An 85,684-nucleotide genomic window follows, 5' to 3' on the forward strand; every position below is an offset into this window, starting at 1 on the left:
ATCCTCCGATATCAAACGATTAGCAGATGGAGCTCAACAATTAGAAGATGGGTCCCAAACGATGAAAGAATCGCTGGTTTATAAACAGAAAGATATCACAAGTCTTGCTAACGGTGCGCGAGAATTAAATATAGGAACAGGCACACTTTTAAGCAACTTACAAAATAAAACAAATGATGTCACAAAATTAGCTGATGGCTCTTCACAGGTACATGAAGGAACGATACAGTTAATGAACGCTTTACAAGAAAAATCAGCTGATATTACTCGTCTATCCAATGGGGCTTCCGAATTAGCAGATGGAGCGAACGAACTGCACACTGGTTCCACAAATTTATTGACAGGCGCAAAACAAGCAAAAGATGGAACAACACAACTGAAAAATGGGCTTAGTGAAAGGATTATCCCCGGAAGCGAACAATTAGCTACAGGAGTTCAACAAGCCCAAGCAGGTGTTCACGATACCATTCAATCCATGCAAAGCTTACAAACAGCGCTGCAAGAATTACCCAACAGTGTTGACGGACTAGAAGATAATGCTTTATACAACATCATTATGGCTCAACTAAATGAAACTTTAAAAACAAGCCCACAAAAACAAAAAGATTTTCAAAAGCTTGTTAACGGAGCAAATCAATTACGAGACGGCCTAAAAAATGAGCTAAGTGTAGGTGTGACCGATTTGAACAACGGTCTTGAGCAACTTGTAGAAGGTCAACAGCAATTTCAAAACGGTATAATCGAACTAGAAGAAGGAGCGAATGAAGTAGCAGCTGGGAATAAAACCGTAGAAACAGGATGGAAAGAGTTACAGACAAACGTAGCTACACTACAGGAAGGAACCAAGCAAATTAAAGACGGTAATCTAACTGTAAAAAGTGGGTGGAGTGAACTTACAGCTGGTACGGAACAATTGTATAATGGCTCCAGACAAGTACGCGATGGAAACAAAACAGTAGAGCTTGGGTGGCAAGAATTGTCTGCTGGTGCAATAGAACTGGAAGATGGTTCTAGTCAAGTACGCGCAGGAAATCAAACTGTAGAAGAAGGCTGGGAAACATTAACAGACGGGGTTACACAAGTAGACGGGGGCCTAGCAGAATTATCGGATGGAAGTGAAGAATTACAAGCAGGTTTAGAGGAAGGCGCTACGCAAACGAACAATTTAAACCTTGCCGAAGAAAATATTTCCATGTTTGCGGAACCTGTTGTTTTAGATGGAGAAGTAATGAATAGTTTTCCTTTTTACCGTGATTCAAACGCACCATACATTTTAACATTAGCGCTTTATGTTGGTATTTTAATTATGTCCTTTGCAGTTAAATATCGCCATCCTGTTATTATTCCCCCATCAGCAACAGCTTGGTTTACTGGCAAAGCGATAAAGCTAATAATGCTTGCTATTCTACAAGCATTAATCCTATCTTTATACACACTCGTATTCCTAAATTTAGATGTACAAAGTGGTGTTTCTTTCGTCTTGTTGTCTATCATGGTAAGTTTAACTTTCTTAATGATTATTTTATTCTTAGTAAGTGCAGCTGGAAATGTTGGGAGATTTATAGCATTGGCATTCGTTATCCTGCAATTGCCCACAACCGGGTCATCTTTACCAATTGATATGCTCCCAGAAGAATTACGTCAAATGAGTACCTTCTTACCGTTCACGTATTCGCTTGAAAGTTACCGAAGTATTATAACTTTAGGCATAACCTCCAATACATGGGAGAGCGTTGGCGTGCTATTCCTATATTTTAGTATTTTCACATTACTTTCTATGATTGTGTTCTATATTCGATTTAAATCTATGAGAAAACAAATGCATTATCAAAATAGTAATGCTAAGGAATCCGTTAGCTAACAATACTGAAAAGAGCCTCCTTTGTAAAGAGGCTTTTTTTACTTAAGAATTTTATACTATCATAGCGTGTAACAAATGCTATTTCTGCTTATACCATGTCACACCCAATGCACCTTCTCCAAGATGTGTGCCAATAACAGGTCCAAAATAACTGATCGTCGTTTCAGCGTCAGGGTATTTTTTTAAAAATCGTTGTTCCAAATCAAGAGCGTCAACTTCATTATTTGCATGAACAAAAGCTACCTTGATTGCCCCACCTTCAGAAGCATCTTTTTCCAGCATATCAAGTATCCGCTGTAGCGCTTTTTTCTTGGTACGAATTTTTTCGTATGGCACAATTATTTTATCTACAAAATGAAGAATTGGCTTTACTTGTAGCACACTACCTAAAATGGCCTGTGCCCCATTAAGACGTCCTCCACGATGTAGATTACTTAAATCGTCTACCATAAAATATCCACGCATCGTTTGCTTCATCTCATCGAATCGACGGATAATTTCCTTAGGCTGTTTTCCTTTTTGCACCATATCTACTGCTTCTAATACATAAAAACCTTGCGCCATACAACTAATTTCCGAATCATATGCATAAACTTCAATTCCGTCTACCATTTCACCAGCACTTACTACCGCCTGATATGTACCACTAATACCACTAGAAAGATGGACGGAAACAACCGCATCATATTCTTTAGCCAAATCCTCTAAAACATTTGTTATATAACCGATCGAAGGCTGTGAAGTTTTTGGCAGTTCGTTCGTTTCCTTTAATTTTTGATAAAACTCTTCCGTTGTAATATCAATTTCTTCCTGAAAAGAAGTATCCGTAAACTGGACACTTAATGGCACCATATGTATATTAAATTTATTCCGTATTTCTTTGGGTATATAGGCCGTGCTGTCTGTCATTACAGCAACTTTCATGCAAACCTTCTCCTCTTTATATAGTCTTTGCTTTTATATACTAGTACAACAATCCTACTATATTCTACATGAAATTAATAAAAAATGCATGTTTTAGATAAAGGAAGTATGCGTATGCCTCAAGTTTTCTAGACATAATTACAACCGCTACATTTCCAGCACTCTATTTATGCACAGTTTTATGCATTTTTAAACCAATAATTATTTCGACATACATGTAAACGGAATATGGCTAGTGGGCGCTACGGAAAAATCCTACACTTTTCGTGTTTTTCTTGTACCTAGCTAACGGTATCGCTCTCACTATATACACTGCAGACTCCCTTCATGGGATGGAAAATCTCATAACTACTTCCTATAGTGCAAAAAAAAGAGGGAGCTGTCAGCAAATGCATTTTATGCATTTTGCGACAGCTCCTTTTTATAGTTTGATTAGCTACAATTTGCCTTGTTGTAAATGGTAGTTTCATTTACGAATAAGTAGAAGCAGTCGAGTGCTTACTAAATCACTTCTACCCACCCTTTACGGATAGCAGCAACAACAGCCTGCGTTCTATCATTTACATTCATTTTTTGTAGAATATTGCTTACATGGTTTTTTACAGTCTTTTCACTAATATAAAGTGTTTCAGCTACAGCTCGATTGCTTTTACCATCTGCCAATAATTGTAATACCTGGCACTCTCTTTTTGTTAGTAAATGGAGTGGTTGCCTATACTCTATACCATTTTCCGCTAATGACGATAGATTGTCTTTTGCTAGTCTACGATACTCCATCACTAAGTTATGTGTCACTTTTGGATGCAGATAAGAACCGCCATCACTGACAACCTTAATCGCTTCGATCAATGCCTCTGAATCCATTTCTTTCAATAAGTAACCTTGTGCCCCAGTTTTTAGAGCGTGGGTAACATAGCTCTCATCATCATGGATAGATAAAATAATGACGCTTGTATTTGGAAAATAACGGACAAGATCCTTGGTTGCCTGAACTCCATTCATATTTGGCATATTAATATCCATTAACACGACATCTGGATTATTTTCCTTTACAAGTTTGGCAGCCATTGAACCGTCATCACCTTCTGCCACTACTTCAAATGCCGATTCAAAATCCAATATTCTTTTTACGCCTTCACGAAATAATTTATGGTCGTCTATTAAAACAATACGTATTTTTCTTTCCTCAGTCATTATAATAGTTCCTCCTGCATCAAAAATAAATTTCTTTCCCCTGGAATTCCTTATGATAGAATCAAATATTATCTATATCTAGACGTACCTACGATGAATAAGCTTCTTCAAGTTCAGGTTTGTTAATATCTTCATTAGAAAAAAACTTCTGTTTCATATCGGAATTTTAGAGCCTTCTATTTTATTATACCGTTATACAGACGTATAAGGAACCTTTATGTAAATAGTTGTTCCTTTTCCTATACTTGAAGAGATATTCATTTCACCTTCAAGCATCTCCACTCTCTCCCTCATACCAATTAATCCAAATGATTTATCTTTTTTTAAAGAAGGGTCAAACCCTACCCCATTATCTTTAATTACCATCGTTAAATCACTTTTTCCTATGTCCAATTTCACTTGAATTAAAGAAGCTTCTGCGTGTTTTACAGCATTTTGTAAAGCTTCTTGTACTAATCGAAAAACAGCAATTTCATATTTTTGATGCAATCGCTTTTTTTCTCCAAATGCATGAAATTCAATTTTCAAATTATTATAGTCTGCGGTGGTAGAGATATATTTTTTCATGGTAGGAATTAAACCTAAATCATCCAAAGCCATCGGACGGAGGTCATAAATAATTCTTCTTACTTCGTATAAGGAGGTTCGTATCATCTCACGCACACTTTTGATTTCTACCAGCGCTTGATCTACGTCTTGGTTAAGAAAAGTACGCTCTACCAGTTCAGATCGCAATAAAATATTCGCGAGCATTTGTGCCGGTCCATCATGAATTTCCCTGGAAATTTTCCGTCGTTCTTCTTCCTGGGCTTCAATAATTTTTAAGCCAAACTCCTGCTTTTCTTTTGCTTCTTCAAGCATTTCATTTACTTGTTTAAAGTCATCATGTAAATAATTAAGAACCACAGATATTTTACCAGCTAACCCTTCAGCCCGTTCAATGGTTTGTGCAAGAGAAACTAATCTTCTCTCTAAATCATCTCTTTTTTCACGCAGTACACTTTCTTCCTGACGCAACATGGCTAGTTTAGTCTGCATAGCATGTGTCTTTTCATATACTTCTCTTATCTCGGCTTCCGTGTATCTATCGAAATGCTTACTCACTTCAGCTAGTCTCCTACGAGAAAAGCGAACTTTTTGTTCCAAATCGTCACCATCATTAATATGTTGTGCTACCCTTATTTTTGTATCTTGCAACTCTTTCACAAGATGTTCATGCTCTTTTCTTGCTTCTTCACTAATACTAAAAATTTCATCTTTACTATTTTGCACTACTTCAATCATCTCATGAATAATATAATCTAAAACTCGATCGCTAATTCTTTGCGCCATCATTTCCCACCAACCTATGTTATAATTATACGCAAACTGTCCAACTTTTTATAGGGTCTTTTAGCATACATAAGATAGACGTAAAATGCATCTTTGTACTCAATTTATAAATATAACCGAATCTCTATTCCTACTTTTAGTTACTATAAAGTGAAGCTTCAATCCGTGTGGTGTTTCTTTAACCCCCACTGATTTTTTAGATGAACAAAGGCTCGGGGCGCCCGTTTAGCAGCGTAGCGACTGGAACGAATTAACTAAAGTTTTAGAAATCACGCTCCTGCAACAGGAGTATGCCGCGTCCTTCAGCAAGCCCGTCTTTAGTCGGCCTTCCTATTTAGAACGGACCGATGATGACGTACCGTAAGGCAATGGACTGAAGTCGCCTAGTTGTTGGATGATGGAGCCGGGCGGGGCCCACTCGTATATTTGGTTATACCATAGCATCAAATTTTACACTTTCTTATCATAGAACAAAGTGGCTGTTATCACCCACTTAGGCTTGGTCAGCTAGCATCTTTTAATGCTTGAAATGGGTGCCTTACAGCACTTTATACCCGGGATAAAAGGACATGTTTATACATTTTTTGTAAACCCGTTTTTTTCCATAGCCTATAAAAGAAAATCTTGTGAATGAAAGATTCACTTTATGATGTATAATATCCCTTTTTCTACCTATAAAACCTTTGTTGTAGGTTATATAATTTTATCGTTAATCTGTTTGATTGCAAGTATTAATACTAGAAAACGCGAGAATATACACTGTTTGTTAGCACTATAATCCAACGGTTTACGAAACGAATCTATCTTATTTTAACACGCAAGTACCAAGGAGGAAATGGAAATTGCTCGATCGTTATTATACTGTAAAACGAAAAGGACAAGACGAAATTGTAATACAAAAATCTCGGTTTATCGGATATGTTAAAAGAGTTGAAACGGAAGAAGATGCGCAAAAATTCATTCAAGAAATAAAGAAAAAACATCATGATGCAACACACAACTGCTCTGCTTATATAATAGGGGAGCACGACCAAATTCAAAAAGCGAATGATGACGGAGAACCTAGCGGAACAGCAGGAGTGCCTATTCTAGAAGTACTGAAGAAACAAAAATTGAAAGATACTGCAGTTGTTGTCACACGTTATTTTGGAGGTATTAAGCTTGGAGCAGGTGGTCTCATTCGAGCATATGGGAGCACAACTTCACAAGCAATTAAAACAACTGGAGTGGTTAAGCGCCAGCGCATGCAAGGGTATACGGTGACTGCGGATTATGGATTATCTGGTAAATTAGAACATGCTCTACGACAAGCGGAATACATTTTACACAAAACAGAATACACAGATCAAGTCACATACCATGTTTATGTCGAAGTAGGAGCAGAAGCAGATTTTGAAGCTTTTATAGTTGAATTAACCAATGATCAAGCAAGAATAAACAAAACAGATACGACTTACCTTGAAATAGACGTATAAAAGCTGATAATTATCCTTCTTACCATTTCAAGGGAGCTCTTCTTTCAAAAGAGTTCCCTTGAAAATTGTTCTAATTAAGACTCATTTCTTCGGAGATGAACATTACCTTGACTCTTGTTTTATTCCTCTCCAGCTTCAAACATTCGCTTACTACTGCTTCATAGTGAGCCCTTTATTAAAGTAACTTACACGCCGCTTCATCTGCTATAATAATAACATTATTATGCTTTTGCAATATGGAAGCCGGAAATTCTTCACTTACTTCACCATTCACTACTCGTTTCAATGCTCCCGCTTTGCCTTCCCCTGAGACAAGCAATACAATTTGCTCACTCTCCATAATGGTTTCAATTCCCATTGTTATTGCTTGCGTAGGTACTTCATCAAGCGATATAAAAAAACGTGCATTTGCTTGACGCGTAGACTCATCCAGTTGCACAATATGCGTTCTGCTTGTGAACGGAGTTCCTGGTTCATTAAAACCAATATGCCCATTTAAACCTAGACCAAGAATTTGCAAATCTATATTACCTGCCTGTTTAATACGTTTTTCATAATTTATAGCTTCTTCGTTAAGATCAAGTGCATTACCATTTGGCAAGTATGTTTGATGAGCTGGTATACCAATATGTTTAAATAGTTTTTCATTCATATAGTAGTTATAGCTATTAATATCTTCTTTTTCTAAGCCTACATATTCATCAAGATTAAAAGTAACAACATGTTCAAATGATACTTTTTCCGCTTTATATTGGTTAATTAAATACTCATATAATCCTTCCGGAGTAGATCCTGTTGCCAAACCTAGTACTGGTTTTTCAAGCGCATTTACTTTTTCAATAACCATTTCTCCGACACGTTCACTTAACTCTCCATAATTACGAACCTTCATTAATTCCATTTTCTCTATCTCCTTTAAATGCTATTTTCCCTCTGCAAAATGTATACTTTATATCTAGCTGTTCATCAACAATGAGAACATCGGCATCTTTTCCTGGTGTGATACTACCTTTTCGATCATATATGTTTATTTGTTTGGCAGGATTTACAGCAGTCATTTCAATAATGTTATGCATGGAAGCTTCTGTTAAACGCAACATGTTTTGCGCACCTTCCTGCATCTTTAAAATGCTTCCCGCTAAAGTACCATTTTCTAATACTGCTCTATCTGTAGAAACATGTACGGGCTGTCCACCTAACTCATACTCACCAGCAGGTAAACATTTTGCCCGCATCGCATCTGTAATTAAAAGTAGTCGCTTACTACCAATGTTTTGATAAATAAGTTGCAGCATTTCTGGTACAACATGAATACCATCTGCAATGAGTTCTGCACGTATCTCTTTTAGTTGCATTGCTGCACCAACTGTGCCAATATCACGGTGATGAATACCGTTCATAGCATTACAAAGATGTGTAACTTGCTTAACCCCATGCTTTACAGCTTGTTGCATCATAGAAAAGGTAGCATTCGTATGACCTGCAGACACATTGACCCCATCAGCAGCTAATTTTTTTATAAACGCTCCATTCGAATCAAGCTCTGGAGCCATTGTAATCGTTTTTATTTTGTTTCCAGATAGTTCCTGCCAGCGGTTGAATACGTCTATGTCGGGATCTTTAATGTATTGTAATGGCTGAGCACCCGCTTTTTTCTTTTCAATAAATGGCCCCTCCAAATGCACCCCAACAACTTCTGCTTGACCAATTTTATTGACGTAATCACGTATATTTCTTAAAGCCGCTTCCGTTTGTTCAGGAGACTGTGTAATCGTTGTCGCTAAATAACTAGTCGTCCCCTCTTTGGGAAGCGTTTTACTCATCGTATCTATAGCTGCTTCCGTAGCATCCATCACATCTGAACCATTCGCACCATGAATATGTCCATCAATAAAGCCTGGGATTACAGATAAACCATTTGCATCTATCACTTGTGTTGCTTCAGGTAAACAAGATGGAAAATCACCATGTTGGTGAACAGAACTAATTTTCCCTCCATCTAAAAGCAAACTGCCATCTTTGATGATTGTCGTTTCTGTGAATATAGTAGCGTTTTTAATGAACATAGGCAAAGTTTTATCCATTTCAGGTCGCTTCCTTCCTTTGACGTAAAATATGTATTCTGCATTAAAGCAAAATCACCATTATCTATTAAAAACATCATTTCTTGCATGAAGCACCATAATAACACAACTTGTGTTATCCTTCACATTTTTTATAATCAGTTATCACTTTGCGATTTGCTGACAAATTTTTGCTATCAACATAATTTATACCATAAATTCCTCAAAAATATAATGCTAATAACATATGAAGAAGTAGCATCCCAGATATTGAAATACTACTTCTTAGTTTTAAGATTTAGGTGCCACTGAACTTGTTAACGTAATACTCCTTAATTCTTTAACAAGCATGTTCACCATTTCTTGTGAAGAGTTTATATTTTGATTCTCTGTTTCTTGAATAACCTTTTTTAATAAATTTTTATACTTTTCCTGCTCACCCATTCATTTCCCACCTCTAAACTTCCATTTTGTGTAAATGAATCATTGACATGAAGCTTCAATAATTTTATAATTTTTTACCAAATCACTATAAATTCTACTAAACTTTACACAGTTATACAATGATTTCGCTATTTTTTTCATAATTAGGAATATACATAAAGTTGAATCCTTATTACTTACTTACTTTTAGCGTTGGTTGAAGTAGCTCATTTTGTGTTAAAAATGCAATCCTCCGTCCCGCTCTTATTTTAAAATAAGAAAAACTTGGCCTATTGCTAAAACTGGCGGGGAAATTTTTACGTTTCTTAGTAAAGGTGCGCCAAATATTTTAGGCACTATATTATATGTCACTAAAATAAAATTGGGATTCCCTCTGAATAAAAACAGCGAAGTACAAGTAAAAACGAAGGAGAAGCATGCGCCATAATCTTTGGTGATAGTTCGATTTTTCCGAAAAATTATTTTATATTATTTCCTTCTGGTACAAAACGAATACTTTATCTACAGGTATATGCACTTGCTTACAAAATTGAAAGGAGAGGAAAAATAGACGAATACGACTAATTTCGATATAATCAAACCGTAATTGGTTTTATAGTTTGCATCTAGACAAATGCAATAAGGTGTAAAATATGAACAAATAACACTAACAGCCTTCTATTATCTTAGAAAAACACTTTCAAATAAGCGCATGTTCAAACTGGCTGTAGTTAAGCCCAAGTTAGATTAAGGTGGCTTTATAATTATCTTTAGAAATACTTTAGTTATCTCTAAATCAATATAGTTTACTTTTTTATAAACGGCACATTTTTTATACTTTATACATTGTTAAAAATTCGTTTCCCCATAAGGAATATAGCTAACTTAACAAGAATAATGATATAGGAGTGAATTTATTGAGTACGAGAATGGAGAAAAGCAAAAAGAAACGGAAATGGCCGCTATGGCTAGGTGGCATCTTCATAGCCATTCTGTTAATTGTAGGAGCAACTATTTTTTACATTTGGAATCAAATTGATAACACAGTTGACACGATGCATAACCCACTTTCACGTGACAATGATCCAGAACGACAAAAAGAACTCGAAGCTATCTTTAAAGATACAAAAGCTGTGAACGTTTTACTGCTCGGAGTCGATGAACGAAGCGGGGATAAAGGAAGATCGGATACGATGATCCTTTTATCGCTTAATCCAAAAACGAATGCAATGAAAATGATAAGTATCCCCCGTGATACATATGTCAACATTCCTGGTAGAGGAAAAGATAAAATTAATCACGCATATGCGTTCGGAGATGTAGAACTATCCGTCCAAACCGTGGAGGAAAACTTTAATATTCCAGTACATTACTATGCCAGTGTCAACATGGAAGGTTTTAAACAAGGGATTGATGCATTAGGTGGAGTGACCGTCACGAATAAGACCGCTTTTTCTCAAGGGGGTTCTAAATTTCCAAAAGGTGACGTGCAATTAAACGGAGAACAAGCATTAGACTACATACGGATGCGAAAAAATGATCCCAGAGGTGACTTAGGTCGTAATGAACGACAGCGCGCAGTAATCATGGCTGCTATTAATAAAGGAGCTAGCTTTTCAAGCATTACTAAGTTTGGAGAAATACTTACCATACTCGGGGATAATGTCAAGACGAATTTGGACATGGATGATATGCAGACGTTATTCAGCAACTATCGAAACACGAGAAATAACATATCCACGATAGAAATGAAAGGGAACGGTCAAATGATTGGTGGGGTTTGGTTTTATGTTGTCCCTGACTCGGAGTTCAGTCGTGTACAGTCTGAGATTAAAACGCATATGGATGCGAAATAGTTTGTAATAAAATAACATGAAAGAACTGTACGTCCATGTTACTTTGCTAATTTAAAATAAAGGGAGGTTACTATGAGAAAATTAATTGTTATCGCAATCATATTGTTAGTAGGAGCTATAACTGCCTGTTCTGACGATAACGCAACACCAAGCGATCGCTTTTCCAATTATATCAATCATTGGAACGAGAAAGAATTCGATAAAATGTATGCCATGTTAAGCAAATCAGCTAAAGAAAATTATCCAACAGAACAATTCGTCGATCGTTATAAAAAAATTTATCAGGATTTAAATGTTTCTGATTTAAAAATTGAAGCAGAAACATTGAGTGATAAAGAAAGTGAAAAAGCGATGAAAGATGGAAAAGTATCCATTCCTTTTTCCGTAAGCATGAAAACAACAGCAGGTCCTATATCTTTTGATTACGAAGCAAATCTAATCAAGCAAGAGGATAAGGATAAAGAAAACTGGTATGTAGATTGGGACACTGGTTTTATTTTCCCAGAAATGAAAGATAGCGGTGAGCTCCGGATTGATTCTACAACACCTGCTCGAGGCGAGATTCGTGATCGCAATGATATGCCTCTTGCGATGAATGATACCATTTATGAAATAGGAATTGTACCTGAGAACCTTGGGGAAGATGCAGAACAAAACAAGAAAAAAATCGCCCAACTACTTGGACTATCTATTGAATCAATTGACGAAAAACTGAATGCCAGTTGGGTAGAGCCAAATTTATTTGTGCCAATAGCAAAAATTACGAAAGAGGATGAAGCGCTCTGGAATGAGCTTGTTGCTATCAATGGTATTACTAGGCAAGAAACGACAGGACGAATCTATCCAGGGGGAGCAGCTACCGGAGCACTCGTCGGTTATATCGGACAAGTAACTGCAGAAGAGTTAAAAAAACAGAAGGAAAATAATTACTCTGCACAAGATACTATTGGTAAAAGAGGATTAGAAAAATTATATGAAAAACAGCTACGCGGCATAAAAGGGAGTACTGTTAAAGTTATAAATGATGGAGAAGAGACGATTCTCACAGAAAAAGAGGCCAAAGATGGCGAGAATGTAAAGCTAACCATCGACATAAATGTGCAGGAGAAAATCTATAACACACTAGGTGGCGATAAGTCTACAACCTCTGTCATAGATGCAAAAACAGGGGAAACGCTTGGCTTAGTATCCAGCCCTTCTTTTGATCCAAATGAGATATTATATGGATCAACAGCAAATATTTGGAAAAAACTAGAAGAGGACAAAGAAAATCCACTCTTAAATCGTTTTTCTTCCACCTATGCTCCTGGATCGGTAATTAAACCAATTACTGGGGCAATTGGAATGAAAAATGGAACGATTGATCCAAAAGAGGGGTTAAAAATAAGTGGTCTTACTTGGAGTAACGGAGAAGGCTGGGGAGATTATGAGGTAACACGTGTATCCGAATCAAACGGCCCTGTTGACCTACATGATGCTATCGTTCGATCTGATAATATCTATTTCGCCATGCAAGCTGTCGATATGGGTGCAAAAGCTTACGTTGAAGGACTGAAAGCATTCGGCTTAGGTACGGATTTCCCATTTGAATACCCGATTACAGCATCTTCTATATCCACTTCAGAAAAGCTAGATGATGAAGTGCTACTAGCAAATACAAGCTATGGTCAAGGCGAAGTAGAAATGAGCTCGTTACACCTAGCTACAGCTTATACAGCATTTTTAAATGACGGGAACATGCTAAAACCAACTTTATTAACAAGTGAAGAGAAGGCACAAGTGTGGAAAGATAAATTAATTACACCAAAGCAAGCGGACATAATCAAAGAAGCACTGCGAGATGTTGTTGTAGATGGAACAGCAAAGCGTTCTGCAAAAAATGCTAAATTCCCTGTTTCGGGTAAAACGGGGACGGCTGAGTTAAAATTAACTAGTGATAGTGACGGTCAGGAAAACGGTTGGTTTGTTGGTTATCCTACAGACGATGAAGACATTATTGTTTCTATTATGATTGAAGAAACAAAAGGCAATAGTGGTCTTTCTACAGAAAAGGCAGTAGAAATACTCCATAAAATGAAAGAATAACTGTTAACGTACTTTGACTACCATTCATGAGAAATAGCGCTTGGTATGAAGAAGGATACGCACATGGGAATATGCGTATCCTTTTCTTATTGTTCTAAAGTTAATTGTTCTTGTTCCGTAAAAACTCTAGATCTCGTTAAAAAACGCTTCCCTTCAGGCCCTTCTAGGGAGAACATGCCTCCCCTGCCATTAACTGCATCTATAATAAGCTGTGTATGCTTCCAATATTCATATTGATCCTTTGATATATAAAATGGCACCCCAGCAATACTCCCCAATAACACATCCGCATCACCGACACGAAACTCATGGAGAGGGTAGCACATTGGTGAGCTTCCATCACAGCAGCCTCCAGACTGATGAAACATTAATTCGCCATGTTCACGTTTCAACTTTTCTAACAATTGAAGTGCTTCTTTCGTCGCTGTTACCCGTTCTACCATATGATCCCCCTTTTAACAAAAAGTCTATAGAGCTCTAAAAGCACTCTCCATTTCCCCATCTCCTATTAAAACAATATAGTTTATTGTCGATTTCTTATCGTGAAATTGGTCTTTTTGGCGCATTTGAAGTACAGAACATTTCCACTTTTTATTGCATTAAAATAATCCTGCCGGCCTTTCGCTATAGCTTATTAGCAAGTTTTTCGTTTGCTGATAGTGGCTAAGCATCATTAAATGGTTCTCCCTACCAATACCAGACTTTTTGTATCCGCCAAATGCTGCATGTGCAGGGTATTGATGATAACAATTTGTCCATATGCGACCAGCCTCTATATTTCGACCAAAACGGTAAGCGGTATTCATATTTCTCGTCCAGACCCCTGCACCTAGTCCATACAATGTATCATTTGCAACCGTAAGTGCTTCTTCTTTATCTTTAAAAGTTGTTACTGACAGAACTGGTCCAAATATCTCTTCTTGAAAAATGCGCATTTTATTATTCCCTTTAAAAATAGTTGGCTCCACATAATAGCCATTTTTCAAATCAGGGTCATCAGCTTTTTGTACATTTCCACCAATTAAAACCTCTGCGCCCTCTTGCTTACCTATATTTAAATAAGATTGGATTTTCTCCATTTGTTCTTGAGATGCTTGTGCACCCATCATCGTAGTAGTATCCAATGGATGCCCTAACTTAATTTGTTTGACCCTATCTATAGCACGCTCCATAAATTCATCATATATCGTTTCTTCAATTAATGCTCTAGATGGACATGTACATACTTCTCCTTGATTTAACGCAAACATCGTAAACCCTTCGACTGCTTTTTCTAAAAAACCATCATCCCGATCCATTACATCTGCAAAGAATATGTTTGGAGATTTACCACCAAGTTCCAATGTTACAGGAATGATATTTTCCGACGCATATTGCATAATTAATCGTCCGGTAGTTGTTTCCCCTGTAAAGGCTACTTTTGAAATTCTACTATTTGAAGCTAGCGGTTTACCTGCTTCAACACCAAATCCATTAATCACGTTCACAACACCTGCAGGAATTAAGTCTTTCACTAGATCAAGCCATACATGAATAGAAGCTGGCGTTTGTTCAGCTGGTTTTAAAACAACACAGTTTCCAGCAGCTAGTGCAGGAGCTAATTTCCATGTAGCCATTAATAACGGGAAGTTCCAAGGAATAATTTGTCCTACTACTCCTAAAGGTTCATGGAAATGATAAGCGACCGTATCTTTATCAATTTGACTAACTCCGCCTTCCTGCGCTCGAATCACACCTGCAAAATAACGAAAATGATCGATAGCAAGTGGTATATCTGCAGCTAACGGTTCACGGACTGCCTTTCCATTATCCCAAGTTTCTGCAACAGCTAACTTTTCCATGTTCTCTTCCATTCGGTCAGCGATTTTATGAAGCAACAATGATCTTTCCGTTACTGAGGTTTGACTCCATATCTTTTTCGCCTCATGCGCGGCATCTAATGCAGCTTCTACATCTTCCTTTGTCGACCTTGCTATCTGACAAAATACTTCTCCAGTTACCGGACTTGCATTTTCAAAATAATTTCCATTAGCTGGTGGAATGTATTCTCCTCCTATAAAATTATCATATTTTTCCCTAAAATGAACTACAGCATTTTCCGTATTTGGATTAGCATACCTCATCAAACTTTCTCCTCCCTTTTAAGAAAGCGTTTTCAAGTAATTGTAATTTTAGTATAACAAATCATTTCGAATAATTGCAAGATTATATCTATTTGTATAGTATGTCTAAGCTTTATCATATCTTGAATGATACGATTCTTATAATATATGAATGAAGGCCGGGCGCCAGTTTTAGCAACGTAGCGAATCGAACGAATCAATAAAGATAAATTATACATGCAAAAAACCCTTGATTTCTATCAAGGGCTAGTAGCAGTGGTTTATATCTTATAAAGAGATACTTATTGGTTCATGCTACTTAAGTTCAGGAAGAGTCCTTACTTCCTTTTGCATAGTGGACTTACATAACGGACATGTTGGTTCCTCCTCAAAACTATACGACTCCCGCATCCAACCTTGACAGTCGTCACTGGTGCATGACCAAATGTTCGTTTCCACTTCTGGAACCGGTTCTTTTGGTCCACGTGAAAAAGACATGTGAGCATCTCCTTTCTTATACTAACTTCTATTATACGCCTATTGTTGCCAGAAGGAAAGCTACTAAGCATACAACTATCGTTCGGTGCATCCCGTCTCTAGGATTTAAAAGGCTATTCTACTTATATTATATGTTAATGAGAAAATATTTATGTATGGAATTACATATGACAACCGTGCACAAGGCATCTTATTGTCACTTGTGTAGTCTAGGTGAAAAATGAAACTTCCCATCACTTCTTGAAGCGATAATCTTACAGCACCCTCCATTTGCTATTAGAAAAACGCTGTCATTTTATTATACTATAAATTTTCCTATACGTATAAAAAGGAGAGAAAGATATCTCCCCTTTTGTTTAACGTTCTATATATTTACAGCGCGTGCCGTCTAATTGCTTTGCCAACTCCATCTGCGTTGTTCACATCTGTAATATCATCCGCAGCTTTTTTTACCGCTTCTTGCGCGTTACCCATAGCAACACCTACTCCAGCTTGTTGAATCATTTTTATATCATTCAAACTATCTCCAACCGCCATCACTTCATCCATTGTTATTCCAACCAAGTTACAAACTTTTTCTAAACCTTTGGCCTTATTTACTCCTTCAGGGTTTACCTCTAGGTTTGTTGGTAAGGAATTCGTCATTTCCAGCCCATCTATAAACGATAACTCTTTAATCATTTTTTCTAAAGTGACTGGGTCATGAGACTCACAACCAAATTTCAACCATTTTAGCTCATGAACATTTTCTGGCAACTCATTACGATATACTTGTTCTGTAGTGATCATCCACGTCGTAAGTCCAAGCCCTGCAGCAATATGGTACATCTGTTCAATTTTCTTAGCGTCAAACAAATGTTGCTCGACAAGCTCTTTGTCTTTCGTCCAAATCTCTCCACCATTCACTGTTACGAGATAAGATTGTAATCCTAAAGATTCCGCAAATGGGTAACAAGATTGCAACCAACGTCCAGTACTTAATACAACATGAATTCCTTTATCCATTGCTTCTGAAATTGCTTGACGAGTAAGCGGTGTAATTTCATGATCCTTTGTTAATAGCGTGCCATCCATGTCTAAAGCGATAAGTTTAATATTCTTTGCTTGCTCCATTTTCTAGCCTCCATTTATCAAGTATTTCTAGTGAAAACGAAACCCCGATCATACATACTCGTTGTTATATAAGGAATAATGAGTAGTGCTAATAAAATAAAGAATAACAATTCAATGTTAAACATATCTACAATAACCCCACCTAATAATGGTCCGACCATCCTTCCTGCGGCACCAATACTATTTACTATTCCTTGATAAAAACCTGTCCTTCCTTGTGGGGCTAAATCATTTGCCAAAGTAGGAACGGCAGGCCAAACAAGCATTTCTCCCACTGTTAAGATTACCATAGCTATGGCAAACATGCTAAAGGTTTCTGACCATAAAGCAATCAGAAAAGATATAAGAAAAATGGTATTGCCAACATATATTTGCTTTTTTTGTGAAGTAACCCTTGTGGTAAGCAACTTTATGAGAGGTTGACCTAATACAATAAGAAAGCCATTAATTGCCCATAAAGTACTATATAATTCTAATGGTATTTGTAAATCTTGCGTATAGGAAGCAATAGTGGATTGCCATTGACTATAAGCAATCCAAGTTATTAAAAAGCCGCCACATAAAATAAGTAAGGAGATAAAGGCTGATTTATCTTTCATCTTTCCTTGCTGTTTTAAAACGGTCGTATGCATCTGGCGATCTACAAAAGCGTCCATTGGTTTAAACGTCATGAAAACAATAAGAAAAAAGCTAAAGAACAAAATCGCATTGCTTATAAAAATATAATTAAACGATATACTTGCTACATAGCCACCGACAGTAGCTCCTAATGCAACTCCAAAATTTTGTGCAACATATATGGCATTAAACGCACGTCTTCCTCCTTCTTTCCAAATCGAACCAGCCATCGCAAACATAACAGGCCACGTTATCCCAGAACCAAAACCTATTAGAATAAGCGCAATAGAATAATACAGAATGTCATGATGCAATAATACCATAACGGTAGAAGCCATCATTGCTAACCCTGTTCCGTAAAGGATCGTTTTATAAGGGCTGAACTTATCAAACAATATACCGCCTAGTAAGTTACCTGCAATAGATGCACCTTGGTTAAGCATTAAAATAAACCCTGCAAAAGCAAGGCTTTTTCCCAATTCATTGTGCATATATATAGTGTTTAATGGCCATAAGAAAGAAGCACCAGTGACATTTACCGTTGTTGCAATTACGAGTAGCCAAATTTGTTTTGGCATACCTATCACCTTCTATCCTATGATCGTGTCTACGTTATTTTAAATCATTTCGGATAGCGAATCAATAAAGTAGCTCTACATATACCGTTAAAATTTATTAACATAGTTGCAATGCTTCATTAGATTTAGTAAATGTTCAAATTAGAATTTTTAGCACCTTCTATTCAAGATAAAGTAGAAATGATTGTTTTTACAGCACGCGTTAAATCGGACTGCGACCAGCTAGGAAGTTGTTTTTTCAAAGCGAGCGCATGAGATGCTGGAAGATGGATAAAACCAATTGGAGTGGATAGAGCTTGCTTCTGCGCAAAATGTAATGCATGATACATAACGTTGTTGCATACGTATGTACCGGCAGTATTTGATATATGTGCAGGTAGCTGTTCGTCATGTAATGCATCAATTATTTTATGTAAAGGTAAGGTGGAAAAATAACCATCTGCACCACCAGTTACTATTTTCTCTCCGTGTGGTTGGTATCCTCGATTGTCTTTTAAACCGTCATTACAGTTTATCGCAATCCGCTCAGGTGTAATAGCACTTCTTCCTGCAGCCAATCCCAAAGCAATAACAGCTTGTGGCTCTACTTCTTCCATATGTGTAATCAATTGTTTTCCTGCCGTCATAAAATCAACCGGCAATTTTCTAGCAACAATTTTATAACTATCTATTACTCCTCCATCTAGTTCTTCCACTATTTTTTCTGTAGGGTTGATTGGATTATCTAAAAATGCTGCAAAACCAGTTAACAACAATTTTTTCATCATTTATAACTCCTTTTCCTATTTCTCCAACATTACAACAAAGAATGCCTTATCATGAACATCATAACATACATTGAAAGTTAAACTCACTCCTATCTACGCAATGAACGAGTTGCTTGCGGAAAAAGTAAAATAATTACCAAATGAAGCGAAAAATTTCTATTGACAATGAAAACGAAATCATCTTATCTTGCTCAAACTATGATAGTTAAATATAATGTTATACATGGGAGAAAAAGGGGGAATATGTATGATTTCGTCAACTTGGAATTGGATGTGGGAGAAACATGACGAATTAAAATCTTTTTTTACATTTTTTGTTCAAGCTAATTCCTCTAGATTATCAACTGGTAGATCCATAGACCCTTCCGATAGTCTAGTAGGAAACAATAATGAGCCGGGAAAAAATCGTAACTATAAGCCTGGGCAGCTTTTTGGTTTAATTGCTGGACCATTATTATTTACCATCACTTTATTATTTTTTTCACCTGAAGGCTTATCTCAACAGGGATTAGCCATTTTAGCTAGTACGATTTGGGTTGCAATTTGGTGGATGACCGAAGCAATCCCCATTCCAGCAACTTCTTTATTACCAATCATTTTATTTCCTTTAACAGGTGGCTTAGATATTGGTACTACTACATCTTCCTATGGAAGCGATACCATTTTTTTGTTTATGGGTGGTTTTATGATAGCGCTAGCAATGGAAAAATGGAATCTACATAGGAGAATTGCACTATCCATTATTTCTGTAATTGGTACGAACACGAACCGTATTATTCTAGGATTCATGGTTGCAACTGGTTTTTTATCCATGTGGATTTCTAACACCGCTACAGCAATGATGATGGTTCCCATTGGTCTAGCTATTATTTACCAAATTTCGGACGCCTTAAAGGACGATCCTTCCATCGACACTTCTAAAGAGAACTTTGCTTTTGGAAAGGCTCTCATGCTGAGTATTGCATATTCAGCATCTGTTGGAGGTATTGCTACACTAATAGGAACACCTCCTAACGCAGCATTAGCAGGCGTCATTAATAAAATGTATGGAATAGAACTATCCTTTGCAAAGTGGATGTTATTTGGCGTGCCAATCGCATGGGTATTTATTTTTATCATTTGGTTTTACCTAATTAAAATAGCTTACCCATTAAAACTAAAACAGCTTCCTGGTGGCAAAGCAGTGATTCATCAAGAAAAGCAAAAGCTTGGTAAACCTTCGGCTGAGGAAAAGGCTGTTTTCACTGTATTTATTCTAGCAGCTTTGGCTTGGATAACTCGTTCATTTTTACTTGTTCAAATTAACCCTAATATAAATGATGCGATTATCGCAATGAGCGCAGCTATCCTCTTGTTTTTGCTACCTTCCAAAAATTATAAAGACACATTTCTATTAGATTGGAATACAGCTGTGAAGCTACCATGGGGGATCTTGTTATTGTTTGGGGGAGGTTTAGCAGTAGCAGCAGGATTTACGCAGTCTGGCCTTTCTGAATGGATCGGAAATCAATTAACTGCATTGCAAGGTATTCATATTTTCATTGTATTGCTAGTTGTTGCAGGACTAGTTATATTCTTAACAGAGATTACTTCCAATACCGCAACAGCAAATATGATGTACCCTATCATGGCGGCGCTTGCTTTAGCTCTAGGAGTCCATCCATTTGCAGTTATGATTGCTGCTGGTGTAGCTTCATCTTGTGCTTTTATGTTACCGGTTGCTACCCCACCAAATGCGGTCGTTTTTGGTTCAGGTTACTTACGCATTCCAGATATGGTTAAAGCTGGCGTGGCGTTAAATATAATAGGCTCTATTTTAGTCACGGTAGCCATTTATTTCTTACTGCCGATGCTTTGGGGAATAAACATTACAGAAGTACCTGATTTTGTGAAATAAACAGAAACAGACAGTGACGTTTGTTGTTATTCATAAACATGTGGGAACGAATAGATTCCCACATGTTTATTTTCATACTATTGGAAAGCAATAAAAAAGATTGAACAATAAGCGTAGCTTTTTTACGTAGTAGTAAATGGCAGATTACTTATCATCTTTAACCTTTTTCTTCCTTTATGTTTCTCATTCGCATGGTGGACTACCACGATATTTTCCCCATAACTACTGGTTTCTTTGCACCAGTTGCCGCAGGAAGATTATTCGTTCTTTGTTTATAGCATTGATATCCTAGTAAAGCGAAAGAGATCGCCTCTTTGGCATCTGCAGGCATGCCAATTTCATCCGTTCCGCAAACAATGACATCCTTAGACAAATATTTAGAAATTAACGTTAATAGCGTTTTATTATATCTGCCCCCACCACTAATAAACACTTCTTTTAAGCTAGCAGATGCGATATATTTATTAATCTCTAAAGCAATAGTTTTTGCAGTTAAAGCTGTTACCGTAGCTACTTTATCATCATTATCAATTTGAAGACGCTCAGCTTCAAGCCATAGCTGGTTAGAGTACGCTTCTCCGAATAATTCTCTTCCCGTACTTTTAGGTGCTGTTAGATGAAAGTAAGGGTGATCTAACAGCTGCGATAGCCAGGTTTCATTGACTGTCCCTTTAGCTGCTATAGCACCATTCTCATCATAATTTTGTACACCGTTTGTAGCTAAACTTGTAAAAGCGTCCATTATCATATTTCCAGGCCCAGTATCATAAGCTAGTACATCCGCTTCTTTACATCCTTTTGGAAGTATGGTTACATTGGAAATCCCTCCAATATTAACTAGGGCTCTTCCGTATTCTTCTTTCCGATACAACTTATAATCCGTGTATGGTACTAATGGAGCTCCTTGTCCACCAGCTGCCATATCTCTCGTTCTAAAATCTCCAATTGTTGTAATACCGGTAAGTTCTGCAATCATACCGATATCCCCAATTTGTAGCGTTGAAACAACTTTATTTCCTTCTACTTCCTTTGGTTCTGGCTGATGATATATCGTTTGACCATGTGAACTAATTAACAAAATTTGTTCCGATGACAACCTAGCATCTTCCATCACTTGTTTCGAAGCATCTGCAAATAACTTCCCAAGATACATATTCATGCTTGATATTTCTTCAATACGTACTGTTTCCGGGTTGCACATGTTTGAAATTCTTTCTTTCATTTCTTTTGAATAGGAAAAGCTAGCAAAATGAAGTAGTTCAAAATCTAATGCATGGTCTTCATTTATTTTGACGATCGCTGCATCAATACCATCTAAAGAAGTACCAGACATTAAACCAATAACAATATTGCTTGACGTCCCTGATTCTAACATTTCCATTATCCTTTCGTGTTCATAAAATGAATTTATATAAGCGTTTTCAGCTCGCTCCATGTTAACTATATCATAATCAGGCGTCTTTTAAAATTACATTTCGTTAATTTTAATTATTTTCGTAACTATATTTCAAAATCGAACCTATATGCATTTGCGTAAATATAACTCACACTTATTTTTTTCGTCGTAAACTCTTCGGTAAATGAAAAATGATGAAAGCTAAACCTATCCCTAGACTAATGTAAGGTAGAATAAGTGTTGGATCTTCATAAATGAAGTAAGCCCCTACACCGGTAAAAATCCAACCAATTAATTCATAAAGCAAATGTTTTAACATATAAACTATTTTTCCTCCTTCCATAATAAAGCAAAGTTCTTTATAACACACAAGAGTTACCTACGTAAGTTTATTTATTCATGTAAGCAGAATTAGAAGTGCTCTGACGACTGCCATGTGGAATAGAGCGAATGATAAGTAAATAAATCATTGGTAGTAGTCCAAGTAACACAGCTAGTCCTTTCCAATGGAAATTCTCCCATATCGGCGCTAAAGCGGAACTACCTAAGGTAACACCTATGTAATAGGAAACTAAATATAAGCTAGAAGCACTCCCTTTATGGTGTGTAACTGTTTCACTGACAGAAGAAGCTGTTAATGAATGTGCTGTAAAAAAGCCAAGACAAGTAATGCAAAGCCCAACCACAATAATAGGTAATGCGTTATGTAGTGTAAACAATATACCAATGCCTAAGGTAATCATACCACCTATGCGAACTTTTTCTAAACCTATGAAACTGGAAAGCCACCCGGCTAAAGGTGAACCAATGACTCCAAGCCCATAAGCCAGAAAAAAATAAGAAATAGTATGCAATGATAATAAAAACGGCTCTCCTTGTAGATAAAAAGGCAAGTAGGTCCAAACCCCTGTGAACGACATTTGCAAAACAATTCCTAATCCAAAAACGAGCAATAATTGGGGATCTTTGAGATGAAATAGAAATCCCTCTATATCCTTACTAAATGGTAGTCGGCTAGGTTGAAAATGTTTGGAATGTGGAAGCAAGAAATGAGTTAGTATTAAAATAAGCCCTCCAAATGCTGCTAGTCCATAAAAGGCAACCTGCCAAGACATAACATCTGACACTACCCCCGTTATTACTCTTCCAGCCATCCCTCCTAGTGCATTACTAGATATATATAATGCTGTTGCAAAAGCGGCACTTTTAGGTTCAATCTCCTCATGTAAATACGCAAGTGCTGCAGCTGGTAAACCAGCAAGAGCAAAGCCTTGTATAAACCGAAGTATAATAAATATGATAAAGCTATCCGTTAGCGGCATAAGAAAAAACGGAAAAATAGCTCCTAATAATGATATTTTAATAAACTGCGTTCTTCCCATTCGATCTGATAAAAAACCCAAGATGATTAAACCTGCAATTAAACCAATAATAGTAAATGACATAGATAAACTAGAGACGGAAACACTAATTTGAAATTCATCAACAAAGACTGGCAATAGGGGTTGAATTGCGTACATACTAGCAAAAATAAAAAAAGATGCTAACGCTAAACTAGCATTAATCCTCCAAAAATAACTATCTTTCACACTATATGGTTTTTTTTCAATCGTTTTATTTGAATTTTCTTCTTTTGTTACATTATTTTTCAAAAACATACTTGTCTCTCCCTGCACCAAAACCAAATGTTACAACAATTACAGAAACGATAATTAACACGACTAATGGAACGTCCCAGTTCTTGGTTTTATCAAAAATAAATCCTATTAAAAACGGTCCAAAAGCGGCAAGAATATAACCAAGGGTCTGTGCCATTCCTGATAAAAAGGCAGCTTGTTTTGCAGTTTTCGCTCGCATACCTAGGAATGTCAATGCCAAGGCAAATGTACCGCTTAACGAAAAGCCAATTAAAATAACACTGATCACCATAATGGAAAATGTTCCTCCGAATAATAAACCAGCATATCCACTAACAGAAAATAATCCTAATGCTAGTACAAGCCCTTGTTGAGAACGAAATTTCTCAGCGATTACTGGCACAAGAAAACTTGCAGGCAATCCAATAAATTGCATAAAAGATAATAGCCAACCTGCTGTTGAAGCACTAACCTCATTTGCCTGCAAAATCTCTGGCATCCATGATATCGTGACATAAAATAAAAAAGATTGAAACCCCATAAACCCCGCAACTTGCCAAGCTAGTGATGAAAGCCATATTCGTTCATTCCCACTGCTATTCCCATGATAAGAAACATGACGCTTCATTTTTTCACGTTTTGTTAGGTAAAACCATACGACCGTCCCAATCAATGCCGGAATGGCCCAAATCCATAATGCCATCTGCCATCCAAGTCCAAGTCCTTCCGCTATAGGAACACTTACTCCAGAAGCTAATGCTGCAAAAATTCCCATAGCTGTAGAATAAAGGCTTGTCATCCATGCTACTTTCGTTGGGAATTTTTCTTTTATTATACTCGGTAAAAGAACATTACAAACCGCAATTCCTAAGCCAATGCATAATGTTCCTGCAAAAACAAATAAAACCACCGAAACACTGCGTAAACTAATACCAAGAAATAAAGTAAGTAGCCCCATGAACATAACCATCTCATTGGAATATCGATAGCTGAACTTCGCTACAAGCGGTGACATAACCGCAAATGCTAATAATGGCAGACTCGTAAGTAACCCTGCACTCCAATTAGCTAATTCTAGTTGGTCACGTATCATACCGATAAGCGGCCCAACAGAAGTAATTGCTGGTCGTAAGTTAAAAGCAGCGACAATAATGCCTGCTATTAATACATATTGATACAAAACGGATTTCTTTTCTTTCATTTGTTCCACTGTCGCTACTCTCCTTTTTAAAAATCTCTTCTCTAATCATAGCACAAAAAATAAGGTTAGCCCCAGAAACAAAACAAACTCTTTAGCATTTTCCGTATAACTTTGCTATAATAACACATATACTAAAAAGACCACAGTGCTAGCTGTGGTCTATGGATAAGCGGTTCTCAAAAGAGGATCGGCTTTATAGGATAGGCCTCTGCGAACGACGTTTTTTAAGAGCATGAGGTCTATTTTTTATTCATGATGCGTACCACTAACGTCAACAGTGTCACCAGAAAGGTGCCAAATGCGAAAATCACTACAAAAACTTCATATACATTCACCTGGCTCACCCCCTTTCATTTAGGGTTTGCCGCCGACTCCATAAGAACGTTATCTGTATTTAGTATGCCATACATATAGAATTCCATACACAAAAATAGAACAAACGTTCCTTTAGACCTATATGCAACCTCAAGCCACTTACTAAAGCTTGTATACTTCATTATATGTTCTTTCCGTGCCACGATGTAATGCATTTGGAATGTATATTAACTAAATAGTTATTTAATACGAAATGCATATTTTTCAACGGTTTAAAAAGCTTACTTGTTAAATTATAGCAACGGCTATCATTTTTTACACTTTCCTATAGGGCATGAGCATGATGAACAAAGGCTCGGGGCGCCCCGTTAGCAACGTAGCGACTGTCGGAACGAATTAACGAAAGTTTTAGGAATCATGCTCCTGCAACAGGAGTATGTCGGCGCCCTCCGGCATTTAGTTCCACGAAATTACAAGCAAGGTACTCTATAATGAAATAACCAATCGGAGCACACTATAAAGCTGGCTACGATTGGTTATTTTCTTTATTCCTCTTATTCTTCTTTATTTTCACTTTCATCTACAATACTTTCTGGACCACCATAGAAATAATCACTTGTATCAACGGCTTCCCACTTTTCATTCGGTGTGTAAAAACGAAGCAGATCGCCATATAGCACTTCATCGGAGAGTTCAAGTTCTTTCATAACTTTCTCATGCATTTCTTTCATTTCATCTGTAGGCTCTTCAATGACTTCTTTTGTTTCACTATCATAATATTCTCCGTCTACATAGCTGTACTCTGGGGACATGAAGTTCCCATTACGGAAAGGAACAACCTCATGATGCTCTTCAGAGAACATATCCGTACCGAACTGAATATAGTCTTTCGCATCAATACCAAGAATATGAAGCATGGTCGGCATGACATCAATTTGACCAGCATATGTTTCTACTGTTCCTTCGCTCTCTACCCCAGGAATTCTGATCATAAACGGAACACGTTGTAAGTCTGCGTTTTTCATTGGTGTAATTTCTTCATCCGTTATTTCTTTCATTGCACGATTATGGTTATCAGAAATACCATAGTGATCACCATAAATCATAATAATCGAATCTTCATAGAGCCCTTTTTCTTTCAAATCATTGAAGAATTGTTCCAATGATTCATCTAAATAGCGAGCTGTTTGGAAATATCGATCTACTGATCCATCGCCCGTTTCAGCAGGTTCAATCGTAGCATCTTCCTCATCAATTAAATATGGGTGATGGTGCGTCAACGTCATCATATGCGCGTAAAATGGTTGATCCATATCTTCTAAATACGGCATGGATTGTTCAAAGAAAGGTTTATCCTTCAATCCATAGTTGATTACATTTTCTTCACTCATATCATAAAAATCTTCATGGTAAAATTCATTAATTCCCAGGTGTTTATATACTTCATCCCGATTCCAAAACGACTTTCCATCACCATGAAAAATAGAACTTGTATAATTTTGCTCTTGTTCGAGAATTGCCGGTAATGCTTGATACGTATTATTACCTTTTGTAACAAAAGCTGAACCTTGTGGTAAACCATACAACGACGTATCCAGCATTAATTCAGCATCCGCTGTTTTCCCTTGCTCTGTTTGATGGAAGAAGTTATTAAAGTACGTAAAACCTTTCTCTTGTTCATGAACTAAGGAGTTAAGAAATGGTGTTACTTCTTCTCCATGGAGTTCGTAATCAATTAAAAATGATTGAAATGATTCTAAGTGAATTTTAATAATATTTTTTCCTTTACCTTTACCGAAGTACTTTTCATTTGGAGCTGCATACTTGGATTTCGTGTAATTTTCTACTTTCGTAATGTCATTACTATCAGCTAAAACACGCCTTGTTGACGTCTTTGCACTTTGAATAGCATCATAAACTGTAAAATTGAATGCCCCCAAATATTTTACTAGATAGTTTCTATCAAATGTACGTTCTAGCAATTGTGGTCGGTCTGCTTCCGCTAGACCAAGATTAATACTAAAAGCTAATACCCCAGCTGCAATTACTAAAAATGGTTTACGGAATTGCATCCGTTGCACAGACCAATTCTTCCTCACAAAAACAAATAACCCGACTAATAAAATAATGTCAATCGTATACAGTAAATCACTCCACTGTGCTAGGTCAGCAATGCTTCCACCTATACTGCCGAAATTATCTGTTTGAAGCATCGTTGGTATTGTTATAAAATCACTATTGAAACGATAAAACACGACATTCGCATATAAAATAAATGTAAGTATCGCATCAATAATGATAATCCAAATTCCAGCTCTTCTACCTTTTGCAAATAACGCTAGTCCTAGAAAAATCAAGGCAGAACTTAGCGGGTTGAAGAATAATAGAAATTCTTGCATTACTCCACTTACCCCTAAGCTGAATTCAAATTTATATATCAAATACGTTTTCACCCAAAAAAGCACTAGTGCTACCGCGAAGAATCCTAATTTACTGGATATAAATTTCTTCACTCTCTTCACCTCAAATTGTTAAATTCATAATTTGTTCTTTTAAATTCATTTAAATTTAATATTAATTTTTCTTAATACGATTGTTAATTATAACGTATTAAATCCTCACGGTCAATTTTTTTATAAGAGTAATAGTTGACTAGTTTTACCAAATTTTGTCGAAAATAATAACTAGATAGAAAAACTCGGTTGACCGCCCTTAAGATGTAGCGATCAACCGAGTTTTTCTAACTGGATAACTTTAGCTGGTGCTTGAAAATCATTAGCACCCAAAAAAACGAATAACTATACGCAAATATCCGCTGTTTTCCATATTAAACTTCATTATATAGTAAATCGTTGCATTAAAGTTTTTAAATTGTCAGCGAGTTTGGAAAGACGATCAGCGTTGGCAGATACTTCTTGCATGGAACTACTAGCTTGCTGAGCAGTCGCAGATGTCTCCTCAATACCAGCAGCAGCTTCTTCTGATATCGCGGCAATTTCTCCTACAGAACCATTCATCTCTTTACTATTTTCAGAAACCCGATCAAAATGTTGTTTAACTTGAGATATGGCATTTGCCATTTCATTAACAGAATGATAAATAGATTCAAATGTATCCTTTGTTTCTTTCATTTGTTCCGAACCATTCGTTACCTCTTTATAACCATCTTGAAGTGATGTAGTTACTTGATTGGACTCCGTTTGAATATCTTTAACTACTTTTGTAATATCATTTAGTGACAAAGATACCTGTTCTGCCAGTTTCCGTACCTCATCGGCAACGACCGCAAATCCTTTCCCATGCTCTCCAGCCCTCGCTGCTTCAATAGCTGCATTTAGCGCTAATAAATTCGTTTGTTCAGCGACTTCACCTATCACAGTTACTAATTTTGAAATTTCCTTCGTTTTTATATCTAAACCGCGTACGCTCTCTACAGCATTCTTTACAATATGATCTATCTTCACCATTTGGTCGTTTGTCGTCCCCATAATATCATGTCCAGATTTTGTTTTTACTAAAACACCAGCAGAGGTTTGCTCTATTTCTGAACTGTTCTGACTTACTTCTTGAATGACATTATTTAAATCGTTCATCATACTTGCTAAATTAGCTGCATGATTTGCCTGATTTTCCGCCCCAGAAGCAAGCTCTTCCATCGTCGCAGCCACCTGCTCTGTTCCTAGTTGCATTTCATCAGAAGCTTGGTTCAGAGCTTTCGATTTGTCATCAACCACACTAGACACGTTTTTAATGGAAATTAACAATTCTTTTAATTGCTCATTCATCTCATTCGTTGTTACCATTAGCGCAGCAATTTCATCTTTCCCTTTTATATCTAGCGGTTCATTAATCAGTTCTCCGTTAGCTATCTTCGTCATTCTTTCTTTTACACGCTTTAATGGTTTTGCTATGGAATGGGCAGTTAGAAAAGCAATAACTCCTCCTAATATTACGACGGATACTGTAACGATTACCCCAAAGCTTAGCGTGAATTCTCCAGCTTGAATAACGTTCTCACCTTTGTTTGTAATATTATTTTCACTCTTTTGTGCTAACTCTTTAAAACCATCAATTAATTGATTTCCAATTGGTTGAATTTCATTCGCCATAATCACCTTGGCTTTAGCACTATTCCCCTCATCCATTTCTTGGAAAAACTTATCGGTAAGTTCTCCCCATTCTATTTTCTTATCCATTAAAAACCGAACTTCTTCCGAATTATTGTGTTTTAAAACATAGTTCTCCAATTCCATCGTTTCATCAATTGTATTTTGGAAGCTTTGTTTATATCGTTCATCATTATATAATAAGTATCCTCGCAAATAGCCGGTTCGTTCAGCCATATTAATTGCCAATTGTTCTTCAGTAACTAATAATTGCATATCTTGTTTGATCATTTCTTCTGTATCCTGATTACTTCCGCTAATGCTTATTACATTTGTAACTCCTAATAAAATAACTAGAATGATGATAATCGAAAAAGCAAAAAAAAGTTTCATCCGGATGCTTTTAAATGTAAATAACTTACGCATGTTCATCTCCCCTTTGTATAAAATCTAGCTATTCCACAATCGGAAAATATAAAATTATAAGGTTGTTAGTATAGCAAAACGACAACATATCCTTGCTAAAGATTTGGCGATAATCAAAGCTTTTATCATAAATAAGTAAATTTTATATAAACATTTAGATCCATATATATTTTTCCCTTCTCCAACGCGGAGGTATAATTATTTAAAACATTGATATAGCTAAGAAGTGAATAACATTAAGTTCCAGCAATGGACTTATTTTTTTATCGGTATAAAGGTACAAACTATGAAGCTTTTTTTATAAAATCTTCTTATTTAATGCGAGGCAAAAACTACCTTACTCCTTTTATATTTCTTTCGTTTATAATCAAGGAAAAAAATGGAGCTATTTATAATTATTGCTATACTTCCGATATAAATAATGAACGTCTTTCTCCTGTGAATGAAAATAACACATTCTTCGCTGTTACTTTATTTAACAAATCCTTATAATGACTTTCTCGTAGAAGAGAAGAAAGAGGTATTAAAAACATATTGAATTAAAAAACAAATCAATATACTTTACAACCTGATTAGGAGTGTGGATAAAATGAAGGAAACAACAGTTGAGCAAATAAATACGCATCCTTTGCTGCAGTCATTTGTTACTGTTGCTCCATTTTTACAAGATTTAATTAACGATGATATTACAATAGGTATTTATGACACAGAGAAGTTAATTATTAATTTTCCGGCTAACACCTTCTCTTTAAATGTACAACCTGGCGATCCGTTAGTAGAAGGGGATATAGTGACAAATGCCATTCGGCAAAATAAAAACCAATCAGCTATCGTTCCTGCTTCGTTATTTGGTGTGAACTTAATTGCTCGTGCTGTACCACTTCATGATGAGACTGGAAACCTTATTGGGGGTGTTGGGGTCGGGCTTAGCGTAGAAAGAGCAAATCAGCTGTCCGAAATTTCTTCCAATTTGTCAACAGTTTTTGAAGATGTAACCAATACCATACAAGATATGGCAGAATCCATTTCCGGTTTAGCAAATAACATGTCCGTCGTTTCAGAAAAAGCTACAGAAGTTACCAAACAAGTAGATACAATCGAAGACGTCTCCAATGTGGTGAAAGGAATAGCGGACCAAAGCAATTTATTAGGGTTAAATGCAGCCATTGAATCTGCCAGAGCTGGTGAACATGGGAAAGGATTTTCAGTTGTAGCAAACGAAATTAGAAAAATGGCGACAAACTCCAAAGAGCATGTGTCTGAAATCCAAACAATAACAAATACGATTAAAGAAGTCATTGCTAATTTGAATAAGCATATTCAAGATACGAATGTAGAATCAGATAGCCAATCAGCGGCTATTGAAGAATTATCTGCAACTGCGCAAGAAATAAATAGTAATATTCAATTACTAGCTCAACTTGCCAAAGAAAATATGCAACTGAAAAATTAATTTATTGGAGGGGTAACTATGTCATTTAAAAAATTGCCAAGTCAATATATTAACGGCGTGTGGAAAGAGGGGGCTTCTCCCCTTATTATGGAAAACAAAAACCCTTATAATGGCGACCTTCTCGCCACATATCGTGCAGGCAGTAAAAAAGATTTGGATGATGCTTATCAAGCTGCAAATGCGGCACAGAAACAATGGGAAAAAAACAACCCTGTTACTAAGCGCGAGGTGTTTGAAAACGCAGTTCAATATATAAACGATAACTATGAATCCATTGTTAAAATAATCATAGAAGAGATTGGTGGGACAAGGTTAAAAGCAGAATTTGAAATAGGACTTGTAACCAACATCATAAAAGAAGCTACCACATTTCCTTTTCGAATGGATGGGAAAATCTTAACCTCCCCTATCGATGATAAGGAAAATAGAGTTTACCGTGTTCCTGTAGGTGTTGTTGGCGTAATCAGCCCATTCAATTTTCCATTTTTCTTATCCATGAAATCAGTAGCAACAGCATTGGCAACTGGTAATGGAGTTGTGCTAAAACCCCATGAACATACACCAATTACTGGTGGAACAATGATTGCATCTATTTTTGAACATGCTGGATTACCAAAAGGTCTACTCAATGTAATCACAACAGAAATTTCGGAAATCGGGGATGACTTTGTTGCACACCCTATCCCTCGATCTATTTCTTTTACCGGTTCTACAAAGGTTGGGAAACATATCGGTGCCATTGCAGGAAAACATTTAAAGGATGCACACTTAGAATTAGGAGGAAATAGTGCATTCATAGTATTAGAAGACGCGGACATTGATTTAGCAGTAAGTGCTGCTGTATTTAGTCGTTTTACACACCAAGGGCAAATTTGCATGTCTGCGAATCGCTTAATTATACATGAAGCAGTTTATAACGAATTTATTGAAAAATATGTAGCGAAAGTAGCTACATTACCGTGCGGAGATCCCAAAGATCCAAACACCATTATTGGGCCGTTAATTAATCAACAGCAAGTAGAGACAACGAAAGCTTTCATTACTAAAGCAATAGAAGAAGGAGCCAAGCCTATTCTTCAAGGAAAAATAGAAGGAAATGTAATAGAACCTGTGATCTTCACAGATGTGACTCCTTCTATGTCTATAGCAAAAGAAGAAGTATTTGCCCCTGTCGTGTCGATTTTACAAGCATCAAACGACGAAGAAGCCATTTCTATTGCAAATGATACCTTATATGGTCTAAGTGGAGCTATTCATACAAGAGACGTTGAGCGTGGTGCAGAGCTTGCAAAGCAATTAGATACAGGTATGATCCACATTAATGACGGGACCATTAACGACGAGCCTCATGTCGCATTTGGGGGAATGAAAAATTCAGGTTTAGGACGTTTAAATGGGGAATGGAGCTTAGATGCCTTTACTACTTTTAAATGGATTAGCGTTCAGCACAAGGCTAGAAACTATCCATATAGTTAAAACTCGCATGTTGAACAACCTATAGTATAAAAAACTGCACCCAATGGGGTACAGTTTTTTTATATTTTTGAGCCGCAATAGTCACGGACTAGCTAAAAAAAGATATAATGTCTTTCATTCTCATTCTGCAAACAGTTTAGAAATATAAGAAAGCAATTGTTTTGCTAAAATTGTAGGATTGTATATATAAGATGGACCGCTAGGATTCACATCTAGGACATAAATTTTTCTCAAATCGTTCATCGATAAGCTAATAGCTACTTCAGACATACTTTCTTGATACGTGTTTTTTAAAGTAGTAGCAACATTTTTAGCAATAGCTATAAGCTCTGATTCCAATAACTTTACCTCTTGATCATCGTATTTTCCTGTTAAATACTCCAGCATATCTTGCCTGTGAACAGTCGGATGGCTTTCTGCTTCAAAATTTTTCGTTTTGACATATCCACTTATGAAATCCCAATCTTCCATTCCCTTGTTCATTAAATGAAGATGTATAGAAACCAAATTATCTCTATTGTCGAAATCTGTAATACGTGGATCAACTTGGACAACATAGCTTCTTTCCTCTAATAATTCCTTTAGTTTATTTGTCAAAGGAAGTTGACTATACACTGTTTTTCTTTTTCCATGAACAAGCAAATATTTACCATGTTCAAGTTCCTTTATAACATGTTCATCATTTAATGCCCCAACTTCAGGCTTTAGTGCAACCTGCTGATGGGTCTCTAACATTCTAAAAATATCTCTCGTTCTCTTTACTTGTTGGAAAGGTAACATATACTCCCTGTCTGCTAGAAGGTTATATAATTCAGATCGTTCGATAAGATCATTCCAATTATTAGTAAAACTTGCTTTCTCAGATAATTCTTCATACAGCCATTGCATCTGTTTACTATTTCTCATCTTCAATCTATCAAACACGATGTCAGGATACTCGATTATTTTAGCAGTCCACTCCCCACCCTCTAATACATAACCGCGGATAACTCTTTCATATTCATCAACATCCTTGGGACTAAATACATAAAAATAAAATTCTTTTTGTTCTGCCAGCTTTGCAAATTCCTCGGTTAATTCATCTCGAACATGTTTTCCTACTAACATACCTATTGTAGTTTTTCCATTCGTTGACGCATTGGAGATATTGGTAACACTGGAATTAAACCGTTGCTGAAGTATCCGATCAGAACGAAATATACCGTTTTTAGCAAGGTATTTCGCATAGGCTATTGTATTAACTGCTCGTTTTTCTTCGTGATAGGCAGTTTGCGGTCCATTATTCGCTTCATGCATCCAGTATCTACCATTTTCATCAATGGCAAAATCCAATCCAAGCTCATCTAATGCAAAGTTGTATAATTTATCTAAATGGCTCGCTACTTCTAAGGAGAGTTGCAAAATATCATGTGCGTACTTTTCTCCAAGTTCCCCGTACTCATGAAGTAAAAATGTATGAAAGTCTTCTACTCTTCCTTCTGTAGCAACATTACTTAAATTACTTTTTCTATTTCCAACACGCGGGTATATGTGAGTAATTATCCAATCCCCTTGTCCATTCTTTTGGACGTGAGAGCGAATATGATACGGTTCATCATCTTTCGTACGTGTATGAATATACCGTTGAATAATAAAACTACCTTTTTTTCTTAAAATATGCTCTTGCAACCATTTTGAAAACACATCTTGATTTAAAATTTTTTCTTTTTTATGCTCCATTAAAATGTAACGGTTACCTTTTTTGGTAACAAAGAAAATATTTTCCCCGCGGTTACTTAATAGTGATTTAAACACTACTTTATTATTTTCTTGTAAAAAGTCAAAAACATCACTTTCCTTTTGACAAAGTCTAAACGGAACGAGTAAATCAGCATATTTACGGTACTTAACCATTCGTTTAGGCAAAGAAAATTTGTTACCTACATGATAGCTTGTAAAAGGGATTTTCCGTCTTAATTCCCTTTCGACATGGGAAGGTCTAATTGTTCCTATATTATTAATGACATCTGGAAAAGGAGCAGTTATTCTCTCCCAGTTTCCATTTACATATGTATCAGCTTCTACCTCATTATTCTTTAGGTCGACATCTGTTTCTGTAAAGAATAGTAAACGGGCATGTTGTTGTTGACTTTCTTTAACTAAAGCTTGAAGCCTTGGTTGAGGTAAGAACTTTACAGGATTCGCCTGTGGGGAGAAGACACCAATTGTATACACTTTTTCAGCTTTATTTTGCCCATCTATTTCTTCCATATAGGATAACATTCTCTTTAGAAGTGGCAAAAATGAAAATTGAAGTACTTCTGTAATCTTAATGAATTTATTTGCTTCCAATAATTGAGCGACTTGCAATAGATAGTTTTCTAATTTACGCTTGTCATCTCGTAAAAACTCGTCATTCTCAAACGTCTTACTTACGGATTGTACACCTTCCACAATAGAACTAAATATAAAGATTGCCTGATGGCTTTCCTCTTGCTTTACTAACTGATAAAAATATTCTGTTGCCTCAACAATGGTATGTAATATGTTGTTCGCTTGTGATAGCTGCTTTTGCGATATTGCCTCCATATGAACACTCCTAAGGGTTTAAAAACTCTTCTTTATTGTTATTATCGGATCAAAATAGAAGTAGTTTGAGAAAATATTTGGATTTTTAATGCAGAGCACATCAGATTTGTTCCAACTTCCCCGCCTCTTCATTTATTTTTAATGTCCTGGATCATATCTTTTACTAGCGCTTCTTGATAGCCTGCTTTTTTCATTCGTTTCATTTCTTTTACAAGTGGCAATAGCGTAGTGTGTTCCATGCGCTCTAGTTTTTTTAATCGTTCTTTATCGATTGGTTTCACAGGATTACTTTTATGATATGCCGCTACATCCATTTGCCATAGACGCAACTGGGGTGCATAACGATGTAATAATCTTTCCGCCATTCCCACTCCTTCTGGATCAAAATCACTCGCATAATGAATGATACAATCTTCCTTTGCTAGTAAATCGAATACGATCCACGCTGCTAGCTTAAATTGTCCATTCGTACTAATTATTGGTGTGCTTGGTAACACATCCAATAAAGCAGAACATACACCAGAATTTTCTACTACCCATACATGCTTACCACTTGCAGGGAACATTCTATCTATAGATAACAGATCTCGCAATGGTACATTTTGTACGCTATTCATTTCCACAGCTGCTTGCCATACTGGATGTAGCATTCCTTCTTTCGTTTGAGCTTGTAAGCCTGAACAAGTAACAAAATTCAAGAGATCATCACGATAAATGCCATACATTCGTAACAGCTCATTAATCGACTCTGTTGTTTGTGGTACTTCATTATTAGGCCAAGTAGGATGGTAAAAAGTTAGCACCTCCAGAAGCAACTTCCCTAAATCTGTATGAATGTCAAAAGCGTGAGGATCAGCAGTTATCCGTTGGCTAAACATAGGTAAACGTTCAGGTGTAGAAGGGAGCTGTTCTCTTGCTTTCGCTACTTGCTTTATTAAATAATGAAAGTACGTAAAATCCTTTTCCACTATACGAGTTATCCACCTTTTTTCTTTTGTTACAGATTGTATATAACGAAACCAGTCCTTAAGTGACGGGTAAGACCTTTCTAACTCTTGTAAAAGAGATCTGAGTTGTTGTTGTTCTATTTCCTTACGTTGTTTCTTAGAGATTATTTCCTCATCAAAATAATTGTCTAATAGTTGCTTTAACCCTATTGCAGCAAATTTTGTTTCTTGTAATTGCTTTTCAAATTGCACAACATGAATCACCCCCTTCTTCACTAGCGCTTGTTTTGTCGTACCATAAAAACGTGCAATTACTTCTAATTCATGCGCAGAAAATAGTCGAACCGGTACTGTCCCCCCGATTCGGCCTAGTGATTCATATTTTTTTCGAAACTGTTGGAATAACTTATCGTATGCCTCTTCACTTTTAAAAAATGAACAAGCTGCTTTTAAAATAGCTTCCGTTTTCATATGTTGTACACCACTTTCTTACATTTCTTGTAATTACCTTGGTTATTCCTATGTGTGGCAACAATCCACCGACTAGAAAGTCGATAATAATTTCCTTGATAAAAAAGAAAAAGGAGCGTTCGGTTAAAAAGCTCCCTCTTCACTGCAAACAACGGGTTCTCCCCATCTTCATCCCTATACATGTAACGTAGTTGTTTTTTCTTCTTCTGTATCATTTATAACTAATGAGCGCCTATTCCCGTCCCAATGGTAACGAATAACGGTTACAAAGTCTTGGTTTTTGGGACGAACGAGCTCATAGATGGCGAGATTAGATATTGTTTCATAATCTCCCCAAAGCACCTGAGAGTTCATCATATAGTTAAAACCTAATTCTTCAACTAAACGAAACATGACGCTAATATTAGCTTCGTCCACACCTGCAAAAGCTTCATCTAATGAGATAATATAAGGCGCTGTATTGGCAGCTTCTTTATATCTGGAATAACAAGCTGTAAATAATGGAATATACATCGCCATCGCCTTTTCTCCACCACTAAATTGATAAAACGCATGGTTAGAAAGCTCTCTTTTCGGTTCGCCTTTTCGTTTGTAAGATAATACAAACGAAAACCAGTTACGATAATCTAAGACATCTTTTAATACTTGTAAAAGCGTACTTCCTTCGCCTTTTATTTCAACTAGTTCTTTTGCTCTAGCAATTCTTGATCGAAAGTGATCCATTACTTTTAGCATATCTGTTTCTTTCAATAACCTAGAATCACGACGCAATAAATCGACTAACTCTTTTGTATCCAGTTCCGCTTCTGATTCTGCTGTACGAGGTTTCCATTTAATTGAAAAAGATAACCCTGAGGAAGAGTCGCTTTCTGCCATCAGCTTGTCCATTTTTTCCGTCCATTGCTGTGCTCTACTTATACGGCTTCTCAGTTTTTTGCCAACAGAATCAAATAGGATTTCCTCATATAACTTGCGATCCTGATCGTCCAATAAATGCTGTTGTTGCAACCGATCCTCTTCTAGTTTCTCACTTACAACATACGGGTCAACTCGTTTCCCTTGATAATCAAGTTGGATGAGTCGCCTTGTAGCTTTCTCCTTCCAATATTGAATTTTTAACAGTTGTTCATCGGTCCAATCATGATCCATCCAAGGGTAATTTTCGGCTTGAACTTGTACATCCGACATACGATACTCCATTAAATTAGAATGCTGCTCGTAATATACACTTGTTAATTGACCTTCAATCGTCGTTAAATTCTTTTCTTTTAACCAATGCTTATAATTTTGGAGAATCCATTTTGCACAAACCTCATTCGTTTCATAGGACGCAGGAAAAGCGATGAATTGATATTTCATCTCTTTAACAAAGGTATCTTCCCAAGCTTCCATCATCTTTTCTAAAAATGTGAGTTGCTGTTTTCCTACTTGAATTTGTTGCTGAAGCATATCACGTGTCGCTTCTTTCTTAGGAATACTCGCTTGATTATCAAGATATTCTTTCCCTATCTCTTGCAACGATTGCTGCACTTCGCGGATTTGCTTCCGAACATCTGCTACACCGTGCATATCCAATTGTTGTTCAATCTGTTTTATGTTGCCAGCTACTTTTGCCTTTTTATCAGCTAATACATTGAGCTCTCCATTTAATTCATCTACTTCAGCTATCATTTGACTTAAACGATCTTTAGCCTGAAAAATACTTTCTTGTTGTAGTAAAAAGGTTTTATGAGACGTAACTAGTGAGCTTAGCGTCTTCTCGTATTGACGCATTTCTTGCTTCGCTTCTATATAGCCTTCTAGAGAAAAGGTAATATTTAAGTCTCTTGTTTTTTGATCAAGGATACGTTTTTTCTCTTGGTAATTTCGATTCGTTCCTTGCATCTCCGTATCCATTCGTTCTAATTCTTTTTGCAGTTGCTGTCGTTCAAACTGCTTTTCTTTCATTTTTGTATAACTTACTTGTAAATCTTTTTCGTCAGGGAATCGATCCATAGCTACTTGTGCTTTAGCAACACTTTTTTCCGAATCGCTTATCTTTGTTTCCAGTTCTTGCATTTGCTGCTGTAAATCTTGTATCTCTTTTTCAATTTGCGCTATCATTTCCTCTCGGTAACGTTTACGGGCATTTTTCCCAATATAACGAACGACATCTACAGGTTCCGTATGTCCCTCCAGCAATCCTATTCGATACTTTCCGTCTTCACTGATACTAAAACTTCCCGTTTCTAGTTGTTCTTCAAATACGATACTGCGAAGCACATCATCTACTAATTGTTCCGATACCGATTGCTCATGATCAATATCAGGCTTTAAATAGTCAGCAAGTGTATGAGCCATCATTTGTGGGTTAGGCTGAATAATACGGTCATGATGTAATGGTGTTCCGTGCTCTGCAATTAAACTATTTAGTATACCAGCATCTAGTAGAATAGCCTCCAATTGTTTACACATTTCTTCCGGTACATGATCTTGAAATTCAACCACTTCATAGAAAGGAGCAAATGCATATTGATTGTCTTTTAACTTTTCTCTTGCTTGTTTCGTTTTTTCTTTCTGATGAGGTGGTTCAGGATCACGTTTGTTTTGCCACATTGCTCTTTCTATTTCTTTTTCTTGTAATGCATCCTGTATAAGCGACAAATTTCCTTTGTACGTTGCAATGCGTTCGTTTTTTTCCATCTGATAAGCGGTGCTTCTTTGTACATACAATTGACGTATATCTTCAAACGTATTTTCTTCATAAAGCTGTTCCATCTCTCGAGCTGTCTTTTGTAATGTTTCCTCTTCTATCGCCAAAAAGTCATTTGCTTCTGCCCACTGATAGATGTCGGAAAGTTTTTTCTGCTTATCCTCTTCAAATACATTTTGCCAATCTTTTTCTTCTTGGCGAACGGTATCCAACTGCAGCGACGAGTCAGCTAAGCGCTTTTGAAATTCTACCAGCTGTTTTTTTAATTGTTCGTACGTACGAACTTCTTCTGTAATCGTATCTAATAATTGATAATGTGTTTCTGCTTCTTGTCGCCACACAGTAAAATTAAATGCTCTCGTCTCGTACCGTTTAAAATCCTGTTCGTTCACTTCATGCTGTAAAAAAGAGGCTGCTTCTGCTGCAAGCTGTAAATCTTCTAGTGCATCTTTTATTTCTTCTTTCACAACTTCATTTTCTGCTTCTAATGCAGTAATTTTATCTCCTGTTTGCAATTCCAAACGTTTTTTTTCGGAGACATGATTCTGTTTACGCGCTACATCTGCATGGATCTCTTCTAAAACCTGTTGCTCATGTGTTAAATCCTTTTCTAGATTCCACACCTTATGATGACGCAACCGTTCTTCTTTCTTTTCGAGTATGTCTTTTTCTTGTTGTAATATTCTATTTCGTTCGTGAAGCTGGCTAATTTCTGTTTCTAACTGCCCTTCTACTTGCTCTTTCTCTTTCATTTCATTCATTTTCTTCGCAGATTGCTTCTTCGTATCCATATACTCATGAGCAGCAGCGGTAATCATATACGTATTGTAATCATCATAACGGTTAATTAATTTGTTTAAGGCTTGCTGCTCGCGCTCTAATTGTTCAATTTGTTGCTTTGTTTGATCCATATGCTCAATCGTATCCGATAAATGGCGTAAGTCTTCATCCGTTAACGGCGGTAATGCTGCTTCTAATATTTCATAAATAACGGTTGGCTTAAAATCCTTAGACAGCTTCGGACTTCGTAATTGAATTAATAGTTTAATTAAATCTTCAAATGCATCGATTTCTTCAAAACCGAATATATATTTATTAACAAGTTGCATATACTCCGTTTGCGTACGCACAACATGTCCACCCTCACCTACTCGATTTTCCAACTGCACACGAGAAAGCGGGATTTGTTGTGTTTCGCCAGCATGGCGTTCCGTTTCATATAAAAATATATCTTCATTTATACGTCGATTATCCGTGATTACAAAATACCATGTATTCATGGATTTATGCCTGCGAGCTTGCATACCTATGCCTGTAGTAATGTATTGACCTGTATTTTTTCGTTTATATTCAATAAATAAATAACCCGTACGTTCATCTCGGTCGACGATATCTTTTTCTCCAAGCAAATAATCTTCCATCTTGCGCGCTTTCGATCCAAATGGATCTAGTCGATCTGGGGACTTTTTTCCATCTAATAAAACGGGTAAAATACTTTGCATGGTCACTGATTTCCCTGAACCGTTACTACCGCGAAGCAAAAGCTTTCCATCTGCAAATTGAAAAATTTCATCATCATAATACCAGAAGTTCAATAAGCCTGCCCGATGTAATTCCCATTTATTTTTGCTCATACAAAGACATCCCTTCTTCCACATACTTTTTCGGGTACTTTCCAACGACACGTCCTAACAACGGTCGGACAATATAATCCTTTGTAAAGGTATCCTGCTGCAACATTTCCCAGCTCTTTAATGTTTCAGTTAATTCTTTTTGCATTTGCTTTATGCTACCTTCACGATACTGTTTACTCCAACCAGGTCCATATTGTTCATGAAGTGAAGACAGCAAACTTTCAAAGGCAACCGGGCTAATGCGAATATTGCCAAACGTATCAGGTTGAAAATCATCTTCATGGTCTCGAAGGTAAGCCGCTAAGTGCAGCGCTATATCCATAATCGCTTTTTGATCAGGGAATAATGTAAGCTCCTGTTTTTTCTCTTCCGCTACAAGCAGCGCCACATTTTTAAAAATCTCAAACCGGAATAACGTATGCTCCTCCAGGTCATCACGCAGGCGATTACGGTAATTACGTATATAAGCAAAATCAGGGTCATCCTCACTCTGTCTTTGAACAGCAGGTGATAAAAGTAATTTACGGTAGACACGTTTTCTCCTGCCATCTACTGCCTCGTGCCTATCCCATTCACCTTGCAATATCTCTTCTTTAGATTGATAATGTATCAAATCTTTTGGATAAGAACGCATAAAGTACCTTGCGTATACCGTTACTTCATACAATACTTCATGTTCTTCATTTAAGGCGAAATGATCCACTTCCCCTTCCACAACCGCGAGTATGGATAACTTCTCTAACTGCTTTATTACTCGAACGAGCGATCTACGATGATGATAATTCGTCCAATCAAGTGGTAGATCACCAAGGTAAAGATCTTTTATATCTTCGCATATTTCCGTTAATAAAAATTGTTCATCAACGGTACGATTTTCTGTAAAGGCTAATGCACAACAAAAAATGGCATAATCTCGTGGTTCTTGAAAATCTTGTATTCCCATCCAACTTTTTGTTTCTACAGGTATTTTTTCTAATTTAATAAAATGTTGATGCACAATTAAATCAAAGCCTAATTTATCGGATACATAACGCTGAATAACCTTTTCCCTTTCCCGAATAAGCTGATATGCTTCTGGGTGTTTGGATCGCAATATCCAAAAGTGTTCGAGCAAAATACGCATCGCTGTTTGCGCTTTTTCATCAAACTGATTATGCTCCATGACGGTTCACCTCATCTAGAAATTCAAATATTACAGCAGGCATTTCCATCGTCCCATCTTCAGCTCGTAATGGTACACGACGTTCGGAATCCAAATGTACCTTCACAACCCTCCCATGCTCCGTTTTAAATGTACGATCCTGCTTCGCCATTGCTTTTCCAATCCAACTGAGCAACATTTTTCTAACATTTGTTTCAATAATCGGTAGCTTTTCTATCATGATTCTATTCCCATCCATATATTTTTCAATAGTCATTTGTTCGGCAATTTTTTCTTGTAAATATTGCTCTCTGACCTTTTCTTTTGCCTTTTTTTGATCTACAATTGCCCCTGCTTTCGTCTTCTCTCGATAATTACGGATGCGTGGATTTGTTTCGTGCTCAATAGGTTTTTCTTCCCAAGTATCTGTATATATATCTTCTGAAGGTATATGATCACTATATAAATGCCGGGTATGAAACACACCAAAAGCGACAGCAGATAATTCATGTGCTTCGTTCACATCATCCATGGAAGCGAACCAACTTGCTAAATGTAGATAGTCTTTTTTGCGACTACGGAAATAGTGGTGGCGTTCTCCCAATCGCTGGACGACACGAGTAATACGACGAATTTGTTCATTCGTTCGCGTTTGTAAGCTATCTAACTCACTTTCTCGATAAGCATCTCCTAAAAACCAGATTGTTAACGTCTGCCACTTGCCTTCCATATCTTCCATTAATGCTTCATCTTCTGTTACATCTTCAAAACGTGGCACATGTTGCTGATGAACGATGACTTGCTGCATAAAAGCATATAACTTTTCCTTATCGATCGTCCGAAGTAATTGCTGTGTTTTTTGCGCCGTATGCTGTAACCCAACGATAAAATCCCTTAAATAAGTCGTAAATTGATCTTTAAACACGAGAAAAGCTTCCGTATGCATACGTTCTTCTGCTTGTTCACTATTTATATGTGCAATATAATCTGAGGTGTTTTTAGTAATGGAGCGAAAATAGGTGAAAATGTCATTCCACAGTTGCGAACATTCATCAGCCGCTGGAAAGAATGACTGTTGAAGCATCTTTTCTAGTTCGACTAATGATTGGTACAACCGTTCGAATTCTTTTTTCTCCAAAGATCCACCAAATACGTCACCACCTTTTTCCATTTCAACGAGCATTCGTTCAAATTCGACTGTATAAGGTGTACATTGATAACGAAAACGTTTCTTTTTAAATTCCTCAATTGTATGTGCTCTTCCCATTTCTTGTCTAGCTAATAAATTATTCCATTTTACCAATTGATCTAAATCTTGATGGAGTTGTTCTTCTGTATAATCTTTGAAATCCGCTGATTCTTTTAAATACGTCAATATTTCTTCTGGAAATAAAAATTCACGCATTCGTTCATGTTGGATATAAAAATAACGTAGAATAGCTCGATAACTCCAAGCTTTTTCAGCCGTTAAATAACTCGCTTCGACAACCTTTTTATACGTTTGCATATCTACATTCTCCTAGTTTAAACGTTTCTTCACTTAGAATGTACTTTTATCATAGCTAGTGAATCGCCTAAGGTATTTTATATTACAAAAATCGACTTTTCTTATATTGTAAAGTCTTATAATCCACAAGTCCAATCGTACAATAGAGAGGGGGGGGCGTATCTGTCTCAAACAATTTCCAGCACTTCATTTATACACACTTTTACTGTTTGTTTCATGCGGTAGTGGCCACTGCGGAAAATTTTTTACAATTAGAGGGGGTATCACTTACGTAATGAAGGGAAATATCATCTATATAATTATAGAATAACTACATGCGTATTTATGCCTACATCCTCTTAATAAATCCTTCCAAATGCACTTGTTCATCTTACGATTGCTTGGTATTCTGATTACCGTCGCGTTTGTAGTGAAATGTAGAAAATTTTTAGAGGTTGTTCAAAAAATGCATTGAAAAAACTTAGCTTATCACTAAGTCTTATGACGAAAGCCTTTGTTTTTCTTATACGATAAACCAAAAAAAATTATACTTTTCCTATAGTGCTAAAAAGTGACTCATGGAACTTCATCGTTGCTTATTTAACGGACTGCATACACTCCACTACTTCAAACTTCACCGTCCAGAACTGTTATCCTTTTTATCTATTTTTTGCACATGCGCTTTTTTATATGGTTATCTTCATGCTAAAGGGGGAAACGAGGCTTGAATCAAAAGCAGATAAATGATTTATTATCCACCATGAATGATTTGCTGGAAGAATTGGAAGAAATACGAGAAAAAAGTAGGCAAGTGGATAATCAGTGTAACGATTTAGACATTCGAGCAAGTAATATGAAGGGAAATATAAACCAATTAGAACAAGGGTTACAATCCTTAGAAGGGCAATTTAACTTAGTCACAACAGGTCACGAAAATGAGATCTTTTCCAACACTTCTTGGCTTTAGCCAAATCATCAGTAGGTAATAACCGAGCAAAAGTTTACGCTGCTAAATATTATTAATATTTTACAATAGGGGACTATTCCTGAAGAGGAATCCCCTATTTACATTTTAGAAATTTAATTCTACAATTAAAGAAACATTAGATTAATTTCAATAGGAGGAATTGCTGTGTTTCTAGGAGATTTGTTGTCACAACTTTTCGTCTATGGATCAATAGTTTTAATAATATTGATTGTCTTTTTAATATATCGTAATTCGAAAAATAATTAACACATAAAAATCTGTATCCCTTCATAATAATATATTTTATGGTAGTTGTAGCATAAATTATTAAAAACATACCCATTTGATAAAAATAATTTTGCCTATTTTAAAAACAAACCTTCTTAAAGGAGATAAATAAAATTAAGAAAAATCGGGCAAAAACTGAGGCCACTGAAAAAGCCCAAAAAGATATGATTTCCAACTTTATCATGGGAATCATGTCTTTTTAGATGCAGGAATGTAAGTTTGTAAAGCTGGACATATGGCGATTCGCAAAGCACGCCAAGGAAAGAAAAGTGTCGCGAAGAACCAAACAGATACCTATTATTTTGACGTGGAAAAATGTAAATTTTGTCCGTTCAGAGAAGGCTGTTACAAATCTGGAGCTAAAAGCAAGAGTTATTTCGTAAGCACCAAATCGAATGAACATAATGAACAGGCGAAGTTCCAAGAAACGAATGATTTTAAAGAGAAATCCAAAGAACGCTATAAGATTGAAGCGAAAAATAGCGAGTTAAAACACAGACACGGATATGATTTTTCAACATCTTTGGGTCTAGTTGGCATGGAAATGCAAGGAGCCATGGCAATATTCTCTGTAAACCTAAAACGAATATTGAAACTAATGGGTTAAAAATAAGCAAATTGAGTGCATAAATCAGTAAAATGAGGACTTACACTAAGAAATCATAAGATTTTCAGTGACCTCTCTTAGGCTGCCTTTCTTCTAAATTTAAATGGGATTGGTACCCTAATTTTTCTTGAATACGTTCTTCATTATAAGGCTTCATAAGTATTATTCCTACACAATTTCTGATCTCCTGAAATGATAACGAATTGTATTTAATTGGAATTCTTCCTATGTTAATTAGCAAACACCAATAGTTATTAATACACTATAAATAACGCACTGGAAATATAAAAGTTATAACTATGTCGAGAAAAACTTCCACTCCTTTAAAAGCAAATGACCATTCTATTCTAAAAAGTGGTAAAATAAGAAACAAATACTTTGTCACGGAAAGGAGTTTACTTCATGACAAACATTCCTATTTTGGATGGTCATAATGATACATTATTAAGATTACACAAGTCACATGAAAGTGAAATGATTTTCTTTAATGAAAATACTTTTGGGCATATTGATTTGCCACGTGCAAATACAGGCAAGTTTGCTGGAGGCTTTTTTGCTGCCTTTACTCCAAATGAGAACTACAAAGTCGATCCAGAAAAACATGTAACTAAAACAGGATACGATATGCCCTTACCACCACCTATTGATCAGCCATTTGCATTAAATTATACGAATGCCCTGGCAGCAACTCTTTTTAAGCTAGAAGCCGCTTCAAATGGAAAAATAAACGTCGTGAAAAGCAAGAAAGAATTGATCCGTTGTCTGAACAAGCAAAAATTGGCTGTTATTTTCCATATAGAGGGAGCTGAAGCGATTGATCTTGAGTTCCATGCGCTTCACGTCCTTTATCAAGCTGGATTGCGATCATTGGGCATTGTTTGGAGTAGACCTAATCGATATGGCGACGGTGTTCCTTTTCGCTATCCATCTTCTCCTAACATCGGTGATGGGTTAACAGATGATGGAAAACGCCTCGTAAAGGAATGTAATCAGCTCGGCATTATGGTTGATACAACACATTTAAACGAGAGGGGATTTTGGGACGTTGTTCAGTTAAGTGATGCTCCTATTGTAGCAACTCATTCAAACGTCCATGCTATCTGTCCAATTTCAAGAAACCTTACCGATAATCAACTCAAAGCAATTAAAGATAGTAATGGAGTAGTAGGCATTAATTATGCAGTAAATATGTTACGTCCTGACGGTCAATTTGATACAAATATTCCATTAGATACCATTGTAGAGCATATCTCCTATATAGCGGATAATTACGGAATTGATCATGTCGCTTTAGGATCCGATTTCGATGGCACAACTGTACCAGATAGTCTAAAAGATGTGACAGGTTTACCTAAATTACTAAAGAGGCTAGAAATAGCGGGGTTTGCAGAGCAAGAAATTGAAAAAATTGCTTATAAAAATTGGATACGCGTATTAGGGGAAACTTGGAAGGAGTAAGGTCTATAGTTAGCATTTCAAAAATTAGATATGTAGGGAGTTTATCCTAATAAAGTGATACTACAGGCAGTAACCGTTTACCGTTCTTCTACTTCATGTTTTCCAGCTTATTCAAGGAGATGACCTAAAGTAATAGGTGCTGTTCTCTTCCACTTAGACTTGTCTAGCTTAACATTTTCCAATTCTTAAGCCGGGAGTCCTACAGCACCTTACATCCGTTAAACTCTAATTCTTAGTTTGCACTTGCCTCTTGCATCCTTTTTATCATATCAGAAGTAACTTTTACATCAAGTTGTATAAAACCGCCTACAATGGATCCATAAACAGGTAAGAGAGAAGGAGTTAAAACCCGAAAATGCTCATCCTTTTCCAAGTTCCTATGGACAATTGGTAAAACTCCATCCACATCGTTAAAGATGCCGCCACACAATACCACTTTCACTTCTTCCCTATCTGTAAACAATTTACGATAAAGCGTTACGATGTGGTGTACTATTTCAGTTGCAGCATTTTCAACTATCTGGCTAGCTACACAATCATTTCTTTTATAGGCATTAAACACAATTTCGGATAAACTTGCAATCGTTCTCTTCATATCTTGCGCAAAATAAATATGGTCAATGAGAGAGCGAGCATTATCTACACGGAAATGTTCATAAAGCATATCCAATAGTATTGTTTGATCTCCTCTTCCATCTTGGAATTTCAAAGCGGCAGATACACCTTGCCTTCCTATACTGTAACCACTACCTTCATCACCAAGTAGATGCCCCCACCCCCCTACTCTATCTTCATTTTGCTTCTTGTTTATTCCATAAGCTACAGATCCGGTTCCTGATATATGAACGATCCCCGGATCACCCAAAGTTCCGGAATATAACGCATTTAATGCATCAATCTCCAAATAAACTTTGCTGTTCTTAGGAACTAATGATGATATAATATCTGTTATTTGCTGTTTTATTTCAGCGCTCCCTGCCCCAGCTATACCTGCATAAACACAGACTACACGTTCAAATTCAACTGGTGCCCGATCTTTTATACGTTGGAATATAAGTTTAAATATCTCATGTAATTCCTTGTTAGAAATGACATTTGCATTCGAAGGACCGACTGTAAAATTAATTACTGTATTCCCTCTCATATCAACCATTACTACCTGTGTTTTTGTACCCCCACCATCAATACCAATGATATATTCCATTTTCCCCCTTATTTCCCTTCTCTTTGTATATCCATAATGGCTTCACGTAAATTACTACTGTTTTCCTGTAAAATATAACAGGCCTCATCTGACTTCAATTGAAACATGCTAATAAGAATAGCTGCCTTTAAATTAAACTCAGATTCCTGCAAAGCTTTTTTTGCTTCATGTTCTGTAACATTGGCAATGTCACATACTATACTAACAGCTCTATCTCTTAATTTTTGATTCGTTGCTTGAACATCAACCATATAATGATCATATACTTTTCCATTTTTTATCATAGAAGTAGTCGATATCATATTTAAAACCAGCTTCTGAGCCGTGCCTGCTTTCAAACGAGTAGAACCTTGAATAACTTCTTCTCCTACAAGAAGTTCAATAGGATAATCGACTAATTGACTTATTTTCGTATTTTCCTTACAGACAATACAAGCAGTAGGTACATGTTGTTTTTTTGCTTGCTTAATTCCACCAATAACATAAGGTGTTTGACCGCTTGCTGCAATAGCGATTAGAAAATCTTTTGATGATAGATGCTGTTTCGCATCCTGTTCCCCCGACTCTACACTATCCTCGGCATTTTCAATTGCTTGTCTGATCGCATTTTCCCCTCCAGCAATCAAAGCAGTGAACAAATCGGGTTGAACCCCAAAAGTTGGTGGACATTCCGATGCATCTAGTACACCCATTCTTCCACTTGTGCCTGCCCCCATATAGATAATTTTCCCGCCATTCTTAATCGTTTCGGTTACTTTTTGAATAACGGGCTCAATCTGATGAAAAGCTTTTTCTACAGAAACAGGAACCGTCTTATCTTCTTTATTCATATAAACCATAATTTCTTTAATAGACATTTGATCTAAACCCATTTAAAAGAACCTCTCTTCAATTTTGAGCTACATTCGTTTAACATCCATGTAAAGCTAGTAAATAATTTTTTCAAAAGCTGCCACACCAAATGGATGTAACTCAAATTGTTTTCATTTTTCTTCGAAGCCAAACTTATCCCATGGTTGCAGATGGTCAAGAAGGAATACTTCTTCCTCACGTATTCTGCCAACAACATTGGACTTACCTGAATTCTCCATATCTTGCAATGCTATTTGTAACTCTCCTGCATATTGCTTATATAAATCACTTTCAATAATAATATCCCCGCGCTTTATATTCGGTGTGTGATGCACAGGGAAAGAATGCCCTCGATACTTGACTCGACTTTGAGTAGAACGAATTAAATAATCGGATACATCCCCACGATAGAAATGTGGTTCATCAAAAATAATTTTCCTCTCCAAGTCAGAGATTCCTTCTTCTACTTCCATTGCAAAAATAATTTTTTCACGTTGTAGCGTACCTAGCTTCTTTAGCTCTTCTTCGGATGCATAAGCATTGCCAATAATCACATCGTCAATTAAATTGGTAGCCCATAAATGTTTTGCCTGTACTTCAATAGGTAATGTACGGTGCATTTCCAAAGTAGGAAGGCCTTCCATAATCGGCCATGGTCCATAAGTCGCATCGGAAGAAGATACAAATGCTGCTGTTCTTAAACCGTAATCTTTAAATTTCTTACTACACTGTATAAAAAAGTCATAAGCAAGACCTGAATACCTATGTGGATAAAAATTATGACAGCCTATTAACTTTTCTTTGTTAGGACGATAACTCATGATATTATCTAAGTATTTCGTTGCATTACTCATATTTATTTCTACCTTTAAACCATACGGATTAAAAGTCATCTGCGCTTCTTCATTTCCAGTAAAGCCGAGATCTAACCGAATCCCATCAACACCTAATGCATTAAAAAAAGATAAATCATTATATGAAATATTTAATTCTGAAAAAACTCTTGGATTTATATCACAAATTACTTCCATACCTAGTTGTTTGGAGAACTGAATGGTTTGTTTAAAGTGTTCAATAATTTTCTCAGCATCACCCTCCATGGATAGAAGGCATGTAAAAATACGAGTAAAACCATATTTATGAGCTAATTCAATATACGCTAGATCATCTTCCACCTTTGAATGGTTCGGATATATAGAAATCCCCAAGTTTCTCATCTAATCACCTCTATCATGATAATTTTGTTTCTAAGCAATGAATTCGTTGTAGCATTTTTATCATCTGTTCAATTAAAGATATTTCACTAATGGATGTCATGAGATGGTCTTGGGCATGCACCATTAATAATGACATCTTCACTGGTTCATCATTTATTTCTGCTTGAATTAATTTCGTTTGCGTATTATGCGCTTTCGTTAATTGCTCTTGTGCTTCCTTCAATTTTTCTTCTGCATCGGAAAATGCGCTCTCATAAGCTAACTCCAGAGCTTTGTAGGCAGTAGCTTTCGCGTCACCACCGTGGGAAATAATAGAAAAAATATCCATTTCTACATTCATGATATAGACCTCCTTAGCTATTTATCAACATCATATCATACTTAAAATAAAATTTTAAGTTTTATTTTTTTATATTGAATTTTTCTTTCACATACTATATAATCAATGTATGTGAAACCCTTTTCACGTTTTCACGATTTATACAAATTGAGGAGGTAAGAAAATGAAAGTGTTATTTGTATGTTCTGGGGGAATGTCTAGCGCAATTGTAGTTAAGGCGCTAAAGACGGAAGCGAAAAAACATGGGCATGAAATGGAAGTCCACGCTATTGGAACAAGTGAGGTTGAACAAGAAATGCAAAAAGGGTGGGATGTTTGTATGGTCGCACCACAAATTAAACATCGCTTTAACCAAGTCAAAGTGCATGCGGACGAAGCAGGAGTTCCTTGTGGAGCAATTCCAGCACAAGCTTACACGCCATTAGGTGGTCCTTTACTATACAAAACTCTAAATGAACTCATCAAGTAAAGCGAAGGGAAGAGATTACCTTGAGTAAATTTGTAGATTTTATGGAAAATAAACTGTCGGCTCCTATGGCACGTTTATCGGAACAACGTCATTTATTAGCTGTTCGAGATGGGGTTATTTCTGCATTACCTTTTATTATTGTTGGATCATTCTTTTTAATCTTTGCTTTTCCGCCATTACCAAAAGATTGGGCAATTACACAATGGGCAACAGAGCATGCTGCAGAAATTTTAATTCCATACCGAATGACCATGTTTATCATGTCATTATACATAGCATTTGGTATTGGCTATAATCTAGCGAAGTCCTATAAAGTAGACCCTTTATCTGGAGCACAAATTGCTGTTGCGGCTCTATTATTAACCCTAACGCCAACTGCTCTTGATGAATTAGGGTTTGTTCTGCCAATGCAATATTTAGGTGGACATGGACTATTTGTTACCATTATCGTATCCATTCTTGCTGTAGAAATATTTAGAGTTTGTAAACAAAAACAAATTACCATTAAATTACCTGAGCAAGTACCATCTTCGGTTTCTCGCTCATTCGAAGCACTTATTCCCGTTGCCATAGTAATCATCTTAATGTCAACCATTACCGTTGTAATGGGAGTAAATCTACATCATGTAGTCGATAAATTAGTTGCTCCATTAGTAACTGCAGGCGATAGCTTATTCGGTGTATTAGTACCAGTATTTCTCATCACTTTCTTCTGGTCATTCGGTATACATGGGGTTTCTGTCGTAGGTTCTATTGCAAGACCACTATGGGAAGTATATCTCGTTAACAACTCTCAAGCAGTGGCAGATGGAGCTTCCACCATTCCGCATATCGCACCAGAAACTTTTTACCAATGGTTTATTTGGATAGGTGGTTCTGGGGCTACATTAGGTCTCGTTATTGCGATGTTGCTTTTCGCAAGATCTAAATACATTAAAAATTTGGGTAGAGCTACGATCGTTCCTAGTTTGTTTAATATAAACGAACCAGTTATTTTCGGGGCACCAATTGTTCTTAATCCCTTATTGATTATTCCGTTTATTATTACGCCAATTGTTACAGCGATTATTGCTTATTTTGCAACATCTATAGGATTAGTAAGCCCGACATATATTATGCCACCATGGACATTACCAGCTCCAATTGGTGCATACTTATCCACTGGTGGTGATTGGCGAGCTGTTGTATTAGTACTAATAAATATAACCATATCTGTAACAATCTATATGCCGTTCTTAAAGCTATATGATAAAAAAATGATAGCTATGGAACAAGGAGAGGAATAAAAAAATAACATTACAATGGGACAGGCATCCAAAGCATTAGGCTCCCATTCATTATTATCGGAGTGTAATAATATGAAAGAATTTGGACTGCAAGGTGAAACGCAGCTATATGGGATCAATTTCATCCTTGCGTAAGACGTTCATTTTTCCTATGCAGCAATGAAGAAAAGAGAATAGAGGGTGTTCTCTTTTCTTTTTACTCTATAGATGAGGTGAAAATATGATTCAATCCAAAGGCATCATCCCTAGAATTAGTTTTAAAGGGGTATTTGTGTTTATGTCAATAACCATTTTAGGGTTATTGCTGTTTCCCACCCTTTTCATGACTTTAGGTATTACTAAAACAGCTAGTTTTTTTATCGCTTGTACTATTTCTTCATCCATTGGTAGTATGCTCGTTTTAACTAAAATTGATGGTAAACCTACTGAAAGAATCTATTTCAGAAAAAGAATGGCGCTTTCAATGATTGTTGGCCTTTTATCAAGTGCACTCATTATTTTTGTTTTTGGAGGAGATATTTTTGGATACTAAAGGTATAAAACTTGTCACTATTGGCGGTGGATCAAGCTATACACCGGAATTTGTGGAAGGCATTATTAAACGGTATAACGAATTACCAGTCAAGGAGCTCTGGCTTGTCGATATCGAAGACGGCAAAGAAAAACTTGATATTGTAGGAAACCTAGCTCGAAGAATGGTTAAAAAAGCCAACATCCCGATGGAAGTACATTTAACTTTAGATAGAGAAACTGCTTTACAAAATGCGGACTTTGTAACTACACAAATTCGAGTCGGATTGTTAGATTCAAGAATTAAAGATGAAAGGATACCAATTAAACACGGAATGATTGGCCAAGAAACAAATGGTGCTGGCGGATTATTTAAAGCCCTTCGAACCATTCCAGTATTAATGGAGATTGCTGAAGACATGCAAAAATTATGTCCAAACGCTTGGTTAATTAATTTTACAAATCCAGCAGGTATCGTTACGGAAGCATTAGTAAAATATAGTAAACATAAAAAAGTGGTTGGTGTTTGTAATGTGCCAATTAATATGAAAATTACTATTGCAGACCTTTTAGGCGTGCCTGAAGAAAAAGTTCAGATTGAATTCGCAGGTTTAAACCATATGTCTTATGGTACGGATGTATTTGTAGACGGGGGATCAAAATTAGCGGAAGTGATTGAATTATTGGCTAAACCTGAAAATCAACTATCTATGAACAATATAGCACCTCTTCCATGGGAAGAAGAATTTATTAAAGCACTTCATATGATACCTTCTCCTTATCATCGTTATTATTATAAGACGAAGGAAATTTTAGCTAATGAACAAAACGAATACCAAGAAGGAAAAACAAGAGCAGAAACAGTCAAAGAGCTGGAAAGTAAGTTATTTGAACTTTATAAAGATCCAGACCTAAATATTAAACCACCCCAACTTGCTGAAAGAGGTGGCGCATACTATAGTAATGTCGCTTGTAATCTTATTTCATCTATTTATAACAATACAGGAGATATCCAAACGCTTAATGTTGTGAACAACGGAGCAATTTCCAGTCTTCCTGACAACACTGTAGTCGAAGTGAACTGTACCGTAACAAATAAAGGACCAATCCCTTTAGCTGTCGGTGCTTTACCATCTCCTATTAATGGACTTATTCAACAAATCAAGTCTTTTGAGCTAGCTGCGATTGAAGCAGCTGTAACAGGTTCTTATGAAAAAGCATTGTTAGCATTATGTATTAACCCTTTAATTACAGATGATGGAAAAGCAAAAGTAATTCTTGATGAATTACTTGAAGCACATAAAGAATATTTACCACAATTTCAATAATACTTAATAAAAAAACTTGGCTTGTCACCATGTCCTATGGCGAATGCTGTAGTTTTTCTTAAACGATAAAAACCATACGTCAAAAATGAAAGATACATTCTGGCGCATGGTTTTTATTTTTATCTTTCCCCTACAGAATCCCGATACACAATTTCATGTGGAATAATGATACGTTTTTCAGGGACAAAATCCGATTGCGTTTTTTCAATTAAAGCTTTCGCAGATTGTACACCCAGTTGATATATTTGAATGTCAACAGTTGTTAAAGCTGGACTTGTCAGTTCAGATAGGTATACATTGTTAAAGCTTACCAATGAAATATCAGTAGGGACATCATACCCTAATTTTTCCAAAGCACTTAGCACCCCTAGACTCATTAAATCATCACTTACAACAATTCCTGTTGGCGGATGCTCTAATTGCAGCAACTTCTCTATTGCTTCTCTCCCTCCTGATTGAAGAAATTCACTATGAATACAATAAGCTTCACAAACTGGTAGATCCGATTCATTTAAAGCCGCTTTATATCCGTTTTCTCGATCCATCGTTACAATAAGATCTCTGGAACCACCAATAAAAGCAATATGCTCATGGCCTTGGTCAATTAAATAATTTGTTATCTCTTTTCCTGCTTTATAGTTATCATTATCGACATGTGTAATTTCACTTACATAATCATACGGTTTTCCTACAATTACAAATGGGAAATCTTTTTCACGCAAAAAATTTGTTATTCGGTCATTCATACGTGAGTAAAGTAAAATGATTCCGTCTACATAACTGCCATAAACCATACGTTCTACTTCAGCAAACATCTCTTCTTCTGTTCCACCACTTGATAACATCATCGAATATTGCATATCATGGGTAACCGTTCCGATACCTCGCAACACTTCCGGGAAGAACGGATTTTGTAAAGACTTATCAGCAGATGAAGGCATCACAACGCCAATCGTTTTGGTAGATTTAGCAACTAAATTCCTAGCATTTACGTTAGGGTGATATCCTAATTCCTTCATTGCCTTTCGAACCTTCTTTTTCGTATCCAGACTGATTCTCGGATTATCTGCAATTACTCTAGACACAGTAGAAGGTGATACACCTGTCGCCTTTGCTACATCTTTTATTGTTACCATTTTTTACATCTCACCCTCTACTCCATCATTTGTATCATTAGTTAGTATATAATGTTATAGGTTTATCGTTGTTTGCTTTCCACTTTTCGCTCCATTTATTATAACATGCTGCCCTTCGCTAAGACCAATTACATTCACTTTTATGTCCTGATAACTTGGCTGATACGTACCCTCTTTGCGTTTCACTTCAACGGCTACTTGATCCTTTGTCGAGATGATCTCTAAGTCGAGTTTAAGATAAGTACCATTCTCAAAAGCAAATGTTTCTCCATCATCATCATAAAGCATACATGTATATGTTGCATCTTTCTGGCTTGCGAAAATATGCATGGTCATATCGGTTCCTTGTTTTTCCTTGTTAGAGATATAAGGATTTTGCAACACTGCTGTTCCTTTTTTAATAAAGATCGGTAATTGATCCAGTTCTGCATGAACAAGGTGTACTTTACCCCCTTCAAATTCTTTTCCCACAATGAAGTCTACCCAACCACCTTCTGGAAAGTATACAGCACGATCTGTAACTGCTGGGGCTAAAATTGGCGCGATCATCACATTATCCCCAACCATAAATTGATCGTTTAGATTATAGGTCTTCTCATCAGTAGGATACTCCATGAATAACGGACGCATAACAGGCAAACCTCGTTCACTTGCTTGACGAAACAACGTATACCATTGTGGCATCCATTCATAACGCATTTTAATATATTTTCTTATAATATCTTCATACTCTTCCCCAAACTGCCATGGCTCTTGATACAGCGTTCCGATAGCTGAATGATTACGGAAAAACGGTGTAAACGCGCCAACTTGCGTCCAACGAACCAATAGTTCTGGGTTTGTATCATGGGCAAATCCACCTACATCAGGGCCAGCAAAAGCAACACCAGATAACCCTAAGTTCATTACCATTGGCAGACTCATTTGTAAATGTTCCCAAAAGCTCCGATTATCGCCCGTCCATACTGTAGCATACCGTTGTACACCAGCGTAACCGGAACGAGTAAGCAAAAAAGGACGTTTACCATTTAATTGTTCTTTTAATCCTTCGTAGGTTGCTTCCCCCATTAATAAACCGTAGACATTATGCAATGCACGATGTGTTGTAGGATTGCCATCATTCCGATGCATGACAGCGGTATCCATTGTTTTTGTTTCATTAAATACAGCTGGCTCATTCATATCATTCCAGACACCTTCTACACCCATATCGCTGTAAAACACATGCTTATCGCCCCACCATTTCCTTACACGTTCCTCGGTAAAGTCAGGAAAGGCGCTTTTACCTGACCAAACTTCTCCAATATAAATATCATCTTCAAGATACTTACAGAAGTTGTCATCTCTTACCCCTTCTTGGTAAATGGTATATTCAGGATCTTTTTTCACACCTGGATCAACGATTGGCACAACACGAATTCCCATATCTCGAAGATCCGCTATTAATTTTTTAGGATCAGGGAAACGATTTTTATCAAACGTAAATACACGATAACCATTCATATAATGAATATCTAAATGGATGACATCAACAGGAATATCTTGCTCCACAAATTTTTTCGCTAAAGCACGAACTTCTTCTTCCGATTCGTAGCTATACCTTGACTGATGATAGCCTAATGCCCACTTTGCTGGAAGAGGCATTCTTCCAGTTATGAAAGTATATTGTTCTAAAACTTCTTTTGGAGTGGGCCCTGCCATGACATAATAATCGACTTGTCCCCCTTCTGCACGAAAGGTATACATATTATTATAGCTTTTCATATCAAAGGTCGTTCTAAATGTATTATCAAAAAAGATACCATGTGCTTTTCCTTGGCGTAGTGTCATAAAGAAAGGAATAGATTGGTACAAGGGATCTGTTTCTGGATTATGCGGTGCATATACATCACTATTCCACATCTCATATTTTTCTCCGCGTTTATCTAAAAAACCACTTTTTTCTCCAAATCCATAGTAATGATCTGTAGTGAATTTCTCTTTACATACGATTACTTCTCCGTTTTCTCTAAAAGCCATGCCACGTTCTTTTTCTCGAACAATAACGCGTCCGTTGATTTCATGAATAGAGACACGAAATGGCTGTTTACGTATAGCAACTTCAAGCTCCTCTGTTTGTAACAAAATCGTATCCGACATTTCCTTTTCAGTAATTGGCATGTTTTTTGGCTCTACTACCACTGATTTCGAGTCATTTAAATCAACTTTTCCTGTAGGATTCATTACAATCCTAACAATGGAAGGATGATAAAAACAAACAACGACATGTACCTTTTCACATCGAAAAGAGTAGCCTTGGGAATTTCTCTTAAACTCTATTACATTCCCAATATCGCAGAATCGAATTGCTTCTGTCGCTGTATTATTTCCTGGATGAATAGCAAAACTAGTATCCTCTAGCACGGTAATACCTCCTACTGTCGATTTTCGAACCGAAAAAAGATATGTTGCTACCCTTTCGTCGCTCCTGAGGTTAAACCAGAAATTAAGTAACGTTGCAATAATAAGAACACAAGCGCAATTGGCACAGCAATAAGGATGGAACCAGCAGCAAATCTAGTGAAATTTGTTGAAAATTGGTCATTGATAAAATTAAATAACCCTAGTGCTAATGTATATTTTTCAGGACTTGTTAAAACAATTCTAGGTAATAAGAAGTCCATAAATGGCGCCATAAAATTAAATAATGCGACAACGGCTAAAATAGGCTTGGCCAATGGTAACATAATCGTCCAAAAAATTTTCAAATGACCTGCCCCATCTATTTTTGCCGCTTCGTCCAGTTCTTTAGGTATCGTATCAAAGTACCCTTTCACCAACCATGCGTTGAAAGGGATTTGACCACCAAGATAAATGATCATTAATCCATAAAGAGAATCGGTTAAGCCAATTGTATTTAATAGAATGTACAAAGCAACCATCCCCATTAAAGCAGGAAACATTTGTAACAATAAAAACATATACAAACCATATTTTCTACCAACAAATTTGTATCGTGAAAATGCGTATGCAATTAACGATGTAATGATAACCGAACCGACAGAATTGACAACGGCAACATAAAGGCTATTTTTATACCAGATGACATAATCACTATTTGGATCAGTAAACAACCATTTATAATGTTCTAACGTTGGGTTTTTTGGTATTAGCTCTGTAACCATCATGTTAGAACCCGGATTTAAGCTCATCATAAATGCCCAAAACAGTGGGTATGCGATTAAAACAAACATAACAAATAAAAAAATATAGATAAACGTTACTTCTATTTTTGATTTTTTCTTACGCGACATAGCCATTAGTAACGCCCCTCCTCTTTAAACGAAGCCGTTTTTCTAAACTGATAAAAGGCAAATATAGAAACAACTAACCCCATAATTATCGTGATTGCAGCAGCCATATTGTAGTTATTAGATTCAAATGTTAGTTTATACACCCAGGATATTAGTATATCTGTTCCCCCAGCGTTTTGACCACGAACTGCTGGGTTACCTTCATTAAATAAGTAAATAATATTAAAGTTATTAAAGTTTCCTGCATATTGCATAATTAACAATGGCGCAGTTGCAAATAAAATATGCGGTAATGTAATGTGTCGTAATTTTTGCCATCTTGTACCACCATCCACATCTGCTGCTTCGTACATATCTCGAGGAACGCTTTGCAATACACCTGTAAATAAAGCAAACACAAACGGAAAACCTAGCCACGTTTGAATCATAATTAAAGCAACCTTTGTCCAAAATGGATCAGATAACCAAGGCAACATAACATTAAACTGGCTTAGAATATCACGATTAATGGCTCCAAAAGTAGGATTAAATAAGGCCGAGAAAATTAAGATAGAGACAAACGCCGGAACCGCCCAAGGAAGAATTAGTATCGTCCGTATTGCCCGTTTAAATTTTATTCGTGTATCGTTTACTAACAATGCTAATATTAACCCTAAAGCAATCTGCAATGTAGTGGCAACAACCGTCCATACTATCGTCCAACTAAAAACACTAAAAAATGTATCTTTCCAAATATCAATATGAACTAAATCAACAAAATTAGTAAAACCCACCCAATCCAACAGTTTTCGGGGAGGGGCATTATATTGATTGTAGTTTGTAAATGCTAACGCAAACATAAATAGTAAAGGTACTACAACAATAAATAACAACATAATTAACCCCGGCATTATCATGAAATAAGGGAAACCGTTGTTATAAAACCCTTTTACACCCTGTAACAAAGTTGGTTTAGGTCGATTTGCTTCTCTTGCTATGGCGTCAGAACGAGCATCCATAAAATTATAGATGTATATTCCAATACCGAATGCTAATACAATTAATGAAATTAAACCTTGAATAAGTAATTGAATAGAATGGTGTTCCCTAGGTATCGTACCAAGTGTAAAAAGCCCCCAAATACCTATATCTATATAATCCCAAGTTGTAATTAAAAATGCAGTTGAAATAATTAAAAATATAAAACCTTTTAAAAAACGTCGATTATACATTTGTCCTAAACCAGGTATAATAGATAAGATTACTGCTAGTGTACGAGGTTGTATTTTTCGGGTTTTAGATACCATCTTTTCTTCAGCCATCCCGTTTCTCCTCCTCTTGAAACATACTGTGACAAAATTTATCGTAAGCGATTGCGGTATAATCGCTCTATACCGCAATCATATTTTAATTAGCGCCAGTAGACTCTATTTTTTGTTTAATAGACTCTACTGCCTCATTTAAAACTTCCTCTACAGGTTCACCTTTAGAAATAAAGTTTAAAGCATCATTAAACGGCTCCCATACTTGCTGCATAGCCGGTACACTAGGCATAGGCTCTCCATATTTAGTCTGTTCAGCAAATGCTGAGTAAAGAGGATTTTCAACAATTTCCGGGTCTTCCATGGCATCTTTACGCGCAGGTAGTTCTCCAGCAATATCGTAATAAAGTAAAGAACTCTCAAAATTAGTCAAATAAGCCATTAAATCTTGAGCCCACTTTTTGTTTTCTGAATAATAAGAAAGCATATATGACTTAATACCTACAAATGATTTAGGGTGTTCCCGGTTATCTAAAACAGGAATTGGAGCTGCACCTAAATCTTCTCCTAAATCTTCTTCATATTCTCGAACCATCCACGGTCCATTGATAACTGCGGAAACCTTACCTTCTTTAAATAAACCATTCAAAATATCAGGAGTTAGATCTTGTGGAATATATTCTTTTTCGTACCATTCTTGTACTAATTCTCCACCTTTGATAGCGCCTTCATTATTTAAACCGATATCCGTTGTATCGTATTTCCCATTTTCATTTCCGAAAACGTAAGCTCCATTTCCTGAAAAGAATGGATATACAAAATACAAATTCGCTGCTTCTAACAAAAATCCATATTCATCTTTTGCAGGATTAGTATCCTTTTCAGCAATTTCCATAATCTGTTTCATTTCTTTCGGTTCTTCTTTTACACGAGACTTGTTATAAAACAGAGCATAAGTTTCCGAAACAGCTGGATAACCCCAATACTCTTCCTCATATTGCACAGCTTTCAAAGCATTCTCTGTATATTCTTCTTCTTTTTCTCCAAGATCAATTGGCTCTACCAATCCTCTAAGGACTAAGTCGCCTATTCTATCATGAGGTTGGTAAATAACGTCTGGTCCATTACCTGCAGGACCCTCTACATCCAATTTTTCAATTTGTTCTAACATACTAACTGGAATCATTTCAACTTTAATCCCTGTTTCTTCTGTGTACTTTTTGGTCATTTTTTCTAAGGCTTCTCTTTGTTTTTCTTCATCATTTACCCACAGCGTTAAAGTTTCTGGTTTTTCTGGCATTTCATCAGTAGTTTTGGCATCTTCTTTTTCACCTGATTTTTTACTATCATCAGGCCCACAAGCTGCTAAAAAGCCAATAAGTAAAAACATTGCAAGTAAATACATAAAACCTTTTTTCATATTTGACCCTCCTAAAAATGAAGTTATTCACAATCAGCACATTCTGTGAAAACGTTTGCGCTTTATTGTATTTTTATTATACATCAATTTAAGTAAAATGCAATATTAAATATAAATTGTTTTCTTTATTAAGGTAGTATGGTTACGTTTGCAACGAATTACATTTTATTCTCATTAATTAGCGCAAACGTTTTAATGAAGGGTAATTGAATTTTTTTATTAATCCTTCACTTTTAGATTGACATTTTAAATTAAGCGTTTAATAATTAAATTATATACTATGTTAGACAGCATAATTTGAGGGCAATGCTTTTGTTTATCAAACAACCCCGACTTTTGATGAAGTCGGGGTTGTTTTTTTTGAAGGGAGGGTAATTGTTGCTAACTTCTCACAAAATTATAAGGAGGATGTATTTATGAAAAATATTTGGAAATCGCTTGCATTAATTATTTTTATTTTTTTCGCCACACCCAACCTCATTTCAGCTGTTCAAAATGAAATGAGCACAATTAATTACTCTAAAGATGTTATTTACCAAATTGTAACAGACCGCTTTTGGGACGGCGATAAAAATAACAACCCACCAAGTGATATATACAGCGCGGACTGCCAAAACCTTCATAAGTATTGTGGAGGGGATTGGCAAGGAATTATAGACAAAATTAATGACGGTTATTTAACAGACTTAGGCGTTACAGCTATTTGGATTTCTCAACCAGTTGAAAATATACATGCTTTGCATCCAAATGGCTATACATCATACCATGGTTATTGGGCTAAAGATTATAAACGAACAAACCCTTATTACGGAGATTTTTCTGATTTTGATCTTTTAATCAATACTGCACACCAAAATAATATTAAAGTAATAATGGATTTTACACCTAACCACTCTTCTCCAGCTTTAGAGTCAGATCCAAATTATGCTGAAAACGGAGCAGTATTTGATGACGGCTCATTATTAGGTAGTTATTCCAATGACCCTGAAAATATTTTTAACCATAATGGAGGAACTGATTTTTCAAGTTACGAAGATAGTATTTATCGAAACCTATATGACTTAGCTGATTATAATTTAAATAGCGCCAAAATGGACAACTATTTAAAAGATTCCATTAAGTTATGGCTAGATAAGGGCATTGATGGTATCAGAGTAGATGCAGTAAAACATATGCCTCAAGGATGGCAGAAATCACTAATGAATGAGATTTATACACATAAGCCTGTATTCACTTTTGGAGAATGGTTTTTGGGTAAAGGAGAAATTGATCCAAAAAACCACCATTTTGCTAATGAAAGTGGTATGAGCTTATTGGATTTTAGATATGGACAAACTATTCGTTCTGTTTTAAAGGATGGTACAAGTAATTGGCATCAATTTCATGAGATGATAAAACAAACAAAAAATAATTACAATGAAGTAAATGATCAAGTAACATTTATTGATAACCATGATATGGCTAGATTTACATCTGAAAAGTCTTCAAAAACATCTACAGATATTGCATTAGCAGTATTATTAACTTCTAGAGGCGTACCCACTATCTATTATGGTACGGAACAATATTTAACTGGAGACAAAGACCCTGAAAACAGAAAACCAATGACAAAGTTTGATAAAACTACGAAAGCATATAAAGTCATCCAAAAGCTATCAAACTTAAGAAAAACAAATCCAGCTCTTGGCTACGGACGTACAAAACAAAGATGGATAAATTCAGACGTATATATATTTGAAAGAAAATTTGGTAACAACGTAGTGATAACCGCTGTAAATAAATCAGATAAAACGTATACAATTTCTAATCTTAAAACATCCTTTCCAAAAGGAAAATATCGAGACATACTAAACAGTAACTTAGCTGGAGTAGATTTGGTTGTTCAAGATAATGGAAATGCGGATAATTTTGATATCGAACCAAATTCAGTATCTGTTTGGGAATGTACTCAAAAATCTGAATCACCCTTAATAGGACATGTTGGTCCTATGGAAGGACAATATGGAAATACGGTTACAGTTTCTGGAGAAGGGTTTGGAAAGGAAAGAGGTACCCTAAAAATAGGGGATGAAAAGGCAAAAATTATAAGCTGGGATGATTCAAAAATAAAATTCCAAATACCGAAGATGTCTGGCGGAAAATATGATATTTCACTTAAAACATCTCAAAAAATAGAAAGCAATACCTATCAAGATTTTGAAGTTTTAAACGGAAAACAAGTAAGTATTCAATTTGTAGTTAATGACGCCTATACAAGTATGGGAGATAATATTTATCTAACCGGTAATATAAGTGAACTTGGCAATTGGAAAACCGAGGAAGCCATTGGTCCTATGTTCAATCAAGTTCAGTATAAGTATCCTAAATGGTATTATGAGGTAAGTGTCCCTGCTAATAAAAAAATTGAATTTAAATTTATAAAAAAAGATCATACAGGTACTGTAATATGGGAAAGTGGAAAAAATCACACATATACTACACCAAAACAAGGGACCGATACAATTAAAGTAGATTGGCAGGAATAACTATTTAACTCACTTTAATGGAAGGTGGCTCGCGCTCTATGCGAGCTGTGGTGGTTTCTGACTCTAGTAACAAAGGAATTTTAAAACAATTTTAGCGCAAACGTTTTAATTAAGGAGGTAATAAAAATGAGGAAAGAAGCAATCTATCATAGGCCTAAAAATAACTTCGCTTATGCCTACGACAAAGAAACACTACACATTGTTCTACAAACAAAGAAAGACGATATGAAAACAGTACAGCTTATATTTGGTGACCCATACAATTGGAAAAATGACGAGTGGCAAAGTGAAACGAATTCAATGGTTAAAACAGGTTCTACAGATTTCCATGATTATTGGTTTATTGCCATTCGCCCACCATATAAACGATTACGCTATGCTTTTATTTGTAGCAATGAATCAGAAACGTGCTTTTATGGGGAAAGTGGCATTTTTGACAACCCTCCAAAAGATATCGCTAACTATTTTTGCTTTCCGTTTTTAAATGCAGTCGATGTATTCCAAGCACCAGATTGGGTGAGAGATACGATTTGGTATCAAATTTTCCCCGAACGCTTTGCAAACGGGGATAAAAATCTAAATCCTGAAGGCGCTTTACCTTGGGGGTCTACCGATCCTTCAACAACAAACTTTTTTGGCGGGGACTTTCAAGGGATTATGAATCATTTAGATCACCTTGAAAGTTTAGGAATAACAGGCATTTATTTTACGCCAATTTTTAAAGCGTATTCTAATCACAAGTATGACACGATAGATTATATGGAGATTGATCCGCATTTTGGCGATAAACACACTTTCAAAAAGCTCGTTCAAGCTTGCCACGATCGTGGGATTAGAGTAATGCTTGATGCCGTCTTTAATCATAGCGGCTATTACTTCCCACCGTTTCAAGATGTATTGGAGAACCAAGCGCAATCTAAGTACAAGGATTGGTTTCATATTTGGAATTTCCCAGTCGTTACAGAGCCACAAGCAAACTACGACACATTTGGATTTGTCGCATCGATGCCTAAACTAAATACGGAAAATCAGGAAGTAAAAGACTATCTATTAAAAGTTGCACGTTACTGGATAGAGGAATTTGACATTGATGGTTGGAGGCTAGATGTCGCTAATGAAGTAGATCACAGTTTTTGGCATGATTTTCGTCGCACCGTTAAAGAAGCAAAGCCAGATGCTTATATATTGGGTGAAATTTGGCATGATTCCATGCCTTGGCTGCAAGGCGACCAGTTTGATGCTGTTATGAATTATCCGTTTACAAATGGGGTCATCGACTTCATTGCCAAAAATACAATAGCTGCAACTACATTTAAAAATGTGATTACAAAAGTATTGCATATGTACCCAAGGAATGTAAATGAAGTGGCATTTAATTTATTAGATAGTCATGATACACCAAGAATTTTAACGATAGCTAACGAAAATATCGACCGTATTAAATTGCTTTACCTTTTCCAGTTTTCCTTCTCAGGAACTCCATGCATCTATTACGGAGATGAAATTGGTATGAGCGGAGGGCATGATCCAGATTGCCGTGCTTGTATGGAATGGGATGAAGAAAATCAAAATCGAGAGCTATTCACCTATGTACAAGGACTGATTCGTTTACGTAAAACGGAGCCTTTATTCGGAAATGACGCTTCATTTCGTTTTTTATATGCCGATGATAACACCAACACGATTGCCTATGAAAAATATGATGAACAAAAACGTCTTATCTTTCTATTAAATGCAGGCGAAAAAGAAGCTAACGTCTCAAATACTTGTATTTTTAAAGCAACAGAACAAGTGAATGAATGGAGCATTTCTTCCCTTTCAAATGGTGTAAAGAAAGAATGTATAAATATATCAGAACCACTAACTGTACCAGCTCTTGCCTATCGTGTTTTCGAATCTAAAAAATAATATCGCAAAGCCTTTTGAGGTGGTTTCTCAAAAGGCTTTTTCGTACTATAGGATGGCTTCCATGTTTCGTATATGGCTGATAGTATCTTAAGATAACTCGATTTGTCCACCTGCTTTATGCAACAGAAATGAATGAATTTGTTGTTTGTGGTGATTATCATGCCAAATAAATGCGGCAATATAATTAAATAATGTGTGTGGATAACCTGAATATTAATCCATTTTCTCGCCGTTTAATGTGAAGTTTGTAAAAAATTCAGCTTCTGTTTTCTGTTTTACAGCAAAAACTAGTTTTTCACGCATAATCATTTTTTGCTCTATGAGATGTTTTGCAGATACACCACTCCTTGCATACGCAGAGGCTGGCGTGTTGATTATTTCAAAGTCCACGCTCTGAATAGTAGCATCTTGCTTCATTTTTGGAAGCATTTCTTCAAGAATGTACCTATCCCAAAAAGTCATATGACTAATGATCTCTGCTGTTCACCATTTTCCTTTTGCAATTGCTTGAAACATGTCCTTTTCAGGCCCTTTGGTTAGTTCACTGACCCAATTATTGCATGCAGCAAATGCATGTACTAACTCTTTTTTTCCATCGTTCTTCCTCCCCACTCCCCAGATAATTCGATATAATTTTTTTATTTTGTATAGGTAAACCATTAGTACCCAAACGTCCATCATACATATTCTCCAAATTTACACAAAAGTCCTTCTTTTGGGATTATTATTTCTATGAGGAAAAGGGTTGATGAATAAAAATGATAGGAGTATTATATTTTATGTAATACCTTTGCTGGTGTAGCACAGTTGGTAGTGCACTTCACTCGTAATGAAGGGGTCGGAGGTTCGAATCCTCTCACCAGCATATTTGGCAAGTATTGATATAATGCTGTTCTTGAAAAATTCAAGAACAGCATTTTTATTTTCAATCATTTTTTTGCCGACCAATCTGCCACCTAAATCTATACTAATTATGGTAATATTGGATTTATTAGATTACTGTAAAATAAACATTTTAAGTTAAAACTGATTAAAAAAATGTGCATAAAGCATACTTTTCGCAAACAAGACATAGCATATTAGCCTTTGTAATTTGCTATGTCTCATTTTTTCCTAACTTAGCTGATATAGATAATACTTATAAAAATCCCACCACAGATGATTTCTCTATTCCCAATAAGCTACTGAACGCTTGTGAAGCATCTCTCGAAACTGTTGCGTTGTTTTTTCCAAAACAGTGTTTGTTGAAAAATCAATAATTACGCCATATTGACGAATTAAGTCTAATTTCCCTATTCCCCCCTCTCTATACTTTATAATTACATTTTGTGGGTCTTCTGTTAGCCACGTCTTTCTATTTTCTCTTATATAATTGGCTTTCTGCTGGTTTCTTCTTGTAAAATTTCATAATGATCAACATCAGGATCAATTTGCCTTGATAACCACGCCATAATCTTTTTCTGCACGAGCAATAGAAACGTAGCCTCTTTAACATCTTCTAATACCGATTGTGGATTACGTTTTAGTGGGTCACCAAGTCCGCCTTCTCCAGCTGATGGTCTTGTAAAACTATCCCCTTCTTTCAGGAGTTTCTTTACCCTCTCCGTCTTTTTTCATTACGCACTTCCTCCCTTCCTAATTCAATATGTACAAGGCAGAACCTTCTCTAAGCCAATGGAAAAAAGCATTTTTGGCTATTCATATTAGCTAACAAATTTATACAACCGCTTCCTTTTTTATGATAATATTACGTGGAGGAGGAATTCATATGGCTATAATCAGTACATTATTAGGTACAATCGCATCATTGGGGATCATTGCTGGCATTATCCTACTAATCGTAGGTGCTATTAAAAAGAAAAAATACAGAGGCGGCTTGATAACACTCGTTTCCATCGTTTTATTTAGCATAGCATCCTTTATGATGCCTGACGAGTTGAAAGAAAAGTATGCAAACCAAGAACAAAGCAAAGCTGAAACCCCGGATAAAGATAAACGAGTAATTAATGATGATTACGATGACGAAGAAGATGACGACGAATACGACGATGATAAACGCAAAAAGAAAACGAACGCGCTTTCTTCTCAACAGAAAAAAACGATAAAAGCAGTACAAAATTTCCCTACTTTTACGAAAGAATACAAAAAATTAAGCCGTAGTACACAAAAGAAAACATGGGATAAGCATTTATCTGGAAAAAAGGTAACTTGGAAAGGTTACGTAATGGAAGCCAAAGGAAAAAAGGTATACGTCTGGGGAGGAGCCAGATACAACGGGCAAAAATGGTCTAAAGTTAAATCAAGTAAGAAAAATGAGGCCTACCAAGTGTTTCTTGCCGATTTTGGAAGAAGTACTCCAAAGAAAGCATTGAAGCCTGGGGATAAAGTAACGATAAAAGGCACACTGATGTCCAACGGTGACCCGAAACAAAATATGCATTGGAAACTACATAACGCCAAAATTGGGTATTAGAAAAACGTAGCTATCGTTAAAGTCTTATGACGGTAGCTACGTTTTTCTTATATTATTGTTTCCCTAAAATACGATCGTTTTATTTTGATACACAATGATTCGATCCTCCAGATGCCATTTGACAGCTCGCGATAGTACAACCCTCTCGATTGCTTGGCCAATCTTCTTCATTTTCGCGATATTATCTCTATGATCTACTCTACCGATATCTTGCTCAATAATCGGACCTTCATCCAGATCATTGGTTACATAATGAGAGGTAGCTCCAATCATTTTTACACCACGTTCATACGCACGTTCATATGGCTTTGCACCAACAAAAGCTGGTAAAAAAGAATGATGGATATTAATGATTCTGTTCTCATAATTTTTAACAAAGTCACTTGTTAATATTTGCATATAGCGCGCAAGCACAATAACATCGACCTCGTAATCTTTCAGCAATTGAAGTTGCCTTTCCTCTACTTGCTTGCGAATATCTTTATTTGCTGGAATGTAATAAAAAGGAATTCCCAGCGACTCAACTGTTTCTCTAGCTGTTTCATGATTGCTAATAACAAGAGCGATATTCGCCATAAGACCACCGCTTTGATATTCCCACAACAATTCCATTAAACAATGCGGTTCATTAGAGACAAAAATCGCTACATTTTTCAATTGACTAACATAAACGAATTGCCAATTCATCGCAAATTGTTCGCCAATAGGTTGAAATGCCTGCTCAATCTGCTCTGCCTTTTCACCTAATTGCGGACAATAAAATTCAATCCGCATAAAAAACTGACCGCCGTCAGGATTCAATGTATATTGATCAGAAGTAATAATATTTGCTCCGTTTCGATATAAAAAATCAGAAACAGTGGCTACTATTCCAGGCTGATCTGGGCATTTAATTAACAGACGTGCCTTGTTTTCATTTTCCGTTTTAAAGTGGTCAATACTTTTCTTCATGAAGTGATTCATAGTTGATACCTCAATCATTTATTTTTACATAATACAATATGCTATTTTAACCAATGAGTCAATACTATTCGTTCTATCACTTATAGAATTCATGCAAATAATTGTCACTATCGAAAATATCTTTTAACAATATTTATTGTTCTTATATATGGAAAAGTACCCAAGTCTGGCTGAAGGGAGCGCATTCAAATGCGCTAGGGTGTGTAAGCGTTGGTTCAAATCCCACCTTTTCCGTTTGATATTCACATGTTAAAAATACCAACAATTATTTGTTAAGCTGCATATATGCTACTTCGATCGAGATGAGCTTCCCTCCTTCTTTTAAGCCCCATTTCTACAATAGCCACTAAGCTTACTAAAATGCATGAATGATGTTAGCTTCTTTCCTTACAAGCTTCTATAAACGCATGAAAAATATTTTTAGAGACAGCATCTTCTTCTATCGCTAAGTTTTCCGGATGCCATTGAACTCCTAATAAGAAAGACTCTTCTCTACTTTCTATTGCTTCAACGACGCCATCACTTGCCATACCACAAATTTGCATACCCTCTCCAAGCTTTCGGTTAGCCTGATGATGCCTACTATTCACTTTAATTTTTTCCATACCGGCAATTTCTCGTAATACAGATCCCTCTTCCACGTAAACATAATGGGAAGCATGACCATCGGGAGCATGTTGCTTATGCTGTAACAATTCCCCTTCCATTTGTGCATAAATGTCTTGATACATATCGCCGCCTAAGGCAATATTTAAAATTTGACACCCTCTACAAACTCCTAATATGGGTTTTTGGTGCTTTTGTATTTCTTGTATTAATGCAACTTCGTATTGATCACGTATCGGATTAATTTCCCCTAACTTTGGATGCGGTTCTTCAACAAATAATGTAGGATCAATACTATTACCCCCTGTTAAATATAACCCGTCAATTAAACTGGCAATTTGTCTTATTTGCGTTTTTGAAAGTACAAAAGGAAGAATTATTGGGGTACCTCCCGCTCCCTCAATTGCCGATATATTAGCAATACTTACAAAATGCATATTCGATGCATTTTCTACAGATGGCGTTACTCCAATAACTGGCTTCATTGAAAACACACTCCCTAGAGAGAATTTTCTGTCTATAAACCCGACTTCTAATCAGTATACGGATAATTTAAGCAAGTTGCCACATATTATTTACCGTTACCATCAAAATAACCCCTAACAAAATAATGCCTACTCTTTACCAATCTCTAACACTTAAAGCGAAAATAAGCGGTGTTCCTATTCCTCCAGCGCCAATGACACCTAAAACTGCCGCGGCACGTACATTTACTTCAAAGCGATACAATATGAACGAGAAAAAGTTTGGTAATACTGGTGGTACAATGGCAAAAATAAATGTCTTTACTGGATTTGCTCCAGAGGGATATTAATGCTTCTTTACTACTAAAATCTACATGATCCATTTTAAATATAAGGTTCTGTTATTTAATCGAGATTTTTAATCGCCAGAATTGAATGATCCTGAACAATGCCTGTTTCTGAAAATCCAAATGAAGCGTATAATGCTTTAGCTATGAAATTACTTCTGTGATAAAAGAGTGCTACATAGTCTGCTTCTCCAAAAGGCATTGTTTCAATATCCATCAACATTTTTTCAAAGGCAAGTTTGCCATACCGTTTCCCCTGATAATGCTTGTCGATCATAATATGCCAAATAAAATAGCCTATCTTCCTGTAAAAAACTTCATTTTCAAATGATTTATGATCCAATATATCATAAGTATACATTAAAAACCCCACCACAACATTATCAGCATAAATAGCGAAGGGGATAGCTGGTTCGCCGTCTTCGTTCAACACATAAGCGTCTGCAATGCTTCTGAGGTTAGTGGTTGCTATAAATTCAGTCTGGTTTTCTGCAACCTCAAGAGCTATTACTTCATCTATGTTGTCCTTATTTATTTTTCTCAATTCAATCATTTTATTCTCCTCTCCGAAGACAAGTCTCCTCTAAACTAATTTATTTCTAAAAGTGAAAATAATGAATGCTTTTCCTCGCTCACCAAAAATTTTGGGATAGAAGGACTGAGTCAATTTTAACACTTTGTATGAAACTAAAATCTTACTCCCCTCCTCGCAACAACCCAAAATCAAGTTCCCTCCCTTATCACTCCCCATCCTGCATCGTTGCTAATTTGCGCCTCATTTACTTTTTCCTTTTATATTCATGATATAATGGATATACATTTAAGGATAAAAAGGAGTTATAAATTAATGAAGGTGAAAATGAACGTTCAAACTGCCTACCACGGAGACTTACTACGTGCAGGAAAAGTATACAACGTTGATGACGAAACAGCGAAGCGTTGGATTGCCAGTAAATTAGCTGAAAAGGCAGAAGATCAGTCAATCAATTAAGCGATAGATTTAATATGATAAAGTGCAATTTTTACCTAGGGGCTTTCTTGCACCCCCACTAATAATTAGAAAACCAATTCGCTATCGCAGAGGGAGAAGGGGATAGAACATATCAATATTGGAAAGATACGCATGAAAAGTTCTTCAAACAGGAACTTCAGAATGTAGTTCTTGCATATTCTGAAGATATGATGTTGGTATGTGAACGTTTTACATTAATTGATGTCAAACAGCAGTAAAAGGCTCTACTTGGCTATCACCAAGTCTTTATGGCGATGAGCCGTCGTTTTGCTTACAGATTTAATACTTTCTAATAATAGAAAAACAAAACGCACCTCCCATTGTTAACTGACTTTCAACGATGGGAAGTGCAATTTATGAACAAGTATTTTTACCACCTAAAAGATATTTCTTTTATTTAAAAAGTAGTATACCAATGAATTTTTTGCTTTTTCTTCTCGTCATTTATTCGCAAAAAATTCTTCTGCTTTTTCTAGAAAGACTTCTTGATCAGCAGTTAGATCATATTCTTCTTCAATGGCATCTACAGGGCATACTGCTTTACAAGCGCCACAATCAATGCAAACATCTGGATCAATATAAAATTGATCAGGACCTTCTTCTATACAATCAACAGGACAAACGCTAACACATTCGCCTGACTTCTCGCCTCGGCAAGGATCTAAAATAACAAAAGCCATCTATATTAACCTCCCTTATATCATTAAACCAAGCTTACTTCTTATTTAATGATACATGAGATCATGATTGCAAGTAAACAGCTTTGAACAAAAACTTTAAATCTAGTACGTATCCACTCCAATTGCACACACCATTATTGTTGCCATCTATTTTTATGATTCTTTTTCAAAAGCATGCAACGTATCTATCGCTAACTGCGCTAAAAAGGATGTTCCGATAGGTAAAGCACGTTCATTTATTTGAAAGCGCGCATCATGGAGGGGAGCTTGTTTATTCGTTTCGTCTAATTGCGCCCCTAACCAAATAAATGCACCAGGGTAACTCTCTAAAAAGCGACTAAAATCTTCACCAGCTAAAGACGGATTTATTTCAGGTGTATCTAGTTTTAATCCATTAGCTGTTTCCCTTGCTAGACTGGCCCATTTTGGTGTATTAATCGTAGCAGGATAACCATCTTGATACATAATATCTGCTTTCACTTCAAAAGCTTCTGCAATCTGTTTCGTGATGGTGAAAAAACGTTCCTTCAGGCGAGCTCGTATAGATGGCTCATAGGTACGAATAGAACCTTCCGCTTTTACTTTGTTAGCGATAATATTCGCTGCCTCGCCTCCAGTAATTTTGCTTATCGTTACAACGGATGCCTCCAAAGGATCAAGACTTCTACTAACAATGGTTTGCAAACTAGTGATAACATGACCTAAAGTCACCATTACGTCCGTGGTTTGGTGAGGCATGCTGGCATGTCCGCCAACCCCAGTAAGGGTGATTTCAAATCTATCCGAAGCCCCCATCATTTCTTTATTTCTCACACCAATTTGTCCAACAGGCAAATCCGGCCATACATGTTGACCGTAAATGACATCTGGAACATATTCAGAGAATATACCCTCATCCATTAATCGCTGGGCTCCTCCTTCTGGCGCATCTTCTTCAGCAGGCTGAAATACGAGCAATACCGTTCCATTAAATTCATGACGTAATTGTTGCAACACATAACCCACTCCTAACAGCATAGCCATATGCGCATCATGCCCGCAAGCATGCATTTTATTTTTGTATGTTGAACGGTAAGCGTGGTCGACTAATTCCTGAATAGGTAATGCATCCATATCAGCTCGAAGCGCCACGGTTTTTCCTGATGATTTACCATGAATAATACCTAATACACCATGTGTTGCGTATCCGGTTTCAAAAGGGATTTCAAACTGCCGTAATTTTTCTTGAATAAAAGCTGAAGTTTTATTTTCTTCATTGCTTAACTCCGGATATTGATGGAAATATCTACGTATAAATTCCACTTCTTTCTCTATCTTTTGGACTTCATAAGCTAATTTCGATTTTTTCATTATTCCCTCCAATATAAACACTGTAATAATAATTTATTTTAGCATAGATTTTATTTTTTTGAAAATTCTATGAAAACCCCAGTTTTATCGTTCATTTATTTAAGGTGTTTAGAGCAAGTTGAAATGGGGAATTTCTTTATATGCTAAAAAATAAAAGGGCGATAATACATCAAAAAGGAGGTTTCATTTTGAAAACATATAGTGTAACACCGAATGTAGATGGAACAGGGTGGTTTGTAAAACTTGAGGATGTTGCGCCGGAAAAGTTATACGGAACAAAAGATGATGCCATTGAAGTTGCAAAACAAATGGCAGATGAAAATAGGCCTAGCAAGGTGGTAATACTCGATAAATTCCATCAAGTACTAGAAGAAAAGCAGTTTAACTAAGTGTTGAAGAGCCAAAAACCTTGTGATACAAGCCATCACAAGGTTTTATACTTCGTTTATTTCTTCAAGTTTAGTTTTGCCAGTTGTTCTGCTAAAGCGTTATTAGCAAATCCATCATCATCCTGCTTTTTCAAGTATTTATTAACTTCTTTTCTCGAAACATTATGCTTTTTCTCTCGTTCTTTTCTTGTCTGGAACGTAGATAATTTTTCTCTATGCCCACATTTACAAGTGAAGATTTGCCCTTCTCCTTCTCCACGAAGTTCCAGACGTTTATGGCAGTTAGGGCAACGAGCATTTGTCTGCTTGGCAATATTCTTTCTATGCCCACATGAGCGATCTTGACAGACTAACATTCTCCCTTTTTTATTGGATATTTCCAGCATGAGTTTTCCACAATCTGGACATTTTGTTCCCGTCATATTGTCATGTTTGAATTTTTCCTGACTGGATTTAATTTGCCGAACAACTTGTTTTGTGTAGCCTTTAATTTCAGAAATAAACTGCTCTTTCTTCGCTTTTCCTTCTGCAATTTGACTAAGTTTTTGCTCCCATTCGGCTGTCAATGCCGGGGAACGTAAATCTTCTGGTACGAATTCAAGCAGTTGTTTGCCAGTTGAAGTTAAATAGATATACTTTCCTTTCAACTCCATGTACATGTTATGAAATAATTTTTCAATAATATCTGCGCGTGTGGCGACCGTACCAATCCCACCCGTATCTTTTAACGTATGGGCTACCTTTGTATCATACGTATTCATGTAACGAACAGGGTTCTCCATTGCTTGTAATAATGTACCTTCTGTGAATCGTTCTGGTGGTTTCGTCTCTCCTTGTGTTAACGTATAACGAACAGGGTGAAGTTGCTGTCCCTTTTCTATAGTCGGTAATTGTTGTTCATCTTCTTCTATATCATCCGAGAAGTTGCGCTGATATAATTCCTTCCAGCCTTGTTTCTTAACCATTTTCCCTCGTGCAACAAACTTTTCACCCTTTGCTTCAGCGATCATTGTCGTTTGTTCATATTCATGAGGATCTGATAAAACTGCCAAAAACCGCTTTACAACTAAATCATAAATTTTTCGTTCTTTATCATCAAGATCCGAAAGCATAACAGATTGTTCGGTAGGAATAATCGCATGGTGATCTGTTACCTTCGCATTATTTACAACTGATTTTGGTAATTTTAAATCTTTACGCAAAATCTTGTTAGCATGACGAGCGTAAGCATCTACGCCACACGCTTTTACGCGATCTTTTAATGTAGAAACGATATCTGTTGAAATCACACGTGAATCTGTTCTAGGATAGGTCAATACTTTATGCTGTTCGTATAGTTTTTGCATAATAGACAAAGTTTGCTTACCAGAAAATTGAAACATTCGGTTAGCATCACGTTGTAATTCTGTTAAATCATACAATTGTGGTGCAGATTTTTTCTTATAATTTTTCTCAACATGCACAATTTGTAGCGCTTCATTGGTTATTTTCTGAATTATTTTTTCAGCTGTTTGTTTAGAGAAAAGTCGTTTATTATTTTTTTCATCTTGCCAAAGAAGCGAAAACCCTTTATTCGTTTTTGCTTCTATTCCATAGTATGTTTTCGGTTGAAACGTTTTTATTTCCTTTTCTCTTGAGGCTACCATCGCTAAGGTTGGTGTTTGCACACGACCAGTGGATAGTTGGGCATTAAATTTTGTCGTTAAAGCTCTTGTAGCGTTAAGACCAACATACCAATCCGCTTCAGATCTTGCGACGGCTGAAGCATATAGATTTTCGAATTGTTTCCCCGGTTTTAACTGTTTAAATCCATCTTTAATTGCCTTATCCGTTACAGAAGAAATCCATAGACGCTTAACAGGTTTTTTCACATTTGCTTTTTCCAACACCCAGCGAGCTACTAACTCTCCTTCTCTTCCAGCATCTGTAGCAATAACAATTTCATGAACATCTTTTCGATGAAGTTGTGTTTTTACAGTTTGAAATTGTTTCCCTGTTTTTTTAATTACTGTCAATTTTAATTCTTTCGGCAGCATCGGAAGGTCTTCTAATTTCCATGTTTTATATTTTGCATCATAAGCCTCCGGATCTGCTAACGTCACAAGATGCCCTAGCGCCCATGTGACGATATATTTTGAACCTTCTATAAAACCATTTCCTTTTTTATCGCATTGCAATACACGGGCAATATCCCGTCCTACAGAAGGCTTTTCTGCTAATACTACTATTTTACTCATATTTAAAATCCTCTCTAACGTTACCTATTTTTCATCATAACATAAAAGCGAGTTTCTTTTACACTCCAACCCTTAAAGGCATAGGCTTCGGAAAAATGTGTACTTGCACAGCTAGTGAGGAGAAAAGTTATTCGTCTTAGAAAAACTTGATCTATCTCCAAATTTTATGGAGAAAGCCGTCATTTTTGCTTAACCTATAAATCCTAAAATTTTTATATTCACCTGTAGCGTAAGCAAAATATGCAGTGAATATAAAGCATATGATTTATCACGAGGCATGCAGAAGTTGGATACGCACAACAAATAACATCGCACATACAATATTTTTAGAACAATGCAAAGGAATTGATGCTATGCTATTTTATACAGGGTTAATTCTATTAGTAATTGCGGTAAGTTTAGACAGCTTTAGTGCAGGAGTTGTTTATGGTATGCGTAACATTCGTGTTCCTTTTAATGCTCTTTTCATTATTATGGTATGTTCTGGAGTTATCGTATTTGTATCTATGACTATTGGTAGTATGTTTCTTACTGTCCTTACACCAGACATTGCCAGTATGCTCGGAGGAAGTATCTTAATTGTATTAGGTTGCTTTGCCTTTATTAACTGTTTACGTTCAAAATCGGGCACGTCGAATCAAAACCAGAAGCGGAAACAAAATATCTTAACAACTGTTTTATCTACACCTGATAAAGCTGACTTGGATCGTTCTGGTATCATTTCACCAAGTGAAGCGATATTGCTTGGCTTCGCTTTAGCTCTAGATGCATTCGGCGCGGGGATCGGTGCATCTATGCTAGGATATGCCCCTATTGTAACCGCTTTGTTAATTGCTTGCATGAGTGGCGCTTTCTTATACCTAGGTTTAACAGCAGGCAGAATACTAACGAAAAATAGGCATATGCAACGACTCACCTTTCTCCCCCCGCTATTACTCATTACACTTGGCATAACAAATTTAGTTCATTAACTTTAAGATGATTGTCAAAAGCAGATGATTTTTAAACACTGTCGTTATGATAATTAATGGATTCATCCGTTACGGAAAATATATGTCGCTTTTACACGAGTGGCGGGTGACCCAGTTCGTTCTAACGCATTGTTGGGTCTCACCGCCACCTATAGAAGTCTACTTATGTGTATACATTGCCAATTACCTCTGAGGTTGATAAATCTAAACCGTCACACTGTAGCTTGTCTTTTCTATGAATATTGCTGTAAATCCAAACTTAGGTGTACTTGTAAATGGGATCCATACATGTACTTTTTCACTTGGATAACAATGACCTGATTGACTTCGTAAATTTTAATTCAGCTTTCCTTTCGCAGTTCAAACAGTCTAGTTTGCGTGTAGAGACGTCATTTATTTTATCTACAATGCTTTTACAAGGCCACCATCTACGATTAAAGCTTGACCTGTAATATACGTATTTGCTCCGGAAGCTAAAAATACAATTGCTTTAGCAAATTCCTCTGGCTTACCATAGCGCTTCATGGGAATATTTTGTTCAGCTTTAGCCATGATATCTTCTGGCGATGTTTCCAACTTCTCTGCCTTTTTCTTATTTAAATCAAGCACCCGATCTGTTTTCACAGAACCTGGACCCACCGTATTAATTAATATATTGTCTTCACTTAGTTCTTGAGCTAACGTTTTGGAAAGACCAACTATACCTGGTCGCATTGTATTGGATAAAACTAGATTATCTAGTGCTTGCTTAATTGAAGAGGAAGCAATATTGACAATCTTCCCGCCTCCATGCTGTTTCATATGCGGAACTACTTCACGAATTGTTCTTACAAAACTAAGTAAATTTAATTCAAATGCATGATACCAGCTTTCATCATCCATGTCGAGAAAACTTCCTGCTGGCGGGCCTCCAGCATTATTAATGAGAACATCTATCTTCCCTTCTCTTTCTACAATAGAGAGAATCATTTGCTTAATTGCATCCGCATCTTTCATATTGCATACGTAGTATTCCACGTTTGGATTAGCCGTAGCTTCTTTTATTTCTTTTACAGCCTTCTTTAAGTTTTCTTCATTTCGGCTACTAATAAACACAGTTGCTCCTTCTTTTGCAAACTCTGTAGCAATTGCATTTCCTAACCCTTTACTTCCAGCAGTAACTAACACGGTTTTGTGTTGTAATTGCATATCCATTAATCATGCTCCTTTTTATCATGGCTTTTAAGTATTAATCCTAATTTCCCCACAACAATGGGTTACTTATACAAGTTTTCCTCTTTCACTACACGAAGAAGCTGTTTGTATAAAAATAAGCTACAAAATGTCTAAATTATAGTATACCTAATATGAAGCTACTTTTCCTCTTCTGGATCATATAAAAAATCATTTTTCTTAGAGTCATCATTGACAAAACAACATTACTATGATAGTATTTATTAATTGTAATGAAGTGGCATATAAGCATTGGCATTCTACTATGTTTTTGACCATGCTTATTCACACTGGCGCGACTTCGGGGTCGCAAGGACGTAAGAGCAGGTAGGGCTTACGTTGCTTAATTTTTTATAACTATAATTTGATGTAGTTGAGTTAGAAGAATGTTGATGCTACAAGGTTTTTAATCAAACTATGAAATTTTAAAAACGCAGGATAATGCACAATGACGAATTTATTTGGGGCTGTTTCTTGGGGCTAAATAAATTACGTTGAGGCTAAATTATAACAATAAATTTTAGGCGTGGGTAGGCGTATAATGATATATTAATTCAAGGTCATTTAGGATAGCTTTTCTCTTTTGAGGAAGGCTATCCTTTATTTTAAGAGAAGGTTTTTCATGCCTTCTCTTTTTGTTTTATATAGATATATTATCTATAAACTGATACTATTTATTTAATACATGATAAAGGGGTTAGTTTCATGGTAATGAAAATAGGAAAGAAAGTTAAAATTATAAGTAAAGAAACAGGAGAATCACTTACAGGCGTTACCACGTTCGATACAGCGGACAAAATATCAATAAAGCTAAAAGATGGCGTCGAGAAAACTTTCATACGTAAAAAAGTGGATGTAGAATACTTAAGATAACCTCAACAACTGTAGTTGTTATGTTATTCGTAATAATAACTTTAAATAATCAAATAGACATGCCTCAAATACAACGAGGCATGTCTAGAAAACTTCATATACTTTTCATCTAGAAAGCTTATATGTTTGATTTTGAAACGCTAAAATTTGCTTATTATCCAATTCCACTTTCCGTTGTCGATAGTATTTCATCGAAGTTATGAAAAACAAATATAGTGAAGCCATACCGTAATTCATTATTTCTTCATCACTTAGAGGGGCATCTAATCCGTTAGCTAACATTCTTGGTCTCACTATTTCAGTTATATAAGAAAGCGTATGTTTTGTATGAGGGTTACTCCTATCACGCATATATCTTCGTGCTAATCCTCGCAAGAGCCTATCAAAACCTGGCCACCTTACTACTGGCTGTCTTGCAAATAAACTTAATGAATCAGTTATCAAATTTCTGATTTTATCTGTTTCATACTGGCCATTTCCAACAATTAAATTCTTCCCATTGCTACTATCCATAGAACTACCAAACATGTGAATGTCAAGAAAGGCAAAAGGTTTTTCAAAGTCCATCACTCTTTTAACATTTTGCGTCTCAGATTGTGTAAAATCACTAAAATCTCTATTTAAATCAACACCGTTAACGTTATACCTTCCAACATTATTACTTTCATTATGAGATGTTCTATCAAAACCATATGGATTAACAACCGGAATATATACAATGTGGAAACTCTTTAATAAGTCAGATCTAAATGCCTTGTCTGCAAATGTATTATCTCTTATTTCTTCCATAAATCTCATACTATACAAAGCACCCATCCATTCTGTGCCATGCATACTTGCTATTACTAGAATAGTTGGTTTATCCGTGTTTCCCATCTCAATTTTGTACATATTGTAGCTTCCACTTTCATCTTTACCAATATTAGTAACATTACTAAAACCTTTAATTCTACTCTCCATTTGCCTATATGTTGGCAATGTTAACAAGGCTGAAAAATCATAAGGAATATTAATCATATTGATTCTCCTCCTACAATATTCTGTAAATAGCTTTGAAGGTAACGTTATCTTCTGGTTTGGGTGTACCATCATGTTTAAACGCTAGTTTGGAACCACCTGGTAGTATCATCGGGGTTCTAAGCTGAAATTTATACTCTTTTGAATCACTATCATAAGAAACAACTTCAAAATTGCAGTGACCATCGTTTGCAATGCGTGAAGGAATAGCTTTCCACCTACTGCCATTTGGATTAACTGTTTGAAAAAGTTGACCATCAAAATTGTAGTTAGGTTTGGTACTATCTATATTCAAAACCGGAAAAATGCTATTACTAGAAACAGAGTACTCCAAAAAGTCTAATATAATATCTTTGTCCCATTCTTCATAAACTTTAACTGTATCGCTTTCCATAAATTCTGCTCTTAATTCATTAACTAGTTGTATTGAATTGCCAATCATAAAAACATCTCCTTTTTAATTATCATTCGCCCTTAACGAGAACGTATGTTCTTATTATACGCGAACTTTTGTTCGTTTTCAAGGTGGGAAGGAATTTATTACTCACTGTCGAATTAGTAAGTGCACTGCGGAGTGTGTAATGTAAAACTGAATCAAACTGACTATGTGTACCTTGACGAATTTCACACAGTCACCCACCACTATTGTTTTAAAAATAAATCAGTAATCATTGCTGTGGGAAGCTTTAAGGAGATTGTTGATAGGTTCGATTTTTTTAAGTAGCTACTTCAAGTGTTACTTATACTCCAAGCCTAGCATTTTATTTTCTTTCATGGTAAATTTACCTTAATAGTGGTTTCGTTTATAATGTTAGCAGAAATTTTTTAAACGTAATTTAACTGAATAGCGACTTTTAATTAAGATAGAATTGGTGGTGCTACCATGAGGGGTTTAATGTTTATAATTTCTTTAGGCATACTAGGATTTTTTTACTTTAGTTTGTCAACCAAGGATTTAGGTACAACCGAACTTATTAATATAGTATTGTTCCCTGTTTCGCTTCTCACTCTTTATGTTGCCCGTTTACAATACCGAGCGAACCACTCTCCTGTTATAACTGTTAAAATTGTTAAAGAAAGAATCATAACAGATGTTGAAACAAACGATTTTAAAGTTATTGTTAAAAATCTAGGTAATGGAGTTTGCATTGATTCATTTCTGGTGTTGAAAGAAAAGACAACTGATAATAAAAGTAAATATTACCTCTCTAAGCCAGTAAGAGAAATCCATCCTAAAACAACTGTTGAATTTGTTATTAATAAAAGTAAAGATACTAAAGACATAACAAGATATATGCTAATATATATGGATTTTTTAGGTTACTTATATATAGCGGGGGATGCTCATAAAGGGAAAACAGACAAAGACAATAAACATTTGCACAGACTCACAAAGCCTACTAAACCATTATTTTTACTTCATCCTACCAACATAAAATTTCATTGGTGGAAGTGCAGAGCGATTAAACAAAATAATACATACTTAGGACAAATAGAGAAAAAAATCAAAAACAATAAAATTATTGTTAAGGAACATATTGAAACTTTAAATAGGGAATCAACAGAAAAGTAAGCCTACCCCAATATAATCTGTACCCTTTGTAAAGGAGTAGGCTTTTTTAATATTTTGCTAGTCCACCCAAAAAGTAAACTTTTCATTACCCCATTGCTTCGTATCGGTATACCAGAACTTCCATTCAACTTTTTCAGATGTACTAAAGAAAACAATTTCATAAGGTCTTGCTGGGTGATTCCAGTTCACCCTATAACTACTCCTTCTATCAATATAATCATCAAACTTTTGCCAAGTTTTCTTTCCGACAACTCCGTCTGTTCTTAAACCATGATCTCGTTGAAAATGTATAACAGCTTTTTTAGTATCAGAATTATACTTACCAGTAATAGAACCTACTACACTACTATACCCAGATCCATGCAACATTCCTTGCAACAATTCAACATATGCTTCTCTTCCAGAATAATTTTTATGCCCTATAGTTGGAAAATCAGACCAATCATCTAAATCTGGTTTTGGAATAGAATTATTACTTTTTCCTAAGTAATCTAAAGGATCTACTCTATGACTTCTTGAAGCCCACATATTAGTTGTGCCTTTTAAAATTTCAAAATGCAAATGTTGTCCAGTAGAATCACCTGTATTCCCCATATACCCTAATACCGTTCCTTGGCTAATATTTTGCCCCGCTGAAACTTTTAAACTACTTCTCATATGAGCGTACTTAGTAATGTATGTTACTCCACCAATTGAATGTCGAATTGCAACAAGATTCCCATAATCCCCTGCGGTGTTGCTGCTATGATACTTAGCGTAGATAACTTTACCTGGAGCGCTTGCTTTAATGGGTACCGTACCACCTTTTGCAATATCTAACCCATTATGAAATGATGACAGACCTCTTGTAATCGTATAACTCCCCTCTACCGGCCAAATAAAATTACTTGCTGCATTCACCTTGTAAGTCGGCGAAACTGGTATAAGGATTAATATTAAAGCAACGGTCAAAAGTAATTTAGTAATTTTTTTCATAGTCTCCCCCTACTAATATTCTACTTTTACTATTTCGACAACATTTTCTGATATCCTTCAATATTTACCAAAACTTTACATCAAATAATAAAACCCCACCCAAAACACCCCAAACATTAGGTTTTTTCTCTAACATTTGGGGTGAAGTATCACTTCGGACGGGGCTTTTTAAAGCTATAGACTTCCAGACACTTTATACATATTTGGTACACCCCTAAGAGCGTACGGAGGTAAGATGCCAAATTTATTTGGGCTGAAACCTAAATTATAGCCAGGGCCATAATAATAGCTTTGCCAGACCAGTTTACTACAATATGTCTTATTTTTATTTTTAAGAGTCCAAGCAGCTTTTCCTGCCAAGCTATAAGGAGCTATAAAAGTTGTTTTATTGCCATAGTATCTAACAAAATCCATAGCTTTATTACCTGCTTTATTAGCTGCTATTTTATGTTTATGCCTCCAGATTTCAGTTTTAGGGTAAGCTCTCTCCCAACCACTTAATGATATTTTTTGAATAGGTTTATTAGGTCCAGGAATATGCACAGCATAAAGCCTACCGTTTGCTGATCTGCCTACTATTCCGGCATGACCAGCGAATTTAAAACTCGTACTACTCGTAACTAAAATGTCACCTGCCCTATATGAAGCTGCGCTTGCTTTACTGGTAGAAAACAACATAAAACCAATGAAGATTAAGGCAAATACAAAAACAAACATCATCTTTTTTCTAAATCCAATAACTGTTGTCATTTCGATTAATACCCTCCTATACTTTTCTATTAAATTTACTATCCTCCTTTCTATTTAAATATTAGATTGTTTTTTCCACTAAAACCATAAATTAACTGTTTTTTTACAAAAAATTAATAATTAGTTATTAATATACAACTGAACACCAATTCCTCTTATGTATTGCCCCTCAACCAGAGGAGCTTCTTAAATTAATACACGTCCGATTTACGCACCCAAGACATAATGCCATCGAGTAACACACGATCTGATTTAACCTGTTTAACCGTGTATGATTTACCCTTAACAAAGTCAGCAATCGACTCACCAGTCGCAAAGGTGCTTGCTGATTTTTTAACCGTTACTTTTTGGCCAACAGAAAATGATTTTGATTTTTGTTTGCTGTATACGGCTGATTTACCGGTCAATCGTCTGTTTACCTCTCGCTTAACTTTATTATAGACTGATGAGCTGAGACCTAACGACTTACGCCTATTAGCATGTCCATTACCATGCTTGCCGTCAATGACCTCTTGTGCCATCTGTGCAACAGTTTTACCTTTAGGTTTAGATGCTGTTTTAATGCCCGATCTACGGTTAACCTCTTTGCGCACCTTGTCATACTCAGCTTGAGTAATCCCTAGTGATTTACGTCTAGCATCATGACCGTTGCCATGTTTACCAGTAATCACTTCTTGTGCCATTTTAGAGATGGATTTACTTGCTGGCTTGCTAGGCTTAGATGGCTTATCAGCAACAGCCGTTCCATCCAAATCCTTAAATTTAACCCCATAATAACGACAAATAGCCTTAGCATGTACTCTTGCCATATCTTTTACATACTGCTTTTGCTTACTACCGAAAATCAATTCAAAGTCCTTGTCACCAGACATAAAGCCATTCTCGGATAACACGGCTGTCATATGCGTTTCTCTACAGATGTGCAAATTTGTCCAAATATTAGGTTTAGATGCATGTAAGCCGTTGCCATGCGTAGAATAACCAGCCTTTTTAACCTCGTCCACAATAATATTAGCTAACTCTTTAGCATCATTTGCTGTATGCCAATAAAACACACAACGCCCGTTAACATCGGGGTTACCGTTGTAATTAGCATGTAAAGAGTAAACTAAATCAACTCCTTTTGCGTTATAGTAATTGGTACGTGTGGTTAAACCTACGTCAGGACTAAAAGGCTTTTGTTTCATGATTGTTTTAAATCCGTTGTGCTTTAATAATTTGTCTAACTCGACTCCCACTTTTGAATTAAAATCATGCTCCGCATAACCTTTACCACCAATATATACGCCCTTGTTTGGTGGAAACGTATCAGAACCGTGTCCAATGTCTATTGCTACTACTTTTGTCATTTAGCCACATCCTTTTAAGTTTTTTGCAATATAAAAAAGGCACCCATTAAATGAGTGCCTTCCCTAATCACTACGCTTCAATAACGTAGACCGCATATCCAGGAATAATATCTCTTAATTTAGATTGAGCTTCTTCAGCTTCTTTCAAACTATTAAAAGCAGCCCCTGTAATAATACGGTAACCAGGGTTCCAATTTAAACTTTCCGGAACTTCATACAATACCCAATTAAAATTCTCTTTAATAGCTGTTTTAGCCGCCACTAAATCCTCTGCAAAATCAAATTTTCCTGTTCTTAAACGGTACTTCATCCTACCATCTCCTTGGTTATATAAGTAATTTGCTATTGCTTTTGCATGGGCTTTTGCTACTGCGTTGATCCAACTTGTTTGTTTCATTTTAGCTGCATCTTTAGCATTATCAATAAACCCGTTTTCTGTTAATACAGAAGGCATATCGGATTCTCGCAGGACATGAAAATCCGCCTTTTTTTGCCCTCTATCCCGTAATCCATTTACTTTTATAATCTCTTCGTGCAATGCGTCTTGCAATTGGCCATCTATTGAGTTAGTTGATAGGGTCTCGTGGATATAATCTTCATACCCACTAGTGCTTTCATTAAATGAATTAATGTGAATAGAAATAAAAACACTAGCCCCC

At 36.2% G+C, this 85,684-nt stretch carries 70 protein-coding genes, 2 tRNA genes and 2 pseudogenes (1 of these 74 only partly in view); 26 read left to right on the forward strand and 48 right to left on the reverse strand.

Features of this window, described 5'->3' with window-relative positions; translation table 11 throughout:
• Positions 1–1,861, forward strand: the 3' portion of a protein-coding gene (locus tag BUB45_RS09065; RefSeq protein WP_073007644.1) for a YhgE/Pip domain-containing protein. It extends 638 nt beyond the left edge of the window; only the last 1,861 of its 2,499 coding nucleotides appear in the window; the start codon falls outside the window, past its left edge; its stop codon occupies positions 1,859–1,861.
• Positions 1,862–1,939: 78 nt separating this feature from the next.
• On the opposite strand, the gene BUB45_RS09070 is transcribed toward BUB45_RS09065, so the two are convergent.
• The 3 genes from BUB45_RS09070 to BUB45_RS09080 all read right to left on the reverse strand — a co-directional run bounded on the left by BUB45_RS09070 (position 1,940) and on the right by BUB45_RS09080 (position 5,311).
• Positions 1,940–2,785: a DegV family protein gene (locus BUB45_RS09070; protein ID WP_073007648.1), complete on the reverse strand. Its 846-nt coding sequence runs from the start codon at positions 2,783–2,785 to the stop codon at positions 1,940–1,942.
• Between the two features lie 501 nt (positions 2,786–3,286).
• A complete protein-coding gene (locus BUB45_RS09075; protein WP_073007650.1) occupies positions 3,287–3,979 on the reverse strand; it encodes a response regulator in 693 nt (230 codons plus the stop codon).
• Positions 3,980–4,171: 192 nt separating this feature from the next.
• Complete coding sequence (locus tag BUB45_RS09080; protein WP_073007653.1) at positions 4,172–5,311, reverse strand: sensor histidine kinase; 1,140 nt, start codon at positions 5,309–5,311, stop codon at positions 4,172–4,174.
• A gap of 842 nt (positions 5,312–6,153) precedes the next feature.
• Here BUB45_RS09080 and BUB45_RS09085 point away from each other — a divergent pair.
• The gene (locus BUB45_RS09085) at positions 6,154–6,786 is read left to right on the forward strand and encodes a YigZ family protein (protein ID WP_073007656.1); all 633 of its coding nucleotides are present in this window, start codon (positions 6,154–6,156) and stop codon (positions 6,784–6,786) included.
• A 175-nt stretch (positions 6,787–6,961) separates the two neighbouring features.
• Here the strand turns inward: BUB45_RS09085 and nagB are convergent, their stop codons facing one another.
• From nagB to BUB45_RS19850, 3 genes are all read right to left on the reverse strand, one after another.
• Entirely contained in the window at positions 6,962–7,687 is a 726-nt protein-coding gene (gene nagB, locus BUB45_RS09090) for a glucosamine-6-phosphate deaminase (protein ID WP_073007658.1), read from the reverse strand.
• Complete coding sequence (gene nagA, locus BUB45_RS09095; RefSeq protein ID WP_073007661.1) at positions 7,665–8,870, reverse strand: N-acetylglucosamine-6-phosphate deacetylase; 1,206 nt, start codon at positions 8,868–8,870, stop codon at positions 7,665–7,667. The genes nagB and nagA overlap by 23 nt, the downstream gene beginning before the upstream one ends.
• Positions 8,871–9,140: 270 nt before the next feature.
• Positions 9,141–9,293 (reverse strand): hypothetical protein, encoded by a 153-nt coding sequence (locus BUB45_RS19850; protein WP_162985848.1) that lies wholly within the window; start codon positions 9,291–9,293, stop codon positions 9,141–9,143.
• 887 nt (positions 9,294–10,180) lie between these two features.
• Between BUB45_RS19850 and BUB45_RS09100 the strand changes: the two genes are divergently transcribed.
• Together BUB45_RS09100 and BUB45_RS09105 are read left to right on the forward strand one after the other, a co-directional pair.
• A complete protein-coding gene (locus tag BUB45_RS09100) occupies positions 10,181–11,128 on the forward strand; it encodes an LCP family glycopolymer transferase (RefSeq protein ID WP_342068349.1) in 948 nt (315 codons plus the stop codon).
• Between the two features lie 72 nt (positions 11,129–11,200).
• Positions 11,201–13,213, forward strand: a complete 2,013-nt coding sequence (locus BUB45_RS09105) for a penicillin-binding transpeptidase domain-containing protein (RefSeq protein ID WP_073007663.1) — start codon at positions 11,201–11,203, stop codon at positions 13,211–13,213.
• A gap of 86 nt (positions 13,214–13,299) precedes the next feature.
• Here BUB45_RS09105 and BUB45_RS09110 read toward each other — a convergent pair whose 3' ends face one another.
• The 6 genes from BUB45_RS09110 to BUB45_RS09135 all read right to left on the reverse strand — a co-directional run bounded on the left by BUB45_RS09110 (position 13,300) and on the right by BUB45_RS09135 (position 18,886).
• Positions 13,300–13,656 carry a DUF779 domain-containing protein gene (locus tag BUB45_RS09110; protein WP_073007665.1) on the reverse strand — a complete coding sequence of 119 codons (357 nt, stop codon included), beginning with the start codon at positions 13,654–13,656 and terminating at the stop codon, positions 13,300–13,302.
• Between the two features lie 156 nt (positions 13,657–13,812).
• On the reverse strand, positions 13,813–15,336 hold the full coding sequence (gene exaC / locus BUB45_RS09115) for an acetaldehyde dehydrogenase ExaC (protein WP_073007667.1): 1,524 nt from the start codon (positions 15,334–15,336) through the stop codon (positions 13,813–13,815).
• 294 nt (positions 15,337–15,630) lie between these two features.
• Positions 15,631–15,813 carry a cold-shock protein gene (locus BUB45_RS09120; RefSeq protein ID WP_073007670.1) on the reverse strand — a complete coding sequence of 61 codons (183 nt, stop codon included), beginning with the start codon at positions 15,811–15,813 and terminating at the stop codon, positions 15,631–15,633.
• A gap of 372 nt (positions 15,814–16,185) precedes the next feature.
• Positions 16,186–16,926 carry a Cof-type HAD-IIB family hydrolase gene (locus BUB45_RS09125; protein ID WP_073007673.1) on the reverse strand — a complete coding sequence of 247 codons (741 nt, stop codon included), beginning with the start codon at positions 16,924–16,926 and terminating at the stop codon, positions 16,186–16,188.
• 17 nt (positions 16,927–16,943) lie between these two features.
• Complete coding sequence (locus BUB45_RS09130) at positions 16,944–18,122, reverse strand: MDR family MFS transporter (RefSeq protein WP_073007676.1); 1,179 nt, start codon at positions 18,120–18,122, stop codon at positions 16,944–16,946.
• A gap of 164 nt (positions 18,123–18,286) precedes the next feature.
• Positions 18,287–18,886: a pyroglutamyl-peptidase I gene (locus tag BUB45_RS09135; protein WP_073007679.1), complete on the reverse strand. Its 600-nt coding sequence runs from the start codon at positions 18,884–18,886 to the stop codon at positions 18,287–18,289.
• A 250-nt stretch (positions 18,887–19,136) separates the two neighbouring features.
• On the opposite strand from BUB45_RS09135, the gene BUB45_RS09140 reads away from it, so the two are divergent.
• Entirely contained in the window at positions 19,137–20,786 is a 1,650-nt protein-coding gene (locus BUB45_RS09140) for an SLC13 family permease (protein ID WP_073007681.1), read from the forward strand.
• Positions 20,787–20,985: 199 nt separating this feature from the next.
• Here BUB45_RS09140 and BUB45_RS09145 read toward each other — a convergent pair whose 3' ends face one another.
• From BUB45_RS09145 to BUB45_RS09170, 7 genes are all read right to left on the reverse strand, one after another.
• Positions 20,986–22,161, reverse strand: coding sequence for an anhydro-N-acetylmuramic acid kinase (locus BUB45_RS09145; RefSeq protein ID WP_205601077.1), 1,176 nt, complete (start codon positions 22,159–22,161; stop codon positions 20,986–20,988).
• A 175-nt stretch (positions 22,162–22,336) separates the two neighbouring features.
• Positions 22,337–22,501, reverse strand: coding sequence for a hypothetical protein (locus tag BUB45_RS19855; protein WP_162985849.1), 165 nt, complete (start codon positions 22,499–22,501; stop codon positions 22,337–22,339).
• A gap of 70 nt (positions 22,502–22,571) precedes the next feature.
• Positions 22,572–23,840 (reverse strand): MFS transporter, encoded by a 1,269-nt coding sequence (locus tag BUB45_RS09150; protein WP_073007682.1) that lies wholly within the window; start codon positions 23,838–23,840, stop codon positions 22,572–22,574.
• A complete protein-coding gene (locus tag BUB45_RS09155) occupies positions 23,824–25,020 on the reverse strand; it encodes a CynX/NimT family MFS transporter (RefSeq protein WP_073007869.1) in 1,197 nt (398 codons plus the stop codon). Before BUB45_RS09155 ends, BUB45_RS09150 begins: the two co-directional genes overlap by 17 nt.
• 239 nt (positions 25,021–25,259) lie before the next feature.
• Positions 25,260–25,364 (reverse strand): putative holin-like toxin, encoded by a 105-nt coding sequence (locus BUB45_RS19550; protein WP_073007685.1) that lies wholly within the window; start codon positions 25,362–25,364, stop codon positions 25,260–25,262.
• 525 nt (positions 25,365–25,889) lie between these two features.
• Positions 25,890–27,848 (reverse strand): lipoteichoic acid synthase, encoded by a 1,959-nt coding sequence (gene ltaS, locus BUB45_RS09165; RefSeq protein WP_073007687.1) that lies wholly within the window; start codon positions 27,846–27,848, stop codon positions 25,890–25,892.
• A gap of 324 nt (positions 27,849–28,172) precedes the next feature.
• Positions 28,173–29,867, reverse strand: a complete 1,695-nt coding sequence (locus BUB45_RS09170) for a methyl-accepting chemotaxis protein (RefSeq protein WP_073007688.1) — start codon at positions 29,865–29,867, stop codon at positions 28,173–28,175.
• A 589-nt stretch (positions 29,868–30,456) separates the two neighbouring features.
• On the opposite strand from BUB45_RS09170, the gene BUB45_RS09175 reads away from it, so the two are divergent.
• Positions 30,457–31,320, forward strand: coding sequence for a methyl-accepting chemotaxis protein (locus BUB45_RS09175; RefSeq protein ID WP_073007690.1), 864 nt, complete (start codon positions 30,457–30,459; stop codon positions 31,318–31,320).
• An 18-nt stretch (positions 31,321–31,338) separates the two neighbouring features.
• Positions 31,339–32,796, forward strand: a complete 1,458-nt coding sequence (locus BUB45_RS09180; RefSeq protein WP_073007691.1) for an aldehyde dehydrogenase family protein — start codon at positions 31,339–31,341, stop codon at positions 32,794–32,796.
• 120 nt (positions 32,797–32,916) lie between these two features.
• On the opposite strand, the gene BUB45_RS09185 is transcribed toward BUB45_RS09180, so the two are convergent.
• From BUB45_RS09185 to BUB45_RS09205, 5 genes are all read right to left on the reverse strand, one after another.
• On the reverse strand, positions 32,917–35,364 hold the full coding sequence (locus BUB45_RS09185) for a YheC/YheD family protein (RefSeq protein ID WP_073007694.1): 2,448 nt from the start codon (positions 35,362–35,364) through the stop codon (positions 32,917–32,919).
• A gap of 128 nt (positions 35,365–35,492) precedes the next feature.
• Positions 35,493–36,782 carry a TIGR02679 family protein gene (locus tag BUB45_RS09190; RefSeq protein ID WP_073007696.1) on the reverse strand — a complete coding sequence of 430 codons (1,290 nt, stop codon included), beginning with the start codon at positions 36,780–36,782 and terminating at the stop codon, positions 35,493–35,495.
• 174 nt (positions 36,783–36,956) lie between these two features.
• Complete coding sequence (locus BUB45_RS09195; protein ID WP_073007698.1) at positions 36,957–41,108, reverse strand: TIGR02680 family protein; 4,152 nt, start codon at positions 41,106–41,108, stop codon at positions 36,957–36,959.
• On the reverse strand, positions 41,095–42,270 hold the full coding sequence (locus tag BUB45_RS09200) for a TIGR02678 family protein (protein ID WP_073007700.1): 1,176 nt from the start codon (positions 42,268–42,270) through the stop codon (positions 41,095–41,097). Before BUB45_RS09200 ends, BUB45_RS09195 begins: the two co-directional genes overlap by 14 nt.
• On the reverse strand, positions 42,260–43,756 hold the full coding sequence (locus BUB45_RS09205; protein ID WP_073007702.1) for a TIGR02677 family protein: 1,497 nt from the start codon (positions 43,754–43,756) through the stop codon (positions 42,260–42,262). Before BUB45_RS09205 ends, BUB45_RS09200 begins: the two co-directional genes overlap by 11 nt.
• 703 nt (positions 43,757–44,459) lie before the next feature.
• Between BUB45_RS09205 and BUB45_RS09210 the strand changes: the two genes are divergently transcribed.
• From BUB45_RS09210 to BUB45_RS09220, 3 genes and pseudogenes are all read left to right on the forward strand, one after another.
• Positions 44,460–44,702, forward strand: a complete 243-nt coding sequence (locus BUB45_RS09210; RefSeq protein WP_073007706.1) for a hypothetical protein — start codon at positions 44,460–44,462, stop codon at positions 44,700–44,702.
• A gap of 505 nt (positions 44,703–45,207) precedes the next feature.
• A pseudogene (locus BUB45_RS09215) lies at positions 45,208–45,597 on the forward strand (transposase); the annotation flags it as partial.
• Positions 45,598–45,999: 402 nt separating this feature from the next.
• The gene (locus tag BUB45_RS09220) at positions 46,000–47,055 is read left to right on the forward strand and encodes a dipeptidase (RefSeq protein WP_073007722.1); all 1,056 of its coding nucleotides are present in this window, start codon (positions 46,000–46,002) and stop codon (positions 47,053–47,055) included.
• Positions 47,056–47,287: 232 nt separating this feature from the next.
• On the opposite strand, the gene BUB45_RS09225 is transcribed toward BUB45_RS09220, so the two are convergent.
• The 4 genes from BUB45_RS09225 to BUB45_RS09240 form a co-directional block, all read right to left on the reverse strand.
• Positions 47,288–48,259: an N-acetylglucosamine kinase gene (locus tag BUB45_RS09225; RefSeq protein WP_073007724.1), complete on the reverse strand. Its 972-nt coding sequence runs from the start codon at positions 48,257–48,259 to the stop codon at positions 47,288–47,290.
• Between the two features lie 8 nt (positions 48,260–48,267).
• Positions 48,268–49,131 carry an N-acetylmuramic acid 6-phosphate etherase gene (gene murQ, locus BUB45_RS09230; RefSeq protein WP_073007726.1) on the reverse strand — a complete coding sequence of 288 codons (864 nt, stop codon included), beginning with the start codon at positions 49,129–49,131 and terminating at the stop codon, positions 48,268–48,270.
• A gap of 111 nt (positions 49,132–49,242) precedes the next feature.
• Positions 49,243–50,328 carry a DUF871 domain-containing protein gene (locus BUB45_RS09235; RefSeq protein WP_073007728.1) on the reverse strand — a complete coding sequence of 362 codons (1,086 nt, stop codon included), beginning with the start codon at positions 50,326–50,328 and terminating at the stop codon, positions 49,243–49,245.
• A 13-nt stretch (positions 50,329–50,341) separates the two neighbouring features.
• On the reverse strand, positions 50,342–50,668 hold the full coding sequence (locus BUB45_RS09240) for a PTS lactose/cellobiose transporter subunit IIA (protein WP_073007731.1): 327 nt from the start codon (positions 50,666–50,668) through the stop codon (positions 50,342–50,344).
• Positions 50,669–50,831: 163 nt separating this feature from the next.
• On the opposite strand from BUB45_RS09240, the gene BUB45_RS09245 reads away from it, so the two are divergent.
• The 4 genes from BUB45_RS09245 to BUB45_RS09260 all read left to right on the forward strand — a co-directional run bounded on the left by BUB45_RS09245 (position 50,832) and on the right by BUB45_RS09260 (position 54,261).
• On the forward strand, positions 50,832–51,137 hold the full coding sequence (locus BUB45_RS09245) for a PTS sugar transporter subunit IIB (protein ID WP_073007734.1): 306 nt from the start codon (positions 50,832–50,834) through the stop codon (positions 51,135–51,137).
• Positions 51,138–51,157: 20 nt separating this feature from the next.
• Positions 51,158–52,423: a PTS sugar transporter subunit IIC gene (locus BUB45_RS09250; protein ID WP_073007737.1), complete on the forward strand. Its 1,266-nt coding sequence runs from the start codon at positions 51,158–51,160 to the stop codon at positions 52,421–52,423.
• A gap of 220 nt (positions 52,424–52,643) precedes the next feature.
• The gene (locus BUB45_RS09255) at positions 52,644–52,955 is read left to right on the forward strand and encodes a hypothetical protein (protein WP_073007740.1); all 312 of its coding nucleotides are present in this window, start codon (positions 52,644–52,646) and stop codon (positions 52,953–52,955) included.
• Positions 52,945–54,261, forward strand: coding sequence for a 6-phospho-beta-glucosidase (locus tag BUB45_RS09260; RefSeq protein ID WP_244527700.1), 1,317 nt, complete (start codon positions 52,945–52,947; stop codon positions 54,259–54,261). Before BUB45_RS09255 ends, BUB45_RS09260 begins: the two co-directional genes overlap by 11 nt.
• Positions 54,262–54,380: 119 nt before the next feature.
• Here BUB45_RS09260 and BUB45_RS09265 read toward each other — a convergent pair whose 3' ends face one another.
• The 5 genes from BUB45_RS09265 to BUB45_RS09285 all read right to left on the reverse strand — a co-directional run bounded on the left by BUB45_RS09265 (position 54,381) and on the right by BUB45_RS09285 (position 61,351).
• Positions 54,381–55,397 (reverse strand): LacI family DNA-binding transcriptional regulator, encoded by a 1,017-nt coding sequence (locus BUB45_RS09265; protein ID WP_073007743.1) that lies wholly within the window; start codon positions 55,395–55,397, stop codon positions 54,381–54,383.
• A gap of 54 nt (positions 55,398–55,451) precedes the next feature.
• Positions 55,452–57,800 (reverse strand): glycoside hydrolase family 31 protein, encoded by a 2,349-nt coding sequence (locus BUB45_RS09270; RefSeq protein ID WP_073007745.1) that lies wholly within the window; start codon positions 57,798–57,800, stop codon positions 55,452–55,454.
• A gap of 47 nt (positions 57,801–57,847) precedes the next feature.
• Positions 57,848–58,690 (reverse strand): sugar ABC transporter permease, encoded by an 843-nt coding sequence (locus BUB45_RS09275; protein ID WP_073007874.1) that lies wholly within the window; start codon positions 58,688–58,690, stop codon positions 57,848–57,850.
• Positions 58,691–58,695: 5 nt separating this feature from the next.
• On the reverse strand, positions 58,696–59,976 hold the full coding sequence (locus tag BUB45_RS09280; protein WP_073007877.1) for a carbohydrate ABC transporter permease: 1,281 nt from the start codon (positions 59,974–59,976) through the stop codon (positions 58,696–58,698).
• A gap of 100 nt (positions 59,977–60,076) precedes the next feature.
• The gene (locus tag BUB45_RS09285; protein ID WP_073007748.1) at positions 60,077–61,351 is read right to left on the reverse strand and encodes a sugar ABC transporter substrate-binding protein; all 1,275 of its coding nucleotides are present in this window, start codon (positions 61,349–61,351) and stop codon (positions 60,077–60,079) included.
• A 416-nt stretch (positions 61,352–61,767) separates the two neighbouring features.
• Between BUB45_RS09285 and BUB45_RS09290 the strand changes: the two genes are divergently transcribed.
• Together BUB45_RS09290 and BUB45_RS09295 are read left to right on the forward strand one after the other, a co-directional pair.
• Positions 61,768–63,876, forward strand: coding sequence for an alpha-amylase family glycosyl hydrolase (locus BUB45_RS09290; RefSeq protein ID WP_073007751.1), 2,109 nt, complete (start codon positions 61,768–61,770; stop codon positions 63,874–63,876).
• Between the two features lie 126 nt (positions 63,877–64,002).
• Positions 64,003–65,784: a glycoside hydrolase family 13 protein gene (locus BUB45_RS09295; protein ID WP_073007754.1), complete on the forward strand. Its 1,782-nt coding sequence runs from the start codon at positions 64,003–64,005 to the stop codon at positions 65,782–65,784.
• 213 nt (positions 65,785–65,997) lie between these two features.
• Here BUB45_RS09295 and BUB45_RS20390 read toward each other — a convergent pair whose 3' ends face one another.
• Together BUB45_RS20390 and BUB45_RS20395 are read right to left on the reverse strand one after the other, a co-directional pair.
• Positions 65,998–66,246 carry a hypothetical protein gene (locus BUB45_RS20390; RefSeq protein ID WP_244527702.1) on the reverse strand — a complete coding sequence of 83 codons (249 nt, stop codon included), beginning with the start codon at positions 66,244–66,246 and terminating at the stop codon, positions 65,998–66,000.
• A gap of 21 nt (positions 66,247–66,267) precedes the next feature.
• Positions 66,268–66,465 (reverse strand): hypothetical protein, encoded by a 198-nt coding sequence (locus BUB45_RS20395; RefSeq protein ID WP_244527703.1) that lies wholly within the window; start codon positions 66,463–66,465, stop codon positions 66,268–66,270.
• A 111-nt stretch (positions 66,466–66,576) separates the two neighbouring features.
• Here BUB45_RS20395 and BUB45_RS09305 point away from each other — a divergent pair.
• Together BUB45_RS09305 and BUB45_RS09310 are read left to right on the forward strand one after the other, a co-directional pair.
• Positions 66,577–66,649 (forward strand) — tRNA-Thr (locus BUB45_RS09305).
• 903 nt (positions 66,650–67,552) lie between these two features.
• Positions 67,553–68,257: a hypothetical protein gene (locus tag BUB45_RS09310; RefSeq protein ID WP_073007757.1), complete on the forward strand. Its 705-nt coding sequence runs from the start codon at positions 67,553–67,555 to the stop codon at positions 68,255–68,257.
• Positions 68,258–68,320: 63 nt separating this feature from the next.
• Here the strand turns inward: BUB45_RS09310 and purU are convergent, their stop codons facing one another.
• Positions 68,321–69,220, reverse strand: coding sequence for a formyltetrahydrofolate deformylase (gene purU, locus BUB45_RS09315; protein WP_073007760.1), 900 nt, complete (start codon positions 69,218–69,220; stop codon positions 68,321–68,323).
• Positions 69,221–69,370: 150 nt separating this feature from the next.
• Here purU and BUB45_RS09320 point away from each other — a divergent pair.
• A tRNA-OTHER gene (locus tag BUB45_RS09320) sits at positions 69,371–69,454 on the forward strand.
• A gap of 140 nt (positions 69,455–69,594) precedes the next feature.
• Here BUB45_RS09320 and BUB45_RS09325 read toward each other — a convergent pair.
• Positions 69,595–70,311: a gamma-glutamyl-gamma-aminobutyrate hydrolase family protein gene (locus BUB45_RS09325; protein ID WP_073007763.1), complete on the reverse strand. Its 717-nt coding sequence runs from the start codon at positions 70,309–70,311 to the stop codon at positions 69,595–69,597.
• Between the two features lie 194 nt (positions 70,312–70,505).
• On the opposite strand from BUB45_RS09325, the gene BUB45_RS20770 reads away from it, so the two are divergent.
• Complete coding sequence (locus BUB45_RS20770) at positions 70,506–70,640, forward strand: hypothetical protein (protein ID WP_425303962.1); 135 nt, start codon at positions 70,506–70,508, stop codon at positions 70,638–70,640.
• 55 nt (positions 70,641–70,695) lie between these two features.
• Here BUB45_RS20770 and BUB45_RS09330 read toward each other — a convergent pair whose 3' ends face one another.
• A complete protein-coding gene (locus BUB45_RS09330) occupies positions 70,696–71,190 on the reverse strand; it encodes a GNAT family N-acetyltransferase (protein WP_073007766.1) in 495 nt (164 codons plus the stop codon).
• Positions 71,191–71,484: 294 nt separating this feature from the next.
• On the opposite strand from BUB45_RS09330, the gene BUB45_RS19860 reads away from it, so the two are divergent.
• Both BUB45_RS19860 and BUB45_RS09335 read left to right on the forward strand, forming a co-directional pair.
• Positions 71,485–71,628 carry a hypothetical protein gene (locus BUB45_RS19860; RefSeq protein WP_170861737.1) on the forward strand — a complete coding sequence of 48 codons (144 nt, stop codon included), beginning with the start codon at positions 71,485–71,487 and terminating at the stop codon, positions 71,626–71,628.
• A 74-nt stretch (positions 71,629–71,702) separates the two neighbouring features.
• Positions 71,703–71,867 (forward strand): annotated as a pseudogene (locus tag BUB45_RS09335) (ASCH domain-containing protein); the annotation flags it as partial.
• A gap of 222 nt (positions 71,868–72,089) precedes the next feature.
• On the opposite strand, the gene BUB45_RS09340 reads toward BUB45_RS09335, so the two are convergent.
• A complete protein-coding gene (locus BUB45_RS09340) occupies positions 72,090–72,329 on the reverse strand; it encodes a ferredoxin family protein (RefSeq protein ID WP_073007769.1) in 240 nt (79 codons plus the stop codon).
• Between the two features lie 153 nt (positions 72,330–72,482).
• Positions 72,483–73,679, reverse strand: a complete 1,197-nt coding sequence (locus tag BUB45_RS09345; protein ID WP_073007772.1) for a M20 metallopeptidase family protein — start codon at positions 73,677–73,679, stop codon at positions 72,483–72,485.
• Between the two features lie 140 nt (positions 73,680–73,819).
• On the opposite strand from BUB45_RS09345, the gene BUB45_RS09350 reads away from it, so the two are divergent.
• Positions 73,820–74,068 (forward strand): DUF2188 domain-containing protein, encoded by a 249-nt coding sequence (locus BUB45_RS09350; protein WP_170861738.1) that lies wholly within the window; start codon positions 73,820–73,822, stop codon positions 74,066–74,068.
• A 56-nt stretch (positions 74,069–74,124) separates the two neighbouring features.
• Here BUB45_RS09350 and BUB45_RS09355 read toward each other — a convergent pair whose 3' ends face one another.
• Complete coding sequence (locus tag BUB45_RS09355) at positions 74,125–76,305, reverse strand: DNA topoisomerase III (RefSeq protein WP_073007775.1); 2,181 nt, start codon at positions 76,303–76,305, stop codon at positions 74,125–74,127.
• A 245-nt stretch (positions 76,306–76,550) separates the two neighbouring features.
• Here BUB45_RS09355 and ytaF point away from each other — a divergent pair, with 245 nt between their 5' ends.
• Complete coding sequence (ytaF, locus tag BUB45_RS09360; RefSeq protein WP_342068350.1) at positions 76,551–77,276, forward strand: sporulation membrane protein YtaF; 726 nt, start codon at positions 76,551–76,553, stop codon at positions 77,274–77,276.
• Between the two features lie 402 nt (positions 77,277–77,678).
• Here ytaF and BUB45_RS09365 read toward each other — a convergent pair whose 3' ends face one another.
• Positions 77,679–78,470, reverse strand: a complete 792-nt coding sequence (locus tag BUB45_RS09365) for an SDR family oxidoreductase (RefSeq protein ID WP_073007783.1) — start codon at positions 78,468–78,470, stop codon at positions 77,679–77,681.
• Between the two features lie 723 nt (positions 78,471–79,193).
• On the opposite strand from BUB45_RS09365, the gene BUB45_RS19865 reads away from it, so the two are divergent.
• The gene (locus BUB45_RS19865; protein ID WP_170861739.1) at positions 79,194–79,361 is read left to right on the forward strand and encodes a hypothetical protein; all 168 of its coding nucleotides are present in this window, start codon (positions 79,194–79,196) and stop codon (positions 79,359–79,361) included.
• Between the two features lie 105 nt (positions 79,362–79,466).
• On the opposite strand, the gene BUB45_RS09370 is transcribed toward BUB45_RS19865, so the two are convergent.
• Together BUB45_RS09370 and BUB45_RS09375 are read right to left on the reverse strand one after the other, a co-directional pair.
• A complete protein-coding gene (locus tag BUB45_RS09370) occupies positions 79,467–80,378 on the reverse strand; it encodes a DUF2817 domain-containing protein (RefSeq protein WP_073007786.1) in 912 nt (303 codons plus the stop codon).
• Positions 80,379–80,391: 13 nt separating this feature from the next.
• A complete protein-coding gene (locus BUB45_RS09375) occupies positions 80,392–80,820 on the reverse strand; it encodes a hypothetical protein (protein WP_073007789.1) in 429 nt (142 codons plus the stop codon).
• A 453-nt stretch (positions 80,821–81,273) separates the two neighbouring features.
• Between BUB45_RS09375 and BUB45_RS09380 the strand changes: the two genes are divergently transcribed.
• Positions 81,274–81,951, forward strand: a complete 678-nt coding sequence (locus tag BUB45_RS09380; RefSeq protein WP_139300129.1) for a hypothetical protein — start codon at positions 81,274–81,276, stop codon at positions 81,949–81,951.
• A 57-nt stretch (positions 81,952–82,008) separates the two neighbouring features.
• On the opposite strand, the gene BUB45_RS09385 is transcribed toward BUB45_RS09380, so the two are convergent.
• The 4 genes from BUB45_RS09385 to BUB45_RS09400 all read right to left on the reverse strand — a co-directional run.
• A complete protein-coding gene (locus BUB45_RS09385) occupies positions 82,009–82,926 on the reverse strand; it encodes a peptidoglycan DD-metalloendopeptidase family protein (RefSeq protein ID WP_073007795.1) in 918 nt (305 codons plus the stop codon).
• A gap of 174 nt (positions 82,927–83,100) precedes the next feature.
• Positions 83,101–83,676 (reverse strand): C40 family peptidase, encoded by a 576-nt coding sequence (locus BUB45_RS09390; RefSeq protein WP_073007798.1) that lies wholly within the window; start codon positions 83,674–83,676, stop codon positions 83,101–83,103.
• A 191-nt stretch (positions 83,677–83,867) separates the two neighbouring features.
• Complete coding sequence (locus BUB45_RS09395; RefSeq protein WP_073007801.1) at positions 83,868–85,025, reverse strand: N-acetylmuramoyl-L-alanine amidase; 1,158 nt, start codon at positions 85,023–85,025, stop codon at positions 83,868–83,870.
• Positions 85,026–85,095: 70 nt separating this feature from the next.
• A partial coding sequence (locus BUB45_RS09400) for an N-acetylmuramoyl-L-alanine amidase family protein (protein ID WP_139300130.1) occupies positions 85,096–85,684 on the reverse strand: 589 nt, incomplete at its 5' end.

The organism is Virgibacillus chiguensis, assembly GCF_900129865.1.
GTDB classification, from domain to species: domain Bacteria; phylum Bacillota; class Bacilli; order Bacillales; family Amphibacillaceae; genus Virgibacillus; species Virgibacillus chiguensis.

Coding starts and splice junctions, on each gene's coding strand:
- BUB45_RS09070 (WP_073007648.1), bottom strand. CDS start 2,785: ATGAAAGTTGCTGTAATGACAGACAGCACGGCCTATATACCCAAAGAA.
- BUB45_RS09075 (WP_073007650.1), bottom strand. CDS start 3,979: ATGACTGAGGAAAGAAAAATACGTATTGTTTTAATAGACGACCATAAA.
- BUB45_RS09080 (WP_073007653.1), bottom strand. CDS start 5,311: ATGGCGCAAAGAATTAGCGATCGAGTTTTAGATTATATTATTCATGAG.
- nagB (WP_073007658.1), bottom strand. CDS start 7,687: ATGGAATTAATGAAGGTTCGTAATTATGGAGAGTTAAGTGAACGTGTC.
- nagA (WP_073007661.1), bottom strand. CDS start 8,870: ATGGATAAAACTTTGCCTATGTTCATTAAAAACGCTACTATATTCACA.
- BUB45_RS19850 (WP_162985848.1), bottom strand. CDS start 9,293: ATGGGTGAGCAGGAAAAGTATAAAAATTTATTAAAAAAGGTTATTCAA.
- BUB45_RS09105 (WP_073007663.1), top strand. CDS start 11,201: ATGAGAAAATTAATTGTTATCGCAATCATATTGTTAGTAGGAGCTATA.
- BUB45_RS09110 (WP_073007665.1), bottom strand. CDS start 13,656: ATGGTAGAACGGGTAACAGCGACGAAAGAAGCACTTCAATTGTTAGAA.
- exaC (WP_073007667.1), bottom strand. CDS start 15,336: ATGAGGTATGCTAATCCAAATACGGAAAATGCTGTAGTTCATTTTAGG.
- BUB45_RS09120 (WP_073007670.1), bottom strand. CDS start 15,813: ATGTCTTTTTCACGTGGACCAAAAGAACCGGTTCCAGAAGTGGAAACG.
- BUB45_RS09125 (WP_073007673.1), bottom strand. CDS start 16,926: ATGGAGCAAGCAAAGAATATTAAACTTATCGCTTTAGACATGGATGGC.
- BUB45_RS09130 (WP_073007676.1), bottom strand. CDS start 18,122: ATGCCAAAACAAATTTGGCTACTCGTAATTGCAACAACGGTAAATGTC.
- BUB45_RS09135 (WP_073007679.1), bottom strand. CDS start 18,886: ATGAAAAAATTGTTGTTAACTGGTTTTGCAGCATTTTTAGATAATCCA.
- BUB45_RS09140 (WP_073007681.1), top strand. CDS start 19,137: ATGATTTCGTCAACTTGGAATTGGATGTGGGAGAAACATGACGAATTA.
- BUB45_RS09145 (WP_205601077.1), bottom strand. CDS start 22,161: ATGTTAGAATCAGGGACGTCAAGCAATATTGTTATTGGTTTAATGTCT.
- BUB45_RS19855 (WP_162985849.1), bottom strand. CDS start 22,501: ATGTTAAAACATTTGCTTTATGAATTAATTGGTTGGATTTTTACCGGT.
- BUB45_RS09150 (WP_073007682.1), bottom strand. CDS start 23,840: ATGTTTTTGAAAAATAATGTAACAAAAGAAGAAAATTCAAATAAAACG.
- BUB45_RS09155 (WP_073007869.1), bottom strand. CDS start 25,020: ATGAAAGAAAAGAAATCCGTTTTGTATCAATATGTATTAATAGCAGGC.
- BUB45_RS09170 (WP_073007688.1), bottom strand. CDS start 29,867: ATGCGTAAGTTATTTACATTTAAAAGCATCCGGATGAAACTTTTTTTT.
- BUB45_RS09175 (WP_073007690.1), top strand. CDS start 30,457: ATGAAGGAAACAACAGTTGAGCAAATAAATACGCATCCTTTGCTGCAG.
- BUB45_RS09180 (WP_073007691.1), top strand. CDS start 31,339: ATGTCATTTAAAAAATTGCCAAGTCAATATATTAACGGCGTGTGGAAA.
- BUB45_RS09185 (WP_073007694.1), bottom strand. CDS start 35,364: ATGGAGGCAATATCGCAAAAGCAGCTATCACAAGCGAACAACATATTA.
- BUB45_RS09190 (WP_073007696.1), bottom strand. CDS start 36,782: ATGAAAACGGAAGCTATTTTAAAAGCAGCTTGTTCATTTTTTAAAAGT.
- BUB45_RS09195 (WP_073007698.1), bottom strand. CDS start 41,108: ATGAGCAAAAATAAATGGGAATTACATCGGGCAGGCTTATTGAACTTC.
- BUB45_RS09200 (WP_073007700.1), bottom strand. CDS start 42,270: ATGGAGCATAATCAGTTTGATGAAAAAGCGCAAACAGCGATGCGTATT.
- BUB45_RS09205 (WP_073007702.1), bottom strand. CDS start 43,756: ATGCAAACGTATAAAAAGGTTGTCGAAGCGAGTTATTTAACGGCTGAA.
- BUB45_RS09220 (WP_073007722.1), top strand. CDS start 46,000: ATGACAAACATTCCTATTTTGGATGGTCATAATGATACATTATTAAGA.
- BUB45_RS09225 (WP_073007724.1), bottom strand. CDS start 48,259: ATGGAATATATCATTGGTATTGATGGTGGGGGTACAAAAACACAGGTA.
- murQ (WP_073007726.1), bottom strand. CDS start 49,131: ATGGGTTTAGATCAAATGTCTATTAAAGAAATTATGGTTTATATGAAT.
- BUB45_RS09235 (WP_073007728.1), bottom strand. CDS start 50,328: ATGAGAAACTTGGGGATTTCTATATATCCGAACCATTCAAAGGTGGAA.
- BUB45_RS09240 (WP_073007731.1), bottom strand. CDS start 50,668: ATGAATGTAGAAATGGATATTTTTTCTATTATTTCCCACGGTGGTGAC.
- BUB45_RS09245 (WP_073007734.1), top strand. CDS start 50,832: ATGAAAGTGTTATTTGTATGTTCTGGGGGAATGTCTAGCGCAATTGTA.
- BUB45_RS09255 (WP_073007740.1), top strand. CDS start 52,644: ATGATTCAATCCAAAGGCATCATCCCTAGAATTAGTTTTAAAGGGGTA.
- BUB45_RS09265 (WP_073007743.1), bottom strand. CDS start 55,397: ATGGTAACAATAAAAGATGTAGCAAAGGCGACAGGTGTATCACCTTCT.
- BUB45_RS09275 (WP_073007874.1), bottom strand. CDS start 58,690: ATGTCGCGTAAGAAAAAATCAAAAATAGAAGTAACGTTTATCTATATT.
- BUB45_RS09280 (WP_073007877.1), bottom strand. CDS start 59,976: ATGGTATCTAAAACCCGAAAAATACAACCTCGTACACTAGCAGTAATC.
- BUB45_RS09285 (WP_073007748.1), bottom strand. CDS start 61,351: ATGAAAAAAGGTTTTATGTATTTACTTGCAATGTTTTTACTTATTGGC.
- BUB45_RS09290 (WP_073007751.1), top strand. CDS start 61,768: ATGAAAAATATTTGGAAATCGCTTGCATTAATTATTTTTATTTTTTTC.
- BUB45_RS09295 (WP_073007754.1), top strand. CDS start 64,003: ATGAGGAAAGAAGCAATCTATCATAGGCCTAAAAATAACTTCGCTTAT.
- BUB45_RS20390 (WP_244527702.1), bottom strand. CDS start 66,246: ATGACTTTTTGGGATAGGTACATTCTTGAAGAAATGCTTCCAAAAATG.
- BUB45_RS20395 (WP_244527703.1), bottom strand. CDS start 66,465: ATGATGGACGTTTGGGTACTAATGGTTTACCTATACAAAATAAAAAAA.
- BUB45_RS09310 (WP_073007757.1), top strand. CDS start 67,553: ATGGCTATAATCAGTACATTATTAGGTACAATCGCATCATTGGGGATC.
- purU (WP_073007760.1), bottom strand. CDS start 69,220: ATGAATCACTTCATGAAGAAAAGTATTGACCACTTTAAAACGGAAAAT.
- BUB45_RS09325 (WP_073007763.1), bottom strand. CDS start 70,311: ATGAAGCCAGTTATTGGAGTAACGCCATCTGTAGAAAATGCATCGAAT.
- BUB45_RS20770 (WP_425303962.1), top strand. CDS start 70,506: ATGACACCTAAAACTGCCGCGGCACGTACATTTACTTCAAAGCGATAC.
- BUB45_RS09330 (WP_073007766.1), bottom strand. CDS start 71,190: ATGATTGAATTGAGAAAAATAAATAAGGACAACATAGATGAAGTAATA.
- BUB45_RS19860 (WP_170861737.1), top strand. CDS start 71,485: ATGAAGGTGAAAATGAACGTTCAAACTGCCTACCACGGAGACTTACTA.
- BUB45_RS09340 (WP_073007769.1), bottom strand. CDS start 72,329: ATGGCTTTTGTTATTTTAGATCCTTGCCGAGGCGAGAAGTCAGGCGAA.
- BUB45_RS09345 (WP_073007772.1), bottom strand. CDS start 73,679: ATGAAAAAATCGAAATTAGCTTATGAAGTCCAAAAGATAGAGAAAGAA.
- BUB45_RS09350 (WP_170861738.1), top strand. CDS start 73,820: ATGCTAAAAAATAAAAGGGCGATAATACATCAAAAAGGAGGTTTCATT.
- BUB45_RS09355 (WP_073007775.1), bottom strand. CDS start 76,305: ATGAGTAAAATAGTAGTATTAGCAGAAAAGCCTTCTGTAGGACGGGAT.
- BUB45_RS09365 (WP_073007783.1), bottom strand. CDS start 78,470: ATGGATATGCAATTACAACACAAAACCGTGTTAGTTACTGCTGGAAGT.
- BUB45_RS19865 (WP_170861739.1), top strand. CDS start 79,194: ATGGTAATGAAAATAGGAAAGAAAGTTAAAATTATAAGTAAAGAAACA.
- BUB45_RS09370 (WP_073007786.1), bottom strand. CDS start 80,378: ATGATTAATATTCCTTATGATTTTTCAGCCTTGTTAACATTGCCAACA.
- BUB45_RS09375 (WP_073007789.1), bottom strand. CDS start 80,820: ATGATTGGCAATTCAATACAACTAGTTAATGAATTAAGAGCAGAATTT.
- BUB45_RS09380 (WP_139300129.1), top strand. CDS start 81,274: ATGTTTATAATTTCTTTAGGCATACTAGGATTTTTTTACTTTAGTTTG.
- BUB45_RS09385 (WP_073007795.1), bottom strand. CDS start 82,926: ATGAAAAAAATTACTAAATTACTTTTGACCGTTGCTTTAATATTAATC.
- BUB45_RS09390 (WP_073007798.1), bottom strand. CDS start 83,676: ATGACAACAGTTATTGGATTTAGAAAAAAGATGATGTTTGTTTTTGTA.
- BUB45_RS09395 (WP_073007801.1), bottom strand. CDS start 85,025: ATGACAAAAGTAGTAGCAATAGACATTGGACACGGTTCTGATACGTTT.